This is a genomic window from Embleya sp. AB8, from assembly GCF_049739465.1.
Taxonomy (GTDB): domain Bacteria; phylum Actinomycetota; class Actinomycetes; order Streptomycetales; family Streptomycetaceae; genus Embleya.
Genome location: NZ_JBMHHY010000010.1, coordinates 1 through 115343, shown reverse-complemented (window position 1 = coordinate 115343; position 115343 = coordinate 1). Strand labels below are relative to the sequence as shown.

68 protein-coding genes, 4 pseudogenes and 1 riboswitch (1 of these 73 running past the window's edge) are annotated in these 115343 nt (G+C 71.7%); of the genes and pseudogenes, 29 read left to right on the top strand and 43 right to left on the bottom strand.

What is annotated here, in order from left to right; all coding sequences use genetic code 11:
* A protein-coding gene (locus ABIA38_RS16115) for a hypothetical protein (RefSeq protein ID WP_424639323.1) crosses the window boundary here: on the top strand, positions 1 to 166 show its final stretch. Its footprint begins 416 nt before the window's first position; only the last 166 of its 582 coding nucleotides appear in the window; the start codon falls outside the window, past its left edge; it ends in the stop codon at positions 164 to 166.
* 177 nt (positions 167 to 343) lie between these two features.
* Here ABIA38_RS16115 and ABIA38_RS16110 read toward each other — a convergent pair whose 3' ends face one another.
* The 6 genes and pseudogenes from ABIA38_RS16110 to ABIA38_RS16085 all read right to left on the bottom strand — a co-directional run bounded on the left by ABIA38_RS16110 (position 344) and on the right by ABIA38_RS16085 (position 36925).
* Complete coding sequence (locus ABIA38_RS16110) at positions 344 to 1702, bottom strand: aspartate aminotransferase family protein (protein ID WP_424639493.1); 1359 nt, start codon at positions 1700 to 1702, stop codon at positions 344 to 346.
* A gap of 94 nt (positions 1703 to 1796) precedes the next feature.
* Positions 1797 to 3212, bottom strand: a pseudogene (locus ABIA38_RS16105) (acyltransferase domain-containing protein); the annotation flags it as partial.
* Between the two features lie 84 nt (positions 3213 to 3296).
* Positions 3297 to 14156: pseudogene (locus ABIA38_RS16100) on the bottom strand (SDR family NAD(P)-dependent oxidoreductase); the annotation flags it as partial.
* A gap of 79 nt (positions 14157 to 14235) precedes the next feature.
* Positions 14236 to 24393, bottom strand: a complete 10158-nt coding sequence (locus ABIA38_RS16095; RefSeq protein WP_424639492.1) for an SDR family NAD(P)-dependent oxidoreductase — start codon at positions 24391 to 24393, stop codon at positions 14236 to 14238.
* 71 nt (positions 24394 to 24464) lie between these two features.
* A pseudogene (locus tag ABIA38_RS16090) lies at positions 24465 to 33734 on the bottom strand (SDR family NAD(P)-dependent oxidoreductase); the annotation flags it as partial.
* A 68-nt stretch (positions 33735 to 33802) separates the two neighbouring features.
* Positions 33803 to 36925, bottom strand: a complete 3123-nt coding sequence (locus ABIA38_RS16085) for a type I polyketide synthase (RefSeq protein WP_424639322.1) — start codon at positions 36923 to 36925, stop codon at positions 33803 to 33805.
* A gap of 163 nt (positions 36926 to 37088) precedes the next feature.
* On the opposite strand from ABIA38_RS16085, the gene ABIA38_RS16080 reads away from it, so the two are divergent.
* Complete coding sequence (locus ABIA38_RS16080) at positions 37089 to 37757, top strand: class I SAM-dependent methyltransferase (protein WP_424639321.1); 669 nt, start codon at positions 37089 to 37091, stop codon at positions 37755 to 37757.
* Positions 37758 to 37808: 51 nt separating this feature from the next.
* Here ABIA38_RS16080 and ABIA38_RS16075 read toward each other — a convergent pair whose 3' ends face one another.
* Positions 37809 to 38453: a hypothetical protein gene (locus tag ABIA38_RS16075; protein ID WP_424639320.1), complete on the bottom strand. Its 645-nt coding sequence runs from the start codon at positions 38451 to 38453 to the stop codon at positions 37809 to 37811.
* Positions 38454 to 38513: 60 nt separating this feature from the next.
* A complete protein-coding gene (locus ABIA38_RS16070) occupies positions 38514 to 39041 on the bottom strand; it encodes an EF-hand domain-containing protein (RefSeq protein WP_424639319.1) in 528 nt (175 codons plus the stop codon).
* A gap of 694 nt (positions 39042 to 39735) precedes the next feature.
* Here ABIA38_RS16070 and ABIA38_RS16065 point away from each other — a divergent pair.
* On the top strand, positions 39736 to 41496 hold the full coding sequence (locus ABIA38_RS16065; protein WP_424639318.1) for a M48 family metallopeptidase: 1761 nt from the start codon (positions 39736 to 39738) through the stop codon (positions 41494 to 41496).
* 440 nt (positions 41497 to 41936) lie between these two features.
* Here the strand turns inward: ABIA38_RS16065 and ABIA38_RS16060 are convergent, their stop codons facing one another.
* Complete coding sequence (locus ABIA38_RS16060) at positions 41937 to 42272, bottom strand: hypothetical protein (protein WP_424639317.1); 336 nt, start codon at positions 42270 to 42272, stop codon at positions 41937 to 41939.
* A 420-nt stretch (positions 42273 to 42692) separates the two neighbouring features.
* On the opposite strand from ABIA38_RS16060, the gene ABIA38_RS16055 reads away from it, so the two are divergent.
* On the top strand, positions 42693 to 42851 hold the full coding sequence (locus ABIA38_RS16055) for a hypothetical protein (RefSeq protein ID WP_424639316.1): 159 nt from the start codon (positions 42693 to 42695) through the stop codon (positions 42849 to 42851).
* Between the two features lie 411 nt (positions 42852 to 43262).
* Here ABIA38_RS16055 and ABIA38_RS16050 read toward each other — a convergent pair whose 3' ends face one another.
* Positions 43263 to 44558, bottom strand: coding sequence for an esterase/lipase family protein (locus tag ABIA38_RS16050; RefSeq protein ID WP_424639315.1), 1296 nt, complete (start codon positions 44556 to 44558; stop codon positions 43263 to 43265).
* 501 nt (positions 44559 to 45059) lie between these two features.
* Here ABIA38_RS16050 and ABIA38_RS16045 point away from each other — a divergent pair.
* Together ABIA38_RS16045 and ABIA38_RS16040 are read left to right on the top strand one after the other, a co-directional pair.
* Positions 45060 to 45926, top strand: coding sequence for an SGNH/GDSL hydrolase family protein (locus ABIA38_RS16045; protein WP_424639314.1), 867 nt, complete (start codon positions 45060 to 45062; stop codon positions 45924 to 45926).
* Between the two features lie 110 nt (positions 45927 to 46036).
* The gene (locus ABIA38_RS16040) at positions 46037 to 47296 is read left to right on the top strand and encodes an acyltransferase family protein (RefSeq protein WP_424639313.1); all 1260 of its coding nucleotides are present in this window, start codon (positions 46037 to 46039) and stop codon (positions 47294 to 47296) included.
* A gap of 57 nt (positions 47297 to 47353) precedes the next feature.
* Here the strand turns inward: ABIA38_RS16040 and ABIA38_RS16035 are convergent, their stop codons facing one another.
* Positions 47354 to 48109 carry a polysaccharide deacetylase family protein gene (locus tag ABIA38_RS16035; protein WP_424639491.1) on the bottom strand — a complete coding sequence of 252 codons (756 nt, stop codon included), beginning with the start codon at positions 48107 to 48109 and terminating at the stop codon, positions 47354 to 47356.
* A gap of 399 nt (positions 48110 to 48508) precedes the next feature.
* Between ABIA38_RS16035 and ABIA38_RS16030 the strand changes: the two genes are divergently transcribed.
* From ABIA38_RS16030 to ABIA38_RS16020, 3 genes are all read left to right on the top strand, one after another.
* Positions 48509 to 49216 carry a response regulator gene (locus ABIA38_RS16030; protein WP_424639312.1) on the top strand — a complete coding sequence of 236 codons (708 nt, stop codon included), beginning with the start codon at positions 48509 to 48511 and terminating at the stop codon, positions 49214 to 49216.
* Between the two features lie 80 nt (positions 49217 to 49296).
* Positions 49297 to 50799 carry an ATP-binding protein gene (locus tag ABIA38_RS16025; RefSeq protein WP_424639490.1) on the top strand — a complete coding sequence of 501 codons (1503 nt, stop codon included), beginning with the start codon at positions 49297 to 49299 and terminating at the stop codon, positions 50797 to 50799.
* Positions 50796 to 51350, top strand: coding sequence for a hypothetical protein (locus ABIA38_RS16020; protein ID WP_424639311.1), 555 nt, complete (start codon positions 50796 to 50798; stop codon positions 51348 to 51350). Before ABIA38_RS16025 ends, ABIA38_RS16020 begins: the two co-directional genes overlap by 4 nt.
* A 118-nt stretch (positions 51351 to 51468) precedes the next feature.
* Here ABIA38_RS16020 and ABIA38_RS16015 read toward each other — a convergent pair whose 3' ends face one another.
* Entirely contained in the window at positions 51469 to 52197 is a 729-nt protein-coding gene (locus ABIA38_RS16015; RefSeq protein ID WP_424639310.1) for a TetR/AcrR family transcriptional regulator, read from the bottom strand.
* A gap of 133 nt (positions 52198 to 52330) precedes the next feature.
* On the opposite strand from ABIA38_RS16015, the gene ABIA38_RS16010 reads away from it, so the two are divergent.
* Positions 52331 to 53368: an amidohydrolase family protein gene (locus ABIA38_RS16010; protein ID WP_424639309.1), complete on the top strand. Its 1038-nt coding sequence runs from the start codon at positions 52331 to 52333 to the stop codon at positions 53366 to 53368.
* 110 nt (positions 53369 to 53478) lie between these two features.
* On the opposite strand, the gene ABIA38_RS16005 is transcribed toward ABIA38_RS16010, so the two are convergent.
* From ABIA38_RS16005 to ABIA38_RS15995, 3 genes are read right to left on the bottom strand one after another with little or no spacing between them, the layout of a single operon-like run.
* Positions 53479 to 53694, bottom strand: a complete 216-nt coding sequence (locus tag ABIA38_RS16005; RefSeq protein ID WP_424639308.1) for a mersacidin/lichenicidin family type 2 lantibiotic — start codon at positions 53692 to 53694, stop codon at positions 53479 to 53481.
* Between the two features lie 15 nt (positions 53695 to 53709).
* Complete coding sequence (locus ABIA38_RS16000) at positions 53710 to 56010, bottom strand: peptidase domain-containing ABC transporter (protein WP_424639307.1); 2301 nt, start codon at positions 56008 to 56010, stop codon at positions 53710 to 53712.
* Entirely contained in the window at positions 56007 to 59204 is a 3198-nt protein-coding gene (locus ABIA38_RS15995; protein ID WP_424639306.1) for a type 2 lanthipeptide synthetase LanM family protein, read from the bottom strand. Before ABIA38_RS15995 ends, ABIA38_RS16000 begins: the two co-directional genes overlap by 4 nt.
* 370 nt (positions 59205 to 59574) lie before the next feature.
* Between ABIA38_RS15995 and ABIA38_RS15990 the strand changes: the two genes are divergently transcribed.
* From ABIA38_RS15990 to ABIA38_RS15980, 3 genes are all read left to right on the top strand, one after another.
* Positions 59575 to 60084: a SigE family RNA polymerase sigma factor gene (locus ABIA38_RS15990; RefSeq protein WP_424639305.1), complete on the top strand. Its 510-nt coding sequence runs from the start codon at positions 59575 to 59577 to the stop codon at positions 60082 to 60084.
* A gap of 122 nt (positions 60085 to 60206) precedes the next feature.
* Positions 60207 to 61469 (top strand): hypothetical protein, encoded by a 1263-nt coding sequence (locus tag ABIA38_RS15985; protein WP_424639304.1) that lies wholly within the window; start codon positions 60207 to 60209, stop codon positions 61467 to 61469.
* Positions 61470 to 61728: 259 nt separating this feature from the next.
* On the top strand, positions 61729 to 63411 hold the full coding sequence (locus ABIA38_RS15980; protein WP_424639303.1) for a hypothetical protein: 1683 nt from the start codon (positions 61729 to 61731) through the stop codon (positions 63409 to 63411).
* 45 nt (positions 63412 to 63456) lie between these two features.
* Here the strand turns inward: ABIA38_RS15980 and ABIA38_RS15975 are convergent, their stop codons facing one another.
* Both ABIA38_RS15975 and ABIA38_RS15970 read right to left on the bottom strand, forming a co-directional pair.
* Entirely contained in the window at positions 63457 to 64104 is a 648-nt protein-coding gene (locus tag ABIA38_RS15975) for an NAD(P)-dependent oxidoreductase (RefSeq protein WP_424639302.1), read from the bottom strand.
* A 208-nt stretch (positions 64105 to 64312) separates the two neighbouring features.
* Entirely contained in the window at positions 64313 to 65734 is a 1422-nt protein-coding gene (locus ABIA38_RS15970) for an MFS transporter (protein ID WP_424639301.1), read from the bottom strand.
* An 86-nt stretch (positions 65735 to 65820) separates the two neighbouring features.
* Between ABIA38_RS15970 and ABIA38_RS15965 the strand changes: the two genes are divergently transcribed.
* Positions 65821 to 66597, top strand: a complete 777-nt coding sequence (locus ABIA38_RS15965; protein ID WP_424639300.1) for a TetR/AcrR family transcriptional regulator — start codon at positions 65821 to 65823, stop codon at positions 66595 to 66597.
* A 131-nt stretch (positions 66598 to 66728) separates the two neighbouring features.
* Here the strand turns inward: ABIA38_RS15965 and ABIA38_RS15960 are convergent, their stop codons facing one another.
* The 4 genes from ABIA38_RS15960 to ABIA38_RS15945 form a co-directional block, all read right to left on the bottom strand.
* Positions 66729 to 67097, bottom strand: a complete 369-nt coding sequence (locus tag ABIA38_RS15960; RefSeq protein ID WP_424639299.1) for a hypothetical protein — start codon at positions 67095 to 67097, stop codon at positions 66729 to 66731.
* A 253-nt stretch (positions 67098 to 67350) separates the two neighbouring features.
* Complete coding sequence (locus ABIA38_RS15955; protein ID WP_424639298.1) at positions 67351 to 69189, bottom strand: hypothetical protein; 1839 nt, start codon at positions 69187 to 69189, stop codon at positions 67351 to 67353.
* 206 nt (positions 69190 to 69395) lie between these two features.
* Entirely contained in the window at positions 69396 to 70403 is a 1008-nt protein-coding gene (locus ABIA38_RS15950; protein WP_424639297.1) for a CU044_5270 family protein, read from the bottom strand.
* Positions 70400 to 71029, bottom strand: coding sequence for an RNA polymerase sigma factor (locus ABIA38_RS15945; protein WP_424639296.1), 630 nt, complete (start codon positions 71027 to 71029; stop codon positions 70400 to 70402). Before ABIA38_RS15945 ends, ABIA38_RS15950 begins: the two co-directional genes overlap by 4 nt.
* Positions 71030 to 71426: 397 nt before the next feature.
* Between ABIA38_RS15945 and ABIA38_RS15940 the strand changes: the two genes are divergently transcribed.
* Both ABIA38_RS15940 and ABIA38_RS15935 read left to right on the top strand, forming a co-directional pair.
* Complete coding sequence (locus ABIA38_RS15940) at positions 71427 to 72383, top strand: LysR family transcriptional regulator (RefSeq protein WP_424639295.1); 957 nt, start codon at positions 71427 to 71429, stop codon at positions 72381 to 72383.
* Between the two features lie 205 nt (positions 72384 to 72588).
* Positions 72589 to 75120: a collagenase gene (locus tag ABIA38_RS15935; protein ID WP_424639294.1), complete on the top strand. Its 2532-nt coding sequence runs from the start codon at positions 72589 to 72591 to the stop codon at positions 75118 to 75120.
* Between the two features lie 266 nt (positions 75121 to 75386).
* On the opposite strand, the gene ABIA38_RS15930 is transcribed toward ABIA38_RS15935, so the two are convergent.
* Together ABIA38_RS15930 and ABIA38_RS15925 are read right to left on the bottom strand one after the other, a co-directional pair.
* Positions 75387 to 76448 carry an alpha/beta fold hydrolase gene (locus ABIA38_RS15930; RefSeq protein WP_424639293.1) on the bottom strand — a complete coding sequence of 354 codons (1062 nt, stop codon included), beginning with the start codon at positions 76446 to 76448 and terminating at the stop codon, positions 75387 to 75389.
* 8 nt (positions 76449 to 76456) lie between these two features.
* Entirely contained in the window at positions 76457 to 77719 is a 1263-nt protein-coding gene (locus tag ABIA38_RS15925) for an esterase/lipase family protein (protein WP_424639292.1), read from the bottom strand.
* Positions 77720 to 78052: 333 nt separating this feature from the next.
* On the opposite strand from ABIA38_RS15925, the gene ABIA38_RS15920 reads away from it, so the two are divergent.
* The 3 genes from ABIA38_RS15920 (at position 78053) to ABIA38_RS15910 (ending at position 82449) form a co-directional block, all read left to right on the top strand.
* Positions 78053 to 79372 (top strand): tannase/feruloyl esterase family alpha/beta hydrolase, encoded by a 1320-nt coding sequence (locus ABIA38_RS15920; protein ID WP_424639291.1) that lies wholly within the window; start codon positions 78053 to 78055, stop codon positions 79370 to 79372.
* Between the two features lie 173 nt (positions 79373 to 79545).
* Positions 79546 to 80340, top strand: coding sequence for a 3-hydroxybutyrate dehydrogenase (locus ABIA38_RS15915; RefSeq protein ID WP_424639290.1), 795 nt, complete (start codon positions 79546 to 79548; stop codon positions 80338 to 80340).
* 165 nt (positions 80341 to 80505) lie between these two features.
* Positions 80506 to 82449, top strand: a complete 1944-nt coding sequence (locus ABIA38_RS15910) for a helix-turn-helix domain-containing protein (protein ID WP_424639289.1) — start codon at positions 80506 to 80508, stop codon at positions 82447 to 82449.
* A gap of 188 nt (positions 82450 to 82637) precedes the next feature.
* On the opposite strand, the gene ABIA38_RS15905 is transcribed toward ABIA38_RS15910, so the two are convergent.
* The 14 genes from ABIA38_RS15905 to ABIA38_RS15840 form a co-directional block, all read right to left on the bottom strand.
* Positions 82638 to 83402 carry an SDR family NAD(P)-dependent oxidoreductase gene (locus tag ABIA38_RS15905; protein ID WP_424639288.1) on the bottom strand — a complete coding sequence of 255 codons (765 nt, stop codon included), beginning with the start codon at positions 83400 to 83402 and terminating at the stop codon, positions 82638 to 82640.
* A 59-nt stretch (positions 83403 to 83461) separates the two neighbouring features.
* Positions 83462 to 84607, bottom strand: coding sequence for a thiolase family protein (locus ABIA38_RS15900; protein WP_424639287.1), 1146 nt, complete (start codon positions 84605 to 84607; stop codon positions 83462 to 83464).
* Between the two features lie 103 nt (positions 84608 to 84710).
* Positions 84711 to 85652: a cyclase family protein gene (locus ABIA38_RS15895; protein ID WP_424639286.1), complete on the bottom strand. Its 942-nt coding sequence runs from the start codon at positions 85650 to 85652 to the stop codon at positions 84711 to 84713.
* A 37-nt stretch (positions 85653 to 85689) separates the two neighbouring features.
* Positions 85690 to 87390 (bottom strand): amidase, encoded by a 1701-nt coding sequence (locus ABIA38_RS15890; RefSeq protein WP_424639285.1) that lies wholly within the window; start codon positions 87388 to 87390, stop codon positions 85690 to 85692.
* Positions 87387 to 88571, bottom strand: a complete 1185-nt coding sequence (locus tag ABIA38_RS15885; protein ID WP_424639284.1) for an acyl-CoA dehydrogenase family protein — start codon at positions 88569 to 88571, stop codon at positions 87387 to 87389. Before ABIA38_RS15885 ends, ABIA38_RS15890 begins: the two co-directional genes overlap by 4 nt.
* A gap of 16 nt (positions 88572 to 88587) precedes the next feature.
* Complete coding sequence (locus ABIA38_RS15880) at positions 88588 to 88914, bottom strand: DUF7508 domain-containing protein (protein ID WP_424639283.1); 327 nt, start codon at positions 88912 to 88914, stop codon at positions 88588 to 88590.
* Positions 88911 to 90725, bottom strand: a complete 1815-nt coding sequence (locus tag ABIA38_RS15875) for an acyclic terpene utilization AtuA family protein (protein ID WP_424639282.1) — start codon at positions 90723 to 90725, stop codon at positions 88911 to 88913. Before ABIA38_RS15875 ends, ABIA38_RS15880 begins: the two co-directional genes overlap by 4 nt.
* A gap of 27 nt (positions 90726 to 90752) precedes the next feature.
* A complete protein-coding gene (locus ABIA38_RS15870) occupies positions 90753 to 91205 on the bottom strand; it encodes an acyl dehydratase (protein ID WP_424639281.1) in 453 nt (150 codons plus the stop codon).
* Positions 91202 to 91705 carry a MaoC family dehydratase gene (locus tag ABIA38_RS15865; RefSeq protein WP_424639280.1) on the bottom strand — a complete coding sequence of 168 codons (504 nt, stop codon included), beginning with the start codon at positions 91703 to 91705 and terminating at the stop codon, positions 91202 to 91204. The genes ABIA38_RS15870 and ABIA38_RS15865 overlap by 4 nt, the downstream gene beginning before the upstream one ends.
* Before the next feature lie 10 nt (positions 91706 to 91715).
* Positions 91716 to 92912, bottom strand: a complete 1197-nt coding sequence (locus ABIA38_RS15860) for a CaiB/BaiF CoA transferase family protein (protein WP_424639279.1) — start codon at positions 92910 to 92912, stop codon at positions 91716 to 91718.
* Positions 92913 to 93210: 298 nt separating this feature from the next.
* The gene (locus ABIA38_RS15855; RefSeq protein ID WP_424639489.1) at positions 93211 to 94332 is read right to left on the bottom strand and encodes an acyl-CoA dehydrogenase family protein; all 1122 of its coding nucleotides are present in this window, start codon (positions 94330 to 94332) and stop codon (positions 93211 to 93213) included.
* Positions 94333 to 94393: 61 nt separating this feature from the next.
* On the bottom strand, positions 94394 to 95578 hold the full coding sequence (locus tag ABIA38_RS15850) for an acetyl-CoA C-acyltransferase (RefSeq protein WP_424639488.1): 1185 nt from the start codon (positions 95576 to 95578) through the stop codon (positions 94394 to 94396).
* A 29-nt stretch (positions 95579 to 95607) separates the two neighbouring features.
* Entirely contained in the window at positions 95608 to 96249 is a 642-nt protein-coding gene (locus ABIA38_RS15845) for a nitroreductase family protein (RefSeq protein ID WP_424639278.1), read from the bottom strand.
* 15 nt (positions 96250 to 96264) lie between these two features.
* Positions 96265 to 97077 (bottom strand): enoyl-CoA hydratase/isomerase family protein, encoded by an 813-nt coding sequence (locus ABIA38_RS15840; RefSeq protein ID WP_424639277.1) that lies wholly within the window; start codon positions 97075 to 97077, stop codon positions 96265 to 96267.
* A gap of 155 nt (positions 97078 to 97232) precedes the next feature.
* Between ABIA38_RS15840 and ABIA38_RS15835 the strand changes: the two genes are divergently transcribed.
* From ABIA38_RS15835 to ribB, 7 genes are all read left to right on the top strand, one after another.
* On the top strand, positions 97233 to 98015 hold the full coding sequence (locus ABIA38_RS15835) for an enoyl-CoA hydratase/isomerase family protein (RefSeq protein ID WP_424639276.1): 783 nt from the start codon (positions 97233 to 97235) through the stop codon (positions 98013 to 98015).
* A 1-nt stretch (position 98016) separates the two neighbouring features.
* Positions 98017 to 98811, top strand: coding sequence for an enoyl-CoA hydratase/isomerase family protein (locus ABIA38_RS15830; protein ID WP_424639275.1), 795 nt, complete (start codon positions 98017 to 98019; stop codon positions 98809 to 98811).
* A 55-nt stretch (positions 98812 to 98866) separates the two neighbouring features.
* The gene (locus ABIA38_RS15825; protein WP_424639274.1) at positions 98867 to 99994 is read left to right on the top strand and encodes an acyl-CoA dehydrogenase family protein; all 1128 of its coding nucleotides are present in this window, start codon (positions 98867 to 98869) and stop codon (positions 99992 to 99994) included.
* Complete coding sequence (locus ABIA38_RS15820) at positions 99991 to 101112, top strand: acyl-CoA dehydrogenase family protein (protein WP_424639273.1); 1122 nt, start codon at positions 99991 to 99993, stop codon at positions 101110 to 101112. The genes ABIA38_RS15825 and ABIA38_RS15820 overlap by 4 nt, the downstream gene beginning before the upstream one ends.
* Complete coding sequence (locus ABIA38_RS15815; RefSeq protein WP_424639272.1) at positions 101109 to 101870, top strand: crotonase/enoyl-CoA hydratase family protein; 762 nt, start codon at positions 101109 to 101111, stop codon at positions 101868 to 101870. Before ABIA38_RS15820 ends, ABIA38_RS15815 begins: the two co-directional genes overlap by 4 nt.
* Positions 101871 to 102009: 139 nt before the next feature.
* Entirely contained in the window at positions 102010 to 102654 is a 645-nt protein-coding gene (locus ABIA38_RS15810) for a TetR/AcrR family transcriptional regulator (protein ID WP_424639271.1), read from the top strand.
* 344 nt (positions 102655 to 102998) lie between these two features.
* Positions 102999 to 103129: riboswitch (FMN riboswitch) on the top strand.
* A gap of 247 nt (positions 103130 to 103376) precedes the next feature.
* On the top strand, positions 103377 to 104072 hold the full coding sequence (gene ribB, locus ABIA38_RS15805; RefSeq protein WP_424639270.1) for a 3,4-dihydroxy-2-butanone-4-phosphate synthase: 696 nt from the start codon (positions 103377 to 103379) through the stop codon (positions 104070 to 104072).
* Positions 104073 to 104264: 192 nt separating this feature from the next.
* On the opposite strand, the gene ABIA38_RS15800 is transcribed toward ribB, so the two are convergent.
* Positions 104265 to 105176 carry a helix-turn-helix domain-containing protein gene (locus tag ABIA38_RS15800; protein ID WP_424639269.1) on the bottom strand — a complete coding sequence of 304 codons (912 nt, stop codon included), beginning with the start codon at positions 105174 to 105176 and terminating at the stop codon, positions 104265 to 104267.
* A 172-nt stretch (positions 105177 to 105348) separates the two neighbouring features.
* Between ABIA38_RS15800 and ABIA38_RS15795 the strand changes: the two genes are divergently transcribed.
* Entirely contained in the window at positions 105349 to 106329 is a 981-nt protein-coding gene (locus ABIA38_RS15795; protein WP_424639268.1) for an aldo/keto reductase, read from the top strand.
* Positions 106330 to 106392: 63 nt separating this feature from the next.
* Here the strand turns inward: ABIA38_RS15795 and ABIA38_RS15790 are convergent, their stop codons facing one another.
* Positions 106393 to 107553 carry a Gfo/Idh/MocA family protein gene (locus ABIA38_RS15790; RefSeq protein WP_424639267.1) on the bottom strand — a complete coding sequence of 387 codons (1161 nt, stop codon included), beginning with the start codon at positions 107551 to 107553 and terminating at the stop codon, positions 106393 to 106395.
* Between the two features lie 102 nt (positions 107554 to 107655).
* Between ABIA38_RS15790 and ABIA38_RS15785 the strand changes: the two genes are divergently transcribed.
* Entirely contained in the window at positions 107656 to 108279 is a 624-nt protein-coding gene (locus tag ABIA38_RS15785; RefSeq protein WP_424639266.1) for a TetR/AcrR family transcriptional regulator, read from the top strand.
* Positions 108280 to 108547: 268 nt separating this feature from the next.
* Here ABIA38_RS15785 and ABIA38_RS15780 read toward each other — a convergent pair whose 3' ends face one another.
* Positions 108548 to 109447, bottom strand: coding sequence for a LysR family transcriptional regulator (locus tag ABIA38_RS15780; RefSeq protein WP_424639265.1), 900 nt, complete (start codon positions 109445 to 109447; stop codon positions 108548 to 108550).
* On the opposite strand from ABIA38_RS15780, the gene ABIA38_RS15775 reads away from it, so the two are divergent.
* The gene (locus tag ABIA38_RS15775; protein ID WP_424639264.1) at positions 109419 to 110468 is read left to right on the top strand and encodes a nitrilase-related carbon-nitrogen hydrolase; all 1050 of its coding nucleotides are present in this window, start codon (positions 109419 to 109421) and stop codon (positions 110466 to 110468) included. The genes ABIA38_RS15780 and ABIA38_RS15775 overlap by 29 nt on opposite strands.
* 282 nt (positions 110469 to 110750) lie before the next feature.
* Here ABIA38_RS15775 and ABIA38_RS15770 read toward each other — a convergent pair whose 3' ends face one another.
* The 3 genes and pseudogenes from ABIA38_RS15770 to ABIA38_RS15760 form a co-directional block, all read right to left on the bottom strand.
* Positions 110751 to 111860 (bottom strand): tetratricopeptide repeat protein, encoded by a 1110-nt coding sequence (locus tag ABIA38_RS15770; protein WP_424639263.1) that lies wholly within the window; start codon positions 111858 to 111860, stop codon positions 110751 to 110753.
* Between the two features lie 425 nt (positions 111861 to 112285).
* Positions 112286 to 113083 (bottom strand): annotated as a pseudogene (locus ABIA38_RS15765) (GNAT family N-acetyltransferase); the annotation flags it as partial.
* Between the two features lie 232 nt (positions 113084 to 113315).
* On the bottom strand, positions 113316 to 115343 hold a 2028-nt coding region (locus ABIA38_RS15760), incomplete at its 5' end, for a chitinase C-terminal domain-containing protein (protein WP_424639262.1).

Sequence of the window (115343 nt, the reverse complement as noted above, 5' to 3'; positions counted from 1 at the left end):
GGACCACCCGCACCTCGCGCCGGAACGATCCCCCACCCCGGCACCGACCTTCCCCCACCACCCCTACGCCGAGATCGTCGCCGCCACGCCCGGGCACTCGATCGCGGGCGAGGTACTGTTCGGCCGCACGGTCGCCGGTGTCCCCACCGCCTTTCGCAACAACTGACCCGACGCACGGCGCGTTGCCTCTCGTCGCCCCGGGGACACCCGCGCCGGGGCCCTCATCGGCGGTGGGGCGTGGGCCCGGAATCCGTTGGCGCGGCGTCGCGTTCGGCCCGGGGAGACGGGGTCCGGGCAGTACACCGAGCGGCGTACTGCCCGGACACGTGTCGGCGCGCCACCGTCAGAGACGGTTCCACGTGTCGGTCAGGGCGGCGCGCAGGATGTGTTCCATTTCGTCGAAGTGTTGCTGTGTACAGATCAGCGGCGGGGCCAGCACGATGACGGGGGCTTCGCGGTCGCCGACTCGGCAGTGCAGGCCGGCGGCGTAGAGGTCGCGGGAAAGATGGCCTGCCAGGAGTCGTTGGCACTCCTCTCCGTCGAAGGTTTCCTTCGTGGCCCGGTCCTTGACCAGTTCGATGCCGTAGAGGTAGCCGGTGCCGCGGATGTCGCCGACGATCGGCAGTTCGTAGAGCTTCTCCAGGGTGGCGCGGAACGCGCCCTCGTTCGCCAGGACGTGGTCGAACAGCCCTTCCCGCTCCAGCACATCCAGGTTGGCCAGGGCCACGGCCGTGGAGAGCGGGTGGCCGCCGAAGGTGTAGCCGTGCACGAACATGATGCCCTCCTGTTGGAAGGGCTCGGCGATGCGGTCGGACAGGACCACCGCGCCCAGGGGGGCGTACCCGCTGGTGAGGCCCTTCGCCAGCAGGATGACATCGGGTTCGCAGCCGAACCGGTCGCCGCCGAACATGTGGCCCAGCCTGCCGAAGGCGCTGACCACCTCGTCGGCGATGAGCAGGACGTCGTGGGCGTCGCAGATCTCCCGTAGCCGCCTGAGGTATCCGGGAGGCGGCACGAGCGCGCCGCCGTGGGTCTGCACCGGTTCCACGAACACCGCGGCGACCGAATCCGGTCCTTCCAGTTCGATCGTCAGGGCGATCTGCTCCGCCGCCCAGGTCCCGAGTTCCTCGGCGGCCAGCGGGGAGCGGTAGCCGTTGGTGTTGGGCACCGCGCGGGCGCCGGCCACCAACGGCTCGAAGAGTTGCTGCACGATGGGTACGCCGCCGATCGCCATCGCGGCGTGGGTGCTGCCGTGGTACGAACCAGCGCGGCCGATCACCTTGTACTTGTTGGGCCTGCCGGTCATCACGAAGTACTGCTTGGCCAACTTGAGCGCGGTCTCGGTCGCCTCGCTGCCGCCGGTGGTGAAGAAGACGCGGTTGAGGTCGCCCGGTGCGGCCGCCGCCAGGCGGGCGCCGAGTTCGATGGCGGTGGGGTGGGCGTGGCCGAGCAGCGGGAAGTACGCGAGTTCGGCGGCCTGTTTGGCTGCCGCCTCGCCGAGTTCGGCGCGACCGTGGCCGATGTGCACGCTGTAGGCACCGGACACCCCGTCCAGGTAACGACGTCCGCGTTCGTCCCACACGTAGGGCCCCTCACCCCGGACGATCACCGGCACCGGCTCGCGCGTGTAGGGCGTGTAGTGCAGCAGCAGGTGGTCACGCGCCTTGATCTCGAGGTCGGTGAGTGAGTGGTCGGGGAGCATTGTCTTGGTGCTCAAGGAAACCTCCGGAGGATGGCGACGGGAACTCTGCCCGGTGCCCGATGTCGGCCTCGGTCGGACCACTGGGGTTACTCGTTCAGGTGTGTTCGTCGGGTGATTCGGGTGATTCGGGGGACTCGCCGGCACCGCCGATCCGGGTGCCGAGGTAGCGGGCGAGATCTTCCGGGGTGCTGTGGTCGTAGACCACGGTGGCGGGCAGGGTGATCCCGGTGGCGGCGGACAGCAGGTCGCGCAACTGCACGGCGCCCAGCGAGTCGACGCCTAGGTCGAGGAACGCCCGCTCCGGCGCCACCTCCAGGAGGGTGTCGTGACCGAGCACGGCGGCGGCGTGCGCGCACACCTCTTCCACCAGCGCACGGCCGAGTTCGGCGCGGGGAAGCGCGGTGATCCGCCGGGTGAAGTCCGCCGGGGACCCGGCGTGTTCGACCGTCGCGACCACCGGATCGACGACGGTGTCCACCGCCACCGCTCGGGCGCGGTCCGGTGCGTCGAGCCAGAAACGTCGGCGCTGGAACGGGTATGTCGGCAGGTCGACCACGGAGGGGTCGTGCCGGGCGAAGAACGCCGCCCAGTCGACCGCGTGCCCGTGCGCGTGCAGCTCCGCCGTGGCCGCGACGAGGGAGTCCGGCTCGAACCGGTGGGCACGAAGGGCGGGCACACCGACGACCCCCGGCCGGACGCACTCCCGCACCATCGGCGTCAGCACGCCGCTCGCGCCCAGTTCCAGGTAGCCGCCCGCGCCCCGGCCCGCCGTCCACCCGACGGCGTCGGCGAACCGCACGGTGGTCCGGGTGTGCCGAACCCAGTACTGCGGTGACGACAACTCCGCCCGGGTCACCGGCCGCCCGGTCACGCTCGACACCAGCGTCGTCGCGGGGCTCAGCCACGGGGCGCCCGCGGCCAGGTCGGCGAACTCGGCGAGCACCGGCTCCACCAGGTGCGAGTGGAACGCGTGCGCCACCTCGAGCCGGCGCACCCGCCGGCCCTGTCGATGCCAGTGGGCCGCGGCCTCCGTGACGGGCCCGTGGGCGCCGGCGAGGACGACCCAACCGGGGCTGTTCACCGCCGCCAGCTCGACCGCGTCGGTGAGCGAGTGGGTGATCTCCGCCTCGCCCGCCTGTACCGCGATCATCACGCCGCCGCCGGGCAGGGACCGCATCAACGCACCTCGGGCGGCCACCAGGGCTACCGCGTCGCGCAACGCGAGCGCGCCGGCCAGATGTGCCGCCGCGAACTCGCCGACCGAGTGGCCGATCCACCAGCGCGGCCGGAGGCCCCACCGGGCGAACAACCGGCCGAGGGTGACCTGCAGGACGAACAACGCCGGCTGCGCCCACCCGGTGCACGTCACGTCGCCGCCGGACCACAGGAACTCGCGCAGCCCCGGCCCGGTGAACTCCTCCGCCACCGCGCACACCGCGTCCCACTCGCGGGCGAACTCCGGACACCCCTGGTGGGCGTCCCGCCCCGCGCCGGGACGCAGGCCGCCCTGCCCCGCCAACACGCCCACCAGGCCACCGCGCGCGGCCTTCCCGGAGAGCACGTTCGGGGCCGGCTCCCCGGCGGCGAACCGGGACAGCCCCGCCACCAGTTCGTCCCGGGTGCGGCCGAGCACGACCGCCCGGTGCGGCAGGTCCGCCCGGGTCCGGGCCAACGACCAGCCGACGTCCGCCGGGCGCGCGCCGGTCGAGGTGTGTCGCGCCACCCGATCGGCCACCGCGCGCAAACCCGCCTCGGAACGGGCGGAGACCACCCACGGCACCAGGGACCGGTCGTCCGCCGGGGACGGCAAGTCGGCCGCCGCCGGCGGTTGTTCGAGCACGACGTGGGCATTGGTCCCGCTCACGCCGAACGCGGAGACGGCGGCCCGCCTGGGCCTGCCGGTGTCGGGCCACGGGGTGTTCCCGGTGAGCAGGGACACCGCGCCGGCGGACCAGTCGACGTGCGGGGTGGGCGCGTCCACGTGCAGCGAGCGCGGCAGCACCCCGTGTCGCATGGCCAGCAACACCTTCACGATTCCGGCGATCCCCGCAGCGGCCTGGGTGTGCCCGATGTTCGACTTCACCGAGCCCAGCCACAACGGCTCGCCGTCGCGTTGCCCGTACGTGGCCAGCAGGGCCTGCGCTTCGATCGGGTCGCCGAGCCTGGTCCCGGTGCCGTGCGCCTCCACCACGTCGACGTCCGAAACGGACAACCCGGCGTCCGCCAGCGCGGCCCGGATGACCCGTTGTTGCGCCGGACCGCTCGGCGCGGTCAGGCCGTTCGACGCGCCGTCCTGGTTCACCGCCGACCCCCGCAGCACGCCCCACACCCGGTGGCCGTTGCGCAGGGCGTCGGAGAGCCGTTCGAGGACGACGACGCCCACGCCCTCGCCCCACGCGGTGCCGTCCGCGCCGGCGGCGAAGGACTTGCACCGGCCGTCGTGGGCGAGTCCCCGCTGCCGACTGAACTCGACGAACGACATGGGGGTGCACATCACCGTCACGCCACCCGCCAACGCGAGATCGCACTCGCCCGCCCGCAGCGACTGGCGGGCCAGGTGCACGGCCACCAGCGACGACGAACACGCGGTGTCGACAGTGACGGCGGGACCCTCCAGCCCCAGCGCGTACGACACCCGACCGGACGCCACACTGCCCGCGTTGCCGGTCAGCGCGTACCCCTCCAGGTCGGCGGGCACCTCGCCCAGCCGGGCGAGGTAGTCGTGGTAGACGACACCCGTGAACACGCCGGTCCGGCTGCCCCGCAGCGACGACGGGTCGACCCGGGCCTGTTCCAGCGCCTCCCAGGAGGTCTCGAGCAACAACCGGTGCTGCGGGTCCATGGCCAGCGACTCGCGCGGCCCGATGCCGAAGAAGCCGGCGTCGAAGTCCGCCACGCCGGCCAGGAATCCGCCCGAACGCACGTAGGTACGGCCCGCCCGCGCCGGGTCGGGGTCGAACAGCGACGCCAAGTCCCACCCGCGGTCGGTCGGGAAGCCGCAGATGCCGTCCCGACCGGACACCACGAGGTCCCACAGGTCCTCCGGCGACGCCACTTCGCCGGGATAGCGGCAGCCGACGCCGACGACCACCACCGGGTCGTCCGCCGCGCCCGGCCCGGAAACCGGCGTGGGATCCAGTGTCCGGTCGCCGAGCAGCACGTGCCGAACGTGCTCGGCGAGCACGGCCGGCGTCGGGTGGTCGAACACGAGCGTCACCGGGAACGCCGTCGCGGTGACGGCGCGCAGCCGGTCGCGGAACCGCACGGCGGTGAGCGAGTCGAAGCCGAGATCACTGAACGGCCGGTCGACGCCGATGGCCCCCGGGTCGGGGTGGCCGAGCACTGCGGCCGCCGCGTCCCGCACGAGGTCGAGCAGCACCCCGGTCCGCTCCTGCTCCGGCAATGCCTGGAGGCGGTCGCGCAGCGTGTCGCCGGACTCGGGGACGGCGGGCCGCGGCGTCTCGGCCACGACCTCGCCGATCACCGGGGAGTGCGCGGCGCCGTGGACCCGGCTCCAGTCGACGTCGGCCACGACGGCGTCCTCGGCCCACACCGACCGGTGCAGCGCGGTCAACGCCACCTCCGGGGCAAGCGGCGTCAGGACGTGCGCCTGGGCCGGCGGCAGCGCTGCTCCCCGCCACGGTCCCCAGGCGATACCGACGGCGTGCCGCCCCCGCGTCCTCCGGTGGGCCGCGTAGGCGTCGAGCACCGCACCGAACGCCGCGGTCAGGCCGAAACCCGGCGCGCCGAGGGTGCCCGCCGGCGAGGAGAACAGCACCAGGGGCGCATCCGGCGCCAGGTCGTCGAGCCGACGCAACGTACGGTTCAGGTCCTCGAGGCGCCGCCGAACGTCGTCGGGGTCCAGGTCGGCGAGTCGCACAGGGTCGAAGGCGCACCCGGTGTGCACCACGGCGGTCGGCGCGGACGCAACGCCCACGACGGGATCCGCCCCTCGTTCGGCGAGCCAGTGCACGACCTCGTCGGTGGGGCCGTCGCCGACCACGAGCACGGGACCGTCCGGTGTCCAGGCCGGCACCCGGTCCGCCAGCGGCGCGCGCACCAGCCGGGGTACGAACACCCCGGACGCGCGGACCGCGAACTGGTTCTCCCCGCCCGTCCCGCCGAGCAGGGCCGCCAGCCGTCGTACGGCCGGTTCGTCCGGCTCGGGGGGCAGGTCGACCAACCCGCCGAAGCACTCGGGCCGTTCCAGCGCGGCGGTCCGGCCCAGTCCCCACAGCGCCGCCTGGTCCGGATGCTCGGACCGGTCCCAGCCCCCCACGGCGACCGCCCCGATCGTCGCGTGCCACACCGGGACACCGCTCGCCGCGAGGGCCCGGAGGAGGAGTAGCGTCGCGCCGGCCTCGCCGAGGAAGGACAGCACACGGTCGGCCCCCCGGTCCGCGAGTTCCGCGAGGTCCGCGAGGTCCGCCGGGAACTCCGCCGCCGTCACGTTGGCGCCGTGCGCACCGAGCACCCGCACGGTTGCGGTCACCCACGGTGCCGCGGCGAATCCCGCGGGATGCGCCACGAGCCAGGTGCCGCGTGGCGGGGCGGTGGGCAGGTCGGTGGCCGACCGCCAGCGCAGGCGGTAGCGCAAGCGGTCCACGACCTCGACCTCCCGCCGTTCCCGCCGCCACGCGGTCAGCACCGGCAGGGCTGCGGCCAGGGCCCCGCAGTCCTCCCCCGTCGCACCGAGCGCCGCCGCCAACGCGGCCGGATCGCCGGTGTCCACGGCGTCCCAGAACGCGCGGTCCTGGACGCCCGTGGGCCGTTGCGGGAGGTCCAGCCAGTAGCGCCGGTGTCGGAACGGGTACGTCGGCAGCTCGACCAGCCGGCGGTTCCCGAAGACGCCGTACCAGTCGACCGGGTGGCCGTGCGTGTAGAGCCGGGCGAGCGAGGTCAGCAGCTCCGGCAGACCGTCGCGGTCGCGCTGCAGCGAGCCGACGACCAGCGGCTCCCGGTCGTCCAGGGCCTCCCGCACGGCGGGCACCAGGACGGGGTGTGGGCTCACCTCCACGAAGGTCCGGCGCCCGTCCGCCCAGGCCGCCTCCACCGCGTCGGCGAACAACACCGGCTCCCGCAGATTCCGGAACCAGTAGTCGGCGTCCAACCCGCCACCGCGAACCGGCCCACCGGCCGAACCGGAGTAGAACGCGGCGTCGCCGTCGACCGGGGCGAGCCCGGCGAGCGCCGCCAGCAACTCCTCCCGGACCGCGTCGACATGATGGGTGTGCGACGCGTAGTCCACCGGCAGCCGCTTGACCCGGACACCCTCCCCGGCCCAGTGGTCGATCGCCTCCCGCAACGCCCCGACCTCACCCGAAACCACCACCGACCCCGGCGCATTCACCGCCGCAACCGACAACCGACCCGCCCAACGCACCAGATCGGCACGCACCCGCTCCACCGGGGCGGCCACCGCCGCCATCCCACCACCGCCGGCCACACCGGCCAACAACCGCGAGCGCACCGCCACCACCCGCGCCCCGTCCTCCAGCGAGAGCACACCCACGGCGCACGCCGCCGCGATCTCACCCTGCGAGTGCCCGACCACCCCGGCGGGCTCGACACCCCACGAGCGCCACACCGCCGCCAACGAAACCATCACCGCCCACAAAACCGGCTGCACCACATCCACCCGCGACAGCGCACCCTCGTCGTCCACCACCTCGGACAACGACCACGACACCCACGCCCCCAGCGCCCGCTCACACTCCACCCACCGCCGAGCGAACACCTCCGACGACCCGAGCAGATCCCGAGCCATCCCGACCCACTGACCACCCTGACCCGGAAAAACCCACACCACCCCGCCATCGGCGGCACGGCGGCCGGTCACGACCGCGTCGGTGTCGTCCCCGGCCGCCAACAACCGCAGCCCGGCGAGCAGTTGCGCCCGGCTCGACCCGACGACCGCGGCCCGGTGATCGAGCCCACCGCGGCCGACGGCCAACGACCACCCGATGTCCGCCGGCGACCCTTCAAGGTGGTCTTCCCGCCCGAGGTACTCGGCCAGTTGCCCCGCCACGGCCCGCACACCCTCCTCGGACCGGGCGGAAACCACCCAGGGCACCGGCCCGTCGTCCGCAGTGGACTCGCCGGGCGCATCACCCTCCTCCAGGACGAGGTGTGCATTCGTGCCGCTGATCCCGAACGAGGACACCGCGGCCCGGCGCGGCCGACCGGTCGACGGCCAGTCGACGTTCCCGGTCGACAACGACACCGCGCCCGTCGACCAGTCCACCTCGGCCGACGGCTGTTCGCAGTACAGCGACTGCGGCACCACCCCGTGCCGTATCGCCATCACGGCCTTCACCACGCCGGCCACCCCGGCGGCGGCCTGGGTGTGCCCGATGTTGGACTTCACCGACCCCAGCCAGACCGGCGCACCAGCCCGCTGCCCGTAGGTCGCCAACAGCGCGTGCGCCTCGATCGGATCACCGAGCCGCGTGCCGGTGCCGTGCGCCTCCACCACGTCGACATCCGCAGTGGACAGTCCGGCATCCTTCAGCGCGGCCCGGATCACCCGCTGCTGCGACGGACCATTCGGCGCCGTCAGACCATTCGACGCCCCGTCCTGATTCACCGCCGAACCACGCACCACCGCGAGCACCCGGTGGCCGTTGCGACGCGCGTCGGACAACCGCTCCAACACGACCACGCCCACACCCTCGGCGAAACCGGCGCCGTCGGCGTGGGCGGAGAACGGCTTGCACCTGCCGTCCGGGGCAAGACCGCGCTGCCGGGAGAACTCGACGAACGGCGCGGGCGTGGCCATGACCGTCACGCCGCCCGCGAGGGCCAGGTCGCACTCGCCGCTCCGCAACGACCCACCCGCCAGGTGCATCGCCACCAGCGACGACGAACACGCCGTGTCCACGGTCACCGCCGGCCCCTCCAAACCGAGCGTGTAGGACACCCGGCCGGACGCGACGCTGCCCGCGCTGCCCACGCCCAGCGTGCCCTCGAAGTCGCCGCTGGTGCCGTGGAACCGCCCGGCGTAGTCGTGGTACATCACCCCGGCGAACACCCCGGTCCGACTCCCCCGCAACGACGTCGGGTCGATCCCGGCCCGCTCCAGCGCCTCCCACGACGTCTCCAACAGCAGCCGCTGCTGCGGGTCGATCAGGAGGGCCTCGCGGGGCGCGAAGCCGAAGAACTCCGGGTCGAACGCCGCCGCGTCGGTGAGGAATCCGCCTTCGCGGGTGTAGCTGGTGCCGAGCCGGTCGGGATCGGGATCGAACAACGACGACAGGTCCCAGCCGCGGTCGTCGGGGAAGCCGGTGACGGCGTCCGTGCCGGTGACCACGAGCCGCCACAGGTCCTGGGGTGAGCGCACGTCGCCGGGGAACCGGCAGGCCATGCCGACGATCGCCATCGGCTCCGCCGCCGACCGGGCGGCGTCCTCCCCGGCCGGGGCCGCGGGTGCGAGTTCGGCCAGCAGGTGTTCGGCGAGGCGGGCGGGGGTCGGGTAGTCGAACGCGGTCGTGGTGGCCAGCCGCAATCCGGTCAGCGTGGCCAGCCTGTTCCGCAGATCCACCGCCATCAGGGAGTCGATGCCTGCCGCGGCCAACGTCCGGTCGGGCTGGACGGCGGCACCGGAGGCGTGCCCCAGTACGGCGGACACCTGCGCCCGCACCACCTCAAGCACGACGGCGACCTGCTGCCCGCGCGGCCGTCCGCGCAATCGCTCCGCCAAGTCCGGCCCGGTCGGCGCGGCCGGGCGCGCGGAGGGTCGCGGTTGGCGCACCAGGTCGCGCCATACGGCGGGCAGCATGTCTTCCCGCGCGCGAGTTCGCAGCGCGGGAAGGTCGAGCGCGGCGGCCAGGACCACGGGCTTCGAGCCCAGGAGCGCCGCGTCGAGCAACCTCAGGGCGTGCTCCTCGGTCAGAGCGGCGATCCCGGAACGCGCGATGCGGTCCCGGTCCGCCCCGGTGAGGTGCCCGGTCATCCCACCGGGCTGCTCCCACAGGCCCCACGCCACGGACACGGCGGGCAGCCCGCGGGCCCGGCGGAACCCGGCCAGCCCGTCCAGGAAGGCGTTCCCTGCGGCGTAGTTGGCCTGCCCCGGTCCGCCGAGCAGCCCGGTGGCCGAGGAGAACAACACGAACAGCGACAGGTCGAGGTCCTCGGTCAACTCGTGCAGGTGCCACGCGCCGTCCACCTTGGGCCGCAACACCGCGCTGACCCGCTCATCCGTCAGGTGCTCGACGAGGCCGTCGTCGAGCACCCCCGCCACGTGCACGACACCGCGAAGATCGGGGATCCCGGCGATCACCCGGCGCAGCGCGTCGCGGTCCGCCACGTCGCACCGCACGAACCGCACCGACCCACCGGAAGCGGCGAGCCGGGCCACCTCGGGGTCGGGTTCGGCCCGCCGGCTCGCCACCACCAAGTGCCGCACGCCCCACGCCCGGACGGCGTGCCGCGCCACCGCGGTGCCGAGCACCCCCGAACCGCCGGTGATCAGCAACGTGCCCGCCGGGTCCCACTCGACGACGCCATCGGCTGCCGGGACACGGGCCAATCGTGGTGCCCACCACGACCCGGCCCGGTACGCCAGTTCCGGCTCCGCCCCGGGCGGCACGTCGTCCCGGTCGCCGTCCACGAGGACGATCCGACCGGGATGCTCGGCCTGCACCGAGCGAATCAGGCCGCGGGCCGCGGCTGCGGGCAAGTTGGTGATCCGGTCTTCGTCGCCCACCGCGACCGCGCCCGAGGTGCGCACCACCAGCGGTCCGGCTTCGTCCCGGGCCAGCCGATCCCGGACCGCCGACAGGACGTCCCGCACGAGGGCATGCGTCGCGGCGGGCACATCGAGACCCGCGGGCGCGGTGCAGGTCAGGACCACCGACTCCGCACCGGGCGACGCGAGGGCCCGATCGGGCACCGGAACCCACCGGAGGGCGTACGAGCCGCCATCCGCGCCGGTCGACCGTGCGCGGTCGAGGGGCCGGAACACCAGCGACTCCACGCGCAGCCGTACCGAGCCCGTGTCGTCCACGGCGACCACCGAGACCTCGTCCGGCGCCACGAGGTCGACGCGCACCCGCAGCCGTGTGTGGCCCGCACCGGACACCGACACACCTCGCCAGGCGAACGGCACCACCGGGCCACCGCTCCCGACCCCCGCGAGGCCCGCGACGTGCAGCACGGCGTCCAGCAACGCCGGGTGCCACCCGAACCCACCGGCCACGCCGTCCGGCAGCGCGACCTCTGCCAGCACCACGCCGGCGTCGACCCGCCACGCGGCGCGCAGACCCCGGAACGTGGGCCCGTACTCGAACCCCGCCGCCGCCAACCCCGCGTAGACCTCCGCCACATCCGCCGGGGTTCCGTACGGCCAGGTGACGTCCGCCTCGGCCGGCCGATCCGCAGTCAGGGAGGCGGAGGCGTGCAAGGCCCATGCCTCTTCGTCCTCGGGGCGCGCGTGCACGCGGACCGCCGAGCCGGTGACCACCACCCGCACCTGCACACCGCGGTCCTCGGGCACGACGAGCGGTGCGTGCAGGGTGAGTTCGGTGATCGTGGGCAGCTCGACCCGCGCACCGACGAACGACACCACCTCGACGAACCCCGCACCGGGGAACAACACCGCCCCGTGCACCGCGTGATCGGCCAACCAGGGCTGGTCACGCGTGGACAGCCGTCCGGTGAACACCCACCCGTCCTCGTCCGGCACACCGATCACCGCACCCAGCAGGGTGTGCTCCACCGGCTCCAACCCCACCGACCCGAGATCGGCCGGCACGGCGGGCTCCAGCCAGAAGTGCCGGCGGGAGAACGGGTACGTCGGCAGGTCCACCACGCGTGGGGCGTGCGGGCGAAACACCGCCGCCCAGTCCACCGCGTGCCCCCGCACATACAACTCGGACAGCGAGGTCAACAGTTCCCGCAGACCGTCGCCGTCCCGTCGCAACGAACCCACCACCAACGCCTCGTGGTCGGCCGTCGTGTCCAGCAACGCCGGCACCAGGACGGGGTGTGGACTCACCTCGACGAAGGTCCGGTGTCCGGCGGCGGACGCCGCCTGCACGGCATCGGCGAACAACACCGGCTCCCGCAGATTCCGGAACCAGTAGTCGGCATCCAACCCACCACCACGAACCGGCCCACCCAACAGACCCGAGTAGCACACGACATCACTCTCGACCGGCGTGATCCCCGCGAGCTCGGCAAGCAACTCCTCCCGGACCGCGTCCACATGCTCGGTGTGGGACGCGTAGTCCACCGGCAGCCGCTTGACCCGGACACCCTCCCCGGCCCAGTGGTCGATCGCCTCCCCCAACGCCCCGACCTCACCCGAAACCACCACCGACCCCGGCGCATTCACCGCCGCAACCGACAACCGACCCGCCCAACGCACCAGATCGGCACGCACCCGCTCCACCGGCGCCGACACCGCCGCCATCCCACCGCGCCCCGCCAACCCGGCCAACAACCGCGAGCGCACCGCCACCACCCGCGCCCCGTCCCCCAACGACAGGACACCCGCAACACACGCAGCGGCGATCTCGCCCTGGGAGTGACCGATCACCGCGACCGGCTCCACACCCCACGACCGCCACACCTCCGCCAACGAGACCATCACGGCCCACAACACCGGCTGCACCACATCCACCCGCGACAGCGCGCCCTCGTCGTCCACCACCTCGGACAACGACCACGACACCCACGCCCCCAGCGCCCGCTCACACTCCACCCACCGCCGAGCGAACACCTCCGACGACCCGAGCAGATCCCGAGCCATACCGACCCACTGACCACCCTGACCCGGAAAAACCCACACCACCCCGCCATCGGCGGCGCCGTCCACCACCCCGGAGGCCACCACGAGGTCGTTCGGTTCGCCCGCGGCCAGCGACCGCAGCCCGGAGACGAGGTCTGCGCCGTATCCCAGGACCACCGCGCGGTGCGGCAGGCCGGCCCGACCGCGGGCCAAGGACCACCCGACGTCCGCCACGTGCGCGTCGCCGGCCGCGTCCGCCACGCGTGCCGCCACCGCCCGCAGATCCGCGGGGTTGCGGGCGGATACCGGCCACGGCAGCGGGCCGGGTGCCGCAGCGCCCGGCTCCGAGGCGTCGGACGGCTCTTCTTCCAGGACTTCCAGGACTTCCAGGTCTTCCAGGACGAGGTGCGCGTTCGTCCCGCTGATCCCGAAGGCGGACACCGCGGCTCTACGGGGGCGATCCGTCGCCGGCCAATCGAGATTTCCGGCCAGCAGCGACACCGAGCCCGCCGTCCAGTCCACGTCGGCCGAAGGTTGCGCGCCGTGCAGCGACTTCGGCAGCACGCCGTGCCGCATCGCCATGACCATCTTCACCACGCCGGCCACCCCTGCGGCGGCCTGCGTGTGCCCGATGTTCGACTTCACCGACCCCAACCACAGTGGCACACCGTCCCGTTGCCCGTAGGTCGCCAACAGGGCCTGCGCCTCGATCGGGTCGCCCAACGCGGTTCCGGTGCCGTGCGCCTCCACCACGTCGACATCCGCAGTGGACAGTCCGGCATCCTTCAGCGCGGCCCGGATCACCCGCTGCTGCGACGGACCATTCGGCGCCGTCAGACCATTCGACGCACCGTCCTGATTCACCGCCGAACCCCGCACCACCGCAAGCACCCGACGACCATTACGGCGCGCGTCGGACAACCTCTCCAACACCACCACACCGACACCCTCGCCCCAGCCGACGCCGTCCGCGCCCGCGGCGAACGGCTTGCACCGACCGTCCGGGGCAAGACCGCGCTGCCGGGAGAACTCCAGGAACGTCGACGGCGTCGCCATCACCGTCACCCCGCCGGCCAGTACCAGATCGCACTCGCCACTCCGCAACGACCGACCCGCCAGGTGCATCGCCACCAACGACGACGAACACGCCGTATCCACGGTCACCGCCGGCCCCTCCAGACCGAGCGTGTACGACACCCGACCGGACGCGACACTGCCCGCGCTACCGGTGCCGACGTGCCCCTCGAATCCGTCGGGGACACGCCCCAGCAGCCTGCCGCCGTAGTCGTGGTACATCATTCCGGTGAACACGCCGGTCCGGCTGCCGCGCACCGACGTCGGGTCGATCCCGGCCCGCTCCAATGCCTCCCACGACACCTCCAACAACAACCGCTGCTGCGGATCCATCGCCAACGCCTCACGCGGACTCACCCCGAAGAACTCCGCGTCGAACTCCGCGGCAGCGGCCAGAAATCCCCCGGCGCGGGCGTAGGTGCTGCCCGGCCGGTCGGGGTCCGGGTCGAACAGGGTCTCCAGGTCCCACCCCCGATCGGTGGGAAACGTCGACACCGCATCGCGGCCGGAGACCACCAGGTCCCACATGGCTTCCGGCGAGTCCACCCCACCCGGGAAACGACAGGCCATGCCCACCACGGCCAGCGGTTGCCCGTTCGCCGACTCGACGGCGGCCAGACGCCTGCGCGTCTCGTGCAGGTCGAGCGTCACGCGGCGCAGGTAGTCGCGCAGCGTGCTGTCGTCCGCCATGTGTGTTGACCTCCGTGGTCCTTCGCGCAGCCGAGCGGGCTCAGAGTTCGTTGTCGATGAAGGCGAGGAGTTCGTCGTCGGTGGCCGACCGGATCCGCTCCGAGGCGTCCGCGTCGTCGGGCGGGTCGGCCAGCAGCACGCGCAGGCGGGCCGTAAGCCCCGCTCGGGTGTCGGGGTCGGCGCGCAGGTCGGCGACGATCCGGGTGAACTCGGCGAACGCGTCGACCGGTTCGCCCACCGGGTCCCACGCGTCGGTGATGTGCTCGGCCAGGCCGCCGGGTGTGGGGTGATCGAAGACGGCCGTGGCGGGCAGCCGCACCCCGGTCAGCGCGACGAGCCGGTTGCGCAGGTCCACCGCCATCAGCGAGTCGAGCCCGGCTTCGGTCAGTACCCGGTCCGCGGGCACCGGGTCGGTGGAGGCGTGGCCGAGCACCGCGGCGACCTCCGCGCGCACGGTGGCCAGCACCGCGGTGAACCGCTGCTGTCGCGATCGCCCGGCCAACCGCTCCCGCAGACCCGCCGCGCGCGCCGGAGCCTGGGGCCGGACCGGAACGAGGTCGCGCCACAACGCGGGCAGGTCACCGGCCCGTGCGCGTTCGCGCAACCGGGCCGCGTCCAGGCGCACCGGCAGCACCACGGGGTGCTCCCCATGCAGTGCCGCGTCGAGCGACCGCAGGGCCGAGCCGCGATCCAGCGGGATCATCCCCGAGCGTGCGATCCGCCGCCGGTCGGCGTCGCCCAGGCGCGCGGCCATCCCCTCGTCCAGGTCCCAGAGTCCCCAGGCCAGGGAAGTCGCGGGCAAACCCCGGGCGCGGCGGAATTCGGCCAGGCCGTCGAGGAATGCGTTCGCCGCCGCGTAATTCGCCTGACCGGGGCCGCCCAGCACCCCGGCGGCCGAGGAGAACACCGCGAACACCGACAGGTCGAGGTCCGCGGTCAGCTCGTGCAGGTGCCACGCGCCGTCCACCTTGGGCCGCAACACCTCGGCCAGGTGTTCGGCCGTCAGGCCCTCGACCAGGCGGTCCCGCAGCACGCCGGCGGCGTGTACGACACCGCGCAGGGCGGGGAGGCCCTCGACCACCTCGCGCAGCGCCTCCCCATCCGACACGTCGCACCGGACCACGCGCACCGACGCGCCCCGCGCGAGCAGTTCGTCGACCGGCGGGGAGGTCCGGCCGAGCAGCACCAGGTGGCGCACGCCCCACACCTCGACGGCGTGCCGCGCCACCAGGGCGCCGATCGCGCCGGAGCCACCGGTGATCAGCAAGGTGCCGGCCGGGTCCCAGGTCGGCCGGTCCGCGCCTGCGGTCGGCGCCACCCGCGGTACCCACACGCGGCCCGCACGCACCGCGGCGACGGGTTCGCCACCGTCGGGGATGCTCCCGTCGTCGCTGTCGACCAGCACCACGCGGTCGGGGTATTCGGCCTGCACCGACCGCACCAGGCCGTGCACCGCCGCCGCGGCGAGGTCCGCGACGTCGTCCCCGTCGGCCACCCGGATCGCTCCCCTGGTCCGCACCACCAGGCGGGACGCCGGCGCGGGGGAGGCGAGCCACGCCTGGATCGTGCGGAGCACGCGGCGGGCCAGTTGATGCGTTGCCGCGACCACGTCCGGACCGAGGTCGGATCCGTCGTCGCAGGCGACGACCACGGTCGGCGCCTGCGGGAAGTCGACCGCGCCGGGCACCACGACGTCCGGTCGTCCGGCGGTGACCACTCGGTCCGCCGGTCGCCAGCGGACCCGGTGCAGTGGGTCGTGCGCCCGTGCGCGGAAGGTCAGCGACTCCACGGCGAACCGCGGCGCGCCGGTCTCGTCGTAACCCGCGAGCGCGACCTCGGTCGGCGTCCGGCGGGTGATCCGGACCCGCACGGTCGTCGTGCCCCGGCCGGCCGTCCACACGCCGCGCCACGCGAAGGGCAACCCGGCGGCCGCGATACCCGGACACCCGGTGACGCCGTGCAGCACCGCGTCCAGCAGCGCGGGGTGCAGGACGAACCCGGTGCCGTCCACCTGCTCGGGCAGTTCGGCCTCCACCAGGACGGACTCGCCGTCCAGCCGGCCGGCGCGCAGGCCGCGGAACGCGTCGCCGTAGCGGAACCCGGCCGCGGTCAGCATGTCCTCGACCCGTGCCAGGTCGAGGTCGGGCGGTCCGGACGGCCAGGGGGGCGAGTCGGCGGGGAAACGGTCCGGGTCGCCGGGACCGGACAACACCCCGGTGGCGTGCCGGGTCCAGTCGGGCGCGGTCGCCGGCCGGGCGTGCACCGCCACCGGTCGCCGGCCGGACTCGTCCGGCGCGCCGACGCGAACCCGCAGTGCCACGCCGTCCGCCGGGACGGGCAGCGGTTCGGACAGGGTCAACTCCTCGACCTCGCCGGCGCCGAGCCGTTGCGCCACGCACGCCGCCAGCTCCACGAACCCGGTGCCGGGGAACACCACGACGCCGTGCACGGCGTGCTCGGCCAGCCACGGCTGGTCGGCCGGGGAGAGCCGACCGGTGAACACCCAGCCGTCCTCGTCCGGCAGGTGCACCGCCGCGGTCAGCAGCGGGTGCCCCGTCGGCTCCAGACCGGCCGTCACCACGTCGGAGCCCGCGGTGGGGTGCAGCCAGAAATGCCTGCGCCGGAACGGGTACGTCGGCAGGCCGACGGGCCGCGGCGTGTGCGGGCGGAAGTACGCGTCCCAGTCGACGTCGTGCCCGTGCGCATGCAACCGGGCCAGCGCAGTGACGAGCGTGCGCGGTTCGGGCCGGTCCGCGCGCAATACGGGCACGCACGGCATGTCGCGGTCACCCAGGCAATCCCGCACCAACGGGCTCAGCGCGGCGTCGGGTCCCAGTTCGAGGTAGCCGGTCACCCCCCGCGCGGCAACCCACCCCACCGCGTCGGCGAACCGCACCGGCTGTCGAGCGTGCCGGATCCAGTGCTCCGGTGACGACAACTCCTCGTATCCGACCGGCCCTCCGGTCACCGTGGAGACGACGTCCGACTCGGGCCGTTGCCAGGACACCTGCGCCACCAGTTCGGCGAGCCGGTCGAGCACCGGTTCCACGTGCGAGGAGTGGAACGCGTGGCCGACCTGTAGCGGTCGGACGCGGCGACCTCGGCCGCGCCACACCTCGGCGACCCGGGAAACCGCGTCGGCACCACCGGAGAGCACCACCCACCCCGGGCTGTTGACGGCCGCCACCTCGACCCCGTCGACCAGGGTCGCGGCGACCTCGGCCGCGCTCGCCCGCACCGAGACCATGGTCCCGCCTGCGGGCAACTCGCCCATCAGCGCGCCTCGGGCGGCCACCAGACGCGCGGCGTCGCGCAACGACAGTGCCCCGGCCGCGCAGGCCGCGGCGAACTCGCCGACCGAGTGGCCGATCCACCACCGCGGCCGGACACCCCACCCGGACAGGACCCGGCTCAGCGACATCTGGAGGGCGAACAGGGCGGGCTGAGCCCACGAGGTGGTGGTGACCGTGCCGGCGGATCCGGCCCACAGCGCGTGCTCCAGTCCCGGCCCGGTGAACTCCTCGACCACCGGCCGCACCACGTCCCATTCGCGCGCGAACTCCGGGCACTCCCGGTATAGTTCGCGCCCCGCGCCGATCCGTAGACCGCCCTGACCGGACAGCACGGCCACCAGGGCACCCGGGCGCGCGGTTGCGGTGACCAGGTCCGCCGGCCGTTCGCCGGCCGCCAACGCGGCCACACCGTCCAGCAGTTCACCGGCCGACGTGCCCAACAGCACCGCCCGATGCGGCAGCGCGGCCCGGGTGCACGCCAACGACCAGCCGACGTCCACCGGAGCCGCGGCGACGTCCGCCAACCGCCCCGCCACCACGGCCAGATCGGCGGCGGACCGGGCCGACACGACCCACGGCACGACCAGTCCGGACGGTTCGTCCCGGATCGGCGCGGGCTCCTCGGTCGGCGGCTCCTCCAGGACGAGGTGGGCGTTGGTGCCACTGATCCCGAACGACGACACCGCCGCCCGCCGCGCCCGCCCGCCCGCCGGCCAGGCCACATTCGCGGTCAGCAGCGCCGCCGAGCCCGAGGACCAGTCCACCTCGGGCGTGGGTTCCTCGCTGTGCAGCGACTTCGGCAGCACGCCGTGCCGCATCGCCATGACCATCTTCAGCACGCCGGCCACCCCCGCAGCGGCCTGCGTGTGCCCGATGTTCGACTTCACCGACCCCAACCACACCGGAGCGGCGGCGCGTTGCCCGTACGTGGCCAGCAACGCCTGCGCCTCGATGGGATCGCCCAACCGAGTCCCCGTGCCGTGCGCCTCGACCACGTCCACCTGGTCCGGAGCGATCCCGGCGCGGGCCAGCGCGCGGCGGATCACCCGTTGTTGCGAGGGGCCGTTCGGGGCGGTCAACCCCGTCGACGCGCCGTCCTGGTTCACCGCCGAACCGCGCACCACCGCCAACACCCGATGACCGTTGCGGCGGGCGTCGGACCACCGCTCCAACACCACCACACCCACACCCTCGCCCCAACCGACGCCGTCCGCGCCGGCCGCGAACGGCTTGCACCGGCCGTCGGCGGCCAAGCCACCCTGCCGGGCGAACTCGGTGAACGTCGACGGCGTCGCCATCACCGTCACCCCGCCGGCCAGCGCCAACTCGCACTCGCCCGCCCGCAACGCCTGGCCCGCCAGGTGCATCGCCACCAGCGACGACGAACACGCGGTGTCCACCGTGACGGCGGGCCCCGCCAGACCCAGTACGTACGCCACCCGGCCCGACACGACGCTGCCCGCGCTGCCGCTGCCGACGTACCCCTCGAACCCGTCGGGGATCCGCCCCGACAACCGGCTCCCGTAGTCCTGGTACATCACCCCCGCGAACACCCCGACCTCGCGGCCGCGCAGGGAGGAGGGGTCGATCCCGGCCTGTTCGACCGCCTCCCACGAGGTTTCCAGCATCAACCGCTGCTGCGGGTCCATCGCCGAAGCCTCACGCGGACTCACCCCGAAGAACTCCGCGTCGAACTCCCCCGCCCGGTCGAGGAACCCGCCGGCGGTCAACGGAAACGTGGTCAGGTCCCAGCCGCGATCACGCGGTGGCGCCGTCCGGCCCTCCCGGCCGGATACCACCAGGTCCCACAGGTCCTGCGCGGACGCCACCGCGCCGGGGAACCGGCACGCCATGCCCACGATGACCACGGGATCGCCGTCGACGGCCACGACCGGTTCGACCGGGTCCGGCTCGTCGGTGCTCAGGTGACGGGCCAGCGCGGCGGGTGTCGGGTGGTCGAAGACCAGCGTGGCGGGCAGGACCGTGCCGGTCGCGTCGGCCAGCCGGTTCCGCAGTTCGACCGCGGTGAGCGAGTCGAAACCCAGGTCCAGGAAGCCGCGCGAGGGGTCCACGGCGTCGCGGGAGTGGTGGCCGAGCACGTCCGCCGCCGAGCGCCGGACGAGGTCGAGCAGCACGTCCTGGCGCCGGTCCACCGTGGGGCGTCGCGGACGCGGGGCACCGAGACCTCGCGACAACTGCGCGGGATCGCCCGGCACATCGGATCCGAGGCGGGCCGCGACCGGGACCGGCAGCCGGGAGCGGACGGCGGCCTCGAACGCCGCCATGCCCTGCGCAGCGGAGAAGGGGCGCAACCCGAGCCGGGCACCGCGATGCCGGTCCGCCCGCCCGCCTTCGGCCGTCATGCCCACGCCGTCCCACGGACCCCACACCAACGACTGGCCCGCGAGTCCGGCCGCTCGCCGAACCTGTGCCAACGCGTCCAGCGCGGCGTTCGCGGCGGCGTAGTTGGCCTGGCCCGGGCTGCCCACGAGTCCGGCGACGGAGGAGAACAGCACGAACACCGACAGGTCCAGGCCCGCGGTCAGCTCGTGCAGGTGCCACGCGCCGTCCACCTTGGGGCGCAACACCTCGTCCAGGTGCTCGTCGGTGAGGCTGCCGACCACGCCGTCCCGCAGCACACCTGCGGCGTGCAACACACCGCGCAGCGGCCGTTCGGCCGGGATCGCCTCGACCAGGTCGCGCAGCGCGGTACGGTCCGCCACGTCCACGGCGGCGGTCCGCACCGACCCGCACCGCGCCGCCAGTGCCCGAACCCACTCGCCGTCGACACCGCGCCGACCGAGCAGCACCAGGTGCCGCACTCCCCAGGCGTCGACCACGTGCTCGGCGACCAGCCGGCCGAGTGCCCCGGCGGCCCCGGTGACGAGCAGCGTGCCCGCCGGATCCCAGTCCACCTCGCCGACGACCTCGGCCCGCACGAGGCGCGGCGCCAGCACCACACCGTCCCGCACTGCGGCCTCGGGCACGTCCGACGCCGGGACGACCGGCCCGTCCACCAGGCAGAGCCGTCCGGGAGCTTCGAGGCGGGCGGCGCGAACCAGTCCCCACACGGCCGCCTGCGCGGGATCCGGCACCTCGCCGTCCCGCACGGCCACCGCGCCGTTGGTACGCAGCACGAGCCGGGAGTACGCGAACCGCGGCTCGGCCAACCAGGTTCGCACCGTCGACAACGCCCACCGGCACACGGTTCGCACGGTGTCGGCCGACGCGGGGCCCGTGGGCACGGAGACGACCACGACTTCGGGGACCGGTGCGGCCGGGTCGGCGAGGAGGTCGGCCAAGTCCGGCGGGCGTGCTGCGGGGGCGGCGCCCGCCGGGAGTTGTTCCCACCGCACGCGGTGCACGTCGGTACGGACCGGGAGTGGCCCGTCGGGAACCGGCCGCAACACCAGCGCACCGACCGTGGCCACCGGGCGGCCCGCGCCGTCGGCCACGGCGATCGATACGGCGTCGGGCCCGGCGGGAGCCAATCGCACGTGCAACTCCGTGGCCCCGGTGGCCTGCCAGGTGACGTCGCGCCAGGCGAACGGCATCCTCCCGGGCTCGCCACCGGCACCGAACCGGCCCAGGGCCAGCGGGTGCAGCGCGGCGTCGAGGAGCGCCGGGTGCACCGTGAACGCCGCGGCGCCCGGGCAGGCCGATGCGGGCAGGGCCACCTCGGCAAACAACTCGGCACCGTGCCGCCACACCGAGGTCGTGCCGCGGAACGTGTCGCCGTAGTCGAACCCGGCGGCGGCGAGTCGGTCGTAGAGGTCGTCCACGGGCACCGGTTCCGCGTCGCGCGGCGGCCGACACGGATCGGCCGCGGCGGGCCCGTGGTCGAGGGTCAGGACACCACTCGCGTGCCGGGTCCAGGCGATCGTGTCCCGGGGGCGGGCGTGCACGCCCACGGCCCGCCGGCCGTTCTCGTCCGGGTCGCCGACCACCACCTGAACCTCGACGCGGCCCTCGTGGGGCAGCACGAGCGGTGCGTCGACGGTCAACTCCGCGACGGTGGTCGCGCGGACCTCCTGCCCGGCCCGGAGCGCGAGTTCCAGGAAACCGGTACCGGGGAACAACACCGAGCCGCGGACCACGTGGTCGGCGAGCCACGGGTGGGTTCGGGTGGACAGTTCCCCGGTGTACACGACCGTGCCCGGCTCGGCCAGGATCACCGCCGTATCGAGCAGCGGGTGACCCGTGGACACCGAACCCGCTCCCGACCGGGCGGCGGGCTGCGGCCAGTACCGCCGGCGCCGGAAGGGGTGGGTGGGCAGGTCGACGAGCCGCGGCCGGTGCGGCCGGAAGCGGGCGTCCCAATCGACCGGGTGTCCGTGGGTGTGCAGGGTCGCCAGGGCCGTGGTCAGCGCGTCGGGTTCGGCGTGGCGGTCCCGCAACACCGGGACGCACGGGGGCCCGTCCCGCCCCACGCAGTCCCGCACCATCGGGGTCAGGACCGCGTTCGCGCCGAGTTCGACGAAGGTGGTCGCGCCCCGACCGGCCACCCACTCGACCGCGTCCGCGAAGCGCACCGCGTCGCGGGCGTGCCGTGTCCAGTACGCCGGGGACGACACCTGCGCGAGGGTCAGCGGACGGCCCGTGACGGTCGAGACGACGGTGCCCTCCGGTTCCCGCCACCGCACGGCGGCGACCGCGGCGGCGAATTCCGCGAGCATCGGCTCCACCCGGCGGGAGTGGAACGCGTGGTCCACCGGCAGCGGGCGCACCCGCCTGCCGCGTCCGCGCCACACCTCGGCGGCCCGCGCCACGGCGTCCGCGTCCCCGGACAGCACCACCCAGCGGGGGCTGTTGACCGCCGCAGGCTCCACCCCGTCGAAGCCGATCACCTCGGTCTCGGTCGCCTGGACCGCGATCATCGCCCCTCCTGCGGGCAACGCCCGCATCAAGGCCCCGCGCACCGCGGTCAGCCGAGCGGCATCCGCCAGTGACACCGCTCCGGCGAGGCACACGGCGGCGAACTCGCCGACGGAGTGCCCCACCCACCAACGGGGTCGGACGCCCCACTCGGCCAACAGCCTGCCCAACGCGACCTGGAGCGCGAACAACCCCGGCTGGCCCCACCCCGTCTCCACCACGGCGTTCGGGTCGCCGGACCACAGCGCCCGCTCCAGACCGGGGCCGGTGACCTCCTCGACGGCCGACCGCGCCGCCGCCCAGTGCCGGGCGAACTCGGGCATCTCACGGCACAGTTCCCGGCCGGCACCGACCCGAAGCCCACCCTGCCCGGACAGGACGCCGACGAGCGCGCCGCCACGCGCCGTTCCGGTCGGTACGGTCGAGGTGGATTCGTCCCGCGCCAACCGGGACAACCCCTGCACAAGGTCGCCGCGATCACGACCCAACACCACCGCCCGGTGCACGTGCCCGGCCCTGGAATTCGCCAGGGACCAGGCCACATCCACGGGTCGGACGTCGGACGGCAACGCGGTCACGGCACCGGCCAAACGCTGCGCGAGCACCCGCAGGCCCTCGGCGGAGCGACCGGATACCGCCAGGGGAACCAGACCGGACCATCGATCATCCACGATGGGCTCTCGGCGGCTCTCCTCTTCTTCCAGCACGAGGTGTGCGTTGGTGCCGCTGATCCCGAACGACGACACCGCGGCCCGGCGCGGTCGGTCGCCGGCCGGCCAGGCCACGTTCTCCGCCAACAGGGACACCGCACCCGTCGACCAGTCCACCTCGGGCGACGGCTGTTCGCCGTGCAGCGACCTCGGGAACACGCCGTGCCGCAGCGCCATGACCATCTTGATCACACCGGCGATCCCGGCGGCGGCCTGGGTGTGCCCGATGTTCGACTTCACCGACCCCAGCCACAACGGCGCACCATCTCGCTGCCCGTACGTGGCCAACAACGCCTGCGCCTCGATCGGATCACCCAACCGGGTCCCCGTACCATGCGCCTCGACTACGTCGACGTCCGCGGTGGACAGTCCGGCGTCCTTCAGCGCGGCCCGGATCACCCGCTGCTGCGCGGGGCCGTTCGGCGCCGTCAGACCATTCGACGCCCCGTCCTGGTTCACCGCCGAACCACGCACCACCGCCAACACCCGATGGCCATTGCGGCGCGCGTCGGACAACCGCTCCAACACCACCACACCGACGCCCTCGCCCCACGCCGTCCCGTCCGCCGCCGCCGAGAACGGCTTGCACCGACCGTCCGGAGACAGCGCGCGCTGCCGGCTGAACTCCACGAAGGTGTCCGGCGTCGCCATCACGGTCGCCCCGCCGGCCAGGGCCAGGTCGCACTCTCCCGCGCGCAACGACCGGCCCGCCAGGTGCATCGCCACCAGCGACGACGAGCAGGCGGTGTCCAGCGTGACCGCGGGGCCCTCCAGTCCGAGGACGTAGGACACCCGACCCGACACGACGCTGCCCGCCGTACCGACGCCGAGGTAACCGGCGGCATCGGCGGTGGAGTTCAGCAACAGGCGCAGGTAGTCCTGGCCGTTGCTGCCGGTGAACACCCCGGTTCGGCTGCCGCGCACCGACGTCGGGTCGATCCCGGCCCGCTCCAACGCCTCCCACGACACCTCCAGCAACAACCGCTGCTGCGGATCCATCGCCAACGCCTCACGCGGACTCACCCCGAAAAACTCCGCGTCGAACTCCGCGGCACGGTCCAGGAATCCGCCCGCCCGCGCATACGTACACCCCAACCGATCCGGATCCGGATCGAACAGGGCCGCCAGATCCCACCCCCGGTCACCGGGGAACTCCCCCACCCCGTCACCACCCGACACCACCAGATCCCACAAACCCTCCGGCGACTCCACCCCACCCGGAAAACGACACGCCATACCCACCACAGCCACCGGGTCGTGGTCGGCCGACCGGACCTCGGCGAGCCGTTGCCGGGTGCGGCGTAGGTCGGTGGTGACCAAACGCAGGTAGTTCCGTAGTTCCTCGATCTCGGCCATACGCGGCGCGAGCCCCTCTCAGCGTGAGCGCACCGTCACCGGTCGGACGGTTTGCCGAATTCCTGGCGGATGAAGGCGAAGATCTCTTCGTCGCTGGCGGCGGACAGGTCCTGCGCCACCTCGTCGTCCGACGACTTCCACCGGACCAGCAAACCTTCGAGGCGCAGCACGATCTCGGCTCGTTCGCCCGCGTCCCGGGGCACCAGGTCGCCGACGCCCCGAACCAGGCGCTCGACCTCGTCCAGGGCGGACGCCCGGGGCGCCGGTTCCGCCGGGGCGAAGTGCGTGCCCAGTTCGGCGGCGAGCGCGGCGAGGGTGGGGTGGTCGAACGCGACGGTAACGGGCAGGGACAGCCCGGTCGCGGAGTTGAGCCGGTTGCGGAACTCGACTGCCACCAGCGAGTCGAATCCGAGCTCCTTGAACGCCCGGTGCGGGTCGACGACTTCCACCGACGGGTGGCCGAGCACGGATGCGGCATGTTGCCGTACCACCTCGAGCAGCGTGTCCTGCCGTTCCGCTTCGGACAGTGCCGCGAGCCGTTCGCCGAGGTCCGGCCGCGGCCGGTCCGGGGCGGCCCCGTTCCCGGGCGCGCCGACGAGGCCGCGCAGCAGCGCCGGGAGCACGCCGCCGTCGGCCTGCCGGGCCAGCGCCGCGATGTTCCAGCGGGTCGGGACCAGGGCGGGGCGCCCGGTGGCCACGGCGGCGTCGAACAGCGCGAACCCCTCGTCGGTGCGCAGCGGGAGGACACCGGATCGGCTCATCCGGGCGCGGTCGGCGGCGCCGAGGTGCGCGGTGAGCCCGCTGTCGAGTTGCCAGAGCCCCCACGCCAGCGAGGTCGCGGGCAGCCCCCGTGCCGCGCGGAACTGGGCCAGCGCGTCCAGAAACGCGTTGGCCGCCGCGTAGTTCGCCTGACCCTGCCCGCCGAGCACGCCGGCGGCCGAGGAGAACAGCACGAACGCCGACAGGTCCAGGCCCGCGGTCAACTCGTGCAGGTGCCACGCGCCGTCCACCTTGGGGCGCAACACCTGCGCGACCTGGTCCTCGGTGAGCGACCCGAGGACGCCATCGCGCAGCACACCCGCCGCGTGCACCACGCCCCGCAGGGTGGGGATTGCCTCGACGACCGCACGCAGCGCCTCCCGGTCGGCCACGTCGCACCGGACCATCCGCACCGACACGCCCCGCGCGGTGAGTTCCTCGGCCACCGCGTTGGGACCACCGCGACGTCCGAGCAACACCACGTGACGTACACCCCAGGTGTCCACGAGGTGCCGCGCGAGCAGACCTCCCAGCACGCCGAGGCCACCGGTGACCAGGAGGGTGCCTGCAGGGTCCCACCGTCGGGGCGAGGTCAGTACGACCTTGCCCACGTGCCGGGCGCGGCTGAGGTGCCGAAACGCGGTGCTCGCCTGCCGCACGTCCCAGCACCGTACGGGCAGTGGCCGCAGCGCACCACGCTCGAACAGTTCCAGGATGTCGAGGAGCATCCGCCGTACCAGGTCGGGGTCCACCTCGCCGAGGTCGAACGGGTGGTAGGCGGCGCCTCGGTGCGCCGCGGCCACCTGCTCCGGGTCCCTGATGTCCGTCTTGCCGATTTCCACCACACGACCGCCCGGCGCCAGCAGGCGCAGCGAGGCGTCGGTGAATTCGCCGGTCAACGAGTTCAGGACGACGTCGATGCCGCCGGCCGCGCGGAACCGTTGTTCGAACTCGGTGGTACGCGAGGACGCGAGGTGTCGGTCGTCGAGCCCGAGCGCGCGCAGGCTGGGCCATTTGTCGGGACTGGCGGTCGCATACACCCGCGCGCCCCAGTGTCGGGCGAGTTGCACGGCGGCCATGCCGACGCCGCCGGCCGCCGCGTGTACGAGCACCGACTCGCCCCGCCGGAGCCCGGCAACGTTGCGCAGCCCGTGGTAGGCGGTCAGGAATACCACGGGCACGCTCGCCGCGTGGACGAACGACCAACTGTCGGGCATCGGGGCGAGCAGCCGGTGGTCGGTGACGGTGGTCGGGCCGAATGCGCGCCGGAACAGCCCCAGCACTCGGTCGCCGGGCGCGACGTGGGTGACGCCGGGGCCGACCTCGACCACGACACCCGCGCCTTCGAGGCCGAGCGGGAGGTTCGGCCCCGGGTAGAGGCCGAGGGTGTTGAGGACGTCTCGGAAGTTCAGGCCGGTGGCCCGGACTTCGACGAGCACCTGCCCGGGTTCGAGGGCCTCGGATTCGCACGTGTCCCGCCAGACGAGGCTGTCGAGGTCGCCCCTGCGCTCGACGTCGAGGTACTGGCCCGCGGTGGGCACGGGTTGCGGGGGCGTGTCGACCAGCGCCGGGACGAGCACCTGCCCGCGCCGGACGGCGAACTGGGACTCTCCGGTGGTGAGCGCGGCGGCCAGCACCGCGGTCGACGCCGGGTCGTCGTCCAGGTCGACCAGCGTGAGGCGGCCGGGGTTCTCCGCTTGCGCCGAACGCGTCAGACCCCATACGGCGGCCGCCGCGAGGTCGGTGACCTCGTCACCTTCGGCCGCGTCGACGGCGCCGCGGGTCCGGAGCACCAGCCTGGTTCCGGCGGGCCGGTCACCGAGCCAGGTCTTCAGCACCGCCAACACCCGGCGGACCTCGGTGTGCACGTCCTGCGCCACGGACGTCGAGCCGGCCAGGCCGCAGCGCAGGACCGCGACGTCGGCGGCCGAGCCCTCCTCGTACTCGGCCCAGGCGACCTCGTGCCGCGGCGTCTCGACGGGCGTCCACCGCACCCGGTGGAGGCCGTCGCGTGGTGCGCCGAGCAGCGCGCGGTCGGCGGTGCGGAACACCAGGGAGGCCACGGACAGGACCACGGCACCGGTGGCGTCGACGCCGGTCAGCGACACCTCGTCCGGCCCGAGCCGGTGGATCCGCACCCGGATTTCCGGACTGCGAGCCGGTGCCAGCGACACGCCTCGCCAGCCGAACGGCAACCGCACCTCGTCGGTGTCGGCCGCCACGACCTGGAGCGCGGCATCGAGCAGCGCGGGGTGCACGCCGAACGCGCCGGCGTCGTGCGGCGACGTCGCTTCGACGACGGTGTCCGCGCCGGTCCGGAGCAGACCGCGTACCGTGCGGAAGGCCGTGCCGTAGCCGTAGCCCTTGGCGGCCAAGTCCTCGTACCAGCGGTCGACATCGATCGCCGGCACCGGTGCCGGCACCGCCGGGAGGTCGGTGTGGTCGGCCGGCCGGCCGAGGGTGGCGGTGGCGTGCCGCGTCCAGTGCGGTCCGGCGTGCTCCGGCCGGGAGTGCACCGTCACGGTCCGGGAGCCGTCCTGCTCGGCCCCGACCCGCACCCGTACGGCGACCGCCCCGTCCACCGGGATCACCAGCGGCGTGTGCAGGGCGAGTTCGGTGATCATGGGCAGCTCGACCCGCGCACCGACGAACGACACGAGTTCGACGAACCCGGTGCCCGGGAACAGCGTGACCCCGTGCACCGCATGATCGGGCAGCCATGGCTGGTCGCGCGCGGACAACCGACCGCTGAACACCCACCCGTCCTCGTCCGGCACACCGATCACCGCTCCCAGCACCGGGTGTTCCACCGGCTCCAGCCCCACCGACGCCACGTCCGCCGTCGCAGGTGCGTCGAGCCAGAAGTGCCGGCGGGAGAACGGGTACGTCGGCAGGTCCACCACGCGTGGGGCGTGCGGGCGGAACACCGCCGCCCAGTCCACCGTGTGCCCCCGCACATACAACTCGGACAGCGAGGTCAACAACCGGAGAAGGCCGTCCTTGCCCCGCCGCAACGAGCCCAGGACCAGCGCGTCGCGCCCGTCGAGCACCTCCTGCATCGCCGGCACGAGCACCGGGTGCGGACCGACCTCGACGAAGGTCCGGTGTCCGGCGGCGGACGCCGCCTGCACGGCATCGGCGAACAACACCGGCTCCCGCAGATTCCGAAACCAGTAGTCGGCATCCAACCCACCACCACGAACCGACCCACCGAACAGACCCGAGTAGCACACGACATCACTCTCGACCGGCGTGATCCCCGCGAGCTCGGCGAGCAACTCCTCCCGGACCGCGTCCACATGATCGGTGTGCGACGCGTAGTCCACCGGGACACGCTTGACCCGCACCCCCGACCGCTCCCAGTGCTCGACCGCCTCCCCCAGCGCCTGCGCCGCACCGGAAACCACCACCGAGGCGGGCCCGTTCACCGCGGCCACCGACAACCGGCCGCCCCACCGCGCCAACTCGGCGCGCACCACCTCCACCGGCGCCGACACCGCCACCATCCCACCGCGCCCCGCCAACCCGGCCAACAACCGCGAGCGCACCGCCACCACCCGCGCCCCGTCCCCCAACGACAGGACACCCGCAACACACGCAGCGGCGATCTCACCCTGGGAATGACCGATCACCGCGACCGGCTCCACACCCCACGACCGCCACACCTCCGCCAACGAGACCATCACCGCCCACAACACCGGCTGCACCACATCCACCCGCGACAGCGCACCCTCGTCGTCCACCACCTCGGACAACGACCACGACACCCAGGCCGACAACGCCTCCCGGCATTCGTCCCAGCGCCTCGCGAACACCTCCGACGACGCGAGCAAGGTCTGGGCCATCCCCGCCCACTGCCCGCCCTGACCCGGGAACACCAACACCACACCGCCCGCGGCGGACCCGTCCAGGACGCCGGACACCACCGGCGGCCCGTCGGTCGGATCCGGCGGCTCGGCCAGCGAGGACAACCCGGCCAGCAACTCGGCGCGGTCGGCGCCCAGCACGACCGCCCGGTGTTCCAATCCCGCGCGCCCTCGGGCCAGCGACCACCCGAGGTCGGCGGGCGACACGTCCGGGTGCGCGGACACGTGCGCCGCCATCCGCTCGGCCACCGCCCGCAGACCCGCCGCGGAACGCCCCGACACCACCCACGGCAACACGCCCGGCGAGCGGTCCGCGCGGTCGGGAATCGGTCCGTCGTCGGGCTGTTCGAGGATCAGGTGCGCGTTGGTGCCGCTCATGCCGAACGACGACACCGCGGCCCGGCGCGGCCGACCGGTCGACGGCCAGTCGACGTTCCCGACCGGCAGTGCCACCGAGCCCGCCGTCCAGTCCACCTCGGCCGACGGCTGCTCGCAGTGCAGCGACTGCGGCACCACCCCCTGCCGCATCGCCATGACCATCTTCACCACGCCGGCCACCCCCGCGGCGGCCTGGGTGTGCCCGATGTTCGCCTTGACCGACCCCAACCACAGCGGCGCACCGTCCCGCTGCCCGTACGTGGCCAACAGGGCCTGCGCCTCGATCGGATCACCCAACCGGGTCCCCGTACCGTGCGCCTCCACCACATCGACGTCCGCAGCGGACAACCCGGCATCCGCCAACGCCGCCCGAATCACCCGCTGTTGCGACGGACCGTTCGGCGCGGTCAGCCCGTTCGACGCGCCGTCCTGATTCACCGCCGAACCCCGCACCACCGCCAACACCCGACGACCATGGCGACGCGCGTCGGACAACCGCTCCAACGCCACCACACCCACACCTTCACCCCACGCCGTCCCGTCCGCCGCCGCCGAGAACGGCTTGCACCGACCGTCCGGGGCAAGACCGCGCTGGCGGCTGAACTCGACGAAGGACAGGGGTGTCGGCATGACGGTCGCGCCGCCGGCGAGGGCGAGGTCGGTTTCCCCGTCGCGCAACGACCGCACGGCCAGGTGCATTGCCACCAGCGACGACGAACAGGCCGTGTCCACGGTGATCGCCGGCCCCTCCAGACCGAGGGTGTAGGCGACCCGGCCGGAGGCGACGCTGGCCGCGCCACCGGTCAGGACGTAGCCGGCGACGTGGTCCGGGATCGTTCCGCAGCGCGTGGCGTAGTCGTGGTAGACGATGCCGGTGAACACGCCGGTTCGGCTGCCGCGCACCGACGTCGGGTCGATCCCCGCCCGCTCCAACGCCTCCCACGACACCTCCAACAACAACCTCTGCTGCGGATCCATCGCCAACGCCTCACGCGGACTCACCCCGAAGAACTCCGCGTCGAACTCCGCGGCAGCGGCCAGAAATCCCCCGGCCCGGACGTAGGTGCTACCCGGCCGGCCGGGTTCCGGGTCGAACAACGCGTCGACGTCCCAACCGCGGTCGCGCGGGAAGGGTACGATCCCGTCGCCGCCGGACACCGCGAGGTCCCACAGGCCCTCCGGCGACTCGATCCCGCCCGGGAAGCGGCACCCCAACCCGACCACGACGATCGGGTCTTCGTCGTGCCGGGCGTTGCCCTCGTATTCCGGCTCCGCGGCGATGAGCCGGCCGTGCAGGTGCTCGACGAGGTCCTGTGGTGTGGGATGGTCGAAGATCAGGGTGGCGGGCAGGGTGCACCCCAACGCCCGGCTCAGCTGCCGGCTGAAGCGCACGCCGGTCAACGAGTCGAACCCGAGGTCCCGGAACGTGCCGCGCCCGTCGACGGAGTCGCCGGGGCGGTGCCCGAGGACGGCCGCAGCGTGGTCGCACACCAGTGCCAGCAACACCGGCTTCGGTGGCACCTCACGGGTCGGCACCGGCTCGTCACGGGCGTCGGTGGCCGGCGACGCGGGAGCGCGACGGGGCTCGTCGGCGTGCCGCGGCCAGTAGCGTCGCCGCCGGAACGGGTAGGTGGGCAGCTCGACGGCCTGCGGACCGAACGGGCGGAAGTACACGTCCCAGTCGACGTGGTGGCCGTTCACGTGCAGTTCGGCCAGCGCGGCCGTCAGGCTCTCGTGGTCGGGCCGGTCGGCGCGTAGCACCGGCACGCAGGGCACGTCGGCCTGCCGGTCCGGTGGCAGGCACTGCTGGGCCAACGGGCTGAGCGTCGCGTCCGGGCCGAGTTCGAGGAATCCCTCCGCGCCCTGGTCGGCGACCCACCTGATCGCGTCGGCGAACCGTACGGTGTGCCGGGCGTGCCGGACCCAGTGGTCAGGGGACGAGAGTTCGGCGAAGGTCAGCGGCCGACCGGTCACCGTGGAGACGACGAGCGTGTCCGGCGGTCGCCACGACACCGCGCCCGCCGCGGCGGCGAGTTCCGCCAGCATCGGGTCCATCCGGAACGAGTGGAACGCGTGGTCGACGTCGAGCGCCCGCACCTTGCGTCCCCGGCCGCGCCACGCCTCGGCGACCGCGGTGACGGGTTCGCAGTCACCGGAAAGCACCACCCAGTCCGGCGCGTTCACCGCCGCCAACTCGACCCGCTCGCTCAGGTCGTCAGCGACCTCGGCGGCGCCGGCCCGCACCGCCACCATGACGCCGCCGGCGGGCAGCGATGCCATCATTCGGCCGCGGGCGGCCACCAACCGGGCCGCGTCCGACAGCGACATCGCGCCGGCGAGGTGCACGGCGGCGAACTCGCCGACCGAGTGCCCCACCCACCAGCGCGGGCGCACCCCCCACCGCGCCAGCACCCGGCCGAGGCTCACCTGGAGTGCGAACAGCGCGGGCTGCGCCCAGCGGTCCCGCACCGTTCCGTGGCCGGACCACAGCGCGTCCGCCAGGCCCGGGCCGGTGAATTCCTCGACCACGGCCCGCACTTCGTCCCACTCGCGGGCGAAGTCGGCGTTCTCGCGCCACGCGGACGATCCCGCGCCGATCCGGAGCCCGCCCTGGCCGGACAACACCCCGACCAGTCCTCCGGTGTGCGCGGTGCCGCGCACCACGTTCGCGGCGGGTTCCCCGGCGGCCAGCCGGGACAATCCGGCGATCACGTCGTCCCGGTCCCGGCCCAGCACCACCGCGCGCTCCCGCAGCCCGGCGCGGGTGCCCAGCAGCGACCACGCGACGTCGACCGGCCGGATCCCGTCCCCGGCCGAGGCCGCGAAGGCCGCCAACCGCCCTGCGGCGGCCCGCAGTCCCTCCTCGCCGTGCCCGGAAACCACCCACGGCACCACCGCCGGCCCATTTCGGGGAGGATCGACCTCGGGCCGATGCTCCGACTGCGGCGGCTCTTCGAGGACGAGGTGTGCGTTGGTGCCGCTGATCCCGAACGACGACACCGCGGCCCGGCGCGGTCGATCACCCGCCGGCCAGGCCACATTCTCGGTCAGTAGGGACACCGCTCCGGTCGACCAGTCCACCTCGGCCGACGGCTGTTCACAGTGCGGCGACCTCGGCACCACCCCGTGCCGCAGCGCCATGACCATCTTGATCACGCCGGCCACGCCGGCGGCGGCCTGGGTGTGCCCGATGTTCGCCTTGACCGACCCCAACCACAGCGGCGCACCGTCCCGTTGCCCGTAGGTGGCCAACAGGGCCTGCGCCTCGATCGGATCACCCAACCGAGTCCCCGTACCGTGCGCCTCCACCACGTCCACATCCGCAGCGGACAACCCGGCATCCGCCAACGCCGCCCGAATCACCCGCTGTTGCGCCGGACCATTCGGCGCCGTCAACCCGTTCGACGCCCCATCCTGATTCACCGCCGAACCACGCACCACCGCCAACACCCGACGACCATGGCGACGCGCATCCGACAACCGCTCCAACACCACCACACCCACACCCTCGGCAAAACCGGCGCCATCGGCGTGAGCGGAGAACGGCTTGCTCCTGCCGTCGGGGGCGAGACCGCGCTGCCGGGAGAACTCGACGAACGTCGACGGCGTCGCCATCACCGTCACCCCGCCGGCCAGTACCAGATCGCACTCGCCACTCCGCAACGACCGACCCGCCAGGTGCATCGCCACCAACGACGACGAACACGCCGTATCCACGGTCACCGCCGGCCCCTCCAGACCGAGCGTGTACGACACCCGACCGGACACGACGCTGCCCGCACTGCCGGTCAGGACGAACCCTTCGAGGGATTCCGGCTCGTCCCGGAGGAGGGATTCGTAGTACTGGGAGAAGGCGCCGACGAACACCCCGGTTCGGCTGCCGCGCACCGACGTCGGGTCGATCCCCACCCGCTCCAACGCCTCCCACGACACCTCCAGCAACAACCGCTGCTGCGGATCCATCGCCAACGCCTCACGCGGACTCACCCCGAAAAACTCCGCGTCGAACTCCGCGGCACGGTCCAGAAAGCCCCCCGCCCGCGCATACGTACACCCCAACCGATCCGGATCCGGATCGAACAGGGCCGCCAGATCCCACCCCCGGTCACCGGGGAACTCCCCCACCCCGTCACCACCGGACACCACCAGATCCCACAAACCCTCCGGCGACTCCACCCCACCCGGAAAACGACACGCCATACCCACCACCGCCACCGGGTCGTCCGCGCCGCCGTCCAACTCGTCAAGCCGCCGACGAGCGCGTTGCAGGTCGGCCGTCACCCAACGCAGATATCCGCGCAGCTTCTCGTTGTCCGACATCGCGTGCGTGCCTCCTTGTACCGTCGCGCCGCAGGAAGTGCCGCCCGTGGTCAGTACGTCGCGGGTTTGCCGAACTCGTGGTCGATGAGGTGGAACAGCTCGTCGTCGCTCGCCGTCGACAGGTCGACCGCGACCGCCGCCGCCTGCCGGGGATGTCCTCCCTGCGTGCGAGCCGCCGGTTCGGCGTCGAGGAACATGGCGAGGGCCCGGGGTGACGGGTGGTCGAAGGTCGAGGTGGCCGACACACGGACACCGGCGCCGCGCAGGCGGCGGCCGAGTTCCACGGCCATCGCCGAGTCGAAGCCCAGGTCGCGGAAATCCCGCACCGGGTCGACCGATCGGGCGGAGTCGTAGCCGAGTACGGCGGCCGTGTGCTCACGCACCAGGTCCAGCAGGGCCGCCGCGCGTTCGCCGGGCGGCAGATCGAGCAGGTCGGGCCGCGACTCGGTCGGGATGGCCGCGCGCGGCGCGGGGTCGGTGCCGAGCCAGTGCGGCCGGCGTTGGAAGGCGTATCCCGGCAGGCGGACGACGCGCGTCGTTTCGGGGTCGAACGTCGCGTCCCAGTCGGGCTCGACGCCGTGGACGTGCAGTGTGGCGACGCCGGTGAGCACTTGATCGCGGCCGGCCCGGTCGCGGCGAAGGGTGCCCACGACCACGGCGCGGACGTCGTCCTCGTCGATGGTGTCCTGCACCGACGGGGTGAGCACCGGGTGCGGGCTGACCTCCACGAACACATGGTGCTCGGCCGCCAGCAACGAGCGGACCGTCCGCTCGAACAGCACCGGTTGCCGGGCGTTGCGGAACCAGTAGTCCGCGGTCAACGCGGTGGTGTCGATCCGACCGCCCGCCACGGTGGAGTAGAACGGCACCTCGGTCGACACGGGGACGACCCCGGCCAGTTCGGCAAGCATACGTTCCCGCACCTGCTCGATCTGCGCGGAGTGGCCCGCGCAGCGGACGCCGATCCGCTTGGCGCGTACGTCGGTCGCGGCGCAGGCGGCCAGCAGGCCGGTGATCGCCTCGTCCGTCCCGGTGACCACCACCGAGCGCGGACCGTTGACGGCGGCGAGGGCGAGCCGACCCGGCCACCGCTCGACCAGCCGGGTGGCGCCGGCGCGGGACAGCGACAACGCCGCCATCCCCCCGCCGGACAGCTCGGCCAGGGCCCGACTGCGCAATGCCACGACGCGGGCGGCGTCGCCCAGGGACAACGCGCCCGTGACACACGCCGCCGCGACCTCGCCCTGGGAGTGGCCCACGACCGCGGCGGGCCGGACGCCGAACGAGCGCCACACCTCGGCGAGCGACACCATCACCGCCCACAAGGCGGGCTGCGCCACGTCCAACCGGCTCAGCGGCGGAGCGCCGTCGATCCCGCGCAGGGCGTCCCACAGCGACCAGGGCACCACCGCGGACAGCGCATCGGCGCACTCCCCGATCCGCTCGCGGAACACGTCGGACTCCTCGGCGAGCGCAAGCCCCATGCCCGCCCAGTGCGAGCCCTGTCCCGGGAAGACGAACACCGGGCGGCGGTCCCCGAGCATCCGCCCGGTGGTGCCCCGGCCTGCGGCGATCTCGCGCACACCCGCGACGAGCGAGGCCCGGTCGCGGCCGAGCACGACCGCGCGGTGCTCGAACGCCGTGCGCGTCACCGCCAACGAGCGGCCGATGTCCGCCGGAAGCAGCTCGGCGTGTTCGTCCACAAAGCACGCCAGGCGGTCGGCCTGGGCGCGCAACGCGGCGGCGGATCGCGCGGACAGCACCCACGGCAACAGCCCACCGGGCGGCGATTCGGTTCGGGACGCCAATGCCTCGGGCCCGGCCGCCGGCCCGAAGTGGCGGTCGGCGCCGCCCGATTCGGACCGGGACGTCAGGGGCTCGGGCCGATCCGCCAGCACCAGGTGGCAGTTGGTGCCGCCGACGCCGAACGCACTGACCCCCGCCAACCGCAGGCCCACCTCGGCGGGCCACGGACGGCTGTCGGTGGGCACCCGCAGGTTCAGCCCGTCCAGCGGGATCGTGGGGTGCGCCGTGCGGAAGTGCAGGCTCGCCGGGACCACGCCGTGTTCCAGCGCCAATGCGGTCTTGAGCAGACCGGTGATCCCGGCCGCGGCCTCCAGGTGGCCGAAGTTGGTCTTGGCCGATCCCACGAGCAGCGGCCGGTCGCACGGTCGGTCCGCGCCGAAGACCGCGCCCACGGCGGCGGCCTCGACCGGGTCGCCCACCGGGGTGCCCGTGCCGTGCAACTCGACGTACTGCACGGCGCCGGGCTCGACGCCGGCCCGCGCGCAGGCCAGATCCAGCACCTCGCGCTGCGCCGACTCGTCCGGCGCGGCCAGCGCCGGGCCCGCGCCGTCGTGGTTGACCGCGCCGCCCAGGACCACCGCCCGCACCCGGTCGCCGTCGGCAATCGCGTCGGCCAACCGCTTGAGCACGACGAGACCGCCGCCCTCCCCGCGGACGATGCCGTTCGCCGCCTCGTCGAAGGTCGCGCAGCGGCCGTCCGGCGACAGCGCGCCGAACCGGGCGAGCGCCACCGCGCTCTCCGGCGCCAGGTTGAGGTGCACGCCGCCCGCCAGGGCGAGCGAGCAATCGTTCGACCGTAGGCTCTCGCAGGCCAGGTGCACCGCGACGAGCGAGGACGACTGCGCGGTGTCGACCACCATGCTCGGACCGCGCAGACCGAGCGTGTAGGAGATCCGGTTCGCGATCACGCCGCGCTGGAGGCCGGTGACGGTGTGCGCGGTGATCGACGACGTGCCTGCGGCGTGCGTGAGCAGCGCGTAGTCGTCGCCCGCCGCGCCGAGGAACACCCCGGTTCGGCCGCCGCGCAGCGTCGCGGGCACGATCCCGGCGTCCTCCAGGCACTCCCAGCCGAGTTCCAGCGCCAGCCGCTGACGCGGATCGACGACGGTCGCCTCCCGGGGCGAGATACCGAAGAACGCCTCGTCGAATCCGTCGACGCAGTCCAGGAATCCGCCCCGCTCGACCCCGGTGTCACCGAGCCCGGTGAACCCGGCCCGGCGGGCGTCGTCCGGAATCGAGGTGACCTCGTCCCGACCGTCCCGGAGGACCTGCCACAGTCGGTCCGGGTCCGGCGCGCCGGGCAACCGGCAGGACATCCCGACGATGGCAATCGCGGAATTGCTGACGTGGTGGCCCGATCGGGTCATCCGGTGAACTCCCGAGAAAGTGGGCCGAGTTCTCGATCCACTTTAAGGCGGGTTCGCCTGTCGCGTCATGGACCGTCACTCGATAGAGGCGCAAGAAAACCCGATGGAGTGATAACTCCGATGAGCCGTCATCGATTCACCGGTGCGCGTCTAATCTGCCGGCATGGTCGACGAAGTGCATTCTGCCGTCACCGCCGGACAAGCGGTCTACAAACCATCGATGTTGGCCATCTACGACCGGTTCGTCATCGGTTACAGCAACAGGTTCGTGTGGCGGTGCGAAACGGCCACGCAGATCGCGAACTACCGGTCGCACATCGGCACCGATCACCTGGAAATCGGCGCGGGAACGGGTTACTACCTGGATCGCTGCCGATTTCCGGCGGGCCGCCCCGCGTTGACCCTGCTGGACCTCAACCCCTCCGTGCTGCGCTACGCGGCGCGCCGGTTGGCCCGCTACGGTCCCGAGCTGGTGCGGGCGAACGCTCTGGAGCCGCTGCCGGTGCCGCCGGCGTCGTTCGACTCGGTGGGGGTGAACTACCTGCTGCACTGCCTGCCCGGCGACTGGGCGGCCAAGGAGGCCGTGCTCGGGCACGCGGCGGAGGCCGCGCGGCCCGGTGGAACGGTGTTCGGGGCGACCCTGCTGAGCCGAGGCGTGGACGTGCACCCGCGGGCGCGGCGGTGGATGGACTACTACAACCGCAAGGGGATGTTCCACAACGCCGGGGACGGGTTGCACGACCTGCGGGCCACGCTCACCGGGCGGTTCGCGGAGCACGACCTGGTGGTGCAGGGTTGCGCCGCGGTGTTCAGCGCCCGCACCCACGACTGAAACGGGTGGGCGGCCGGAGGTGCCCCGACCGCCCACCCGGGTGTGCACCGGTTACGGCAACGCGTGCTGGATGCCGGTCAGTTCGACGGAGCCGAGACCTGCCGGCGACTGACACGCGGCCGGGTCGATGGTCCCGACGTTGAATTCCGTTTCGGTGTTTCCGGCGAACTGGCCCTCGTCGACCCGCCCGAGGGACTGGCCGCCGACGGTGTCGCCGAGGAACTCCAGGGTCATCGCGCCTTCGAACTTGACCTTGTCCACCAGCCCACCCTCGAAGTTCTGCGTCCCGTGGCCCTGGTAATACAGGACCGCGGACCGGCAGTTACCCCGTCCGGTGATCTTGTCCACCTTCGCTTCACCGTCGGTGTAGACCATGTCGGTCTGGCAGTGCTTGACCGTCGCGTCGGCCGTTGCGGTGAAGTCCTGGTCGTCCGCACGCAGCGGCGGCGAGAAGGTGAGCTTCACCACGCCGGTGCACTTCCCCACGTGCCGGGCCTGCGTCCGTTCCTTCGCCGTCGCCTTGGCCGGGGACGCTTGCCGGGCGTCGTCGGACAGGCGGGCCGCCCCGGCCGATCCCGCCGCGACCACGAGGACCGCCGCCGCGGCGAGCACCCGGGAACGCCGGGCGAGTAGCCGACGGGTGCGGCCGACCGACCGTTCGCCGGACTCTTCCGCGTGGACGTCGTTGCCGATCAAGATGTGACCTCACTACCAGGGTTGGACATGGACGGAGAATGCGAATGTGGCGCCGGGCGGTCAGACGCTGCCGACCAGGACGTCGCCCGCGGCCTTCCTGTTGCTGGACACCAGTTCCCGGGTGGCCTGCTCGATCTCTTGCTTGGTGAGGTATCCGTCGTGGTCGGCGTCGAGCCGCCGGAACGCCTCGGCGGCATCGGCTTCGGACAGCCCGTCGAGCCGGAACGCGGCCAGCGCCTCGTCCTTGCTCAACTGGCCGTCGCCGTCGGTGTCGGCCAGGTCGAACACCAGCAGCGACAACGGGACGACGACCTGGTCGACGAATGACGGGTCGGCGTAGGCGGCGTACCACTCGCGCTTGTTGATCTTGTTGTCGGAGTCGGTGCCTGCGCTCTGGATCCGCTGCCAGATCTCCTGGCTCAACCGGATGGCGTCGGTGTACTTGGCGGCGTCGCGCGGCACGTTGAAGTGCTCGCGGTAACGCTCGACCATGCCGGTCAGTTCGGAGTTTTCGAGAAAACCGTCTCCGTTGTGGTCGTAGAGATCGAAAATCGCGTCGATCTTCTGGTGCAGGTAGTCAGCGGCCATGGCACACCCTCTACTCGAGAAATTTCCGTCGCCGGGAATCCCCTGGCGACCGGTACGCCCCCGGGGACGCACCCCAGGTGCTACCCCCTGGCGCCGACCCAACGCAACCATCGGCGCACAAGTTCACCCCTTTGCACGATCGTCACGCACCTCGATTTCACCGCGGGCGGGAAATTGGCCATTTCCGTTTGCACGCCGATCCGATATCGCGATAAATGGCCGCCACCATGAGCCGATTATCTGCTCGCTGTGCGCCGTAGCGCGGAAGTACGGGGCCGGCCTGCCGAGCACCATCGACTCCAGAAGGTACCGGATCGGATACTCTCCGCAATAATCCCACCGGGGCGGAAGACGGCGCCACGGTCCGGGATCCGACCGCCGTCACCACGAGCCGTCCGGAGCCGCCCGGGCCTGCGTTGATGACGCGAAGTCGCAGGAGGCCGAAGTCGGCCCGACCGCCCTTGGTCGTCACGTCCCGGGTCGGCTCTCGGGCACCGGGCCTCGGCAGCGGCGTCGACAGGGTGCCGCATCCCGAGAACGCGCACCGGATTTCGGGCAACGGGGCGAAATCTCGTCGCGGCGGTGAACACAATGGCTTCGCATCTGTGCCCTCCGGCTCCAGCCGGCCTGCACCGCCGAGACGTCCGCCCGGATCCCCTACTGGGGGCAGGCGATCATCCTGGGCACCCCCGGCGTGCTCGCTGTCGTCCACGGGCTCCGCGCCGCCGGGAAGCCCATCGGTCCGACGCCCGGCAGCGTCCCCATCACGCGGGGGCAGGCACCGGAACTGTGGCGCACCGTCACGGAGTTGGCCGAACGCGTCGGCACCGCGCCACCGTCGCGGATCCGGCTGACCATGGACACGAACGCCGCCGTCGTCGACGAATCCCCCTTCGGGTCACGGCCCGGAGCACGAAGAATGTACATCGGGCTCCCGCTGTTGGCCGGACTCGAGGCCGACCAACTCCGCGCGGTACTCGCCCACGAACTCGCGCACTACGCCCGCGGACACACCTGGATCGCGGCGATGACGCACCGCGGTTCGGTTCTCCTGCACAACGCCCGGCGCGACCGGATCGAGCCCTTCGCCCGGATCGGATCGCTAACGATCTCCCTCGGCGGCCCACGCCTGGTCCTGTCCCTGTACAGCCGGTGGTACGACCTGCTCTCACTCGCCATCCGACGCCGCCAGGAGTTCGAGGCGGACGCCATCGCGGCGCGGATCGTCGGGCCCGAGGCCCTCGCGGAAGCGCTCGCCTCGATCCCCGAAATCGCCCTGGCCTGGCGGGACTTCCAGGACCGGTTCCTGACCCCGATGTGCGCCGCGGGCCGGGCGCCGGACGACCTGCTCCGAGCGTTCGCGGAGATGCTCGCCGATCCCGAATATCGCAGCCACCTCGAATCCCGGAGCGCCGACAGCCCCGAGCCGACCCGGTCCCGCCACGATTCGCATCCGCCACTTCGCGACCGCCTCGCGGCCCTGGCCGAAATCCGCTCCGAGTCCGCACGCGGCGGGCGGGATCCGGCTCGCGCCCTCCTCAACGCGGCCGGCACCCTGCCGTCGACGACCTGGCCGGCACTCGCCCGGCTCCGGACACAGCGGGCACAGATCTCTCGGCCCTGGCGCGCCTGGCTCCGCGAGGCCACGCGCCTGGAGACGACCCGGGCCCTGGGGGAACTCGCCACGCCCGTCGGACTCATCGCCACAGCGCGTCCGCGCTCGCGGCCGGCCGTCTCGTCGGCCGACTTTCTGGAGCTGCTCGAGGCCGGCCGCGGCCGTGAACTGTCCGCCGCGCTGCGCGCCACCACATGGGGCCACCGCCGGTGGGGACTCGCCGAGAACGACCAACTCCCCGTCGCCCTCGGCAGCTTGGTGGGCCACGACCTGGTCACGGCGGGTCGGGGCACGTGGCAGGTCAACTGGGTCGGCCCGGGTAGGTTCCACCCCGCCGACGCCGATGCCGGCGCCGCCTACGCACTCGTGGGCCCTGCCGTATCGGACCCCGAGGCCGCGCACCAACTGCGCACCCGCCTCGACGTATGCCGCGTGGATGTCACTCAGCCCGCGGCGACGCCGAGCGGCACTGGCACCGATCGGCGAAACGGCCGGACCACGACCGTACGTCGGGCGGCGGACGAGTCAACGACATCCGTGCACCGGACGAGGTCCGCGCCCATCCTGGTGGGCGTCGTCCTCCTGTCCGTCCTGACCTGGACGTTCGTCCGGATATCCGACACGTCCCCGGAGCCCGATCCGCCTGTCCCGGTGAGCCCGTACGCGCGACACACAGCCGGCATCGAACCGAGTCCCCCCTCCACGCTCGTTCCCCCCGCCGGGCCGACGGCCCTGCCCTCGCGCCGATTCACCGTCGACGACGTGAAGCCTCCGCCGCCGTTCACGCTGCGACCGGATGAATGGCTGCGTCGACGCACCGGCTCGCCCGAGGGGCAATAGGGAGCGGCCACCCGTTTGCCCGATACGCTCCACCGTCGCGTCGGTCGCCACGGATCCGGCCTGCGTCGAGCGGGACGTTCTCGACGGATTCCTGGGCGCGTTCATGATGTACTCGCCGGCCCTGCGCATCTCCGTCACCGGCACCATGAACCAGGCACACCCGAACCCGAAGTACCCCCTGAACAGGGACGCCTACCGGCCGGCCGCGGGCCAGGCGGTGCCCGGTTGCAGCAAGACCCGACCGTGCGGCATCGGGCAGTCCGCCATGTCGACGACCTCGCGCGGACGCGGGTCAGTCGACATGGCTGTTCCGGCGGCGGACACGGTGGCCGATCACTGGGGATCGGCACCCTCCTCGGGCGTGCGGGCCGCCGTCACGAGCCGATTTCACCGCCCCGTGGCGGGCGCGTCGGGGATGCCGACGCTCGGGTCGGACCCGGTCAGGGCCAGTCGACCCACTGCGACCAGCCGAAGGTGAAGAGGTACGTCCGCCGCAACGCGTCCACACCCCGGATGCCGCGAAGGAACATGACCCCCAGCGTCACCAGGAACAGCGCGGCAAAGGCACCGCCCACCAGTGCGCCGATGACGGGTTGCGCCACGAAACCCACGATCACACTCGTGACGATCACGATCCCCAAACCGAGGTGCGCATCGGGCAGATCGGCCCGGAACACCTCGCGCACGGCCTCGCGCGACATCTGCATGTCGGCGTCGTAGCGCTCCCGCGCCGCCTTCGGATCGGCTGCCGGGCCCTCGGGCCACTGCTGCAGCATGCATCCCCCTCTGCCGGGCGGCCCACGTCGAACTGCCTTGGCGGGGCCACATCGTGGTGCCCTGGCCGCACCGATTATCCACACACCAGGGTCGGTTCGACTGCGGCGGTTCGCTCTCATCGGGTCGGCGCAGCGGGGCGAAGTCCTTCGCCCCACCCGCGAGCCGGGATCGGGACCGGGCCGCCGCCGCGACGTGCCGGCAGCACGACACCACCCGAGACAACGGCGGCGCGGCAACAAAGGGGTCCGGCAGGGTGATACCACGCCCGGACCGACCACGCCCCGCCACGAAGCGGCCCGGATCACAACTCGGCCACCGCCTGGGGCACTTCGACCGCAGGGGGCGCCGACCCTGACCGAGCCGGCGGCGGACGGGCCGGAGCTCCGCCGGGAACAACCGGGCCGGCCACCGACCACGCGGTGCGCATCCGACTGCGCAAGTCCGCCGAGGGGGCGTGGCTCGTTCCGGACGCTCCCGGCGTCCCGCCGGCACTGCGGCGCTTCCTCGTCGAACGCGACGCGGCCGCGATCCCGACCGTCCAACGCGAACTCTTCGCCGAGCCCACGCCGTTCCGGTGAGTCGCCTTCGCCCTCCTGCCCCCCGACGGCGGATCCGGGCCGTACGAACGGCTCTTCGGCTCCGCTGCCGCCTTCGACGCGGAGGAGACCGCGCTCGCCTTCGACTCCGCCCTGCTGGATGTCCCGCTGCCACAGGCCGACGAGCACACCGCGGTTCCGGCCCTCGCCCAGTGCCGCGACCTGTCGGCCCGCCGCCGCGTCCGGGACGTCCTGGTCGCCCGGCTCGCCGACCCGCCCGACCCCGGCGAGGTCGCCGAGGTGCTCCACCTCGCGAGCCGCACGCTCCGGCACCGGCTCGCCGCCGAGGGCACCTCGTACCGCACCCTGCTCGCCGAGGTCCGCGAGCACCTGACCGAGCAACTGCGGATGGCAGCGGGGCAGTCCGCGCGACCGGCCAGGTGGGTGGGTGCGCTATGCGATGACGAGCGATCCGGTGTCGGACTTGGCCGCTTTCACGTCCCACTCGCCGGGTTGGTAGGCATGCACGTCAAACGTCCACGCACCCGCCACCTTGGAGCCCTTACCGGCCTGAACCTCGCTCGTGCGGACCTCCGTCCACCGTTCGTAGACGCTGCGGGACGGCTCGTTGTGCGCGCCCCAGACGCCGTCGCGCCAGAGGATGCCGTCGGCGTGGACGTCGCAGTTGACACCGCTCACGCCCGCGTACCACCACGTCGGTGGGAGCCATCCCCACCAGTAGCCGCAACCGCGTATCTGAAGTTCGGTGTGCACGGACTTGGTGGTCGCGTGCGGGGCTCCGGTCGCCACCACGCAGGACTGGGCATGGGCACCGACCCATCCGCTCGACCGGGGCCATGAGCCCTTGCCCCAGTGCTCGGTCAGGTCTCCACAGCGGACCTGCGCGGCCCTGGGCGTATGGGCGCCGTCGGGATCCGCGATCCAGCGGAGCGTCTTGTCGATGGTCCAGTCGTCATTGGCAATCCGATCGTGCCCGACACAGGGAGAGACGAGGTTGTCCGCGCCCTTGAGGATGCTGGTACGGCCGGAGTGCACGAGCGACTTCTCGCCGTCCTCGTCCACGCCGACGACCGTCTTGTCACACCAATATGTGGCGGGCGGCGTCATCGGTTCGTCGCCGACATTCGATCGGAACGTCGCGTAACGGGTGTTCCCCGGCGTTTCCGTGCCGCTGTTCAACCACCTGAGAAAACCGGAGCCCGCGTCCATCTCCCTGGCCTGCTCGTCGCAAATGGGGACTATGGGAGGGCAGAAGTAGGAGAGTATCGTGCCATGGTTGGGAGTTGCGTAGGTGACCAGGTGTGCCGTGGCCGCGTGCCCCTCGTTCTGCTTCAGATAGGCGCGGGAGACCAGTCCGCCCATCGAGTGGGCGACGATGTCGATCTTCCCGTCGGGTGACCTGCCCCGCAGGTTATTTTTCTTGATGAAGGCGTCGAGCCCCTTGGCGAGGGATTTGATCGGCGTGCTGCCATTGCCCGTTTGAGACAGCCGACCGTAATCGAATCTGTACAGCTCGTCCGAGCCGTAGCCGTATTCCTTGGCCTTGTTGGCCATGTGATCCCAGGTACCACCATCGGAATGCCAGCCATGCACGAACACGATCGGCCGGTGGGCGAGCTTGCCGTCCGCGGGCACTGCGGCGGATGCGACGGGGGCGAAACCAAGAGCCGCCGCCAATGTCATGAGCATGGCAATGAATGCCCACAGTGATAATCGTTGCGGTTTCATGGATTTCCCTCTCCGAACTCGGGGAACTCGGGGAACTCGGGGATCGAATCTGCGCCGGAGATTCGAGCCTATCGGGCGACCGTATCCGCATCAATCAACAACCGGAAAATGGCCGATTCCCGTCATCGGCGCGGGTTCGGAATTCTGTAATCCGTTTGAGCAGGCGTATTCGTCCCGCCTGCCGCCGTCGGTGGGAGCCCCCGCATCGTGTGGGCACGTGGGCCGCGCGCTGCGACGGAACCCGGGCTGGGTGGGGCTCCCCCGGCGGATGGGTGTGTCGCCGAGATGTGGCGCGAGCACGACGGTGCGGAGGAGTTCGAACGACTCGCGCTCGGCGTGGGCTTCGGGGCAGGGGCGCGGCTTTCGGATTGCCGACCGACATCGGTCCGTGCGCGCACGATCCGGGTGCGGGTTCGTGGTGGATGACCGTTCCTCTCCCAGCGTGTGAGGAAACGATGACAACCCCTCTGAGTAGGGATTTCAGCGGCTCTACTGAACGGCATGAACAGCGAGACCAACCCCTCCACCCGCCGTCGGCGCACCCTCCGGCTCACCGCGCGAATCGCCCTCGTCACTGCGGCGGGGGTCTTCGGGCTCTCCGCCTGCGACGAGTCCGACAAGAAGAGCGACGCCGCCGACGGCCGGTCCGATTCGGCCGCCTCGGCCACCGCTCCCTCCGCCACAGCCCGCGCGGGCCGGGAACCGTCCGGCGCCGGGAGCAAGAACGTCAAACTCGCCAAGCTGCTGTGGATGGGTGACTCCATCGGCGAAGTCGAGGCCCCCGCGCTCGGGGCGGCGATGAAGGCCAACGGCACGGAGTTCAAGTCGATGGCGGCCGCCGGTGGCGGCGGTGTCATCGGCGAGGTGGCCGAACCCACCTGGGAACAACTGCCGAACGAACTCGGCTCCTTCAAGCCGAACGTCGTCGTCTACCAGATCACGACCTACGACTGGGGCAAGACAGCGGAACAACACGCGAGTTACGAACGACTGGTCAAGACGGTGACCGACGCGGGCGCCGAACTCGTCATCGTGTCCGCGCCGCCGTTCAAGATCGACGACTTCTACAAACCGCACGAGGCCGAGATCAAGACCGCCGCGAAGTCGGCCAAGGACGTGGCGGACAAGCACCCGGGCAAGGTGCGCTTCCTCGACGCCGCAGCCCTGTGGGGCACCGACGGCACCGCTGCCAAGGCACAACGAAGCAACGACGGCATCCACTCCTGTCAGCAGGGTTCGGCCGCGTTCGCCAACTGGTTGGGCAAGGAACTCGGCAGGCAGTACTCCTTCACACCGGCGGCAGTGGACCGTTGGGCCACCGGGTCGTGGACCGGCGACAAGGTCTACGGACGACTCGGCTGCAAGTAGTCGACCCCGGGCGATGCGCCCGCCTCCCCGCACACAGTGACAGTGACAGTGATCGAGGGGCGCAACGGGCCCGGGCTCGTTGCGCCCCGCGTCTTTCGGAGACATACCCCATGCCTGCGCAGACTTCCCATCGGCGTATCCATCGGCGGGTTCCCACGCCGTCCGCAACGCCCGCGAGCCCGCCCGCCTCCGCCAAACCGCACATCGGACCGCTGGACGGTCTGCGCGGTGTGGCTGTCGCGGCGGTACTGCTCTTCCACGCCGGACACTTCGGCGGCGGCTTCCTGGGCGTCGACCTGTTCTTCGTACTGTCCGGGTTCCTGATCACCGGACTGCTGCTGAAGGAGGCGGCGGCCGGCAACGGCCGCATCGACCTCGTCGCGTTCTGGGGCCGGCGGGCCCGCCGCCTGTTGCCCGCACTCGCCGTCATGGTGTCCGGTACTTTGTTGCTGGTGTGGGCCTTCGGCTCGTCCGCGCTGATCCGCAATGCGCTCGACGACGGTCCGTGGGTGGTGGCGAACCTCGCCAACTGGCACTTCATCGCGGACAAGATGGGCTACTGGAACTCCGCCGACACCCGGGTCTTCAGCCACCTGTGGAGCATCGCCGTCGAGGAGCAGTTCTACCTGTTCTGGCCACTGCTCCTGGTTCTGGTGGCCCGGGGCCGGAACGCGGGCCGAAACGTCGCCGTCGTCGCGGCGGCCGGGGCTCTGGTCTCGCCGGCCCTGATGATCGATCTCACCGATCCGATCGACACCACCCGGGTCTACGAGGGCACCGACACGCGTGCCTTCTCCCTGCTCCTGGGCGCCCTGGTGGCCACTGCGCCGGCCACTCGCGCGGTGGCCCGCCTGGGCGAGCACGTGGCCGGGTGGATCTCTTTGGCTCTGGTGTGCGGCATCGGCGCGTACTGGGTCGTGGCCGACGGTGAGAAGTCCCCCTCACTGTTCCAGGGGGGAATGTTCCTCCACGCGCTGGCCGCCGCCGTCCTCATCGCCTGCCTCACCCGGGCACCGGGCAGCCACGTCGGCCGGGTCCTGGGCAGCACTCCGTTGCGCTGGACCGGTCTGCTCTCGTACAGCCTCTACCTGTGGCACTGGCCGATTTACCTGCTGCTGGACGAGGAACGTCTCGGCCTCTCGGGCTGGGGGCGGACGACGGTCATCGTGGCGGTTTCCGTTGCCGCCGCCGTACTTTCCAAGTTCCTGGTGGAGGATCCGATCCGCTTCCGGGCCCGTTGGGCGCGTGGTCGGACCGGGGCCGTCGCCCTGTTGGCCACGTTCGCCGCGTTGGCGGCCCTGTGGGCGGTCATACCGGAGCCCCACGGTGGGGCAGCCTCCGTGGACATCACCCAACTCACCGCCGGATGACGGGTGTTGCCCGGGCCGGGGTGAGGCGGCGGTCCGTGGTCGGTCGTCGGAGCGGGTTCACGATTGCGGGAAGCTGTAGTGGTAGCCCTGTTCGTCGAACCAGGTCAGGAGCTTTTCGAGAGCCTGGAAGGACTGTTCGCGGTTGCCGCCCCCGTCGTGCATCAAAACGGTGGGTCCCTTGGTCAGTTGTTGTTGGACGCGGGTGACGATGGTGTCGACTCCGGGGCGCTGGTAGTCGCTCGGGTCGACGTTCCAACCGAGCGGACGCATGCCGTGGTCGGCGGCGACCTGGCGGCTTTCCGGGGTGAACGCGCCACCGGGTGCGCGGTAGTACCAGATCCGTCGGCCTCCCGACGCCTGGTCGATCATGTCCTTGGCGTCGAGGACTTCTCGGGTCTGGTAGTCGACCGGCTTCTTGTCCATGCCGGTGTCGTGATGCACGGAGTGGTCGCACAGGCGGTGGCCGGCATCGACGATCCTGCCCAGCAGTTCGGGGTTGGCCTTGGCGGCGGGCCCCAGGACGCAGAACACGGCCTTGGCGCCGTGTTTGGCGAGCAGTTCCAGGAAGCGGGGCGTCCACACGGCGTCCGGGCCGTCGTCGAGGGTGAGGTTGACCGCCTTGCCGCCGTCCTGCGAGTGTCGTGAGATCGATGGGTCGACCTTGCCGCTCTCCTTTGCGGGTGGGGCGATCGGCGGTTCGACACCGGCGCCGCCCGGCGCCGGGCGGGCCGCCTGGTAGGTGCTGCCGACGGGTCGGTTCGCCGATGTGTCGGCGGTGCCACCGCAACTCGTGAGGGCCGCCGCGGTCACCATGAGGGCTATTGCCGTACCCGCGCCCCTCGTCAGGTCGAGGCGACGTATTCCACCAATCGTCATGGGTATTCCTGTCTCGATATCCCGGGTCTCGGTTCGACTGCTCGCCGAGCCAAACACGTTCGGGTATCGAAACCGGAGGCTGTCATCGTCTCGTCACATATCGCGCACAGATCCGTCATCCCGGGACCATACGGTGGTCAACGAGGCCCTGAGCTGCACGAGCAGGCGTCGACACGCCCGCCGACCGGCTCGGGGCGGGATCGGTACCGCGAAATCCGTCGTAACGTCGAACGGCACCGCGAACTGCCGTTCCCGCCCCACCACAACGTCTTCGGACGGCCCGGACACGGTCCCCCATAATCCGCCGTGACGACTCAGCAGGGAATTGTCACCACCATGCCACGCGTATTGCTTATCGAAGACGACCCCGCGGTCCAAAGAGGTGTCGGTATCGCGCTGCGGCGGCGCGGCCACGAGGTCGCCGTCGCGGCCACCGGGGAGGCCGGACTCGCCGCCCTGCGGGACTTCCGCCCCGATCTTGTCCTGCTGGACCTGATGTTGCCGGGCATGAACGGCCTGGAGGTGTGCCGCCGGATCCGGGAGCGACACCAACTCCCGATCATCATCCTCACCGCTCGCGGCGACGACATCGACGTCGTGGTCGGCCTGGAGGCCGGCGCGGACGACTACATCGTCAAGCCGGCCGGCGGCGAGGTCCTGGGCGCCCGCATCAAGGCCACCCTGCGCCGCGCCGTTCCCGCCGACACCGAAGACGGCACCGCCGGGGACTCGATGGCGCCCCCGGTCGACCGGTACGGCGTGCTGACCATCGACCGGGCCGCGCTCATCGTGTCCAAGAACGGAACCGACCTCGCACTCGCACCCTCCGAACTCAAGCTGCTGTTGTACCTGTCCGCCTCCGCCGGGCGCGTCTACAGCCGCGACATCCTCCTCGAACGTGTCTGGGAACACAGCTTCGCCGGGGACGCCCGACTGGTGGACGCGTGCGTGCTGCGGCTGCGCGGGAAGATCGAGGACGACCCGCGCCGGCCACGCTACGTACAGACGGTCCGCGGCTTCGGTTACCGATTCGGACCGCTGTGACCGAGCCCCGTGCGCGTGGCACGACCCGGTCGCCGGGACCGTTCGGACGCCGGCCGTCGTTGCGCGGTCTGCGCCCTCGGTTGATCGTCGCCTTCCTCCTGGTCGCCGCGTTCAGCGCGCTGATCACCTCCGCGCTGACCTTCGACCGGGCCCGCAACGCGATCCTGGACCGCACCCAAGGCGCCGTGACCGACGAACTGCGCGCCCAACTCGACTCGCGCGCGCCCGACCTGCCGTATCCGCCCAGCACCGAGAACCTGCTGGAGTTGACCGTCCTGCTCGACCGCGCGGGCACCGCGCGCGATTGGCGCACCCACGTCTCCTACCAGGACGGCCCGCTCATCCCCGCCCAGCCGCCCGGCGCCCCCGGCGCGGTCACCGCGGCGCTGCGCTCCGCGGTGTTGCGGCAAAACGGCGCGGTGGCCCAGCGGGTGACGGGGGCCGACGGCCCGCGGCTGGTCGTCGGGATGCCGATCCTGCACGCGGGGCAGGGCGGCGCCCCCACCCGGATCGTGGTGTACGCCGAAATGTCCCTGCGCGGCGAGCAGGCCGACATCCACGCCCTGGTCACCGCGGCCCGCTACGGCGCGATCCCCGCCGTCGCCCTCGCCCTCGTCCCGGCACTCATCGCCGCAGCGCACGTGCTTCGCCCGGTACGGCGGCTGCGCGCGGGTGCCCACCGGATCGCCGAGGGCGAGCTCGACACCCGCATCCCCGTCCGCGGCACCGGCGAACTCGCGGACCTGACCGCCACGTTCAACACCATGGCCGACACCATCGAACGCGACGCCGCCGAACGGCGCCGCCTGGAGGCCGGCGCCCGGCGGTTCGCGGCCGATGTCTCCCACGAACTGCGAACCCCGCTCGCGGCGATGGTCGCGGTGACCGAGGTCCTCGACGAGGACACCGCCCACCTGGACCCGGACACCTCCGAAGCACTGCGGCTGGTGGCCGAGGAGACCCGCAAACTCGCCCGCATGGTCGACGACCTGATGGAGATCTCCCGCTTCGACGCCGGGGCCGCGATCCTGCACACCGACGAGGTCGACGTCGCCACCGCGGTCCGCCGGACCCTGCGCGCCCGCGGCTGGACCGACCGGGTGGAGACCGAACTCCCGCACGGTATCCGCATCGTCCTCGACCCTCGCCGCTTCGACGTCGCCCTCGCCAACCTGGTCGGCAACGCCCTGCGGCACGGCGGCAGCCCCGTCCGGGTGGTGCTGCGCCGCGCCGAGGGCCGGGTCGCCCTCGACGTGGTCGACCACGGCCCCGGGCTCGATCCGGCCGTGCTCGCGCACATCTTCGACCGCTTCTACAAGGCCGACTCGGCCCGGACCCGATCCGAGGGCAGCGGCCTGGGACTTGCCATCGCCCGCGAGAACATCCGCCTGCACGGCGGGACCCTACGCGCGGTCAACGCCGCAGACCGAGGCACCGTGTTCACCATCGAACTCCCCCTCGTCCCGCCGGCCGCCGTACCGAACCCCCGACACCTCGACGACATCGGCGCACCCGGAACCGATCACCACGGCGAGCCCGCGTCGTCGGACGAGGTCGGACACCAACGTCCGGAGGATCAGTGAAGCTCCCCACCACCGTGCTCGCCGCCGTCGTGGCCGCCCTCGTCGCCGGATGCGGCATCTCCACCACGAAGCCACACGGAGTCGGTCCCCCGGCCGGCGGCGTTCCGCAGATCGGCACCGTCCCCGACCGGGCTCGCCTGTTCTTCGTGTCTTCCGACGGTGTCCAAGCCGTGTCCCGACCCACCGACACGTCCCTCGACCCCGGCCAAGCGGTCGCACTGCTGCTGAAGGGACCGACCGAGGCCGAACGGCGGCGGGGATTCTCGACCGCCCTGGCGGATGTGGCCGGCCGGGTCGGCGTCGACACCGGGGACGGCGAGGTCACCTTCACGCTGCCCCTCGACGCCGGCCGAGTGCCGGTGGAGGCGATCCACCAACTCACCTGCACCGCGGCCAACGCCCGCGTTCCGGGTGGTCGAGCCGTCACCGATGTGGACATCAACTTCCGCGAGATCGGCAAGCCGGGCGTGTGGGGCCCGTTGCACTGCAACGTCGCCGGCTACTACGCGCAGCCCGAAGGACCCCGCTCCCCGGGGAGCCTTTCCGGCTGAGCGCGCGTGCCGCCGCAGCCGGGCAGACGTTCGCGTTGATGCGTCTGCCCTGAAGAGCCTGCCAGGTGGTCCGCGACGTGGCCAGAAGTTGGCCGGACGTTTGCCTGATACTTCGCGGCTATTCGGACAGTCGCCGCAGCCATTCCGTCAGGAGTTGTTGTTCGGCGTCGCTGAGGGTGCTCTGGCCGGGCAGTGCCGCGCGCAGGGCGCGGGCGGCGCCGGCCGGCCCCGGCTCCCGCACGGCCGGTTCCCGGGTGGTGACGGTGGTGATCATCGCTTCGCGCAATGCGACGAGGAGTGCGCGGTCTCGCTCGGATTCGGGCACGGACAGCCAGGTCAGGATGGCGCCGCCGGCGGTGGCGTGGACGATCTGGGCGGCGAGGTCCTCTTCCACGCCCAGGAGGCCCGCGGCGGCGATGCGGCGGATGCGGTCCTTGAGGCGTTCGAAACCGATCCGGAAGACGGCGGTGGACCGGGTGGGTTCGCCGTACATCAGGGTGTACAGCGCGGGGTTGGCCAGTCCGAACTCGACCACGACGTCCCAGCCGTCGCGCAGTTCCCCGACCGGATCCTGCGGGGCGGGATCGATCTGCTCCTTGGCGGCCAGGAACCGGGTGAAGCCGTACTCGGCCACTGCGTCCAGCAGCCCCTCCTTGTCGCCGAACAGCCGGTACAGGGCCGGTGGTTGCAGTCCGGCGGCGTCGGCGACCGCCCGGGTGGTGACCGCATCGCGGCCGCCACGCTCCAGCAGGTCGATCGCGGCGTCGACGACTCGGCGGCGCGTCTGCTCGCGCGCGGCGGTGCCGGGCTCCGCGGCAAGCCGTGTATGGGTCGGTTCGACAGGCATGGATCAACGATATCGCCGTTGGGGCCACAGCGTTACTACCATCGATATCAGTTCCACGTTGACATTGATAATATCGCCGATAGCATCGGAGACGTTCCATTGGAAACATCAGATCAGCGCGAGGAGAACCGTCGTGTCCGACCGGCTGCGGATCATCGGGGTGGAAGAGACCGTCGTCGTACCGGCCGTCTACGAGGCGTACCAGCGGGCCGGATCGCCGCAGATCTTCTCGCGTGGCTTCGGGGACGGCCCGATCGCGAAGAACCTGCACGAGGTCGGCGAGCAGCGGCTGGCGCACATGGACGACCAGGGCATCGACGTCGCGGTGTTGTCCCTGTCGTCTCCGGGCGTGCAGGACCTGCCGGCAGCCGACGCCGTCGCGGTGGCCCGCGACGCCAATGACCAGCTCGCCGGGATCGTCGCCGCCCGGCCCGACCGCTTCCGGGCGTTCGCCGCGATACCCACCCAGTCACCGGCCGCGACCGCGGCCGAGCTGGAACGCGCGGTGTGCGAACTGGGCTTTCCCGGAGCCATGTTGTACGGCCGCACCGGGGACAAGCCGGCCGACCACCCGGACAACGACGAGCTGTACGCCACCGCCGAGCGGCTGGCCGTGCCGCTGCACTTCCACCCGCAGACGCCGGTCCGGCCCGTCGTCGACGCCTACTACGCCAACCTTCCGGAACCCATGGGCACCGTGCCGGCCGGGGCCGGACTGGGCTGGTACTACGACCTCGGCGTCCAGTACCTGCGGATGATCTTCTCGGGCGTCTTCGATCGGTTCCCCGACCTGCAGGTGATCGCCGGACACTGGGGCGAGGTCGTCATGTTCTACCTCGACCACACCGGCTTCTTCGCCGAGGCGGGCGGTCTGCGCCGGCCCCTGGCGGACTACTTCACGCAGAACTTCTGGGTCGCCGGCAGCGGCACCAACAGCCCCCGCTACCTGCGCTGGACCGCCGAAGTGATGGGCACCGACCGGATGTTGTACTCCACCGACTACCCCTTCACCTACGGCTTCCGCCCGGGCGGTTTCCCCTACGTCGACACCAGCAACGGCGCAGCCCGCTCCTTCCTGGAGAACTCGCCCTTCACCGACGACCAGAAAGCCGACATCGGCCACCGCAACTGGGAACGCCTCACCGCCCGCGCCAAACGCCCGACGGCCTGAAGCATCACCCACGGGGGCCGACCCGAACACCACCAGGGGCGGCCTCCCCGCGGAGGGAGGCCGCCTGTCTCATGGGCCGAGCGGGTGATCGGTTTCGTGTGTCGACCCGGTCAGTTCCAGCAGCCGGCCGCGAAGGACACGGTCGCGCAGAGCGGGCCGGACAGCAGCCAGGTGCTCCGGGCGAACTTGCCGGTGTGGACGTCGCCGCCGGAGATCATGGTGAGGTCGATGTCACCGGACGGGTGGGCGACGCCGGGCAGTTCCTCGCGCCGGTCCTCGTCCTTCCAGGCGCGGATCAGGTCGTCGATGTCGTTCGGGTTGCTCATGACGGTCCTTCCTTCTCAGGGTGTGAGGACGGCGCTGGTCGCGCCGTCGCCTCCGGAGCGGACCGGGTCCGCTCCGGTGGAATGGGGGCCGAACAGGTCGGCGTAGTGCCCGCCCAGGGCGATCAGGTCGGTGTGTCGGCCGCGTTCGACGATCCGGCCGGCGTCGAGGACGACGATCTCGTCGGCGTTCTCGATGGCCGACAGCCGGTGCGAGATGACCAGCCGGGTGATCTCCAGTCGGTTCAGTGCCACGTCGACGGCACGTTCGGTGGTCGGGTCGAGATGGCTGGTCGCCTCGTCCAGGATCAGCAACCGCGGGCGGTGTACCAGGGCGCGGGCGAGCGCGACCCGCTGCCGTTGTCCCGCCGACAGCGCGATGCCGCCTTCACCGACGTTCGTCTCGTAGCCCATCGGCATGCGCCGTACGTCCTCGTGTAGACCCGCGAGCACGGCCGCGTGCTCCACCTCGGCGCGGGTCGACTCGGGGCTGCCGAGGGCGATGTTGTCGGCGATGCTGCCGTCGAACAACGACAGATCCTGAAGCACGGCGCCACAGTTCGTGCGGAGCGCGCGCAGGTCCAGGCGCTCCAGCGGCACTCCGGAGAGCAGGATCGTGCCCTGGTCGGGCCGGAGCAGGCCGAGCATGAGCAGGGCGAGGGTGCTCTTGCCCGAGCCGGTGCGGCCGGCGACCCCGATCTTGCGTCCGGGCGGCAGCGTGAGCGAGATGTCGCCGAGGATGGGAGTGGCCTCGCGGTCGTAGCCGAAGGTGACCCCGGTCAGTTCGACGCCGATGGGGCTGCGACCGGGCAGTTGTTCGTCCCCGCTGTGTTCCGGCGCCGAGTCCAACACGTCGTACATGCGTTCCACCTGTGCCCTGACCAGTTGCAGGGACTGACCGGCGGTGGCGAGCGAGTTCAGCGGCTCCAGCACCGCGATGGCGACGGCGTTGGCCGCGAGCATGACCCCGACCTGCATCGCGCCGTCCAGGACCAGCCCGACGCCGACGGTCAGCAGGACCAGCGGCGAGATCACCCGAAGTGTGCCCAGTGCCGCGTCGACGGCGGCGGAGGTGCGCCCACGCCGAAGGCTCGCCTGCTGGTGCACCTCGAACAGCGCCTGCCAACGGCGCAGCGCACGGCCCTCGGCTCCGTTGGCCTTCACCGGCAGTACGGCGTCGAGGGTCTCGACCAGGTAGCCCTGTTCGCGGGACATTGCCGTCAACTCCCGTTGGGAGAGTCTGCCTTGGCGTCCGTAGGTGCCCATGATCACGACGAGTTGCAGGGTGCCCAGTCCGAGTGTGACCAGGACGTACTCGGGTGCCAGTACGGCCAGCCCGATCAGGTAGCAGCTGAGCATCGAGGCGTCGAGCGCCACCATGAGCAGTTGGCCGGTGAGCGCCTCGCGGGCGGTCGTCACGCTGGCCAGCCGCAGCAGCAGGTCGCCGCGCGAGCGGCGCAGGAAGAACGGCAGCGGCTGGCGCAGGAGATGTGTCATGAATCCGGGGGTGAGTACCGCGTTGGCCCTGGTGCGGAGGGTGACGACGACCCAGCCGCGGGTCAGCGCCGTGATCGCCTGGGCGAGCGCGACGACCGCGACTCCCGCGGCCAGCAGCGGCAGCAGGTCGGTCCGCCGATCCGGCAGCAGGGTGTCGACCACGTACGCGGTGGCCAACGGCAGGGCCAGTCCCACCCCCTGGAGCAGCGCCGAGGCCAGCAGGATCCCCGCCATCGGCCCTCGGGTGCCGGGCACCGCCAGTACGTCACGCATGTAGCGCAACATCGGCCAGTCGCGCGGTCGTCCCAGCCGGCGCACGAAGTCGGGCCGCGGGGTCGGGCGCAGGTAGATGCCGCTGTAGTCGGCGACGAACTCCTGGTGCGATATCCGGGTGCGGCCGTCGGCCGGGTCGGCGAGGTAGGCCCATTTCGCGGTGTACCGCTCCAGGACCACGAAGTGCCGTTTGCGCCAGAAGAGCATCAGCGGCCCCGGGGGCAGATCCACCGGGTCGGCTCGCTCGACGCGTGCGGACAGCCCGAGTTCTGCGGCCACGTCGATCAGCCTGCCGATCGAGAGGCCGTCTCGGCCTGCCTCCAGTAGCCGGCGGCCGTCGGCGGTGGTGGTGTGCCGGCCGAAGTATCCGGCGACCATGGCCAGGCAGGCGATGCCGCATTCGGTGTCGGTCAGTTGTTGGCGCAGCGGAACCCGCCGAGTCCAGCGCCGTAGCCTCGTGATCACCCAGGCGATCGCCGCCGGCACCCGGCCCGGCCGGTGGCGTCGAGGCGTGTTCTCCTTGGTGGGCGGTGTGTTCGGCGTGCTCACCCGGTGGTCCCGCGCTTCTCCTGCGGCGGCCGGAGCAGCAGGAGCGAAGGCACGCGCTCCGGGGTCGCCAGGCGCAACATCCCGTAGCCGATGCCGGCGAGGCCGGTCATCAGCGACGGGGTCTCGACGTGCTGCGGGGTGCCGCAGCGCGGGCCCTCCTCGATCGCCGCCGCCGCGAACCCGGTCGGCCCGGGGCCGTGGTGAAGTCCGTGCTCGCGTGCCAGCAGGAGGAGTTCGGCGTTGCCGAGGCTCCCGTGGCACAGGCAGTGCGAACCCGGGCGGGCACCGGCGCGCACGGTCGCCGACAGGGCGAGTCGCAGGTCCTCGCGCAGCGCGGGAGTGTCGCGCATGTCGTGAAGCCCCAGGACGTCCGCCCTGGCCAGGCCGATTCCCGGTGCGCCGTGGCACCAGCCGTACATGTGCGAGACCGGCGCGTCGGGGGCGCGTCGGTCGCGCCGGTAGTCGGGCCAGTTGTGCCACTGTGGCCGGTACTCGGCGCGTTCGTGGGCGAAGGCGGCGAGCGCGGCCTCCCGCATCGTGCCGTCGCCCGTCACCGCCGCCAGCTTGGCCAGGGCCCAGCCGATGCCCCCCGCGCCGTGCGAGAACCCGACCAACGCCTTGGCGTGCGCCTCGTGCGGCCAGGCGAGTCCCTCGGCCCGGGGTTCGGCGCGCTCCACGAGCCGGGCGCCGCACGCGAGGGCGATCTCCAGCGCCTGCGCCGAGCCGGTGTGCGCGTGTACGGCCAGCAGCGCCGCGATGGTGCCCGCGTCGCCGCCGAGTACGTCCGGCGAGTACGGTCCGCCCTCCCTCGACCGCTGCGCGATCAGCCGTACGACGTCGGCCACCGGCGGCATACGATCCTCGCCCGCACACGCACCGATGTGCATCAGTGCGTACGCCACACCGGGCAACCCCGCGAAGCCCGCCGCGCCGACGCCGGCCGCCGTCGGCTCCTCGAGTTGCCGGCGCACCCTCCACAACGACTCGATCGCGAGATCGACATGCCGCCGTTCGCCGGTGACCACGCCGAGCCTGGCCAGGAACAGTGCGATGCCGGCGGCGCCGGCATACAGACCTCCGTCCACCGGCGCCACCTGCCAGCCCACGTCTGTGCTGTGCCCGAGGCCCAGCCAGGAGACCCGCTCGCCGTCCCGGATCGCGGAGGCGGCCAACCGGTCGCCGATGCGCACGGCGGCTTCCAGGCACCTGTCCGCAGTCACCTCCGGAGTCGCGCGGGACGACTCGCGGGTGTCGGGCGTCGCGTCCGGGGTTGCCCGGTCCGCGGGCTCGAACCCACGAACGTTCCGCCGGCCGACGCCCCCCGGGTCCGTTCGCCCGTCGGGCTCGGCGTTCGGCCGGGTGGCCAGGGCTGCCCGGATCACCCACTCCTGCCGGGCGCGGTCGACCGGGCCGAATCCGGCCGGCTTGGCGCGGGCGCGTTCCAGCGGACTCTGCGCGAAGTAGTTCACGAGCCGCTCGCCCCGGCCGGTCCACAGGTCCCGCGAGTCCGGCCGACCGGCGAAGATCGGGACGTCGCCCTCCCACAGATCGGCCTGCTCGGCCGGCACGAGGCGGGTGAACTGCGGGTCCTGCGCCGACATCACCCACAGGAAGTCCTGGAACCGATCCCGGTCCAGTGCGTCCCGGAGTACGTCCGGATGGGTTCCCTCGTCCAACAGGGTCGCGTACACCTGGGTGGGCCGCATTATCGCCCGCACTTCCAGTCCGGCGAAGCGGGACAACCAACCGCTCTCGCCCAGCAGTTCGCCGCGACATCGATCGAGCACGTCGTATCCTGCGGCGAAGCCCTCGACCAACTGCTCGACGTAGCGGGTCGGTTCGGCCTGCTCTCCGTTCAGCGTCGGCCGATTGTCCGCGCCCTCGAAGACGGACCGGGTCCTGACCAGCCGCATCGTGTCGGTGCCCAGGTCCTCCCAGTTGGGCGCCGCGAACGGCAACGCGGCCCCCCGGTCCCCTCCGACGCCGCCCATGTCCAACTCGCCGATCTCACCCGACAGCACGATGGGCAACAACCCCACCCGCATCACCGAGGACATCAGCGCCTCGGACGCCGGATCGCCGTCGTCGGCTGCGAACAGCCGGTGCGGATGCAGCAGCCCCTCCAAGTCCAGGAGCACCGGTTGCGCACCGTGCGCGATGAGGTTCTCGTAGTGGAAGTCGGCACCCTCGACCGTATGCAACAGGGCCAGCAACGCCCCCAACCGCCGGTAGTAGTCCTCGACCTCGGCGGCCGAACGGCACTCGGCGGGCTCGACGAACTCGATCCACCCGTACCCGTCACGAGCCAAGGTCGCGGGAACCCACAGCCCCATCCCGCCGATCCGGTCGTCGAACCAGGCCAGCAACTCGGCGAACCCGGCGTGCACGCCCATCGGGCGCGGCTTGTAGACCAATCGTTCCCCACCGGCGAACCGCAGCACGGCCACCGCCCGCCCGCCCCCATGGGTGTCGCCACCGCCGAGCGCGATCGAAACGGGTATCCCCACGTCCCGCCCGGCAAACAGCGCGGACACGATCGCCTCCCGGTCGGCTCCCCACCGGCGGAACAACTCCGTCACAGCCACCACCGTCTGGTCCGTACGCCGCACCAACAGCCTTGCCAGCACCGGGTATTCGGAGAACAACGCCTCCCGACCGGCCCTGCCGGCCAGTTGCTCGACGAACGACCCGAAGCGCTCCTGCGGCGTGTCGCCGGCGAGCCTGCCGCCCACCCGCATCACATTGAGTTCCAGCACCAACGTCCGCAACGCGGCCACGACGAGCGACCGGCTCAACGCCTCGCCGATGTCGGCGGACAACTCGTCCGCGCTCCCTTCGGGCAACTCGGCGCGCAGCCGGTCGAGCGCGTCGGCCACGAAGGGACGCACGATGGACACGACCCCGTTACGCCAGCCGTCCGTGGCGCCCGACGCGGAGGGTTCTTCCCGGCCCAGCACACGTTCGAGGGCCCGCCACCATTCGGGTACCTGCCCCGCCCGGTGGGCGAGGTGCTCGGTGGGTTCGGCCAACAGCGCCAACAATCCGGCCTCGTCCCAGCCTTCGCCGAGTACCGCGAGCCGCGCCGGCAACCACCCCGGGTCCGCCCCTCGCCATCGGGCCAGCCGCCGGAGCGCCCGCTGCTCGGCCGCTCCGGCGCCTTTGCTCCCCAGCGCCGCGCGCTCGGCCAGGTTCAAAGCCCTCGCCCACGGCGGATCACCCAGCACAGGCAGCCCACGCGGTGTGTGGGACGAGACGGTGACATCCGGCAAGAGAGCCCCCAAGTGTCGGACATACGGGCACCACCCGATGCGATTTCCACGGGCGGCACGCGGACCGTTCGTATGGTGGCCGGAGCACGAAAGACGCTGATACCTGAGAAAGTTGGCTTCCGGGAACCGAAAGTTGCTACCGGGATTGTCGGCGCGGGATGTGGGCGGCGTCATTTCCCTTATCGGAACTTCTCGACGCCTTCGTCCGCCGGCCGTCCGGGAGGAATGACCATCGGATGTAACACGGCACGGTGCCCGGAGCGTTTCTCACCGGAGACACTGAACGGGAGGCGGCGTGTCGGGACCGATGAGCGCGGATTTCGAGGAGTTCGCGCAGGTACGCGGTGGGCAGTTGCTGCGCACCGCGTATCTGCTGACCGGTGACTGGCACCTTGCCGAGGACCTGGTGCAGGAGACGTTCGCCAAGCTGTATCGCAAATGGCGCCGGGTGCGGACGATGAAGTCGCCCGTCGCGTACGCGCACACGACGCTGGTGCGCACGTTCCTGTCCATGCAGCGCCTCAAGCGGTCGTCGGAGTACCCGAGCGAGTACGTGCCCGACACGGCGGCCCGGGAGCGCGGCGACATCGAACTGCGGCTCACCCTGATGACCGGTCTTGCCGGCATGTCGCCGTCGGACCGCGCCGTGCTCGTGCTGCGCTACTGGGAAGACCGTTCGGTGGAGGAGACCGCGGAGATACTGCGGATCTCGCCGGGTGCGGTGCGCGTGCGCGCGAAGCGGGCCCTGGCGCGACTGCGCACCACGCTGGGCAGCGGCCTGCACACCCTGGCGGGCGCACGATGACCCGGCGGGCGACGCGATATCCGCGCGCCTTCGGTGTCCCCGGCAAGCCCCGCAACCCCGGCGAGCACGTCCGTCCCCGCGATCCGCGATGCCCCGACCATGGATGGAAGGAGCCGAGCGCCGTGCCTGCCGACCACGGACCGGCCGGGTCCGACGAGTTCCCGTACGCGACCGAGCCCGACGAGTTCGACCGTCTCGAACAAGACATGCGATACGCCCTGCGCGAGGCGGTCGGTGAGTACCGCGGCCTGAATCCCGACCTGGTGCGGCGCGGTGTCGCGCGGGCCCGGAGCCGGCGCCGCGCGGTGGCGGTGCGGTCGGTGGGCGCGGCCGCGATGGTGGCGCTGATCATCGCGGGGGCCGTGGCGGTCGGGGGGCGGTCGCCGGGTGCGGATGCCGGTCCGGCCGCGGGCCCGGCTCCGGCTGTGGGCCCGACGGTTGCCACCCCGGCCGCGCAGAGCGGCCCCGACCTGCCGGCGATCCTGCGTGCGGTGGCCCCCGAGGGCGGCCGGTTGGAGAACGTCAAGGCGTATTTCGACCCACACACGGACCCGTTCGTGGAGACCGGGGCCGGCATCAACGCGATGTACGTCACCGCGGCGGGCTCGTCGCGGCTGGAGGTCAAGCTCAGTCGCCCGGCGCCGGGCACCCGCTCGGAGCGGGAGCTGGGAGCGTTCTGCCCGGAACCGGATCCTGTGTCCAAGGGCACGTGCAGCCGACGTGTACTGCCGGATGGCAGTGTGCTGACGAGTGCCGCCTACCGAAACATGGTCGCCGGGAGGCAGGACAACATGCGTACCGTCGTCACGCGTGTCGACGGCGTCCAGGTCCGGATCGAGGTCAACCGCGACGGGGCCGCCCTCGGATCCGCGCCGATGCTCGACGCGGACCAACTCGCGGTCATGGCGGGCAGCCCGCGGTGGGATTCGGTGGCCGCCGTGCTGCCCGCCCCGGAACGGCAGTTGACGGCGATGATGCCCGCGCTCCTGCCGCCGGGGTACCACCTCGAATCCCGGGACGGTTACGGCCCCGACGCGTGGTTCGTCCTGGCGAACGACAGGGGGGCGACCACGTTGAGTGCCATGGTGGTCTCCCACTCCGCCGACTCCGACAGCCAGTGGTTTCAATGCCCGGACGGCAGCGCCCCCGGCGCCTGCACGTCGCTGACGCTCCCTGACGGCACCCGCGCCCGGATCGAGCACAACCGGGACATCGGCAACGGCGTCACCGCTCCGCTGACCCTCACGTTCGCGACCAGGCGCGGGTTGGCGATCCGGCTGCAGACCGAGCCGAACAGCCCGTGGAGCCCCACCCGCGACGATCCCGCCGCGCGGCTCGACGAGGCACAGCTCGAAGCCATCGCACAGGCGCCCTTCCTGCACTAACGACACGCCGAACCAGCGGCACACCGACCCGACTCCCGCCCACGGCGGGAATGGCCCCGCGCGGGGCTGCCCCGCCGTGAGCCGATGACGCGCGCCTCGCGCCGGCAGGCCCCGAGATGCCGCACCACCAAGACACCAAGACACCAAGACACGAGGAGACTTCGTGACGACCGCCACGGCGACACCCGCCCGGCAAGCGGAACCAACAGTTCCGGAAGTCCCTTCCCGGCGTGATGTCCGGCTGTGGAACACCGCCGTCGTGGCACTGCCCGTCCTCGCCCTGGCGATACTCGGGTGGCGGCATCGGGCGCTCACCGACGACGGCACGATCTTCCTGCGCACCGTCCGGCAGATCCTCGCCGGGCACGGCCCGAACGTGAACATGAGCGAGCGGGTCGAAGCCAATACCAGCACGCTGTGGCAGTGGATCCTGGTCGTGCTCGGCGCGGTGACCCCGGGGGACCTCGGGTTCACCGCGGTGTCGGCCGGGATTGTGCTGACCGTGGCTGGCCTGTTCGTCGCGCTCGATGCCACCCGCAGGCTGCACACCGCCGCGGGCCTGCGGCGGCTGCTCCCGGCCGGGGTCCTGGTACCACTCGCGATCCCGGTGTTCTGGGACTTCGCGGGCTCCGGACTGGACACCGGGCTCGGCACGTTCTGGATCGCCGGGTGCTGGTGGCTGCTGGTCCGCGCGCACCGCTCCCGGGCGGCACGCGGCCGGGTGTGGCACGCGGTCTGGGCGGGGCTGGGCTTCCTGGTCCGGCCGGACTTCGCGATCGTGACGGTCGCCTTCCTGGCCGGACTGTGGTGCGTGCAGCGCCCGGGCCGGTGGCCGGCCCTCGGGCATCTCGCGGCGGCCGCCGCGCTGCCCACGGCGTACGAGGTGTTCCGGGCCGGCTACTACGGCATGCTCGTCCCGATGCCGGGGCTCACCAAGGAGCCCGGCGACAGCGACCCCGGTCGGGGGTTCCGCTACGCTGCGGACTTCGCCGGGCCGGTGTGGCTCTACGTCCCCGCGGCACTGCTCGCCGCCCTGGCCGCGCTGTGGCTGCTGCGCGCCCGTCCGGCGCCGGCCCGGCTGGTCGTGCCGCTCGTCCCGGTCGTGGCCGCCTCGATCCATGCCGCGTACGTGGTGCGCATCGGCGGCGACTACATGCACGGCCGGATGATGCTCCCGGCCCTGTTCCTCGCGCTGCTGCCCGTGCTGCTGGTCCCCGCCCGGGCCGCGACCGTCGCGGTCGCCGCAGCAACCGCGGTGTGGGCCACGGCGGTTGCCGGGCCGTGGCATCCGGGCGCCTACCACGGAAACGACGCGTCCGTGTCGATCCGGGTCCGGGACAGCGACATCACGATCACCGGCTCGGCGAACCCCGACCACGTCGCCAAGTGGACCATCGCGTTCCCGAACCTGCGCGACGCCGTCGCGGCGGGCCTGGCCGCCGACCGCCCGGTCCTGGTCCGGCTCGCTCCCGACGGCAGCGTGGAGCGCCTCCTGCCGCTGGGCCCGGGACACGGCCCGAGTCGGGTCTCCGTACCGGGCGGATTCCTCGGCGTCACCGGCGAACTGGTGCCCCTCGACCAGTACATCGTGGAGATCTGGGGCCTGGCCAACACCGTTGGCGCCCACCTGGAGTACACCCCCGACGCGCACCGCAAATGGCCCGGGCACCGCAAGCTCATGGACGACGTATGGCTGCTCGCCCTGGAACTGGACCCCGCGGTCACCGACGTCCCGGGCATCCCCGCGGTGACACCGGCCTCCCTCGCCGCCGCCCGCCACGCCCTCGGCTGCGGCGATCTCCGCGAACTGCTCGACTCCATCCGCGAACCGCTCACCGTGTCCCGCTTCTTCCGCAACATGACCGGCGCCTACGACCGCACCACCCTGCGCATCCCCCGCGACCCGTTCGCCGCCGAGGCGAAGTTCTGCCGGACCGGCTGACCGCGCCGACCCGGGAAGACCCCCGCCCGCACTGCGCCTCGGGGGTCATTCGGCGAGCGTCGGGGCGGCGTGGGACCAGCGGTGTTCGTCGAGTTCGCGGGCGATGAAGCGGGCGAGGTCGGTGCGCGTCACCTTCCGGCCGCCCTTGGGGTTGCTCGCGTCCAGGACGCGGTAGTTGCCGGTCGGGGGTTCGTCCTGCAACCGGGCCGGGCGGACGAAGGTCCAGTCGACGGCGCTTCGGCGGACGATCGTTTCCATCAACCGCATGTCGTCGTACAACTCCCGAACCAGGGGTGTGACGAGATTGCGGTACCACCAGGGGAAGTTGGGGTCACGGTGGTGGACTCCGCCCGAGGTGACAGCGATCAGCCGGGGTACGCCGGCGCCTTCCATCGAGGACACCAGGGCCCGCGCCGCGTCGGAGTAGAGCCGGTGTGCGTGCCGCCCCGGCGGGCCGATCGCGGAGACCACGACGTCGTGGCCCTCGACGGCGGAGCGTACGTCGGCGGCGTCGCGCACGTCGGCCCGCACGACGTTCGACTTCCCCGTGCCGGGCGCGTCCTCCGGGGTCGGGGGCTGCCACCGGGCCGGCTCGCGCACCGCGGCGGTGACGTCGTGGCCCAGGCGTAGGGCTTCCCGGACGACGAGGTGTCCGGTGCGGCCGTTGGCTCCGAAGACGATGACGTTGCTCATGATGGGTGTCCTCACGTGGTCGACGGATTGATGCGGGTCACTCGTCGGGGGCTCGGGTGACTCGGGTGACTTGGGGACGGGGGGACTCGGGGACTCGGGGACTCGGGTGACTTGGGTGCTCGGGTGCACAGGTACACAGGTGCACAAGGACGACCGGAGTACCGGCTGATCCGGGACGGCTCGGGGCGCGGCCGGGTCGGTCTTTCGGCTACGCGGCGCGGGCACGGGGCAGCAGGAGCACGAGGGCTGCGCCGATCAGGCAGGTCGTGGTGACCACGAGTGCGCCGATGACCAGGCCGTCCGCTCCCGGGTCGGGGGCGCCGGGGTCGTGGGCGGCGAAGTACACGGTGCCGAGCACCGCGACGCCCAGGGCCGTGGAGAGTTGTTGGAGTGCGTTGAGTGTGCCCGACGCGCTGCCCGTCTCGGCGGGTTCGGCCGCCGCCAGGATCGACTGGACCAGAGTGCCGGACACCAGTCCCACGCCCAGGCCCACCACCAGGGTGGGTATCGACAGCGCCCAGGCCGGAGTTCCCGACGCGGCCACCGCGGCCAGGCCGAGCGTGCCGAGGGCCTCGACCCCCAGCCCCAGGTGCAGGAGCGAACGGCCGAGCCGGACGGCCGCCGCCGGGGCGACGAGTGAGGCGAGCCCGATGCCCACCGCGAGCGGCGACAGGGAGAGCGCGGTCTCCCACGCGGACCGGCCGAGATCGAGTTGGAGGTGGAGGGAGAGGACGAGCAGCAGTCCGCCGAGGCCGGTGAAGAACGCGGCGGTGACCGCGAGGCCGCCGACGAACGCGGGTTTGCGCAGCAGGCTCGGCACCAGGACCGGCGAGCAGCTGGTGCGTTGACGTCGGCCGAACGCGGCGAAGGCCGCGATGCCGGCGACGATCTCCGCGAACGTCCACCACGGCCAACCCGCTTCCCGGCCCTGGATCAGCGGGTGGACGACGAGCGCGGACCCCATGGCGACCAGGAGGGCACCCGGCGGGTCGATTCGCACGCGCGGGTCCCCCGGGTCGGCCGGCATCCACCGCAACGCCCCGACCACGGTCAGTACGCCGAGCGGAAGGTTGATCAGGAAGATCAGCCGCCAGTCGAGTCCGGCCGGGTCGAGCGCGATGAGGCCGCCGGCGAGGACGGGGCCGCCGACGCCGGCGAGCGCCATCACCGGTCCGAACGTCGCGAACGCGCGGCCTCGTTCGCGTTCGTCGAACACCGCGCTCAGGACGCCGAACCCCTGCGGGATCATCAACGCGCCGAGCGCACCCTGCACCACCCGAGCCGCGACCAGCACGGTCGGCGAAGGCGCCGCCGCACACACCGCGGAGGCCGCCGTGAACCCGGCGGCGCCCAGGACGAACAGCCGCCGCCGACCCCAGCGATCACCCAGCCGGCCGCCGACGATCAGTAGGACGCCGAAGGCGAGCGTGTACCCGGCGGTGAGCCACTGCATGAGCGCCGCGCCGCCGCCCAGCCCGGCGCGGACCGACGGGGCGGCCACGTTCATCACGGTCGCGTCCAACAGATCCAAGGCCTGGGCGAGCAGTACCACCGTCAGGATCCGCCACCGATGCAGATGGGCCGGGGGCGGTGCCGCACGGGCGGCCGAGGTCGAGGCGGGAACGGTCACGAGAGGTCTTCCCATCAGTCTTAACAAACACTGTTCGTCAAGCAGAATGTCTTAACGAACAGCATTCGTCAAGGTAGGCTTGCCCCATGTCGCAAGCCCGCTCGCGCTCCCGTCCCTCGAAACCCATGCTCGGCCTGGACGCCGTTCTGGCCGCCACCATGGCGCTGGTCGACGAGTTGGGCTGCGAAGCGGTGAGCCTGCGGCGCGTCGCCCAGGCCCTCGAGACCGGTCCCGCCTCGCTCTACGTCTACGTCCGCGATCGGCAGGAGTTGATGGCGCTCGTCCTCGACCACGCGGTGGCCGACGTGATCGTGCCCGACGAGGGCGCCGGAGACTGGCGTACCCGCCTCGAACTGCTCGTCGGGCGCATCGTCGCCGCCCTGGCCGACCACCACGACATCGCCTCCGTCGGCCTGCGGGACGCCCTCCCCGGCCCGCACGGCCTGCGCCTGACCGAGGAGGCGGCGCGCCTGCTCCGGACCGGCGGACTCGACGACGACGCCTGCTCCTGGGCCATCGACCTGCTCGGCCAGTACATCTACTCGACCGCTCTCGAGTACTCGACCGCTCTCGAGAACGCCGGCGCCGCACCGCCCCGGCGGGCCCCCACACCACCCTCGTCCGGCGCCGACCCGGCCGAGCCCGAGACGTTCACCGCCCGACTCGACGCCACCTTCCGGGCGTTGCCCGCCGAGCAGTACCCCACCCTGCGAGCCTTGGCGCCGAGGCTCACCGGCGGCGACCAGAACGCCAGGGCCGCATGGAAACTTCGGGTGATCATCGACGGCCTCCTCGCCCAACCCCCTCACCGGCCCACATCCCACCGGGAGGACACCACCACCCCCACGCCCAGCTCCCCATGACGAAGCCCCACCACCCGAGGCCGAGGGTGGTGGGGCTTCGTCGTATCCGAGTGGCCGGCGGTCCGGCGCACATGGTGCTCAGTCGCCGGTCGTGCCGCCGGGCGGCAGGGTGACGATGTCTTCGACGTGGATCATCGCGAGACGGTCGGGCCGGACTGGCTGCCGTTGTTGGTCGGGTACAGGTGCGCATACGACAGGTTGCACGAGAACTTGGCCGACGAATTGTTCCACCAGGACTCGGTCGCGTCGTTCCAGTTCCAGCTGAAGGTGTGGCCGCAGGTGTCCCCGGCGGTGAGCCAGAACCGCTCGTCGGTGTTGCCCACGTTGACGTGCCACCCGACGGTCGAGCCGTTCGCGTAGACCTGATACCAGGCGCCTGCGTTGCTGGTGGCGCTGTCGGAGCCGCTGTCGGAGGCGGACGCGGTGCCGGCGGTTGCGACGCTGCCGAACATCGCCGTGGTGGCGACGGCCAGGGCGACGAGGGTCTTCCTGATGCGCATGTTGTTCTCCCTTGGTGGATGAGCGTCCCGCCGAACCCCTGCCGACCTGCGGACACACGCGTAGGCGTCCCGTGCCGGTACGTTGACCATAGGCGTCGGCCCGCTTCGGAGCACGGATTCCACGCAAGTCCGTACAGCACCCCCCTTCCACCGTCGGCACGGTCCCGGCCCAGGCTTGCGCACCACCCGCCGAGGTCGCCCGGAGTGGCAGCGGATGCCGACCGCTCCCGGCCGTACCATCTGTTCGGTCGAGTCAGCGTGCGCAGAACTTGCGCTCGGCGTTCTTCGGGTCGGGTGGGATCGTGAGCGCGGCGCGGTCGAAGGATCCGGTGAGATTGTGCAGGAAGCGGCCGGCGGTCATGGGTTCGGTGGTCGAGCGGAGGAGTTCTTTCAGGTCGCCGCAATCCAGGGCCGCTCGGGCGGCGCGAACGTCCTCGGCGGAGGCCATGTTCGGTGGAATCAGCGACCAGGCGGCCGGGTCGACGTAGAGGGCGATGTTCCAGGCGAGCGGGAGCAGTTTCTCGTGGCCCGCGGCAGCGTGTTCGGTCCGTTCGATGTGCGCGCCCACCGTGTTGCTCAGGCCCCATACGTCGACCACGATCCCGTTCAACGGCGTGACCACACCACCGACTCCGAGTCGACCCATGATCATGCCCTCCTTCGCCGGGAGGTCGCGGCGCAGCGGCAGGGGTGGCAGTGCGGCGGAGTCGGCCAGGTAGTTGCCGTCGATCACGAGCATGCGCCGGCCGTCGGCGTCCATGCGGAACAGTTCCGCGCGCAGTCCGGGCAGTGTTTCGCTGTGTGCTCGTGACGTGGTGGGATTGCCGGTCTTGGTCCAATTCACGTACACCATACGTTCGTTCCAGGTCTGGTTGACGCCCGCCCGGTATCCGGGTGTGGTCACCAGGCCGGAGCGGAGCGAGAGTCCGCACCATGTCGCCCAGATCGGTACCAGCACCAGCAGGGCCGCCACGCGCCGGTCGAGGGGTACGAGCAGGACCGGGAGCAGGGCCGGCAGCAGCACCGGCAACCACATCCGGCCGTGCATGAAGTCGCCGCCGACGCGCAGCACATACACGCTCTGTGCCAGCGCCGCGACGGCCGGCGCCGCGCCCAGGATCCAGGTGCGTCGATCGTGTGGGCCGCGGCCGGCCAGTAGCGCCGTGACGATCAGCGCGAGCAACACGGCCGGGATCCACAGTCGGTAGGGTTCGGCGAAGTCGACGAGGTAGTCGACGCCGCGGCCCCAGAGCTGCCGGGTCGCGCTCTTGGTGACGGCGGGCATGGGGTACGGCAGGCCGTAGTAGCCCATCCGGAAGATCTGGTATACGACCGGCAGTGCGCCGGCGCCCAGGAACAGCGCGAGCGTCTGCCGGCGCGGCGGCCGGGTCGCGATCGTCATGGCGATCAGGAAGACGAGCGCGGTCGCGGTCAGTTCCGGACGGATCAGCGGACCGAGCCCGAACACCACCGCGATGCCCAGGCGCCGCGCGGTGGTGGGAGTGTCGGGCCCGCAGGTGACGAGCAACCGCCAGGACAGCCCGATCCAGCCGACCAGCAGTCCGGTCTCCAGCCCCGATGTGGCGAAGTCCCAGACCGGGGGCAGCGCGACGAACACCAGTGCGCCGGCCGGGACCAGGAACCGGCCGGTGACGGCGCGCAGGAAGTGGCGGGTGCCGGACAGGGCCAGCCAGGTACCGGCGACCGAGAGGATGAGACCGGCGTACACGGCGGTCCGGGCCGGATCCCCCGGGGTGAGGGCGTCCAGGAGGACCAGCAGCCACTGCCACAGCGTGCCGGTCGAGGTTTCCACACGTTCGCCGGGGCTGTAGACGGGACCGTTGCCCGCCAGGATCTCCCGGGCCGCTCGTACGTAGATCAGGCCGTCGTCGGTGATCCATCGGCGGTGCCAGCCCATGACGGCGAGGACGAGTGGCGGCAGGGCGATGGCGAGGTGGTCCAAGGTCCGAGCCCGGGTCCAACCCCGGGTCCGAGTCCGGGTCCGGCCGGTGGCGGGGGCCGACGCGAGCTCGTGCGCGGAATCGGCCGGCACGGTGTCGGATGCGCGGTTGGGCGGGGTGGCGCGCGTCATGTCTTCCTTGCGTTCGGTGCGGTGGGTGGGTGCGCGGCGGATCGGTGTCGCGCCGGACGAAGGCGTCGGCGAAGGCGTCGGCGACGCCGGTCACGATCGCCGCTCACGATCGCCACTTCGAAAGTGGTCGAAGGTGGGGCGATACCGATGACTGCCGATCGGAAGTGGTCGAAGGTGCCGGTGGTCGAAGGTGCCGGTGGTCGCGGTCACGACCGCCGGGCCGGAGCGGCCCCGGAGGTGGACGAGGGGGCGATCGTGCTGGTGGGATCGCCGGGCATGTTGTCGACGATGGCGCGTTCGACCACGGTCGATTGCCACATCACCGTCCCGATCGGGTGATTCTCGTCGGGTGCCACGAGCACGCCTCGGGAGCCGAGGAAGGTCCGGGCGCCGCGATCGAAGATCAGCTCGACACGCAGGCGGCCGGTCGGGTCGATCCGGGTCAGCGCGATGCCGCGCCTGCCGCGTCCGTCGACGACGTCCGTGCGGGCCGACACGCCCGGCATCCGGGCCACGACCTCGTACAGCGCCTCGGTCACTCCCGGCGGCAGCACGCCGAGGTTGAGGATTTCCCCGATGTCCTTGAGGAGCAGCCGGTCGGATTCGAGACTGCTCTCGGGCGGCTGGGAGTTCCGCCGACGAATCGCCGCCGACATCGCGTCCGGGTCGGTGGGCAGCGCGGCCAACTCCGCGTAGTTCCATGCCATCGGTGGATCGTTGAGTACCAACCCGGTCACCGGGGCCCCGACTTCGTCGAGGAACCACCGGCGGCCGTCCTGGGAGAACCACTCCTTGCGGGAATGTGCCGCCATCTCGGCCGGAGCCCCGTCGGCCTCGCCCCACGAGGACAATTCGAGTTCGACGTAGAGGCATTGCCCGGGTCGCGGAACCATCGGTGCGGCGGTCGCGTCGATCGCCACGCCCGAGGCGTGCGCGGGTCGCGAGGGCGTGAGGTTCGGCGCCGCGACCAGGACCACGGCCACCACGGCGCCGACCGCGATCATCGCGCCGATCGGCGCCAGGAAACCGGAGGGACGTCGCCGGGATCGGGCGCTGGGCTCGGCGCCGGCGGTGATCTCGCGCATCAGGTGTTCCTCGAGCAGCCGTTGCCGGGCGGCGGACGGGTGGGCGTCCTGGGCCAGGGCACGTTCGGTCGGGTCGCAGCCGGGTCGGGCGCGGTCGGGCGAGGAGGGCGCGGTCGGGTCGTGCTTCATCGGGTCGGCTCCGGGAAGATCGTCGAAACGGGGGTGGTGACCGGGGCCGACGCGACGCGCGGCTGGAACGGGCTTCGCATGGAGCGCAGTTCCTCGTCCGCCAGCGCGCGCAACCGGACCCGGGCCCGGGACAGGCGCGAGCGTACGGTTCCCACCGGCAGGCCCAGCGCCTGCGCGGCCTCGGCGTAGGTCAGCTCCGAGCACACGCACAACATGAAGACCTCGCGGTCGGTGCGCCGCAGTCGGCGCAGCGCGGCCCGGGCCGCGGCCAGGCGTTCGCTCTCGTCGATGCGGGTGACGACCTCGTCGGCGATGTCGGGCACGAGGGTGCGCCCGGGAGATCTGGCCATCGCGTGTCGATGTCTGCGGGCGGCCCGGTGCCGATTGCGCAGCACGTTGATCGCGATGCCCATCAGCCAGGGCAGCGGTGTCTCGCTCTCGTCGCGCAGCCGCTCGCGCAGCCGCCATGCCTCGAGGAAGGTCAGCGAGACGACATCCTCGGCGGCGGCCCAGTCGCCGGTGCTGCGGTAGGCGTGCGCGTAGACGATCCGATGGTGGGCCTGGTAGAGCTCGCGAAAGGCGGCCGGGTCGCCGGCGCGGATCGCCGCGTGCGTCGAGTGGTTCACATGTCAGGTTGTCCGCAGGCGGGGTCGGGTTCCTGTGATCCGGGTCACCATACTGCACCCCGAAACCTGCCCGGGCGCCGGGAACGCGCCCGTCGGCATGGACCCGTCCCTATCGGAGATCCGGCCGGCGCGGGTGGATAACAGGAATTTTCGAGTCGGTTTCGAAGGGTGGGGCCGCGGTGCGGTCCCGGTCCGGAAGGGGCTCGTCCGCCTCTTGGCGACGCGGCGAATCTCCCATAATCTCCGGGCTGGAGGTCCCAGGTTTCCGGGGTCGTTCCCTGCGGGTGGTCCGCCGGAGGCCATATCCGGTGGTCCGCCGGATACGCCGTCGGCCACCACCGGACCGCCGATTGTGTCCGGGCCACCCGGCGGTCGATCCGAGCAAGGTGGTACACGCATGGAACTCGAACTTCGCCATCTGCGGACCCTCTGTTGCATCGCCGAGGCCGGCAGCCTGGGCCGGGCAGCGCTGCTGCTCGGCCGGAGCCAGCCTGCGGTGAGCACTCAACTGGGCCGCCTGGAGCGGCACTTCAGCAGACAGCTGTTCCTGCGCAGCGCCGCCGGGGTGCGGCCGACGCCGTTCGGGGCGCAGGTGCTGGCCCAGGCCCGCGAGGTGATCTCCGCCGCGGAGCGCATCGGGCGGTCGACGGCCGGAGCGGACGACACCGAGCCCGGCCCCGCACTGCGGCTGGCTGCCACGAACACCCCCATCCTGTCCGGACTGGTCCGACGGTTGCGCAAGGTCTTGCCCACCCTCAGGCTGACCGTCAGCAGTGTCTACGCCTCCTCGGACATCGTCGAACTGCTGGAGCGGGACGAGATCGACGTCGCCATCGGTGTGGACTATCCGGGCCGGGAACTCGTGCACTCCGACGCGCTGGAGCATCGCGGGATCATCGCCGAGCCGACCTTTCTGGCGCTACCCGGCGACCACCGGCTTCGGCACCGCACCGATATCGCGCTCGCCGAACTCGCGGGCGAGGCCTGGTTCCTGACCCCGGACGACGGGGCCGGCTGGCCGGGCGTCTTCCACGCGGCCTGCCGGACGGCCGGGTTCGCGCCCGCGGCGGTGCACGAATTCCTCGGTGACCAGCTCCAGTTGCAGCGGATGATCGCCGAGGGTATCGGTGTGTCCGTCGTGCAGGCCACGATCCAGCCGATCCCCGGAGTGGTCGTCAAACCGCTCACCGGCACCCCGCTGTGGGCGCGGTACCTGCTGGTGTGGCGCCGTGCGGGGCAGGCCGGTGACATCGCCGAGACGCTGTATCTCTCGGCGGCCGACGCCTACCGCGAACTCATCGCGCGCGCCCCCCACTTCCAGACCTGGCTGGCGCGCACCTACACCTCGCCCTGACCGGTGCGGCACCCGGACCGAAGACCCGGCCGGCCGCCAACCGCCCAGCCATGATCCGCAGTTGTGCCACGCGTCGGCGGCGGCGGCGAATGTGATGCCCACGGCACCGATGCTGTTATCCCCTACCTCATTGTCATGAACCGACGGCGCCGGCACGGTGAATGCCACCTCACATTGTCATGTGACATGGCATAAAGGAGTGCTGATGATGCGTCACCTCTTGTCCCGATCACTCGCCGTGGCGGCGGTCGCCCTGGCCACCGTCACCGGCGCGATCTCCCTGCCCGCCGCCGCGCAGTCGGCCGGACGAGACGCGTCGACCGTCTCGACCGCGTCGACCACGGCGACCACGGCGACCACGGCGACCAGACCGGACCCGGACGGCATATCCGACCCGCGCTCCGATCAAGCGGACCTCCGCAGAACACCGCTCAAGCAGGTCCGGCCGCAGACCCCGCCGCCGGAACCCGCGCGCACCCCCGTCGCCGCCAAGGCCGCCACCGCCGCCGCCGGACAGTCCTGTACCACCGCGGACTTCGCGTCCCGGTCCGACTCGGCGCTGGTGTCGTTCGTGAAGGCGTCCGAAACCAGCGGCTGTCTGTACAGCCTGTTCAACCTCTCGGGCGCCGACGGGAAGACCGTCTTCACCGAGGCCCACATGTCGACGATCGCCAACGCGATGCAAAGCGCCGCGGCGGTGCACACCGGCAACAACTCCACCAACCTGCTGCAGCTGCTGCTGTTCGAGCGGGCCGGGTTCTACGTCCAGAGCAAGAACACCACGACGATGCCCGCGTGGAGCACCGGGTTGCTGTCGAACGTCTACTCCGCGCTGGACACCCTCGTCGCGAGTCCGCACTTCCTCGACGTCGACGACGACAACGGCAAGATCGGCCACGAGGCGCTGTGGCTCACCGAGTTCGACCTGGAGCACCACTACCTCGGCGCCTACAAGAAGGTGCTCGACGCGTACGACAACAACTGGCAAGCCTCCTGGGACATGCGCAACTTCGCCAACTCGGTGTTCGGACCGCTCTACGTCTCCGGTGGTGACCCGAACTGGGTGTCCGCGCTCACCGCGGACCCGAGCCTGCTCGACACCCTGCACGACTTCACGGTCAAGCACCTCGACCTGGCGGGCGGCGACTACTCCTTCCTGCCCGGCAACTCCGCCACGGAGCTGAGCCGCACCGTCCAGTACCCGGCGCTCCGGGCCAAGGTCCGGCCGCTGATGCGCGACCTGACCGGCCGCTCGAGCATCCCCGGCCCGACCGCGCCGGTCTGGGTCGGCGTGGCCGGCATGGTCGACACCCACGACAAGGGCAACTGCTCCTACTACAACGCCTGCGACTTCGTGGCCAAGCTCAAGGCGGCCAGCCAATCGGTGACCTACAACTGCGACGCGACCCATCGCATCGTCTCGCAGAAGATGACCGCCACCGAGAACGCCGCGGTCTGTGCCAGCGTGCTCAACCAGGACGCCTACTTCCACGCGCTGGTCAAGGACAACGGCCCGATCCCCGGCGAGTACAAGGGCTCCATCGAGCTGAACATCTTCGGCACCCGCAGCGAGTACAAGACGTACTCCTCGTGGATCTACGGCAACGGCACCGACAACGGCGGCGAGTTCCTGGACGGCAACATCGCCGACCCGAACAACCAGCCGCGCTTCGTCACCTTCCAGGAACTCAACCAGGCCGACGGCCCGTGGGCCGGTGACGTGCGCAACCTCAACCACGAGTACACGCACTGGCTCGACTCCCGCTTCGACACCAAGGGAAGCTTCGCCAATCAGATCTCCGTCCCGGACATCTGGTGGCTGGAGGGCCTGGCCGAGCACGTGTCCTACGGCTACCGCAACGTCACCGACAAGTCCGCGATGGCCGAGGCCGCCAAGCACACCTACCGCCTGAGCACGCTGTGGGAGACCACCTACGAGAACACCAACACCACCCGCACCTACCCGTGGGGCCACCTCGCGGTGCGGTACATGTTCGAGAAGCACCCCCAGGACGTGGACACGATCCTGGCCAAGTTCCGCGCCGGTGACTACAAGGGCGCGTACGCGTACTACAGCAGCGGCATCGGCACCCGCTACGACGCCGACTTCGACACCTGGTTGGACGCCTGCGCGGCCGGCGCCTGCCAGGCCGGTGGCGGCAACGCCCCGACGGCGGACTTCACGGCCTCCGTCGCCGACCTGACCGTGACGCTGACGGATCAGTCCCGCGACACCGACGGCACCATCACCGCCCGCTCGTGGAACTTCGGCGACGGGACCACCTCCACCGACACCAACCCGGTCAAGACCTACGCGGCGGCCGGCACCTACACCGTCGCCCTCACGGTGACCGACAACTCGGGTAGGACGGCCACCACTTCGAAGGCGGTCACCGTCACCGGCGGGCAACTGCCGACCTGCCCCGGCTCCGCCTACGTGCTGGGGCAGAACTGCTCCCGCAGCGGCCTGTCGGGTGCGGCGGACAGCCTGAACTACCTGACCGTCTACGTCCCGGCCGGGGCGACCCTGACCATCACCACCTCCGGTGGCACCGGTAACGCGGACCTGTACTACAACCCGGACACCTGGGCCACCGACACCAACGCCACGGCATCCTCGACGGGCGGCGACAACACCGAGACGCTCACCGTCACCAACCCGACCGCAGGCTGGCGCTACCTCAGCCTGTACGGCCGGCAGGCGTACAGCGGCGTGACGATCACGACGCGGTTCTGACCCACCCACCGCACCACCGACAGGGGCGAGCGGCCCGGGCAACCCCCGGGCCGCTCGCCCGATTTCGGGCGCTGCGCCCCGTGGAGGCGGCCGGGCTCGCACAGGTCCGCCCCGACCCGGAACACGGACGGCGACGGCCGGTCGGCATCACCGACGCCGACGGCCGCGCGAACCGCCCGGTGCCGCCGCCCTGTTCGGGTGGACGAGCCGGCCCCGGGCCGGGCGTGGGCGCGAGCCCCACCCGGCGCGGGCCCAGGGGGCCGAGGTCACCCGGCCGGGGCTCCGGCGCCCGCCTCGCGCAGCACCGCCAGCAGTTCCGACCGGAACTCCTCCGGGCGCTCGATGTGCACGCTGTGCCCCGCGCCCTCGACCACCACCTCCCGGACCGGGCCGCCGGCGGCCGCGTAGCGGGCCAGGACGGCGCGGGTCTGGGCGAGCATGGGCTGGGCCGGGCAGCGGTCCTCACCCGGCCAGCCGGGGACGGCGCCCAGTGCGCCCAGGTGGGCCAGGTCGAAGAGCGAGGTGTCGGAAACAATCACGTCGGCCGAGCCCCGCAACCACAGCACCGGGGGCTTGGCTGCGGCGAGTTCCAGATCGTCGAGCCGAAAATGGGTCGGCGCCAGGCAGTTGAGCACGCCACGGTCACCCGGGGCGATGCCCGGCCACGCCCGGCTGGTGCGGGAGTCGCCGGGGTAGTGGTCGTCGCCGACCCGGGTGGAGAGCATCGAGGCGACATAGCCGTCGGCCTGCGCCACGGGCGCGGCGACGTAGCAGTCGGCGAAAACGGCGCGGGGTGAGAGCGGCGACTCCCCGCCGGTCTCGCCGGCCGCCAGCAACCGGACGAACTCCGGGTTCGCCGAACCGCCGCCGGAGCCCGCGCCGTCCGGGCTGTTCAGCCGCCCGTCGGTTCCGTGTGTGCCGCCGAAACCGTAGGGCGAGACCGGGTTGACCAGGGTCACCGAGCGCAACCGCTGGGCGTGGTCCCGCAGTTGTTGCAGGACCACGCCCCCGCCCAGGCTCCAGCCGACCAGGTGCACCCGGCCCAGGTCGAGCGCCTCGATCAGCGCGCTCAGATCGTCGCTGTAGTCGCGCAGGCCGCGGGTCGCGTCCACCGGCAGCGGGTCGGTGTCGCCGAAGCCGCGCAGGTCGAGCGCGATCGGCCGGTACCGCGCGGGTAGGTCGAGCATCGCCTGCCGCCAGAACAGCGAGGACGACACGTTGCCGTGTACGAAGACCACCGGCTCGCCGGAGCGTCCTTCGATCTGGAGGCAGTTGACGGTGAGCCGGGAGGTGGTGATCCGACCGGCGGCGATGGTGGGCGGCAGCATACGATCCCTCAGTCGATCCAGGCGGCGATTTGAGCCGCGACCGTGGTGTTCCAGCCGAGTTGGAGGTGGTTGGCACCGGCGACCAGGGCGGTCCCGCCGACCGTGCCGACCCCGGTGGTGTCCAGGGCACTGGAGACGAAGACCACGCCGTCGCTGGGTCCGCGGTTCTCGTTGAAGATGCCCAGGATGCTCGGTGTGCCGCCGGCCAGCAGGAAGGTGCGGACCTGGGCGGGAATGCCGGCCTGCTGCAGCGGTGCGATCAACGAGCCCGCGGCGATGGCGGATTGGATGCCGGTGCCGTCGGTGTAGAAGCCCTGGCCGCCGTAGTAGGTGGTGTACCAGTCCTGTTGACTCTGGTCGACCCCGTACGTACCGTCCCAGCGGGCCAACATCTGCCGCTGTCCCGGGTAGTCGTCGTAGCCGCCGGTCGGGGTGAACGCGTACTCGGGGTGCGCCTGGTAGGTGCCGTAGCAGGTCATGTGCAGGTGCGGGGAGGGCGCGTTGACCTTGCCGCCGCACTCCGGCCAGATGCTGAAATCGTGCGCCCAGCCGTGCGCGTAGGGGTAGTCGTAGCCGCCGTTGGGTCCACCCAGGGTGATCAGCTTCCGGACGTCGCCGGCGTACGGCCGCCCCCAGGAGGGCTTGACCGAGGAGACGTACGCCCGGGTGGACATCTCGCCCTTGCTCCAGCCGACCAGATCCACCTGTGCCACGCCCAGCCTGGCGCGGATCAACGCGACCGCGTCGCCCACCTCTTGCGCCTGCATCAGGTTGTCGCCCTGCTTGTGCGCGAAGCCGATGGCGAAGACCCGGTATCCCTGCGTGGAGAGGTACTGCATCAGCCCGGTATTCGGGCAGGAGGCACTCCCGCAGCCGTAGCCGCCCGACTCGCCCGGGTTGGCCCAGGCCCGGTCCGGGTTGTCGTTGGCGCCGTGCACGAGCAGCACCGGCACCTGGTGCGCGCCGCTGTTCCAGCCGGGCGCGGAATAGAGCAGGAAGCGCCCGGAATACGGCTGCTTCACCCCGCCGAAGAAGGTCAACCGCTGACCGTCCTGGTCACCGCGACCGTCCGGCGGGTACTGCTCCTGCCGGAATCCGGCGGTGGTGTCGAGATAACGCTCGACATGGTCCCAGCCGTTGGCCGGCGTGTCGTACCTCGCCTCCATCGTGAGGTAGGCCGGCGCCGCGGCCGAGGCGGGCGGCGCTCCGGCGAGCCCGGTCAGCAGCGCGAGCAACACCGCGAGGATCCAGCCGCCAAACCTTCGCACCATCGTCGACTCCTCCGCCCGGCGGGCCCGGAGCGGCCCGCCCCGACACGGTAGGCGGGACCGGCGGGCCGGGCCCATGAGGGCGGCCCACACGACGAGCGGCCACGGGTGTGGGTCACACCCCTGGTCCCGGGTCCCCCACCGCGTCTCCCGTCCCGCCGACGTCGAGCGGATGTCGGGCAACTGCCGCACCGGGTGTGGTCCACGACCATGCCCGGGCGGCAGCGGATGAGGCTCGACGCCATGGACGCGGCCCGGGCACCGCCATACCGTCGTGCGGAGATACGACGCCCGACCCGGTGCGGGCGCGCCCCACCAGTCTCGAAGGAGCCGGCGATGGCGGACACCACGGAAGGCGGCGCCGTACCCGCCGCGGGCGTCGAGGCCGGCCCGACGGTCCGCGTGCCGGGAGCCGAACACCAACGGGCCGTGCGGCTCGGGGATCTGACCACCGTCGGCACCGCCGCCGAGGGGCACACCGTGCTCGCGGACTGGGCGCACCTGCACGCGTCCGGGACCGCACGGCCGAAACCGGTGCCGGGACTGCAGATCGACGGCTACTTCCCCGCCGAGACCCGACTGAATCCGCATCACGGCTGGCACCACGACGCGCAGTTCGTACTGCGCCTGCCCGACGACTGGAACGGCAAACTGGTCGTCACCGCCGCTCCGGGTATCCGACGCCAGTACGCCGGCGATCGCATCATCGCCGACGGGGCGCTCGCCGCGGGCTATGCCTACGCGGCCACCGACAAGGGCAATTCCGGCCCCGACTTCCACACCGCGGGGCGCCGCCCCGGTGACGCGCTCGTCGACTGGTCCCGCCGGTTGTCCGAACTCGCCGTCGCCGCGCGCATGGTGGTGCGCCGCCACTACGGCACGGAACCGCACCGCACCTACGTCACCGGGATCTCCAACGGCGGCTACCTGACGCGCATTCAGCTCGAACGGCACCCGGACCTGTACGACGGCGGGGTGGACTGGGAGGGCCCACTGTGGCGGGCCGAAGGACCCAACCTGTTCACCCATCTACCGGCGATGCTGGCCCACTATCCGCGCTACCGGGACAGCGGTGACCGGGACGCGTGGGCCCGGCTGATCGACGCGGGGCTGCCGGCCGGCTCGGAGTTCCTGTGGCAGATCCACCACCGGACGTACTGGGATCTCACCCAACGCACCTACCGGGCGGTCTTCGACCCGCACTACCCCGGCCCGCTGCTCCCGCCCGCCGGTATCCCCTTCGGCGGCACCGGCGAAGCCGGCAGCGACGCCGACTACGACTACCCGAACCGCCCCGGCGCCGTCCACGAGGCCGTCGCCCGGGTCGAACTCACCGGGGCGATCGGCAAACCCCTGCTTTCCCTGCATGGGACTCTCGACGCGTTCCTGCCCATCACGCTGCACTCCGACCGCTATGCCGACCTCGTCACCGCCGCCGGTCGCGGCCGGCTGCACCGCCAGTACCGCATCGAGGGCGGCAACCATGTCGACGGATTCTGCGACCTCTTCCCCCGCCGGCTGCGTCCTCTCCTGCCCGCCTACCGCACCGTGTTCAAGGCCCTCGAGGACTGGGTCGAGCGGGGCACGAACCCGCCGTCCAGCCGCACCGTGGCCTGGCACGAGGGCGTCGACGACGGGGACATCCGCACCTGGTGACCCTCGGGCGTGTCTTCAAGCCCGAGGCCGCGGGTTCGGGCGGCTCATCGGCACGCGCGCCGCGATGCCGCCGCGGCCACGGGATCGGGATGGGGCTTCGGGCCACGGTGTACCCCGCGACTATGGCGATGGACTCCATGTGCCCGCAGGCTCGTGCTGCCTACGGTATGGCCATGGCAACCAGTGCGGACACCGGCGACCTCTCGCCCACCCCCCTCGACGACCCATTCCTGGCCGGACGCGTCGCGTTGGTGACCGGGGCGGCGAGCGGGATCGGACGCGCCTGCGCCCTCGCGTTCGCCGCTGCGGGCGCGCACGTGCACGTCGTGGACATCGCGGTGGAGGCGGCCGAGGCGGTCGCCGAGGAGATCGGCGGCACCGCGCACCGGACCGATCTGGCCGATCCGGACGCCGTCGACGCCCTGCCGGCCCGGGTCGACATCGTGGTGAACAACGCCGGCCTGCAACACGTGGCGCCGATCCAGGAGTTCCCCCTCGAACAGTTCACCCTCATCCACAAGGTGATGGTGGAGGCGCCCTTTCGCATCATGCGCCGCACTCTGCCGCACATGTACGCGCAGCACTGGGGACGCATCGTCAACATCTCCTCGGTGCACGGTCTGCGGGCGAGCGCGTTCAAGTCGGCGTACGTGGCCGCCAAGCACGCCCTGGAGGGACTCAGCAAGGTCGCCGCCCTGGAAGGCGCTCCGCACGGGGTGACCAGCAACTGCGTCTGCCCCGGCTACGTCCGCACACCGCTGATCGAGAGTCAGATCGCCGCCCAGGCGACCGCGCACGGGATCCGCGCCGACGACGTGGTCCGCGACATCCTGCTGGACCGCACGGCGATCAAGCGGCTGATCGAACCCGAAGAGGTCGCCGCCACGGCCCTGTTCCTGTGCCGACCACACGCCCGCCACGTCACCGGAACCTCGTTCGCGCTGGACGGCGGCTGGACCGCGCACTGACTCGCCCGCCGCGGTCGCGCCCGGCCGGCATCGTGCTCGTCGTGGCGTACCTGCACACGCCTCGATGCCCGGTCGTGTCCCGTGGCACCATGTCCTGCTTCGGCGGGGGCGTCCACGGTGGCGCACACCTCCCTTCCCTGCCACCACCTCGGCGGACGGACCACCATGGCACGGCAACACCCCGGGCACACCGCACGATTGACCCCGGACCTCTTCGACCTCCTCTCCGCGGACGCGCCCGCCGAGGACTTCCGGGCCCTGACCGCGCGGGCCCGCGCGGCTGGTGCCGCTCCCGAGGACCTCGCGGAACTCGCGGACGCCACCGCGAAGGCCCTGCGGATCCGCGGCACGCTGCGCGAACACCGGCGCCGGGAGCGGGAGTTGACCGCGTTGTTCGACACCGCGAGCGACCTCGCGGCACTGCGGGACCTGGACTCGGTGCTGCGCTCGATCGTGCGCCGGGCGAGGATGTTGCTCGGCACCGACACCGCGTACCTGACGCTGCCCGACGAGGAGGCCGGCGACACCTACATGCGGGTGACCGACGGGTCGGTCTCCCCGATCTTCCAGAGCCTGCGCCTGGGGCTCGGGGACGGACTCGGCGGCCTGGTCGCGCAGACCGCGCGGCCGTACGCGACCCCCGACTACCGCACGGACACCCGCTTTCGGCACGTCGACCGGGTCGACGTGGGCGTGTCCGACGAGGGACTGGTCGCCATCCTCGGCGTGCCCCTCCTGCTGGGTTCCACGCGCGGGGACGGCGGCAAGGTGGTCGGTGTCCTGATGGCCGCCGACCGGGCCCCGCGCACGTTCGGCAGCGACGAAGTGGCGCTGCTGAGCTCGCTGGCCACTCACGCCGCCATCGCCATCGACACCGCGCGCGCCCTGGCCGACACCCGTGCGGCAGTCACGGAACTGGCCGAGGCCAACACCGTCATCCGGGCGCACGCCGACGCGGTGCAGCGCGCCGAGGAGGCACACGACAAGCTCACCGACCTGGTGTTGCGCGGCGGCGACCTGCCGGACGTGGCCGCCGCGGTCGCCGAACTCCTCGGCGGGTTCGTCGCCGTCCACGACACCGACGGCCTGGACCTGACCGGCAGCGCGACGGACGGCGACTGCACCCCGCTCGGCCGCGTCGACCTGGTCCGGGCCGCCGAGGAGTCCCAGGCACTCGGGCGCGCGGTGGCGCGGCACGGTGTGTGGGTCTGCGCCATCCTGGCCGGGCCCGAGGCCCTCGGCAGCCTGGTGCTGCACCGCGCCGATCTCGAGGACGCCGACCGTCGGGTCTTCGAGCGGGCCGGCGTCGTGGCCGCGCTCCTGCTGTTGCTGCGCCGCTCGGTCGCGGAGACCGAGAACCGGGTCCGCGGCGAGTTGCTGGCCGACCTGTTGACCGATCCCGACCGCGATCCCGCGTCCTTGTCGGCCCGGGCGGGCCGTTCCGGAATCGATCTCGACCGCCCCCACCTGGTCCTCGTCGCGGACACCGCGACCTCGGCTCAGGAGCGGCTCGCGGCCCGCGCCCGGCAGTACCTGTTCGGGGGCGGCGGGGTGACCGCGCAGCACGCCGGGTCCACGGTGTTGCTCCTGCCGGACGACGGCACGCCGCCGGGGGAGGCGGCCCGACGCGCCGCGAGCCGGCTCGGCGCAGGTACCGCGGCGCCGGTCACGGTCGCCGCGGCGGGTCCCGCCACGGGTGTGCGCGCCATCGCCGCGGCCCACGCCGAGGCGGCCCGCTGCCTGCGTGCCCTGGTCGTGCTGGGCCGCGCCGGCGACGGCGCGTGCGCCGCGGAGCTGGGGTTCCTGGGCGTCGTGCTCGGCAACCGGCAGGACGTCGAGGCGTTCGTCGGTGACGCGTTGGGTCCCTTGCTGGCGTACGACACGCGGCGTGGCACCGAGCTGGTGCGCACGCTCCGCGCCTACTTCGCGTGTGGCGGCAGCCTGACCCGGGCCAAGGACGAGCTGCACATACACGTCAACACGGTCGTCCAACGCCTGGACCGCGTCGAGGCCCTCCTGGGGCCGGAGTGGAACCACCCGCAACAAGCACTCGAACTACAACTCGCCCTGCGCCTGCACCAACTCACCGAACGTGCTCCGCGCCGTTGACGAATCGTTCGCCTCGCCCGATCGAAGCACTTCACCCGGCCCGGGCCCGTCAACCATCGGAGGCCGACCGGGCTCGCCGACCTCCGGTGCCGGCGCCCTCCGGCCTTGACCACCGGCCGGTTCGGCGCGTTCGGACGTCGAACCGGTCGGGCGTCGCCACCCGCCGTGTCACGGTCGGCTCCATGGCCCTACAGCTTGGCGCCGCCGTCCACGTACAACGTTTGGCCGGTGATGTACGAGGCTTCGTCGCTGCACAGGAAGGCGGCGGCCGCTGCCACATCCTCGGGGAAGCCGACGCGCTTGACCGGGTTCTTCTCGGCGCCGAGTCTGCGGAACTCCTCGACGTGCATGTGCAACCGTGCCGCCGTCGCGTCGGTCATCTCGGTGACGATGAAACCCGGCGCGATGGCGTTCACGTTGATGCCGAACGGGCCCAGTTCGATACCCAGCGACCGGGTGAGGCCCTGGATTCCCATCTTCGCGGTCGCGTAGTTCGCCTGCCCGCGCTTGCCGAGCGCGGAGGTACTGGAGAGGTTGAGAATCTTCCCGTACCGCTGCGCGACGAAGTGTTTCTGCGCGGCCCTGGTCATCAGGAACGCGCCCTTGAGGTGCACGTTCATCACGAGGTCCCAGTCGTGCTCGGTCATCTTGAAGACCAGGCTGTCGCGGGTGACGCCGGCGTTGTTGACCAGTACATGGATGCCGCCCAACTCCTCGACGACGCCGCCGACCGCCGCCTCGACGGCGGCCTCGTCGCCGATGTCGGCACCGATCGCGTACGCCTTCGCCGGCTCGGTCAGCGGCAATGATCCGACGGCCTCGTGCGCCGCCCCCTCGTCGAGATCGACGATCGCGATCGAGGCGCCCTCCGCTGCGAGCCGGGTGGCGATGCCCAGCCCGATCCCACGTGCCGCCCCGGTCACCACCGCGACCCGTCCGTCGTAACGACCCATCGATGCAGCTCCCTGTCCTGGTGTCCGTTGTGGTCTGTGGTTCCGTGGCTCGGCGGGCGCTACGCCAGGAGCTCGAAGATGGTGGCGTTGGCCTGGCCGCCGCCTTCGCACATGGTCTGAAGCCCGTAGCGGATGCCGCGGTCGACCATGTGGTGGATCAGGGTCGTGGCGATCCGCGCGCCGGACCCACCGAGCGGGTGGCCCAGGGCGATGGCGCCGCCGAGCGGGTTCAACGCCTCCTCGGGCGCGTGGAATTCGGCCTGCCAGGCGAGCGGCACCGAGGCGAACGCCTCGTTCACCTCGAAGGCGCCGATGTCGGCGATGCTCAGCCCGGACTTGGCCAGCACCTTGGCGGTCGCCGGAATGGGGCCGGTGAGCATGAGGTTCGGGTCGCTGCCGACCACGACGGCCGTATGCACCCGGACCAGCGGCCGCCAGCCGTTGGCCCGCGCGATCTCCGAGGTGGTGATCAGTACGGCGGCGGAGCCGTCGCTGATCTGCGAGGCGTTGCCGGCACTGACCACGCCGTCCTCGAGGAAGGGGGTCTGCAGGCGCGCCAGGATCTCGATCGAACTGTTCGGCCGGATCCCCTCGTCCGCGTTCACCCGTCCTCCCGGCGTTTCGATCGCCACGAGCTGCGCGTCGAACGCCCCGGCGGCGACGGCACGGTCCGCGCGCTGGTGCGAGCGCACGGCGTACGCGTCGAGGTCGTGGCGACTCAACGACCATTCGCGGGCGATCCGCTCGGCGCCCAGGCCCTGGTTCGGCATGCCGGGGCCGTATCGGTTCGTGTACAACTCCCCGAGCGGGATCTGCGTGCCGTACGAACTCCCCATCGGGACGCGGGACATCGACTCGACGCCGCCGGCCACGACCACGTCGTAGTGCCCCGCGACCACACCTGCCGCGGCGAACGAGACGGCCTGCTGGGACGAGCCGCACTGGCGGTCGACCGTGGTGCCGGGCACCGCCTCGGGCCACCCCGCCGACAACACCGCCGTCCGCGCGATGTCGAAGGTCTGCTCGCCGACTTGGCCGACACAGCCCCAGATCACATCGTCCACGAGCGCCGGATCCAACGCGGCGCGGGCGGCCAGCCCCTGAAGCACCCGGGCGGACAGGTCCGCGGGATGTACGCCCGACAACACCCCCGCCCGCTTGCCGATCGGGGACCGTACCGCCTGCACCACAACTGCGTCTCGCATGTCGATCTCCTGTACTCGATGCCACATTCGAACCACCGTGCGCCCGCGGTTGCCGGCACTCCCCAGGAGGCAGCCGGCAAGGCGGTCGGTCCTGCGGAGCCGCTCAGTCCTCGCGCAGCGGGAACACCCATGGCCGCAGCGGCGACCCGGTCGCCCCGCGCAGCCGCAGACACGCGGCGAAGAAGGCGAACTCGTACACCCGCGCCTCGGCGAGTTCCTCGAGGTTGAGCGCCTCGATCAGCGGCGCACCGGCTTCGGCGAGCAGGTAGGTGTGCACCGGCGTGTAGTTGTCGTCGTCCGTCGCGGGCCCCTGCTCGACACAGATCGTGTCGGAGCCGATGATCATCGCCCCCTTCTCGACCAGATGCACCGCGGCGGCGCGGGTCACTCCGGGTGGGTTGTCCCCCCACGCCACGTGGTCGGGCCACTCCCGCATCCGTCCCGTTCTGACCAGCACGACGTCACCGAGCCCGATGTCCACACCCTGCGCGGCAAGGCATTCGTCGACGTCGTCGGGGGTGATGCCGTAGCGATCCGGGAGCATGTCGACGCCGCGCAGGCGGGCGAAGTCGAGCAGGACCCCACGGGCCACGATCGGCGGCATCTTGTCCGCGCCCGAGACCTGCCAGTGCCGCGATCCCAGGTGTTCACGCTCGTTGAAGTTGTTGTAGATCCGGCCGTTGTAGCCGTAGTGGTTGAGGGTGTCGATGTGGGTGCCGGTGTGGGTGTACATCAGGATCGAGTCGCCCGAGTAGCCGATGTACTCGGTCATCTCCTTCGAGATGCCCGGCAGTCCGTCGTTCACGGTGCCGTGCGGCGTATGCGTCATCCAGATCTGGTACGCCGGGTCGCCGACCATCTGCCACGACGGCATCCCGATGAAGTAGTCCACGGACAGGTCGAACATCCGGGTGGCGTCGATGCGCTTCATCAACGCCGCACGCGACTCGGGGCTCATCAGATTGAGCCGGCCGATCTGGTCGTCGGGCCCGTACGGGCTGGTGGCCACCTCGCGGTGCGCGCCGGAAGCGTGGTTGTCGGGCATGGCTGGTTCTCCTTGGCTCTCCCCCGGTGGCGTGGGGTCAGATGTCCTTCGGCAGGGTGCGCCCCACCTGGGCGCCGGCGGCTCGAAGTACGGCCGGGGCGGCCAGATGGAAGTCGGTCGACCGTTGGTACGCGTCGGCGACGCGCAGGACGGTGGCCTCGTCGAACGGCTTGCCGACCACCTGCATGGAAACGGGCATTCCGCCGCCGTCGAAGCCGACCGGCACCGCGCACACCGGGACTTCGGTGAGGTTCCACTGCGGCGTGAAGGACGCGCTCGACCAGCGATCCATCATCGTGGGGTCGGTCTCGTCCAGGAGTCGTGCGCCGGTGGGCATGGTCGGCAGGATGAGGACGTCGCAGTCGCGCATCGCCTCGAACACCTCTCGGCGGAACACGGCCGCGATGTTCCTGGCCTGGAAGTAGTCCGCGGCGCCGAAGAGCGCGCCCCGGGCGAGCAGCCCGCGCACGTTGCCGCCGTAGTCGGCCCACCGGGCCACCAGATCGTCCCGGTGCTGGGCGAATGCCTCGCTCAGCACCACGACGGTGCCCGCGAACTTCGCCATGTCGGCGCTGGGCAGGCGCACTTCCGACACGGTCGCGCCCGCTTCGCGCAGTACGGAGATGGCCGCCGTCACCGCGGCCGTGACCGGCTCGGCGACGTTTCCGGGGTCGAAGAAGTAGCCTTTCGGCCAACCGATCCGCAGTCCGCGCACGGAGCCGTTCAGCGCGTCGAGGTAATGCGGTACGGGCTGCCGGCTCGACCGGGCGTCGCTCGGATCGTGGCCGGCCATCACCTGGAGCAGCTGCGCGCAGTCCCACGCGGAGCGGGCGACGGGACCGACCGTGTCGAGGCTCGGGGCCAGCGGCATCATCCCGGCGGTCGACACGCGCCCGAAGGTCACCTTGAGGCCGGTCACGCCGTTGAGCGCGGCCGGATGCCGGATCGACCCGGTGGTGTCGGTGCCCAGTCCCGCGACGGCCAGTCCGGAGGCCACCGCGACGGCGGTGCCCGAACTCGACCCACCCGCGAACCGATCGGTGGCCCAGGCGTTGCGCGACGTCGGGAAACCGTTGGCGGGGTCGTTCGACGCAAGGGCGAACTCGTGTGTCGTCGCCTTGCCCACCGGGATCGCGCCGGCGTCCCGCAGCCGCGCCACCACGGTCGCGTCGCGGTTGCCCTGCCACCGGGACGGTACGACCACGCTGTTCGCGCGGGTCGGTCCCTCGATCGTCGCGATGACATCCTTGATCGCCAGGGGGATCCCGTGCAGCGGGCCTCGGTCGTGCCCGGCCCTCAGCTCGCGATCGGCACGATCGGCCGCCTCGAGCGCGGCGTCGCGGAACGTGCTGACGTACGCTCCGAGTTCGCCGTCGAGGCGATCGATCCGCGCGAAGATGTCGGTGGTGAGTTCGGTTGCCGAGATCGTCCCGTCGCGGAGCTTGCGCGCGGTCGACCGGATCGTCTCGGCGGTGGCTCGGTGGGCGGGCGGAGCCGTCGGGGCGAGCGCCCGGTAGGTCTTCGGGGCCGACACCGCACGGGGGATGCCGTCGGTGGCGGTTCGATGCAGCTCGTCGGCCTGGTGGCGCAGCGTCGGGTAGTCGCCGGCGATGGAGGTGAGTTCGTCGTCGGGAACCGCCAGACCGACGGCGTCGAACAGCGCCCGTACGTGCCGCTCGGCCGACGTGGTGACGACGCGTCCACCGGCCGCGCAGGGGGATGCCTCGGGTCGAGTCATCTGTCGAGCAGACTCGTGTAGCGGCCGCGCAACATGTCCCGGCTGATGATCATCCGTTGGGTCTCGGTGGAGCCCTCGCCGATGCGCCGGATCCGCAACTCGCGGTACCAACGCTCGAGCGGCAGGTCCTTGGCGACCCCGTAGGCCCCGTGGATCTGGAGGGAGCGGTCGACCACCCGGGCGGCCGCCTCGGTGGCGACGATCTTCGCGATCGCCGCTTCGGTCCGGAACGGCTTGCCGCTGTCGGCGCGTTCGGCGGCGTCCAGGACCACGCAGGCGGCGGTGCGCAGGTCGATCTCGTTGTCGACGAGCATCCACTGGATGCCCTCGTGTTCGGAGAGCGCGGCGCCGAACACCGACCGGGTGGGCGCGTACTCGACGGCCATGCGATGCGCCATCATGGCCACGCCGAGGCAGCCGGCGGAGTACGGGATCCGGTTCTTGGTGAGCCGCTCGCTCGCCAGCGAGAAGCCCTGGCCGACCTCGCCGAGGACCGCTTCGGCCGGGAGGCGGACGTCCTCGAACGAGAGTTCGGTGGGGTAGTGGCCCGAGCGCAGGGTGTGGATCACCCGGCTGACGGTGAAGCCCGGGGTGTCCGCGTCCACGATGAAACAGGTGATCCCGGCGCGCCCGGATCCCTGGTCGCCGGTGCGCGCGAACACGAGCCCGAAGTCGGCCTTGTCGGCGCCGCTGATGAAGGTCTTGGTGCCGTTGAGGATCCAGCCCGAGCCGTCCCGCTTGGCACGGGTCTGGATCGCCCGGGCCGGGTCGCTGCCTCCGGAGGGCTCGGTGAGCGCGAAGAACGAACTCTTCTCGCCGCGCAGCACCGGGAAGAGGTAGCGCTCCTTCTGCTCGTCGGTGCCCTCGTAGAGCTGACCCATGTCGGGTTGCCCGAAGGCGGAGTAGCACGGGGCGTACAGGCCGGCGCGGTGCTGGGACATCTCCATCGCCAGCAGGGTCCGGGTCACCAGGTCGACCCCGGCCCCGCCCCATTCCTCCGGGACGTCGAGGTTGTGGAGCCCCATCTCCTGTGTCTTGGCCACGAGTTGGGCCAGGACCGGCGCGCTTACCTCGCTCTCGTCCGGGTCGAGCTCCAACTCGAGCGGAATGATCTCCTTGCGCACGAAGCGACGGACGTTGTGGATCAGCGAGCGCTGGACGTCGTCGATGGCAAAACCCATGGTTGCTTCTCCGGTTCTAGTTCGGTCGCACGTGTCCGGTCGGCGCGTCGGCGCCCCGCAGGTTCCGCGGCGGGGTGCCGAACTCGTTGGTGAAGACCTGCGCGACCTCGCGGTAGCGCGAGATGTAGGCGTTGGTCCGCTCGTACCGGAACGACCGGCCGAGCCCCTGGTCGAGGCACTGGATGAGCGCGCCGCGCAGTCCGAACGAGGTGTGCCCGCCCGCGTAGTCAATGACGACGATTCCGTTCTCGTCGGCCACCTCGAAGACGCCGACACACCCGGGCACCGCGTTCACATGCTCCGCGGTCAGTGGGATCCAGGCCTTGGTCATCGAGACGCTCATCGGGCTGCCACCGCCTGGGCGGGGTCTGCTGCGATCGCCCGGTCGTCGGGCAGCAGTGCCCGGGGAATGTCCACCCATCGCGAACGCACGTATTCTCCAAGTCCTTTGGCCTGCGGATCGGGGCGCGTCGTGGCGGCGACCCCGTCGCCGAGCAGACCACGCACGACGAAGTTGACGGCGCGCAGGTTGGGCAGCTCGTACCTGTCGATGTCGAGCTCGGCGGCCTCGCCGAGCAGCGAGCGCAGCCGGGCCTCGTCGAGCTGGGCCACCATCCACGTGTAGACCTCGTCGGTGCGGGCCCACAGACCGATGTTGGCGTCGCCGCCCTTGTCCCCGGATCGGGCGCCGAGCACCCACCCCAGCGGCGCGCGGACGGTGTCGCCGTCGAGCGCGGGGCGCACGTCGCGGGGCCGCGTGCGGGGGGACTCGAACCGCTCCCTCGGCGGGTCGGGCACCACGATGCGGGATCCGTCGGCGAAGACGACCTCGGGGTGCAGGACGTCCGCGGGCACCAGTGTGGGCCAGTAGACGCCGTACGCGCTTCCCGACCGGCCGGCCTGTTCGACGTACATGCCGGGGTAGGCGGAGAGGGCGATCTCCCCGACGGCGTCGAAGAACCGCCGCCCCACCTTACGTTCGTCCGGGTCCTTGACCGTCACACGCAGGCGGGCCTCGGACTCGGGGTTGCCGGGCGCGTCCGGATGGTCGGTGCGCAGCAGGCGGATGTCCGTCTCCGCGCAGGTGTCCGGCCCGCCGAGCGCGTCGAACAACAACCGGACCGCGTGCTCGGCCTTGGCTTCGACGTCGAGCCCGGTGATCACGAGCGTGGCGCTGTTGCGGTAGCCGCCCTGGTGGTTGACGCACACCTTGACGGTCTCGGGCGCCGGGAAGCCTCGCACGCCGCCGACCCGGACCCGGTCCGGGCCGGCGTCGGACAGGGCGATGGTGTCGAACCGGGCGATCACGTCGGGGTTGAGGTACTCCGGCGTCGAGGTCTCGTAGAGCGTCTGTGCCGTGATGGTCTCCACCGTTACCGCGCCGCCGGTGCCGGGGTGCTTGGTGATCACGCTGGAGCCGTCCGCGGAGATCTCGGCGAGCGGGAAGCCGGGACGTCCCCGGTAGGGAAGCTCGGTGAAGAAGGCGAAGTTGCCTCCCGTCGCCTGGGCGCCGCACTCCAGGATGTGCCCGGCGACGACGGCGCCGGCCAGGCGGTCCCAGTCGTCGAGCCGCCAGTCGAAGGCCCACGCGGCGGGTCCGACCACCAACGAGGCGTCGGTCACCCGCGGGCACACCACGATGTCCGCCCCGCCGCGCAGCGCCTCGGTGATTCCCCACCCGCCCAGGTAGGCATTCGCGGTGACCGGCTCGACACCGGCGTCGGCGAGCGACTTCCCCGATCCGAGGTGGGTCAGCGGATGGCCCTGCGCCTGCAACTCGGGAAGCCGGCCGAGCAGGTCGTCGCCCTCGATGTGGGCGATCCTGGGCCGGAGGCCGAGTCGTTCGGCCAGGCGGCCGAGTTCCCCGGCGAGTCCGCCGGGATTGAGCCCGCCGGCGTTGGTGACGACCTTGATGTCACGGTCCAGGCAGGTACCGAGGATCTCTTCCATCTGGGCCAGGAAGGTCGACGCGTAGCCGCGCTCGGGGTTGCGTTGCCGGAGCTTCCACAGGATGAGCATGGTCAGCTCGGCCAGGTAGTCGCCGGTGAGGACGTCGAGTTCGCCGCCCTCGACCATCTCGCGGGCGGCGGAGAAGCGGTCGCCGAAGAACCCCGAGCAGTTCCCGATGCGCAGGACATCGCGCTCAAACGGCATGGTGTGCCCTTCCTCGAAGCGGCGTCGTCACAGGGGGAGTTCGATCGTGGCGGAGCCCACGGCGCAAACGGTCCCGTCGGACTCGCGGGTCTCGGTCAGCCGGACGTGCACGAGGCCGTGTCCGTCGGTGCCCGGCTCCAGGCCGGTGACCTCGCCGCCGCAGACGAGGTCGTCTCCGGGGACGGCGTAGCGGTGCACCGCGACGTCGAGCCGGACCAGGCGTCCGCCGTCGCCGATCCAGTCGGTGCACAACGACGTCAGGAAGGCGCCGTGCAGGTGCGACTGGACGAGGACGTCCGGGTAGCCCTCGGCGGCCGCGTAGTCCGGGTCGAAGTGGATGCGGTGGCTGTTCCAGGTGATGGCGCTGTAGCGGAACAACTGGAGCCGGGAGGGTGTGTGTCGGGTCTCGGGCAATCGGTCGCCCGACCGGACGGAACCGAACCGCGGGGTCTGGGCGAGGGCCGGGCGTGAGCTGTTCATCGGACAAGCACCGTCTTGATCGAGGTCACGTACAGGCGACCGTGGTCGTCGAGGTAGTCGGAGCGGTAGCGGACCACGATGCGTGGACCGCTGCGGCCGGTCAGGAGCCGGGCGTCGATCAACGTCGATCGTTCTTCGAGTGTCGTCCCGGCGGTGATCGGGGCGAGGAACCGTGTCTCCTCGCCGCCGCCCATGACCCGTACGCCGCTGGTGGGCAGGCCGTGCAGGTGTCCGTCGGCGGGGAGGCCGTCGGTGCGCAGTTCCTCGGTGGCGTCGCCCTCGTCCCAGATGGAGACGGCGGTGACCATGTTGGGCGGCGCCACGATGTCCGCGTGGCCGCGGCTGCGGGCGAATTCGGCGTCGTGGTACAGCGGGTTCGCATCGCCGATCGCATGGGCGTAGCGACGGATCAGCACGTCGGTCACCGTGCCGAGGGCGCGGGTGTGCGGCACGCCGATGTGGGGGTCGAAGGAGCCCAGTAGGGCTTCGTCGATCTGCATGGTGGGTCTCCTAGACAACGTTCTCGTCGCGAAGTTTGCGGACATCGTCGGCGCTCAGGCCCAACTTCCGCCCGAGCAGCTCCTCGGTGTCGGCCCCGAGGGCGGGTGCCGGCGCGGGCGATACCGGTGCGGAGGCGCCGAGCCGCAATGGGCTGCCGAGGACGTGGGTTCGCCGTCCGTTCGGATCGGTGACGGGCCTGATCATGCCGTCGGCGGCGACGAGCGGCCCGGTCATCACGTCGGACAGGCCGAGTACCGGGGCGCAGGGCACCTCCGCCTCCTCCAGTCGCGCCACCAGGTGGTCGCGGGCCAGCCCGGCGGTCCACGCGGCGACGAGGTCGTCGATGTGATCCATTTGGGCCACCCGGGCCGGCGGCGATGCCAGTTCCGGATCGTCGGCCAGATCCTGACGGTCCATCAGCAGGCATAGCGCCCGCCACTGGCGGTCCGCCATGCACAGGATGGCCACCCAACCGTCCGCGGCGGGATAGACGTTGTACGGGCACACGGCCAGGCCCCCGTGCCGGTTCCCGGTGCGTTCCGGGCAGGTGCCGCCGCTGTCGAGATATCCCGCGATGCTGGAGGTCAGGGATGGGATCACGGCCTCCTGCATCGCCACCTCGACATGCTGGCCGCGCCCGGTGATCGTGCGCTGGTAGAGCGCCGCGGCGATCGCGCCCATCAGGTGCGTGCCGCCGAAGAAGTCGGCGACCGCGGGGCCGGCCTTCGTCGGTGGCTGGTCGGGCCGACCGGTCGTCGCCATCACACCGCTCACGGCCTGGATGGTCAGGTCCATGGCACGTTGCCGGGCTCGTGGCGAGGATGCGCCGTAGCCCCGGCCGGACGCCAGGATGATCCGCTCGTTGGTCTGCGCCAGGACCTCGTAGGACAGGCCGAGCCGGTCCAGTGCGCCGGGGGTGAAGTTCTCGACGACGACATCGGCCCGGGCCACCAGGCGCAGGAACAACTCTGTGCCGCGCGGGTTCTTCAGGTCCAGTCGCAGGCTCTTCTTGCCGCCGTTGAGGAGATCGAACGCGGCCGTCTGCTGCTCGCCCACGGTCCGCCACCGCACCGGTTCGCCGCCGAACGGTTCGATCTTGACGATCTCCGCGCCGAGTTGCGCGAGCAGCGCGGTGCAGTAGGGACCGTTGTAGACCTGGCTGAGGTCAAGCACGACGATGCCGTCGAGAGCGCGGGTAGGCGTCATGGGTCGCACCTTTCCTGGAAGGGGGAAAATCCTGGAGAGGGAGAGGGGAAAGGGGGGCTACCGGTCGAAGAGGACGTGCGGGGAACCGCCGGTCGAAGCCGACCGGTCCGCGTCCGAACACCGGGTGCCGAGAAAGATACTACCGCGTAGGTTGAAAGTAAATGCCTGGGTCACCGCCGCCGGAGGGCGAACCTCCCAGGTCGTTCGGGGTGTCACGCCGTGGTGGTGAGGGTTGTTCGCGGTGCGACCATGCGGCAGCCACGGACCGTGCTGTTCGTCCTGGTTCGACCCGGCCCCGTCACAGGCTTCGGGCGATCAGCTCCTTCTGGATCTCGTTGGTGCCGCCGTAGATCGTCTGGGCGCGGGCGTCGGCGTACAGTCGGGCGATCGGGTACTCGGTCATGTAGCCGTAGCCGCCGTGCAGTTGCAGGCACTTGTCGATCACCCGGCACTGGACGTCGGTCAGCCACCACTTGCACATGCTCGACGTCGGCAGGTCGAGGCCCGTCGCCAGGTGCGTGGCCATGCACTCGTTGAGGAAGGTCCGGGCGACCTTCGCGAGCGTCGCGCACTCGGCGAGTTCGAAGCGCACGTGCTGCTTGTCGATCAGCGGGGCGCCGAACGCCTCCCGCTGCTTCACGTAGTCCGTGGTGACCGCCACCGCCAACTCGATCGCGGTGACCGCGGTGATGCCGATGATCAGCCGCTCCTGCGGGAGTTTGCCCATCATCATCGCGAAGCCGTTGCCCTCCTCGCCGAGGAGGTTCTGCGCGGGGACGAGCACGTCGTCGAAGAACAGCTCGTTCGTATCCGAGCCGTGCTGGCCGATCTTGCCCAGCGGACGCCCTCGGCTGAAGCCGGCGGCCGACTCCGTCTCGACGACGATCAGTGAGATGCCCTTCGCACCCTTCGACGGGTCGGTGGAGCACGCCACCACGACCAGGTCGGCGCTGCCGCCGTTGGTGATGAAGATCTTGGATCCGTTGATCCGCCATCCGTCGCCGGTGCGTTCGGCTCTGGTCCGGATCGCCTTGAGGTCCGAACCGGCCGACGGCTCGGTCATCGCCAGTGCGCCCAGCAACTCCCCGGTGGCCATTTTCGGGAGCCAGCGGTGCCGCTGCTCCTCCGTCCCATACACATGGATGTAGTCGGCGACGACCCCGCTGTGCATCGAATTGCCCCAGGACCGGTCGCCGTGCCGGGCGTACGCCTCCTGGATGGTCGCCTGATGCAGGAAACTGCCGCCACCACCGCCGTACTCCTCGGGGATGCTCACGCAGAGCAGCCCGAGTTTGCCGCACCGGAGCCAGAAGTCGCGGTCGACGTGGTGTTGGGCCTCCCACCGCTCCCGGTTGGCCGGCACCTCGCGGTCGAAGAAGGACGTCGCCATCGCGAACAGGTCGGCCGCGTCACCGGTCATCCACGGCCGGGCCGTCGAGTCGATCATCGGGTTTCCTCACTGGTAGATCCGCGTGGAGAGGTCACAGACGTTCGATGACCGACGCCGTGCCGAGCCCTCCACCACAACACATGGTGATCAGTGCGTACCGACCGCCCGAGCGCTCGAGTTCGTGCAGCGCCTTGGTGATCAGGACGGTGCCGGTCGCCCCGAGCGGGTGCCCGAGGGCGATCGCACCGCCGTTGACGTTGACCCGGTCCGGGTCCGCGTCGTACTCCTTCGCCCAGGCCAGCACCACCGAGGCGAACGCCTCGTTGATCTCGACGACATCGATGTCCGCGAGCGTCAGCCCGGTCCGGTCCAGGATCTTCGCCGTCGCCGGAATCGGCCCGGTGAGCATCAGCACGGGATCGGAACCGACCAGGACCGAGTCGACGACGCGCGCCCGCGGCCGGAGTCCGAGCCGGTCCGCGCGCTCGCGGCTCATCAACAGAACCGCACTCGCGCCGTCGGAGATCTGCGAGGAGTTCCCGGGGGTGTGCACGCTCGCCGGAACCCGATCCGGCTGGTTCGGCCGCAACCCGGCGAGACCTTCGAGCGTGGTCGCGCGCATGCCTTCGTCGCGGGTGATCGTCCTGCTTCCGACGACGGTGCCGGCGTCGTCGACGACCGGCGCTTCGACGGGGACGACCTGGTCGCCGAAGCGGTCCTCGGCCCAGGCGCGTGCGGCCCGGTCCTGGGAACGCTTCGCCCACCGGTCGAGTTCGTCGCGCGTCAGGTCCCAGCGCTCGGCGATCCGATCGGCTCCCTCGAACTGGACCGTGGGTTCGTACACCTCGGCATACCGGCCGCCGCGCGGATTGCCGTGTGCTCCCCCTGGCGGCATGTTGCTGCCGAGCGGGATCCGGCTCATCACCTCGACGCCGCATGCGATCACCACGTCGGCGAGGCCGCTCGCGATCCGGGCGTGCGCGATGAGCTGGGCCTCCTGCGACGACCCGCACTGGGCGTTGACCGTGGCCGCCGGCACCTCCGACGGGAGACCGGCGGTCAACCACGCGTTGCGGGTGACGTTCGCGGCCTGCATGCCGAGTTGCCCGACACAGCCGCCCACCACGTGGTCGACCTCCGCCCCGGTGAGGTCGTGGCGCCGGAGCAGTCCGAGCAGCACGTCGCCCAGCAACTCGTTGGCATGTATGTGCGCCAACCCTCCGTTCCGCTTGCCGATCGCAGACCGGACGGCGTCGACGACGACGACTTCGCGCATGGGAATCCTTCCTGGTGAGTGAGGGACACCTAATCGGTCCAGCGGTTCCACCGCGTGACCTCTTCGACGGGCGGACGCCGGGCCGGCCGGAAGTCGTCACCGATCGTGTGGGCCACCGGGAGCAGGGCGATCGGGGTGCCGGTGTCGGGCAGACCCAGCAGCTCGCGGTATCGCGGTTCGAGACTGCCGCCGAACGGCGTGGTCAGCGCCGAGCCCAGGGCCCGGGACCGGAGCGCGAGTTGCAGACTCCAGATCGCCGGGAAGATCGACCCGTAGAACGCGGCCGGAGGTGTCGCCCCGGGACCGTCGGGCAGCTCGTCGACCCACGCCACGATCAGCACCGGAACCCGCTCGAGGACCCGGGCGAGGTGCATCGCGCTGTCGAACACCCGCCGGGTCTGCGGATCCTCGATCCGCCGACGCCGCCGTTCGATGCGCGGCACGTTCTCCTGCGCGTACAGGTCGGCGATACCGGCGCGCACGTCCGGATCGTCCACGACCAGCCAGCGCCACATCTGTCGGTTGCTTGCCGTCGGGGCCTGCACCGCGAGCCCGAGGCACTCGACAATGACCTCACGTTCGACCGGGCGCTCGAGATCGAGGCGGCGGCGCACGGCCCGCGTCGTGGTCAGGAGGTAGTCGGTCGCCGCGATGTTCAGCCGATGGTTCATATCGTTGGCACCGCCCTATTCCGGCTGCGGCTGCGGCTGGGAGGTCTCCCGGTCGGCCTTGGCCAGGAACCGGGCGACCTGGATCTTGACGTCCTCGGTGCCGAAGGACTCGTACTCCGCCGCGAGCGCGAAATTGAGCACCGTGTTGGCGGAGTCGAGCAGGTGCATGTTGAGGGCACGCTTGGTGTCCCGCGCCGCCTGGGCCGGCAGCGCGGCGAACCGGCGCGCGAACTCCTTGGCGGTGGCCAGCACTTCGTTCCCGGGGACCACCCGGTTGCACAACCCCATCCGCAGCGCGTCGGCGGCCGGTATCCGGTCCCCGAGCAGGATGAACTCCTTCGCCCACAGCAGGCTGGTCAGCCACGGCCAGGTGACGGCGCCGCCGTCCCCGGCGACCAGACCCACCCGAACGTGCGGGTCGCTCATGAAGGTGTCCTCGGCCATCACCACGAAGTCGGACATCGAGGCGAGGCTGCACCCCAGACCCACCGCCGGGCCGTTGACCGCCGCCACCACGGGCAACTCGCAGGACATCATCGCGCGGGCCAGCCGTTCGCCCTCGCGGATGTCCTTGCGCCGGGCGTCGAGGTCGTTGTGGTTGCGGATGAAGTTGGGCAGGTATCCCCCGGCGCTGAAGGTCCGGCCGGCCCCCGTGATCACCACGGCGCGCGCCTGCTCGTCGTCGACGAGCAGGTCCCACACCCGACGCAGCCCCTCGTGCAGCCGGTCGTCGACGGAGTTGAGTTCGTCGGGCCGGTTCAGCGTGACGATCCGCAGCGGCCCGTCCTCCTCGACCAACAGGGTCGGTGCCAAGCGCGAGTAGTCCATCTGACGCCTCCTACGCGCCCGGCCCTCACAGACCTGGAGGGACGGGCTCGATCGATCCAAAAAAACCTACGTGGTAGTATGCATTTTGCGGATGCGGTGCGCAAACGACAACGGTGCAACGGCAGTTCGCCGGGAACCGAGTGAGGGGCCGGTCGATGACGGATCTCGAGTACACGGTGGAAGGCGGAATCGGCACGATTGTGCTGAACCGCCCACGGATGAAGAACGCGTTCACGTTCGAGATGATCGAGCGCTGGGCGGAGGCATTGCGCTCCGCGCGCACCGACGACGCCGTCCGGGTAGTCGTGGTCACGGGCGCCGGTGACGCGTTCTGTTCCGGCATCGATCTGGACTCGTTCGCCGAGGAGGCCACCGGGCCGCTCGCGGTCAAGTCCCTGCTCACCGATCGCATCCACCGGGTCGCGTACGCCGTCGAGGACCTGGACAAGCCGCTGATCGCGGCGGTCAACGGCACCGCCGTCGGCGCGGGGATGGACATGGCGCTGATGTGCGACGTGCGGTTGTTGTCCCGGTCGGCGCGGATGTCCGAGGGATACATCCGGATCGGCCTCGTGCCCGGCGACGGCGGGTGCTACTACCTGCCCCGCCTGGTCGGCATGGGCAAGGCCCTGGAGCTGATGTGGACGGGCGACTTCGTGGACGCCGAGGAGGCCCTGCGCCTGGGCATCGCCAACCACGTGCACCCCGACGAGGAATTCGCCGACGCCTGGCGGCACTTCGCGCGACGGCTCGCCGACCAGCCGCCGCTCAACCTGCGGATGATCAAGCGCGCGGCCTACCAGTCGGCGCGTACCGACGTACGAACCGCGCTGGACCTGATCTCCTCGCACATGGCGGTGGTGCACGGCACCCACGACGCGGCGGAGGCGATGGCCGCGTTCCGGGAGCGCCGGACACCGGTGTTCGAGGGCCGCTGACATGGGCGAGGAACCGAACCCGATCCTGCGCACCCAGGACGGCGCCACCGTACGCCTGACCCTGAACCGACCGGCCCGCAAGAACGCGCTCGACCAGCGGAGTTGGCGACTGCTGCGGGACACGCTCGAAGAGCTGGCCGGCGACGACACCGTCCGGGTCGTCGTGCTGACCGGCGCGGGGGACGGCTTCTGCGCCGGATCCGATCTCGCGGGCGCGTCCGCCGAGGAGCACCCGCTCTCCCGGATGCGCCGGCTCGGCGACGCCGCCGCCACCGTGTACGAATTCCCGAAGCCGATCATCGCCCGAGTCGCCGGCGCCGCCGTCGGCGCCGGCTGCAACCTCGCGCTGGCCTGCGACTTCGTGGTCGCCTCGCCCGCCGCCCGGTTCGGCCAGATCTTCGCGCGGCGCGGACTGTCGATCGACTTCGGCGGATCGTGGCTGCTCCCCCGGCTCGTGGGTCTGCAGCAGGCCAAACGACTGGTGCTGCTGGCCGAGCTGATCGACGCCGAGGAGGCCCGCGAACTGGGGCTGGTCACCTGGGTCAAGCCGGAACCCGAGCTCGACGCGTTCGTCACGGGCCTTGCGCACCGACTCGCCGCCCTGCCGCCGGTCGCCCTCGCCCAGTCGAAGGCGCTGCTGCACGAAGGCGCCACCCAAACCCTGCGCGAGGCCCTCGAGAACGAGACCCGAGCGCAGGCGGTCAACCTGGCCGGCGAGGACGCGCCGATCGCGTACCGCGCGTTCCTGGACAAGGTCGCGGAGCCGCGTTACACCGGCCGCTGGGCCGTGCGGTGACCACGAACCGACAAGGATGGGGCACACCCTGATGCACTTGTGGAACCTCGAGCCCGTGGCTCTTCCCCCGGAATTGGAAACCCTGCGGCGCGACGTCCGTGCCTTCCTGGCCGAAGAGATCTCCTCGGGCCGGTTCACGCCGCACTGCGACCAGTGGCTCGGCGGCTGGGACGCGTCCTTCAGCCGCAGACTGGGCGAGCGCGGCTGGATCGGCATGGCCTTCCCCGCGCGGTACGGCGGGTCCGCGGCCGGCGCGCTCGCGCGTTTCGTGGTCACCGAGGAACTGCTCGCCGCGGGCGCCCCGGTCGCCGCCCACTGGATCGCCGACCGACAGTCCGGGCCCGGGTTGCTCAGGTTCGGCAGCGAGGAACAAAAACTCACCTACCTGCCGGGCATCGCTCGTGGTGAACGTTTCTTCGCCGTCGGTCTGAGCGAGCCGGACACGGGCTCGGACCTGGCCTCGGTACGCACCCGCGGCACCCGGGTCGAGGGCGGCTGGCGGGTCGCCGGGACCAAGGTGTGGACCAGCGGAGCCCACCACGCGCACACCCTGGTCGTGCTGGCCCGCACCGCACCCGCCACCGCCGACCGGCACGCCGGACTCAGCCAGTTCGTCATCGATCTGCCCCATCCCGACGTGCACATCCGGCCGATCCGCCTGCTCACCGGCGAGCACCACTTCAACGAAGTCGTCCTCGACGACGTGTTCGTCCCCGACGCGCGGGTCCTCGGCGAACCCGGCGCGGGATGGCACCAGGTCACCAGCGAACTGGCGATGGAGCGCAGCGGTCCGGAACGGATCCTGTCCACATTCCCACTGCTGGCCGCCGCCACCGACGCACTGGCGGCGGACGACGGCCGGCCGGAGCGGCCGGGGTTCGGCGCGGTCGTCGCCCGGCTGTGGGCGCTGCGGCAGTTGTCGCTCGCCGTCGCGGGTCGGCTCGAGGCCGGCGCAGCACCCTCGGTCGAAGCGGCGGCGGTCAAGGATCTCGGCACCCGCTTCGAGAACCTCGTGATCGACACGGTCCGGCTGTCGGCCGAAGTGGCACCGGACCTGGAATCGGGCGAGCCGTTGCCCCGAATGCTGGCCGAAGCAGTGCTGCACAGCCCGGGCTTCACGCTGCGGGGCGGTACGAACGAGATCCTGCGCGGCGTCGTCGCCAAGGAGTTGGGGGTGCGATGAACGACATCATTGAGGCACTGGAGGCCACCGTCCGGGCGGTGTGCGCGAAGCACGCCGACGTCGCGGCAGGTGCCCGAAGCCCGTGGAACGCACCGTTGTGGACCGCGCTCGAACAAATCGGGGTGACCACACTGTCGGTCCCCGAGGAACACGGCGGTAGCGGTGGGGACCTCGCCACGGCGGTCGCCGTCCTCGAAGTGCTCGGACAGTACTCGGCCGCCGTTCCGCTCGCCGAGACCGCGCTGCTGGCGGGCTGGCTCGTCGCCGGGTGTGGTGCCGCGATACCCGGCGGCCCGATGACGGCCGCCGTCGCCGGACCCGAACTGCGCGTCGACCCGCAGGACGACGGCGTGCGCGTGGCGGGGGCCGTCGGTCGGGTGCCGTGGGCGCGGTGCGCCGAACACCTCGCCCTGCTCGCCGGTGACCGGGTGATCGTGCTGCGCCGCGAGGAGTTCGTGGTGCGGGAGCGGACCAACCTCGCCGACGAACCCCGCGACGACGTCGTGGTGGACGTCCGTGTTCCCGCGTCCCGGGTGCATCCGCTCGGCCGGGACGCGGCGACCGTGGCCCGGGAACTGCGGGCTCGGGCCGCGTTGGCACGGGCCGCCCTGATCGCCGGGGCGGCTCGCCGGGCACTGGAACTCGCCGTCGCCTACGCGGGCGAGCGCGAACAGTTCGGGCGCCCCATCGCGAAGTTCCAGGCCGTCCAGCAACACCTGGCGGCGATGGCCGGCGAGGTGCTGCTGGCCAAGATCGCGGCCGAGGCGGCGGCACTCGCCGTCGACCGGGACACCGAAGCGGAAGTGGCGGTCGCGGCGGCCAAAGCCGTCACGGGCCAGGCCGCCGGTGTCGTCGCGTCCCTCGCCCACCAGATCCACGGCGCGATCGGATTCACCGAGGAACACCCGCTGCGGCACAGCACCACCCGGCTGTGGGCCTGGCGCGACGAGGCCGGGAACGAGGCCGCCTGGGCCGCCGTCCTGGACCGACACGTACTGGCCGCGGGGACCGGCGGGCTCTGGTCGTTGCTCACCGAAGTCGTGGGCGGCGCCGACGCCGACGGCACTCCCCCGCATACGTCGGCGACCCAACGACAGGGAAAGGAATCGCACGGATGAACAGTGTGTCGATCCAGGATGCGGACGGCATCGCGACCATCACGATCAATCGACCGGACGCCCGCAACGCGGTCGATCTCGAGGTGGCCCACGGCATCGCGGCCGCGATCGACGAGTTCGAGGCACGCGCCGACCTCCGCGTCGCGATCCTGACCGGGGCCGGGGGCACCTTCTGCGCCGGCCTGGACCTCAAGGGCTTCGCCCGAGGGGAGATCCCGGTCCTCCCCGGCCGCGGTTTCGCCGGCTTGACCGAGCGACCGCCGGTCAAGCCGTTGATCGCGGCCGTCGAGGGCTGGGCGCTGGCCGGTGGGTTCGAACTCGCCCTGGCCGCCGACCTGATCGTGGCCGCGCGGAATGCCGGGTTCGGCCTGCCCGAGGTCCGGCGAGGTCTGGTCGCGGGAGCGGGTGGCCTGTTGCGGCTGCCGAAGGTGCTCCCGTACCAGCTCGCCATGGAACTCGCCCTGACCGGAGACCCGATCACGGCGGAGACGGCGCATCGGTACGGCGTGGTGAACCGTCTCACCGAACCGGGATTCGCCCTGGCCGGAGCCCGGGAGTTGGCCGCGAAGGTGGCCGGCAACGCCCCGCTCGCCGTCCGCGCCGGCAAGCGCATCGTCTCGATGTCGATCGGCTACACGAGCGCCGAGGCGTTCGCCGCGCAGCAGGCACTGGTGGACCCGGTGCTGGCCTCCGCGGACGCCCTCGAAGGCGCCCGCGCGTTCGCCGAGAAGCGTGCCCCGGTCTGGACGAACACCTGAGTCCGGACCGCGACCGGGCACGGGAACCGCGACCGCCCGGCGGAACACGTCCCCGGAATTGCCCCTGCGGAGCAGAATCGGCGAGGCGAGGCCGGGCGTTCGCGGTCACCGCGAGCATCCGACTTAGTAGTATGTCGGTATGAGAAAGCACGTCGACAACAGCGGCACACTGGGTGCGAAGCGCCAGATGAGCGCCGGCGAGATCTTGGACGCGGCGGCGCAGGCATTTTCCGAGCGAGGCTACGCGGCCACTTCGATCGACGACGTCGCGGACGTGCTGGCCTGCACGAAGGGACGCATTTACCACTACTTCCGCACCAAGGGCGAGCTGTTCATGGGCATCCACCACCAGGGTCTGGTGTGGGCGTTGGAGGCGGTCGGGCCGACCGCCGAGCGGGATGACCTGGAACCGAAGGAGAAGCTCCGGGAAATGGTGCGCCGGCACGCGCTGCACATGATGGAGCACTACACCTACATGGGTCCGGCGCAGTTCCAGATCGAGATGAACCTCGCCGGCGAGGGGCGCAACCAGGACGCGGCGATGGCCACGATCCTCACGATGCGTCGCCGGTTCGAGGACTACTACGTGCAGGTGGTGAAGGACGGGATGGCGAGCGGCGCGTTCCGCGAAACCGACGTCAACCTCGCCACCAAGGCCATGCTCGGCTCGATCAACTGGATGCACGCCTGGTACCGCCCGGGAGGCCCTCGGGAGGCGACCACCCACCGCGAGCGCATTGCCGCGGTACTCGCCGACTACGCCGTGGGCGGCCTCTCCGCCTGACCTGCGCGTTCGCCGCGGCCCGGTGCACGAGTGGGCCGCAGGGGGTTGCCATCAACGGTCGTGCGGCGTCATCCTCCTCCCGCCGGGTCCGGGGTTCGACATCGGCCCCGCAGCCGGTCGACAGTTCCACGAACGCGGAGCGCGGTACCGGGAGTTCCAGGCACAGGGCGGGCCCGGTGTCGGTCGGGCGATCGACGAGTTCCCGACCCACCCGACGCATCCGGCGGCCCACCACGCGGCGGGCTGCACGGCGGTCCAAAGCCGGCTCCGGTGGGGGTGACCTTCGCCATGTATCGGCCAGGTACCGAAGGAGCGGCGTCTCGTGGAAGACTCGTATCGAGTGTTCGCGCGCTCCGGGGTCGGTGCAATTCCGAACCGGCGGTGAAAGTCCGCGACCCGATCGCAGCCGGCGATCGGTTGATCCGGTGCAACTCCGGGACCGACGGTGAAAGTCCGGATGGAAGGCAGTGCGCGGCGACACGTACACCGTCACGGCCGGGTTTCGCCCGGTCCGGGGACGGTCGTGCTCGCTTTCCCCGGAACGGCGTCGGCGCACGGGGAGCGGGCCGTTCCGCGATCTCGATCTCCTGGTGCGCCGTGGCCGTCCCACGAGGGCATGCTTTCGCATGTCCTCGTCGGCGACCCCTCCTTGGCATCGGAACCACGCGGTCGACCGGCGTCCGGACGGGCGAGGTCGGCACGCAGAGCACGGGAGAGTACGCATGACCAAGAACGACCACGGCCCGGATCGGGAACCGACCGGCCGTAGCGGCGACCGCACCGCGGTCGCGCGGCTCGAGCAGGTGGCACAAGCGATCGAGACCTTCGCTCGCGGGGGCTTCGTCATCGTCTTCGACGACGAATCCCGTGAGAACGAGGGCGATCTCATGGTGCCCGCCGAACACATGACGGAGGAGGCCATGCGCTTCATGCTCGCCCACACCGCCGGCGTGGTGTGCGTGGCGATGCCGGACGAGATGGTGTCCCGGCTGGAGTTGGCGCCCATGGCGGCGCGGAACACCGGCCTGCACGAAACCGCGTTCACAGTCTCCGTGGACCTGGTGGCCGACGCCACCACCGGTATCTCCGCCGCCGAACGGGCCCGCACCATCAGGGCGTTGGCGGACCCGAGCACCGTCCCCGGGGAACTGGGCCGTCCGGGGCACGTGTTCCCGATCCGGGCGGTCCCCGGCGGCGTGTTGGTCCGGGACGGGCACACCGAGGCGGGCGTGGACCTGGCCAGGCTCGCCGGCCTCTCCGGGGCGACGGCCATGTGCGAGGTGGTCCGCCCGGACTGGAGCATGGCCCGCCTCGGTGACCTGGCCGAATTGGCCGAACGGCACGGCCTCCCGCTGATCTCGGTCGCCGACCTGGCCGGCTACCGACGCGCGGCGGAGGCCACCCCCGTGGTGGCGTAGCTCCACCCGGTCGGGACGCGGGGAACACTCGTCTCGCCGCGTCCCGACCACCTGCGCCGGCGGTTCCCCTGGCCCTGGGTCGGAGGGAGCAAGCCGGCGGCCGGGGCCTGGGACATCGGCTCCGGCCCGCGGCGTATTCCGGGACTCGTGCGCCGCCGCCGTACGAGTCCGCGAACCCGCCCTCGGCGCCCGTCAAGCGGAGGTATCGGGCCGTGGGGTGGAAGTGGGACGAGTCTCCGAGTCGGAGATGTTGTTCCGGTCCATGGTCGCGGCCCAGGCGGCCAGCAGGTTCAGCGCGTCGCATGTGGGTGTGGCGGGTTCGGCGCTGTAGGCCATGAGGGTCAGTCCGGTGTCGGCGGGGAGTTCCAGGGCTTCGTAGCCGAGGGTGAGTTCGCCGACGACGGGGTGGTGGAGTCGTTTCACGCCGTTGCGGTGCCGGAGGACGTTGTGGGCGGCCCAGCGGGTGCGGAACAGGTCGCTTCGGGTGGCGAGTTCCCCGACCAGGTCGATCAGGGCTCGGTCGTGGGGGTCGCGTCCGGCTTCGGCGCGCAGGATCGCCACGGTGCCGGTGGCCATACGTTCCCAGTCGAGGTAGTAGTCGGTGGCCGTGGGGTCCAGGAACATGAACCGGGCCACGTTGGGCGGCCGGCGCGGGCCCGCGAGGATCGGGTCGAGGAGGGCTCTGCCGAGTCGGTTGGTGGCCAGGATGTCCAGGCGGCGGCTGCGTACGTAGGCCGGGGTGGTGGACATCGAGTCCAGGATGCGCTGGATGCTGGGGCGCACGCGGGGCTTGGCGGTGCGCGCGGGGGTCCGGGTGCCGGTGTTGGCGGCGGCGGCCAGGGCGAACAGGTGGGCGCGTTCGGCCTCGTCGAGGTGCAGGGCGCGGGAGAGCGCTGCCAGGACACTGTCCGAGACGCCACGCGCGTTGCCGCGTTCGAGCTTGATGTAGTAGTCGGCGCTGACCCCGGCCAGTAGCGCGACCTCCTCGCGGCGCAGCCCGGTCACCCGGCGGATTCCCCCGTTGCCGGGCAGGCCGGCTTGTTCGGGGGTGAGTCTGGCGCGGCGGGAGGTGAGGAAGTCGCGAAACTCGGAGCGGGCGTCCATGCCCACCACGATAGGTGCGTCGGCTGCGTGCGTGAGGGGGTCTGGCAGTACCTGCAACGGCAGGAACCCCCTGGTGGGAGGCCACACGCGGCAGTTCGTGCCACGGTGGGGAGGGAAGGCAGCCGCCTCCGGAGCACGCACACGAGTCCACCTCGACGAGGAGGAGTAGGCCATGGAGCACACCCGATTGGGCACGTCGGGGCTCACGATCAGCCGGATCGCCTTGGGCTGTATGAGCTTCGGCGACCCCGCCAAGAGGACGACCTGGGCGCTCGACGACAACGCGGCCGAGCCGATCTTCCGGCAGGCCGTCGAGCTCGGCATCACGTTCTGGGACACCGCGAACATCTACGGCCTGGGCACCTCGGAGGAGGTCGTCGGGCGGGCGCTGCGCAAGTACACCCGGCGTGCGGAGATCGTGCTGGCCACCAAGTTGTGGGCGCCGATGCACCAGGGCCCGGGCGGGGCGGGTCTGTCCCGCAGGGCCGTCATGGAGCAGATCGACGCCTCGCTGCAGCGCCTGGACACCGATTTCGTCGACCTCTATCAGATCCACCGCTTCGACCCGCAGACGCCGGTCGAGGAGACGATGGAGGCGCTGCACGACGTGGTCAAGGCAGGCAAGGCCCGCTATATCGGTGCTTCGTCGATGTGGGCCTGGCAGTTCGCCAAGATGCAGCACGCGGCGCAGGCCCACGGGTGGACCCGGTTCGTCTCCATGCAGGACCAGTACAGCCTGATCCACCGCGAGGAGGAACGTGAGATGTTCGGCCTGCTCGCCGACCAGGGCGTGGGAAGCATCCCGTGGAGCCCGCTGGGCGGGGGGCTGGTCACCCGGCCCTGGGGCGAACGCTCCACGCCGCGCGCCGAGCTCAACCGGACGGTCGACCAGCAGGACCGGCCGATCTTCCTCGACAGCGACCGGGCCATCGTGGAGGCCGTCCAGCGCATCGCCCTGGCCCGCGGCGTGTCGATGGCGCAGGTCGCGATGGCCTGGGTGGTGAAGAACCCGGTGGTCTCCGCCCCGATCGTGGGCGCGACCAAGCCGCACCACCTCGCCGACGCCGTCGCCGCGCTCGACATCAAGCTCACCACCGAGGAGATCGACTCCCTCGAAGAGCCCTACGCCACACGCCGGCCCACGTTCTTCTGACCCCGTCCCCGCCGCGGCCGGCGGCGAAGTCCGGGTCGAGAGCCCGCACTTCGGCGCGTCGCCTCAGCCGGTCGGGCGGGGCGGTGCGGTCGGACCGGGCGGGTGGTGCACGGGTTGGCGGGTGCCCTTGGTTGCGGAGAGGTTGATCGTGTCGAGGAGGTGGTGCAGGCGTAGGGCGGCGTCGAAGTCGGGGGCGGCGCGGGTGTGGGTGCGCAGGTCGAGGGCCAGGCGGCGGTACATGTGGGCCACGTTGGCGGCTTCGGCGGCCGGGTCGATGTGTGCGGTGGGGCGGTGTCGTTCGGGGATGGGGAGTTCCCGGTACGTGCCGTTCGGGGTACCGGTCCCGAGCAGGCGCAGGGGACCGATCTGGATGCCGGCGGGGCCGCCCGTTTCGGTGGAGACGATGCGCAGGTCCGCTTCGGTGCCGGAGATCTCCAGGCTGGTCCCGGCGTCGGTGATCCTGCCGTCGTGGATGTGGGCGGACACCACGGCGCCGCCGATCAGGGTCGCGTGGAGCAGGAGGTGGTCGGGGCTGGTCGCCGTGACGGTCTCGCCGGTCTCGGCGACGGTGTGGACGGGGTGCCGCACGGCCAGGCGGGCCGAGAGGTCGTCGATGTCGCCGAGGATGTATTGCAGTGCGTCGAGGGTGTGTCCGCCGGCGACCTCCAGGGTTCCGGCGCCGTTGTCGCGGTCGAGGGTGTAGGCCGCCCACGCGGGGATCCGGCCGCCCACGCCCTTCCCGCGGGTGGCGTGCACGGTCGCGGAGACGACGTGTCCGATCCGGCCCTGGGCGACCAGTTCCCGCGCGTGGGCGATCGCGGGGGCGTATCGCGCCTGGAGGCCGATCACGTGGTGCACGCCCCGGTCGCGGGCCGCGGCGGCGAGGACGGCGGCCTCGTCGGTGGTGCGGGCCAGTGGCCATTCGCAGTAGACGTGTTTGCCGGCCGCCAGTGCCGCCTCGACCAGTGGGGCGTGTGCGGGCACCTTCACGGTGACCACGACCAGGTCCACGTCGGGGTGCTCGGCCAGCCGGCCGGGGTCGGTGAAGTGGTGCGCGGCGCCGAACCGGTGGGCGGCCTCGCGGGCGCTCTCGGGGCGGCTGGTGGCGACCGCGGTGATCCGGTACTCCGGCAGGGCCGTCAGTGCCGGTATGTGTGCCCGGGCGGCCCAGCCGCGATCGGGACTCGCCCCGATGATGCCGACTCGGATCTTCCTCGGTTGCATGTCCGGGCACCTCTCCCGAATAAGCGGACGCCGGTTGTCCGGTTTCGCGAGTGACTCTAGCCAAGCGGACCGGATCGGTCCAGTTGTCGGTAGGATCGGCGGGTGGACCGACCCCGTGACGCCGTGGACCGCCTGCTCGTCGACGCCTCGGGGCGTACCCCGCGCGCCGACGCCCGGCGCAACGTCGAACGCCTGGTGGACGCCGCCCGGGTCGCGGTCGCCGAGATCGGCGTCGGGGTCTCCGCACACGAGATCGCACGCCGGGCCGGCGTGGGAGTCGGCACCTTCTACCGGCGGATCCCCTCCCTGGAGGTGCTCCTGGCGGCGGTCCTCGACGAGATCCTGGACGAGATCACCGACCTGGCCGACCGGGCCCTGGCCGACCCCGACCCCTGGCACGGATTCCGCGAGTTCGCCGACGCGTACGTGCGCCTGCGCGCCGAGAGCTGCGGTATCGGCCAGGCGCTCGGCGGCCACCATGCGGACGGCCTCGCCCCGCGCCTGGCGGACCTGCGGGAAGCGATCCGGTCCCTGGTCGAACGCGCCCAGGCCGCCCACGCCATGCGCGCCGACCTCGCCTGGCAGGACGTACCGTTCCTGCTGGCCGCCGCCGCCACCGACGACCGCACCCTCGGCCTCCGGGCGGACGGCCGGCAATGGGAACACAACCTACGGATCATCCTCGACGGACTACGCGCCACCGGGCCGGGCCGGCCGGCCGCCTGACGACCCGGCGACGCGGTACGCCTCGACGGCACCGAGCACAGAAACACCGAGCACCAGGCGCCGGGTCCTCGGGGTCGACGCCGGCGCCCGCACAGCGCTCGACGGCCGGACGGCTGAGGCCGACCGCAACTCCCCCGGCCATAGCCGGAATCGGAGCCGGCAGCCGATGCCCGCACGGATGTCGGCGCCCCTCCGACCGGCCGCGAGGTCCCTTCACCTCACTCAATACTCGTTACTCGTTACTCGTTACTTGTTAACTCGTTACTCATTACTCGTTGTCATGGTGCCCTGTGTCGCCCGACGGGTCCTCGCACATGTCCCGGGTGGACTCGATGAACACGCTCAGCGTCGGGGATGGTTCGCGCCGCGCCCAGGCCAGGCCGATCCGCCAGCGCGCAGCGGGATGGTCGACGGGAACCAGACGCAGCCCCGGAGCGATGGCGCCGGCACGGCCGGACACCAGTGCCGCACCGATGCCCGCAGCCACCAGAGCCAGCACGGTCTGGATGTCGTGAGCACGCTGGAGGATCCGGGGCCGGAGGCCGACCGCCGCCAGATAGCCGTCGATCAGCGCTACGAAGCCGGGGTTCGTGGAGCGCGCCAGAGCGACCAGCCCCAGTTCCGTGATCAGGGCTTCGGCTCCGGCCGCCGGGTCGGCGCCCTCCGGTACCGCCAGCACGAGTTCGTCGCCCCCGAGCTCGAGCACCGCGATGTCCTCGTCGACCGGAAGGCGCACGAACCCGGCGTCCAGCTCTCCGCGTCGCAGCCGTTCGATCTGCACCGCGGAGGACAGGTCGTCCAGCCCCACCCGGACCCCGGGGCGGCGACGCCGGAACTCCGCCACGGCGCGCGGCGCGATGTCGATCGTGGACAGGCCGAAGCCGACGGTGAGCCGGCCCGCGCCGCCCGCGGTCAGGCGGCGGGCCCGCAACACGAAGGCGTCCAGCCGCTCGACGGCGTCGCGAGCGTCGGGCAGCAGGGCCCGGCCCAACTCCGTGGGCTCGGCGCCGTGCCGCCCGCGCCGGAACAGCGCACCACCGACGCGAGCCTCCATCGCCTGGATCTGCTTGGTGAGTGCGGGCTGAGTCACCGCAAGCGCGCGGGCCGCCGCACCGTAGGTGCCGTGGTCCGCCACCGCGATGAACGCCTTCAACAGCCGCTCTTCCATTCCGAAAGCTTATCGAAGGCCCTCCAACATTCATTGGACGCATCAAAGCGGCGGCGCTTCGATGGACGGCATGATGATCCGAGTCGCCACCGTCCAGTTCGAGCCCCGCCCCGAGGCCAAGGAGTACAACCTCGCGCGCGTCGGGTACTTCGCCCGCGCCGCGGCCGACGACGCCGTCCGGATCGTCGCCTTCCCCGAGCTGTGCCTGGTCGGCAACCGGCACCTGGCCAAGCGCTCCGCCGAGTACCTGCGCCGGATCGCAGAGCCCGAGGACGGCCCGTCGATCGACCGGGTCCAGGTACTGGCGCGGCGGCTCGGGATCGGTGTCGGCGTGGGGCTGCTGACCGAGCGCGACGGCCTGCTGTTCAACTCCTACGCGGTGTGCCTGCCGGACGGTGCGGTACACATCCACCGCAAGCTGCACACCTCCGGACACGAGGCAATCTCCCCCGGCAACGGCTACACCGTGTTCGACACGCCATGGAACGTCCGCGTCGGAGTCCTGATCTGCCTCGACAACAACATCGTGGAGAACGTGCGGGCGACCGCGCTGCTCGGCGCGCAGATCCTGCTGGCGCCGCACCAGACCGGCGGCACCCACTCGATGATCCCGTTCGGCGAGAACCCGATCCCACTGTCGGTGTGGGAGAACCGCGCGGCCGACCCCGGCGCGGTCGAGGCCGCATTCAGCGGAACCACCGGACGGGAATGGTTGGTGCGCTGCCTGCCCGCACGGGCCCACGACAACGGGATGTTCATCATGCTCAGCAACGGCGTCGGCCGCGACGACGACGAGGTACGCACCGGCAACGCGATGGTCGTCGACCCCTGCGGTCGGATCATCGCCGAAAGCCGGTCCATCAACGACGACATGGTCACCGCCGACCTCGACCTGAATCTGGTCTCCAACTCGGTCGGACGATGGTGGATGCGGGCCCGACGCCCGGAACTCTACCGCCCGTTGACAGTCCATCAGACCGGGGACAACGACACGCGGGAACCTCACCCGAGCCTGCCGTAATCCGCACCGCGAGTTCGGCGTCCAAGTCCCGCGCTGCACCCGGACGAACGCCCCGCTCAGCGACGGACCCGGCGGGACGGTCGGGCGACGACGGGCACAAGGGGCCCCAGCCGTTCGACGACACCTTCGTCGCCGACCTGCGGACCGTCTCCCCGGTCGACGAAGCCGGTGAAGTGCTGGCGCGCGGCGCGGAGTTGGGACCGCTCCCGGGCCGCCACAAGGAATCGCCAGAACCGGGAATGGCGTCGCCGACCCCACTCCACACACCCCAAGCAGGATGGTTTATACCGAGTCGTCCGGTAGTTCGGCGAGGGTCGCCCGGACGGCGACGGTGCGCGGATGTTCCGGGCCGAAGTGGGTTCGCCAGGCCGCTTCGACCGTCCGCAGCCGATCCCGGCCCTCGGCCCGATGTTCGGGTCGGCGAGCAAGTGCCGTGCCCAGGAGGGTGCCGGCCTCAAGGGTGCGATGGTGAAACGGTCCGAGCTCGCGCGCGCAGGTGGACAACGCGGCGTCGGCCTCGACCTCCGCGTCGGCGAACCTGCCGAGGCCGACCAGTGCAGCCGCCGCAACGTTCGCGATCAGCGCCATGCCACCGTCGCGGTCGGCCGGCCCCGTACGCACGAACACCGCCCGGGCCGCCTCGATCTGCACGAGGGCCTCGTCGTACCGCCCGTCCTCGCCCAGACACGCGGCCAGGTTCGCGTGCGAGACCGGCAACTCCCGCCAGGTCGCGGTATGGGACGCGGCACGATCGACCGTCGATCGCGCCACCGCCACAGCCTCGTCCCGACGGCCCAGGGCCGACAGCGCCGGGATCATGGCGTGTCCGGCCTCGACCGTCACCGTCACCACTCGGCGCTCGTCGGCACCGTCCAACGAACCCAGGACGGTCCGACACTCCCGCACGGCATCCGCGTATCGACCGAGGTACCCCATCTGTTCGGCCCGCAGCACCCGCGCGGCCCACTCCCAGTGGCGCAGCTGCACCCGCCGGGTGGCATAGCGGATCAAGTCCTCGACGATGTCGACCGCCTCGGCGGGCCGACCCAGCGCACTCAACGCCCGTGCGCGGATCTGCCAGTTTCCGGCGTACCACCACGGCGAGGGATGCCCCAGGGGCAGCTCGATCACCGGGCGGGTCTCGACCTCCGCGGCGTCCGGCCGCCCGGCGGCGATCAGCGCGTGCGCCAGATATGCCCGGGCACGCATCGCCTCGTCCTCGACCGGACCGGCCGGCTCCGCGTACGCCAACGACTCGCGGATCAGCGCCTCGGCCTCCTCGTGGCGCCCCGACTTGGACAACGCCGATCCCAAATCCAGTCGGCACACGAATGCGGTGTGCGCTGCCGGACCGTCGCCCTCGACCGTCAACCGCAGGGCCTCACGCAGCACCGGTTCCGCCTCCGCGGCCCGTTGATCCAGGAGCAATCCGAGCCCACTCCGGTACCGCGCACCCGCCTCGCCACCGGTACGCTCCCGCCACCGATCCGCCAACCGCCCCACCCGAGTTGCCCCCTCACACCACGCACGATCAGCTCGGATGATCGCACGGCAACACAACGGATCACCAAACCGGCCTGCGCGATGTACCTGGTCGGGCTGAAACCGTCGCTCGCCACCGCGACCTCGTTCATCCGCCTCACCGGCCGCTCCGGCCGGGCCCGGGCGAACCAACATCGGCCGCAGGCAGGGCAAGCGCGCCGAGCAGTTGGGCGAGCAGTCCGGACAGACCGCGAACAGCCCGGTGTTCCGGGAGCCCGTGCGCGTCGCCGGCCGGCGGATCCGGACGGGGTCGCCCCGTCCGGATCCTTGCCGCGTCACCCCTGCCGGTGCTCCCACCCTCGGTCGGTACGGGTCAGCTCGCGGAAGCCGGCGGCGGTCAGTCGCCCGATCGCGGCCGTGTCGTCGGCCGACTCGTAGGCGAGCACGCGGTCGACTCCGGCCAGGCGGAGCCACTGGGCCGCTTGGGCCAAGAGCCAGTCCGGCAACCCGTCGACGCCGTGGTCCGGGTCGACGACGAGATCGCCGATGTCAGCCAATCCCCCGTTGCGGGCCGGCCGTTCGGGCCGGTCGAGGGCGGTGTCCACCTCGACGAAGCCGAGGACGCGGCCGTCGACGTGGGCCGTCAGCCGGGTTCCGCACTCGCCTAGCGTGCGCCGCACGGCCAGACCCGGCGTCGACGGCTCGGCGGGCAGCGACGGCAGGTCGGCGACCTCGGCGAGCAACACCACCTCGGTGTGGCCGGTGTGCCGGAAGCCGGCCCGCTCGTAGGCCGCCCGCACGTGTGGCCACACGTCGGGCAGGCCGTAGACCCCGGGCGCGGGCAGGGTTCCGTCGGCGTAGCGGACCCGCACGTCCCACCGTGCCAACCGGGCCAGGCACGCGGCCATGAACTGATCCGCCGCCGTCTCGGAGTCGGGCCGCAACGACGCCGGTGGGCGGTAAACGAACCATACGATCTCACCCGCGCCGCGATGGTCCGGGCCGACCTCGGCATCGTCGCGGTAGCGCAGCAGATGCGCGGCGGCGACCACGGCCCCGCGCTGCTCGGCGACCAGGGTGACCCGCTCCGCCACCCACGCATCGGTGACGAACTCGTCGGGCCGTCGGGTGAGTTGCCACCCTCACAGGCCACGAATCCGCCCGCAGACGCGGCAGGACCATCGCCGTCGCCGACGACCACATGCCGTCCGTGGCCCCGCGCCTGCGCGACCGGGACATGAGCCGAGGGCCGGGTCGGATGAATTCCGACCCGGCCCCGGCAGCACCGCCCGACGTCGTCAGGCGTTACCTACTTGCTTGTACTTGCCCGTACTTGCCTGTACTTGCGTTCACCCGCGCGTGCGGTCAGGGCGTCGCCCCCAGTCGTCGCCACGGGCGACCGCCGTTCGGTTCGGCCAGGCCGGGTTCGACCGTGGTGTACCACTGCGCGTTCCAGAAGTACCCCTTCCACGAGACGTACGCGGCCGATGAGCCGGCCGGGTCGCCGGCGAGGATGTGCGTTTCGCGTTCGGCGCTGCCGTTCTGCGCCTCGGCGTCGAACCCACTCGCCGACCGCAGCTTGGCCGCCACGCCGTGCGCGGGCCCGCCGGGTGTGCCCTCCGCACCGGATTGGAGGTTGACCGGGACGAACCTCCACTTCTGCCGATCGCTGCCGTCACACCCGGTGGTGGACAGGTCCTTGCCCGCGGTCGTCGCGGTCAGGCAGCGGTTCCCGTTCATGATCTTGTACCAGCCGCCACCCGCGTCGGTGACCTGCCAGTACTGGTTGTTGTTGCTCTCGATGGGCTCGACCAGGTGCACCCGGTTCTGGTCCGGGAAGTGGTCCATGAGCTTGCCCTGGTACTCGAACTGCCAGCCCTTGGCGCCCTTGTTCCACGGCGCCCACAACCGACCGCCGGTCGGGCTGTACGCGGTGCCGGACTTCCACGCGGGAGCCGAGCAGGTGCCGCCGGCGGGCGCGGGCGGTTCCACCGTGGTGACACCCCGGCGGTTCTCGGTCGAGACGCCGAACTCCTTGCCGCCCACCTTCACCGTGACGTTCGCCGGTCCGGTGATCGGCAGGTAGTACTTGATCCCGATCTCCAGGCTCTTCCCCGGTGGGATGTCCTGGCACTTCTCCAGCTTGACGGTGACCCGGTGGAAGTCGGCGCCCAATCCGCCGATGTTGGGCCCGGTGCGCCCGGGTTTGACGATCGGCATCTCCTTGTAGTTGTCGTCCTTCAGCAGTGGCGGTGTCGACGTGGGGATGTCGAACGCGATCTCGGTGCCCTGCGCGAGCGTGGTCGCCGAGTCGTTGGTGATCCGCAGTTTGGGCTGCATCGGATACATCTCGGTGCTCGGGTAGTCCACCAACTGCACCTTGACGTTCACGCTTTCGGTGGGCATGGGCCGCCCCGCGCGCGTGTCACCGTACGCCGATGCCCCGCGCAGCGCCCCGTCGATCCGGCTGGTCAGGTCGTAGCCCATGCCGTATTCGCCGTTGTCCCGCTTGGCATAGTCGCCGGCCATCTCCCACAACATCACCCCGCCGATGCCCTTGTCCTTGACGTACTGGATCTTGGTATCGATGGACTGTTCGTCCTCGGTGGACAGGAACACCCGCTTCGCGGCGTTCCACAACCAGGACGCCTTCAGGGTGTTGTCCCACTTGCGGGCGTACGTACCGGTCATCCGGTCGTCCGGGTCGCGGTCGGGGGTGAGCCCGTACCGGCCCATGTACCGGGGCTGGATGTTGTTCTCCAGGTTCTTGGCGTGCCACAGCGGGTTCGAGCCCGCCGCCACCTCGCGGCCCCGGTCGGTGTCGTGCCACAGGTTGTCGATCCCGATGGCGCCGGAACCGCACTTGCTCTTGCCGCCGTTGTCCCCGGTCCCGGGCGAACATTCGCCCTGGTTCGGCATCGCCGAACTGCCCCACAGACCGTCGGTGCCGCCCTGCACATCCTTCCAACCGCGCGTGTAATACGGCACGCCGAGGTTGATCCGGCCGGGTTGGAGCGCGCCCCGGTAGTAGTGGTAGGACCAGTCGACGTTGAAGTAGCCGTTCTTCTGGAAGTCCTTCGTGTCGGGGTTCTGGTCGTTGTAGATCCCGGCGGCGGCCAGTTCGGCGTCCCGCCCGTCGTCGTACAGCGGTGCCTGCGGGCCCACGAACGAGTTCCACGAGCCGTGCAGGTCGTAGGACATCACATTGACGAAGTCCTGGTACTGGAGCGCCGGTTGGTTCTCCTGACCACGCACCAGGTAACCCGACGAGGAGGCCGCCGAGGTGAGCTGGAGGTAACGACCGCGGTCCGCGCCCGCCTTGTCGAGCCGTTCCCGCAGGGTCTTCATCAGCGCGTTGTAGCCGTTGCCGAGTCCCTTGCGCAGCGGGTCGGA

Excerpts from the sequence above, each read along its gene's own strand:
- ABIA38_RS16110 (WP_424639493.1), bottom strand. The coding sequence starts at position 1,702 with ATGCTCCCCGACCACTCACTCACCGACCTCGAGATCAAGGCGCGTGAC.
- ABIA38_RS16085 (WP_424639322.1), bottom strand. The coding sequence starts at position 36,925 with ATGACCCGATCGGGCCACCACGTCAGCAATTCCGCGATTGCCATCGTC.
- ABIA38_RS16080 (WP_424639321.1), top strand. The coding sequence starts at position 37,089 with ATGGTCGACGAAGTGCATTCTGCCGTCACCGCCGGACAAGCGGTCTAC.
- ABIA38_RS16070 (WP_424639319.1), bottom strand. The coding sequence starts at position 39,041 with ATGGCCGCTGACTACCTGCACCAGAAGATCGACGCGATTTTCGATCTC.
- ABIA38_RS16060 (WP_424639317.1), bottom strand. The coding sequence starts at position 42,272 with ATGCTGCAGCAGTGGCCCGAGGGCCCGGCAGCCGATCCGAAGGCGGCG.
- ABIA38_RS16050 (WP_424639315.1), bottom strand. The coding sequence starts at position 44,558 with ATGAAACCGCAACGATTATCACTGTGGGCATTCATTGCCATGCTCATG.
- ABIA38_RS16045 (WP_424639314.1), top strand. The coding sequence starts at position 45,060 with ATGAACAGCGAGACCAACCCCTCCACCCGCCGTCGGCGCACCCTCCGG.
- ABIA38_RS16040 (WP_424639313.1), top strand. The coding sequence starts at position 46,037 with ATGCCTGCGCAGACTTCCCATCGGCGTATCCATCGGCGGGTTCCCACG.
- ABIA38_RS16035 (WP_424639491.1), bottom strand. The coding sequence starts at position 48,109 with ATGGTGACCGCGGCGGCCCTCACGAGTTGCGGTGGCACCGCCGACACA.
- ABIA38_RS16030 (WP_424639312.1), top strand. The coding sequence starts at position 48,509 with ATGCCACGCGTATTGCTTATCGAAGACGACCCCGCGGTCCAAAGAGGT.
- ABIA38_RS16015 (WP_424639310.1), bottom strand. The coding sequence starts at position 52,197 with ATGCCTGTCGAACCGACCCATACACGGCTTGCCGCGGAGCCCGGCACC.
- ABIA38_RS16005 (WP_424639308.1), bottom strand. The coding sequence starts at position 53,694 with ATGAGCAACCCGAACGACATCGACGACCTGATCCGCGCCTGGAAGGAC.
- ABIA38_RS15975 (WP_424639302.1), bottom strand. The coding sequence starts at position 64,104 with ATGAGCAACGTCATCGTCTTCGGAGCCAACGGCCGCACCGGACACCTC.
- ABIA38_RS15965 (WP_424639300.1), top strand. The coding sequence starts at position 65,821 with ATGTCGCAAGCCCGCTCGCGCTCCCGTCCCTCGAAACCCATGCTCGGC.
- ABIA38_RS15960 (WP_424639299.1), bottom strand. The coding sequence starts at position 67,097 with ATGCGCATCAGGAAGACCCTCGTCGCCCTGGCCGTCGCCACCACGGCG.
- ABIA38_RS15955 (WP_424639298.1), bottom strand. The coding sequence starts at position 69,189 with ATGACGCGCGCCACCCCGCCCAACCGCGCATCCGACACCGTGCCGGCC.
- ABIA38_RS15950 (WP_424639297.1), bottom strand. The coding sequence starts at position 70,403 with ATGAAGCACGACCCGACCGCGCCCTCCTCGCCCGACCGCGCCCGACCC.
- ABIA38_RS15940 (WP_424639295.1), top strand. The coding sequence starts at position 71,427 with ATGGAACTCGAACTTCGCCATCTGCGGACCCTCTGTTGCATCGCCGAG.
- ABIA38_RS15935 (WP_424639294.1), top strand. The coding sequence starts at position 72,589 with ATGATGCGTCACCTCTTGTCCCGATCACTCGCCGTGGCGGCGGTCGCC.
- ABIA38_RS15930 (WP_424639293.1), bottom strand. The coding sequence starts at position 76,448 with ATGCTGCCGCCCACCATCGCCGCCGGTCGGATCACCACCTCCCGGCTC.
- ABIA38_RS15925 (WP_424639292.1), bottom strand. The coding sequence starts at position 77,719 with ATGGTGCGAAGGTTTGGCGGCTGGATCCTCGCGGTGTTGCTCGCGCTG.
- ABIA38_RS15920 (WP_424639291.1), top strand. The coding sequence starts at position 78,053 with ATGGCGGACACCACGGAAGGCGGCGCCGTACCCGCCGCGGGCGTCGAG.
- ABIA38_RS15915 (WP_424639290.1), top strand. The coding sequence starts at position 79,546 with ATGGCAACCAGTGCGGACACCGGCGACCTCTCGCCCACCCCCCTCGAC.
- ABIA38_RS15910 (WP_424639289.1), top strand. The coding sequence starts at position 80,506 with ATGGCACGGCAACACCCCGGGCACACCGCACGATTGACCCCGGACCTC.
- ABIA38_RS15905 (WP_424639288.1), bottom strand. The coding sequence starts at position 83,402 with ATGGGTCGTTACGACGGACGGGTCGCGGTGGTGACCGGGGCGGCACGT.
- ABIA38_RS15900 (WP_424639287.1), bottom strand. The coding sequence starts at position 84,607 with ATGCGAGACGCAGTTGTGGTGCAGGCGGTACGGTCCCCGATCGGCAAG.
- ABIA38_RS15895 (WP_424639286.1), bottom strand. The coding sequence starts at position 85,652 with ATGCCCGACAACCACGCTTCCGGCGCGCACCGCGAGGTGGCCACCAGC.
- ABIA38_RS15890 (WP_424639285.1), bottom strand. The coding sequence starts at position 87,390 with ATGACTCGACCCGAGGCATCCCCCTGCGCGGCCGGTGGACGCGTCGTC.
- ABIA38_RS15885 (WP_424639284.1), bottom strand. The coding sequence starts at position 88,571 with ATGGGTTTTGCCATCGACGACGTCCAGCGCTCGCTGATCCACAACGTC.
- ABIA38_RS15880 (WP_424639283.1), bottom strand. The coding sequence starts at position 88,914 with ATGAGCGTCTCGATGACCAAGGCCTGGATCCCACTGACCGCGGAGCAT.
- ABIA38_RS15875 (WP_424639282.1), bottom strand. The coding sequence starts at position 90,725 with ATGCCGTTTGAGCGCGATGTCCTGCGCATCGGGAACTGCTCGGGGTTC.
- ABIA38_RS15870 (WP_424639281.1), bottom strand. The coding sequence starts at position 91,205 with ATGAACAGCTCACGCCCGGCCCTCGCCCAGACCCCGCGGTTCGGTTCC.
- ABIA38_RS15865 (WP_424639280.1), bottom strand. The coding sequence starts at position 91,705 with ATGCAGATCGACGAAGCCCTACTGGGCTCCTTCGACCCCCACATCGGC.
- ABIA38_RS15860 (WP_424639279.1), bottom strand. The coding sequence starts at position 92,912 with ATGACGCCTACCCGCGCTCTCGACGGCATCGTCGTGCTTGACCTCAGC.
- ABIA38_RS15855 (WP_424639489.1), bottom strand. The coding sequence starts at position 94,332 with ATGACCGGTGACGCGGCCGACCTGTTCGCGATGGCGACGTCCTTCTTC.
- ABIA38_RS15850 (WP_424639488.1), bottom strand. The coding sequence starts at position 95,578 with ATGCGCGAAGTCGTCGTCGTCGACGCCGTCCGGTCTGCGATCGGCAAG.
- ABIA38_RS15845 (WP_424639278.1), bottom strand. The coding sequence starts at position 96,249 with ATGAACCATCGGCTGAACATCGCGGCGACCGACTACCTCCTGACCACG.
- ABIA38_RS15840 (WP_424639277.1), bottom strand. The coding sequence starts at position 97,077 with ATGGACTACTCGCGCTTGGCACCGACCCTGTTGGTCGAGGAGGACGGG.
- ABIA38_RS15835 (WP_424639276.1), top strand. The coding sequence starts at position 97,233 with ATGACGGATCTCGAGTACACGGTGGAAGGCGGAATCGGCACGATTGTG.
- ABIA38_RS15830 (WP_424639275.1), top strand. The coding sequence starts at position 98,017 with ATGGGCGAGGAACCGAACCCGATCCTGCGCACCCAGGACGGCGCCACC.
- ABIA38_RS15820 (WP_424639273.1), top strand. The coding sequence starts at position 99,991 with ATGAACGACATCATTGAGGCACTGGAGGCCACCGTCCGGGCGGTGTGC.
- ABIA38_RS15815 (WP_424639272.1), top strand. The coding sequence starts at position 101,109 with ATGAACAGTGTGTCGATCCAGGATGCGGACGGCATCGCGACCATCACG.
- ABIA38_RS15810 (WP_424639271.1), top strand. The coding sequence starts at position 102,010 with ATGAGAAAGCACGTCGACAACAGCGGCACACTGGGTGCGAAGCGCCAG.
- ribB (WP_424639270.1), top strand. The coding sequence starts at position 103,377 with ATGACCAAGAACGACCACGGCCCGGATCGGGAACCGACCGGCCGTAGC.
- ABIA38_RS15800 (WP_424639269.1), bottom strand. The coding sequence starts at position 105,176 with ATGGACGCCCGCTCCGAGTTTCGCGACTTCCTCACCTCCCGCCGCGCC.
- ABIA38_RS15795 (WP_424639268.1), top strand. The coding sequence starts at position 105,349 with ATGGAGCACACCCGATTGGGCACGTCGGGGCTCACGATCAGCCGGATC.
- ABIA38_RS15790 (WP_424639267.1), bottom strand. The coding sequence starts at position 107,553 with ATGCAACCGAGGAAGATCCGAGTCGGCATCATCGGGGCGAGTCCCGAT.
- ABIA38_RS15775 (WP_424639264.1), top strand. The coding sequence starts at position 109,419 with ATGAACGCCTTCAACAGCCGCTCTTCCATTCCGAAAGCTTATCGAAGG.
- ABIA38_RS15780 (WP_424639265.1), bottom strand. The coding sequence starts at position 109,447 with ATGGAAGAGCGGCTGTTGAAGGCGTTCATCGCGGTGGCGGACCACGGC.